Here is a 111,347-nt window from a genome sequence, read left to right on the forward strand (position 1 = left end):
ATGAAGCTCAATGCCTGGTCAGCGACCGATCCGGACCCTGAGGATCACTCCTCGTTCCCGTCCCGTTCACCGGGGCACGAGGGAATACATTACGCACGCCCCGGCCCCCGCGCAACTCGAGAGCCCACTTTCGGCACGTGTGCTGCGACACAGCCGCGGCTCGAGGACGCCTCGATCCTGCATCGCTGCAGGTCAGCCCGCAGATATGTCCTCCGCGTCGGGCGGCGGTACCGGGATGGGCCCGTGGTGTCCCGGCCCCGGAGAGGCGGGATCCGGCTCCGATGCCTCGGGGGGACGGCCCCGGAACCCCGGGGTCGAGCCGCGCCGGCACGGGATCGAGCCCGGCCGGCCCGGGGTCGGCTCCCGGCTGTCCCGGTGGGAACCCGGCCGCCCCGGCGAAGCCCCGGAGAGCCAGAAGCAGCCCCGGACGGTGCAGGGACGGCCCCGGGGTGCGAGGAGCCAGCCCCCGACACGCCCGGGCCAGGGCTCAGGCCGCGTCGCCCGGGCCAGGGCTCAGGCCGCGTCGCCCCGGGCAGGGCTCAGGCTGCGTCGCCCGGGGCGGGAGCTCCGGTCTGCGCCGGAGTCGCGGCGTCCTCGGCGGGGACGTAGCCCCGGTGCAGCGCGACGATCCCCCCGCTGAGGTTGCGGTACTGGCATCCGACGAGCCCCGTCTCGGCGAACCACCGGCGCAGCTCCTCCTGCGCCGGCCAGTCCAGGATCGACTCGGCGAGGTAGTCGTAGGCGTCGGGCTGGGTCGCGAACCGGCTCGCCACGGCCGGCAGGGCGCGCAGCAGGTACCTCTGGTACACCCCGCGGAAGGCACCGTTGGTCGGCGTCGAGAACTCGCAGACCACCACGGCGCCGCCGGGGCGCACCACGCGCGCCATCTCCGCCAGTCCCCTGCGGGGGTCCTGGACGTTGCGCAGGCCGAAGGAGATCACGGCGGCGTCGAAGGACGCGTCGGCGAAGGGCAGGCGCTGGGCATCGGCCCCCACGAAGGGGAGGTGGGGCTGGCGGCGACGTCCCTCGGTCATCATGCCGAGCGAGAAGTCGGCGGCGACCGCGCGGGCTCCGGCCTTCTCGATCGCCGCGGTCGACGTCCCGGTGCCTGCAGCGAGATCCAGCACGGTGTCCCCGGGGCGCAGGGAGAGCGACTCGACCATGGCCGCCCGCCACCCGCGCACCTGGCCGAGGGCGGCGACGTTGTTCATGACGTCGTAGCGCCCGGCGATGCTGTCGAACATCCCCGCGACGTCGTAGGGCTTCTTGTCGAGATCGGCACGGCTCATGCCCCGATCCTGCCAGACGCGACCCGCTCGGCGGACCGTCCGGGCCGTGACGCGTCCGAGTCGGCACAATGGAGGAGCCCGGCGATCCGGCCGGGCCCTGCAAGCCCGTCCCGCATCCGGCAAGGAGACCCCGTGTCAGACCTCCAGTCCCTGCAGATCCCCGCAGAACTGCTCCCCTCCGACGGACGGTTCGGCTCCGGTCCCTCCCGCATCCGCTCTGCGCAGATCAGCGCCCTCGCCGAGGCCGGAGCGCACGTGCTGGGCACCTCGCACCGGCAGGCCCCGGTCAAGGACCTGGTGCGCCGGGTGCGCGCAGGGCTGACCGAGCTCTTCTCCCTCCCGGCCGGGTACGAGGTCGTGCTCGGCAACGGCGGGTCGACGGCGTTCTGGGACGTGGCCGCCTTCGGCCTGGTGCGCGAGCGCGCCCAGCACGTGGTGCTCGGCGAGTTCTCCTCGAAGTTCGCGGCCGAGACCCGCGGGGCCCCGCACCTGGATGAGCCCCTCGTCCTGGCCGCCGAGCCGGGCACCCGCACGCTGCCCGCGGCCGATCCCGAGGTCGACGTGTACGCCTACCCCCACAACGAGACCTCGACCGGCGTCATGCTGCCGGTGCGGCGCCCCGAGGGCGCCACCGAGGATCAGCTGGTCCTGGTGGACGCGACCTCCGCCGCCGGAGGGGTGGCCGTGGACATCGCGCAGACCGACGCGTACTACTTCGCCCCCCAGAAGGCCTTCGGCTCCGACGGCGGGCTCTGGCTGTCCGTGCTCTCCCCCGCCGCGATCGCCCGCGCCGAGGAGCTCGCCTCCTCGGACCGGTGGATCCCCGAGTTCCTCTCGCTGACCACGGCCGTGGCCAACTCGCGCAAGGACCAGACGCTGAACACGCCGGCGGTGGCCACGCTGCTGCTGATGGCCGAGCAGATCGAGTGGATGCTCGGCCAGGGCGGCCTCGCCTGGGCCGACGAGCGCACCCGCACCACGAGCTCCCTGCTGTACGACTGGGCGGAGCGGCGCGCGGAGACCACCCCGTACGTCGCCGACCCGGCGGCGCGCTCGCAGGTCGTCGCCACCATCGACGTCGACGAGGCGATCGACGCCTCCCAGATCACGGCGCTGCTGCGCGCCCACGGCATCGTGGACATCGAGCCCTACCGCAAGCTGGGGCGCAACCAGCTGCGCATCGCGACCTTCCCCTCCGTCCCCCCGGAGGACGTGCAGGCGCTCATCGCCGTGCTCGACCACGTGCTCGACGCGGCCGGCTGAGCCGCAGCGGATCGATCCCGCGCGTCGCGCAGCGCGGACGAGGACGGGCCCCGGTGATGAACACCGGGGCCCGTCCTCGTCGCATCGGCCGTCAGGGCCGCGGGCGGCCGCGCCCGACCGGCATCGCGGTCGGAGCAGCCACGGCGGTCAGAGCAGCAGCGTGCCGATCGCCCCGCGCAGGAAGTAGGCGACGAACAGCACCGCCACCACGTACATGAGCCAGTGCACGTCGCGTGCGCGGCCGCGCACCACGCGGATCAGCACGTAGGTGATGAAGCCGGCGCCCATCCCCACGGTGATGGAGTACGCGAAGGGCATGAGGATGATCGTGAGGAAGGCGGGGATCGCCTTCTCCATGTCCGTGAAGTCGATCGACGTCACCTGCGTCATCATCAGGAAGCCGACCATGACCAGGGCCGGGGTCGCCGCCTCGTAGGGCACCATCTCGACCACGGGCGCCAGGAACGTCGTGAGCAGGAACGCGACGCCGGTGACGATGGCGGCCAGCCCCGTGCGGGCTCCCTCTGCGACGCCGGCGGTGGACTCCACGTAGCTGGTGTTCGAGGAGACGCCCCCGAGGCCGCCGCCGATCGCGGCGAGGGAGTCGGCGACGAGGATCCGCTGGGAGTGGGGGATGTCCCCGTCGGCCTCCAGCAGGTCGGCCTCGGTGGCCACGCCGACCATCGTCCCCATCGTGTCGAAGAAGTCCGCGAGCAGGAGCGAGAAGACGATGACGCTCGCACCGATCGCTCCGGCGGCGGTGATCCCGCCGATCGGGTCGACCGTGAAGAGTGTCGCGAAGTCGGGCATCTGGACGGGCGAGGACCCCAGGGCGGGGACGTTCATGGACCAGCCGCCGGGGTTGCCGGGCGCGCCCTCGCTCGGCGCGCTCCAGGCGCCGAGGCCCAGCACCTTCTCCAGGACGACCGCGAGCACGGTCGCGGCGATGATCGCCAGGAGGATCGCGCCGGGGACCTTGCGCACCCACAGCAGCAGCATGAGCAGCAGGCCGACGACGAACACGGCCGTGGGCCAGCCGGTCAGCGAGCCGTCGTTGCCGAGCTGGACGGGCGTGCCCTGCGCAGAGGTGACGAAGCGGGCGTTGTACAGGCCGATGAAGGCGATGAACAGGCCCAGGCCCACGCCGATGGCGGTCTTGAGGAACGGCGGCACGGCGGCGAAGACCGCCCGGCGGAAGCCCGTGAGCACGAGAATCAGGATGAGCACGCCCTCGAGCACGATCAGGCCCATCGCGCCGGCCCAGGTCATGCCCGGCAGCGACACCACCGAGTAGGCGATGTAGGCGTTCAGGCCCAGGCCCGCCGCGAGCGCGAGCGGGAACTTCGCCCAGGCGCCCATGAAGATGCTGAGGATGCCGGCGACGAGCGCGGTGCCCGCGGCGACCGCGGGCAGGTTCGGCTCGGTGCCGCCGCCCAGGAAGTGGCCGGTGGAGTCCGGCACGGTGCCGATGATCAGAGGGTTCAGCACGACGATGTAGCACATCGCGAAGAAGGTCACGAGCCCGCCGCGGATCTCGCGGCCGATGCTCGAGCCGCGCTCGGTGATGTGGAAGTAGCGGTCCAGTGCGGAGGAGGAGGCAGGAGCCTGCAGGGATGGTGCGGTGGGCATGTGCATAACCTATCGGCCGCACCGCCGCCGGCCGCATCCCCGGGGCGTGATCTGCCCCGCGGCGGGCACGGGCGGCGGTCGCTCCGCCCTGCGCGGCTCCCCCGCAGCGCGCCGCGCGGCCGGCGCCGCCCCTGCCGACATCACCGCGGCCGGCTTCACCACAACAGGCATCACCGCGGCCGATGTCGCCGCGGCCGACATCACCGCAGCCGGTGCCGCCGCGGCCGGTCGGGCTCAGCGCGCGAGGCGGTGGCGCTCCTCCTGGATGTAGCGGTAGTAGTCCGCGTCGCGCAGCCGGGAGGCCGCGGCCTCGTCCAGCACCACGGTGACGGTGGGATGCATCTGCAGCACGCTCGCGGGGCAGAACGCGGAGACGGGGCCCTCGACCATCGCGGCGACGGCCTCGGCCTTGCCCTCGCCGGTGGCGATGAGGACGATCCGGCGGGCCTCGCCGATGGTGCCGAGCCCCTGAGTGATCACGTGCACGGGGACCTCGTCGACGGTCTCGAAGAAGCGCGCGTTGTCCTCGACGGTGCGACGGGTCAGCGTCTTCACCCGGGTGCGGGAGGCCAGCGAGCTCGCGGGCTCGTTGAAGCCGATGTGCCCGTTGCTGCCGATGCCCAGGATCTGCAGGTCCACTCCCCCGGCCTCGCGGATCGCGCGATCGTACTCCTGCGCCGCGGCGAGGGGGTCGGATGCCTGGCCGTCCGGGGACAGCACCGTCGCGTCGTCGATGTCGATGTGGGCGGTGAACTGGTCGCGGATGAAGCGGAAGTAGCTCTGCTCGTGCTCGCGGGGCAGGCCCACGTACTCGTCCAGCAGGAAGGCGCGGGCGTGGGCGAAGGACAGCCCCTCCTCGCGATGGCGCCGGATCAGCTCGCGATAGGTCGCCACGGGCGAGGAGCCGGTCGCCAGACCGAGGGTGATGCCGTCCTCCCCGGCCGCGGTGACCGCCTGCTCGAAACGATCCGCGACGAGACGCGCGGCGTCCTCGGGGGTGGCTGCGATGACGATCTCCATGAGGAACCTCCGCGTGGGGCGACCCCGCAGGTCGCCGAATCATGATCATTACGTCGCCTAATCGCGCACGTTCGGTCACAGCCTACCCTCTGGGCGGCGATCATGCACGGATTCCGCGGACCTCACATCCCGGACGCGGAACAGCCCACGGCGACGGATCGCCGTGGGCTGCACGGGGTGGTCGGCACGCCGACCGGCGGAGCGGGCTCGAGGCCCCGTCTCCGCGGCGGGACCCGCCTCAGGGGCGGGTCCCGCTCGGGGTCACTTCTTCGCGGCCAGCTCGAACGCCGCGCGCGGGGTCGAGGACTGCGGGATGCCGATGATGTCGCGACGGGACACCGCGTTGGCGACCCAGCCGGCGACGACGGCGGCCTTGCGGCCCACCGTCGGCATCGCGTACACGTGGTAGGCGCGCGCCGCGGCCCAGGCCGGCAGGCCCTTCATGTCGATGCGCTTGTCGCCGAGCATCATGTAGCCGACGCCCTTGTACATGCCCAGGGTCGCGAGGACGCCGAGGTTCTTGTGGTAGTAGTCCACCAGCGGGCGGCCCTGGATCGAGCGGGCGATGTTGTCGGCCACGCGCTTGCCCTGACGCACGGCGTGCTGGGCGTTGGGCGGGCAGAACTTGCCCTCGCCGGAGGCCAGGTCCGGGACCCAGGCGCAGTCGCCGGCGGCGAAGACGCCGTCGACGGGGCCGTTCTCGCCCTTGACGCGCAGGTCGGGCAGGACGCCGAGGCGCCCCATCATCGGGCCGCGCTCCTGGATGACCGGGAGGTCGGAGGCCTCGGAGTCGAACAGGACCGGCGCGGGCTTGACGCCGGCGTTCCAGACGATCAGGTCGGTCTCGAACTCGTCGCCGTCGGACAGCTTGACGACGCCGCCCTCGCAGGAGTTGAGGAAGGTCTCGAGCTTGACCTCGACACCGCGCTCGCGCAGCTGGTTCAGGGCGTAGGCGCGCTGCTCCTCGGAGACCTCCGGGAAGATGAACGGGGCGGCGTCGATGAGCACGAAGCGGATGTCCGAGGCGTGCAGGTCGGGGTAGTACCGCAGGGCGTCGCGGACCATGTCCTCGGCCTCGGAGATCGCCTCGCCGCCGGCGAAGCCGCCGCCGACGAAGGTGAAGGTCAGCAGGCGCTTGCGCACGGCCGGATCCTTGGTGGAGGCGGCCTCGGCCAGGTTGCCGAGGATGCGGTCGCGCACCGCGATGGCCTCCTCGACCTGCTTGAAGCCGATGGCGTTCTCCGCGAGGCCCGGGATGGGCAGCAGGCGCGGGACGGAGCCGAGGCCCACGACCAGGTAGTCGTAGGAGATCTCGAGGGTGACGTCCTCGTCGGTGGTGACCACCACGGTGCGATCCTCGTGGCGGATCTTGGAGACGGCTCCGGTGACGACCTTGGTGCCGGCCAGGACCTTGCGCAGGGGGGCGAGCACGTTGCGCGGGTCGATCGAGCCGGCGCCGACCTCGGGGAGGAAGGGCTGGTACGTCATGTACGGGCGGGAGTCGACGATGGTGATCGCGACCTCGGAGCCGAGCGCCTTGCGCAGGTCGTGCGCGGCGTTCAGACCGACGGATCCGCCGCCGAGGATGAGGACATGGGGCTTTGCGCCGGTGGTGGTGTTCATGGGCGACAGCCTATGGCCCTTGTGCCCCGGACACAAAGACCGGGCCCGGCGCTGGACACCGCCTCCGCGGCCCCTCCGCACGCGCCCGGATCGGCCCTCCTCGGCCTCCGGGCACGCCCCCGCGCACGTCAGACGCGCGGGTCCAGCAGGCTCAGCGCGATGCCGTCCAGGATGTCGTGCTCGCTGGTCCACGTACAGGTGATGGTGCTCACGTCGGCGATTCGTCGGATGATCTGCTCCCAGATCAGCGCCCCCGCCCCGAGGACGTCGATGCGCCCCGGGTGGATGATCCGAAGGGCGCCGCGCTCGGCGCGGGTCATGCCGAGGATCGCCTCGCAGACCTCGAGCATCCGCGCGGTCGGGAGCTGCGCGCCGTGGGAGAGCTCGGGGCTGTACTCCTCGGCCCCCAGGGCGACCCCGGTGAGGGTGGTGACGGTGCCGGCCACGCCGACCAGATGACGGGTGGTCCCCAGCGGCAGGACGGAGGCGGCCTCGTCCAGCAGGGCGTCCACGTCCGCGCGGGCGGCGGCGATCTCCTCCGCGGTGGGCGGGTCGCTGCGCAGGTGCCGCTCGGTCAGGCGCACCGATCCCATGTCCAGGCTGATGCGGTGGGTGGGCGACCCCTCGCCGAGCACCAGCTCGGTGGAGCCGCCGCCGATGTCCACCACCAGGCGCGGCCCCGCCGGGATCCCCGGGAGCGTGGAGACGGCGCCGCGGAAGGACAGCTCGGCCTCCTCCTGCCCCGAGACGACCTCGACGTCGACGCCGAGGATCTCGCGCACGCCCTCGAGGAAGACGGCCCGGTTGCTCGCGTCGCGGGTCGCGGAGGTCGCCACGAAGCGCACGTCCTGCACGCCGTGGCGGGCGATGAGCTCCGCATAGCGCCGGGTCGCGGCGAGGGTGCGCTCGACGGCCTCCGGATCGAACCGCCCGGTGCGGTCCACGCCGTAGCCCAGGCGCACGATCTCCATGTGCCGCTCGAGATCCTCGAGGGCACCGGTGGCCGGGTCGCGGCGGGCGATCAGCAGGCGGATCGAGTTGGTGCCGCAGTCGATCGCGGCGACCGGAGCGGCGGGCGCGCTCATGCGTCCTGCTCCGCCGCGGTCTCCTCGCAGCGGCACACGTCGATCGAGGCCACGGGGCGCAGCTGCTCGAGGACGCGGTCGCCGATGGGGTTGATGCCCTCCCCCTCGGCGAGGGACTGCCCCACGATGGCGTGCAGGCACTTCACGCGGGTGGGCATGCCGCCGGCGCTGACGTGGTCGACCTCCTCGGCGCTGCCGAGCTCGGCGCGCCGCGCGAGGTAGCGCTCGTGGGCCGCCGCGTAGCGCTGCGCGAGCTGGGGGTCCTCCCCGAGCTCCTCGGTCAGCCGCGCCATCTCGCCGGTCGCCTCGACCCGGGAGACGGCCAGGACCATCGACGGGAGGGTGAGGTAGAGCGAGGTCGGGAAGGGGGTGCCGTCCTCGAGCCGGGGCGCGGTGCGCACCACGGCGGGCAGGCCGCAGGCGCAGCGGCGGGCGATCGATCGCACCCCCCGCATCTCCCGGCCCAGCTGCTCGCGCATGGCGGCGAGGTCGGCCTCGCTCGCGGGGGTCTCGTAGGGCAGAGGGGGAAGGGTGCTCACTCGGTGTCCTGCTCGCTGGTCGGATCGGCGGCGGGGGCGCTGGACGCGCCTCCGGAAGGCTCCGCGGCGGGGTCATCGGCGGGGGCATCGGAGGCTCCCTCGCCGTCTCCCTCCTCCGGAGCCGGGTCGGGGATGTCCTCCGGGGAGAGGCGGCTGGCGCCCTCCACGCTCTCCCACATCATGCTGAACCAGTCGCCCTGGGCCGCCTCCTGGGCGGTCTGCTCCTGCTCGGTCAGCGGGACGTCCTTCCCGGAGGTGTCGGTCAGGCGGTACTGGGTCTCCCCAGGCATCGCGAACAGCAGCCGCTCGCGGGCCTGGGCGGCGACGAAGGTCGGGTCCTCCCAGCGGTCGACGTCCTGCTGGAGCTGCTCGACCGAGGCCTCCTGCTGCGCGACCTGCTGCTGGAGGGCGATCAGCTGCTGACGCTGGGAGATGTAGGTGTTCAGGGTCGGGACCACCACCGCCAGCGCGATCACCAGCACCGTGATGAGGAACAGGGTGCGACGGGTCAGGGCGATGACCGGCGCGTCGGCCGTCTGATCGGCGGAGGAGCTGCGACGCGGACGGGCGGCGGAGCCGGGGCGGGTGCTGCGCGAGGCGCCGGAGCCGCTGCGACCACGGGAGGCCGGGCGCACCGGCGAGCGGGCGCCGCGGCTCGACGTGCCGCGCGGGCTCGGCGCGCCGGACGGGCTCGATGTGCTGGAGGATCCGGTCCCGCCGGAGGCGCTCGCGGCCCCGCGCGAGCCCTTTCCTCCCCGGCTGCCGGCGCCGCGATGCGTCGATGCGCCGCGCCCGGACCCGGACGCGGCGACCGGGCGCCTCGTCCGCGGGGCGCCCGGTCGTCGTGTGGTCATGCCGTCAGATTACAGGGGTCAGGCCGAGAACCGCGGGAACGCCGAGGCGCCCGCGAACACGGCCGACTCGCCCAGCTGCTCCTCGATGCGGATGAGCTGGTTGTACTTGTTCACGCGCTCGCCGCGGGCGGGGGCGCCGGACTTGATCTGGCCGCAGTTGGTGGCCACGGCGAGGTCCGCGATGGTGGTGTCCTCGGTCTCGCCGGAGCGGTGGGACATCATCGAGCGGAAGCCGCTGCGGGTGGCCAGGCCCACCGCGTCGAGGGTCTCCGTGAGCGAGCCGATCTGGTTGACCTTCACCAGCAGCGCGTTCGCGGCGCCCTCGGCGATGCCGCGGCCCAGGCGCTCGGGGTTGGTGACGAACAGGTCGTCGCCGACGAGCTGGACCTTCGAGCCGAGCTGCTCGGTCATGGCCTTCCAGCCGTCCCAGTCCTCCTCGTCCAGCGGGTCCTCGATGGAGACCAGCGGGTAGGCGGCGACGAGCTCGGCGTAGTAGGCGACCATCTGCTCGGCGGAGCGCTTCTCGCCCTCGAACAGGTAGGAGCCGTCCTCGAAGAACTCGGACGCGGCGACGTCCAGCGCGAGCGCGACGTCCTTGCCCGCGGTGTAGCCGGCCTTGCCGATCGCCTCGACGATGAGATCGAGCGCCGCACGGTTGGACTCGAGGTTCGGGGCGAAGCCGCCCTCGTCGCCGAGGCCGGTGTTCAGGCCGCGCTCCTTGAGCACGGACTTCAGGGCGTGGTACACCTCGGCGCCGATGCGCACGGACTCCACGAAGCTCTCCGCGCCGATGGGCGCGATCATGAACTCCTGGATGTCGACGTTGGAGTCGGCGTGGGAGCCGCCGTTGAGGATGTTCATCATCGGCACCGGCAGCACGTGGGCGTTGGGGCCGCCGACGTACTGGAACAGCTCGAGGTCCGCGGAGGCGGCGGCGGCCTTGGCCACGGCCAGGGAGACGCCGAGGATCGCGTTCGCGCCCAGGCCGCCCTTGTTGTCGGTCCCGTCCAGCTCGATCATGGTGCGGTCGATCAGGCGCTGATCCTGCGCGTCCAGGCCGGCGACGGCCTCGTCGATCTGCTCGATGACGGCGTTGACCGCCTGCGTGACGCCCTTGCCGAGGTAGCGGCCCTTGTCGCCGTCCCGCAGCTCGACGGCCTCGAACTGCCCGGTGGAGGCGCCCGAGGGGACCTCGGCGCGGGCGAAGGTGCCATCGCTCAGGATGACCTCGACCTCGACGGTCGGGTTTCCGCGCGAGTCGAGGATCTCGCGGGCGTGGACGGTATCGATGACGGCTCCCATGAGCTGTTCCTTCCGTAGGGGGAATTCAGGTCCGGATGGCCGGTCCGCGCTGACCGCCCCGGCACAGTCTAGGCGGTCACGCCCGCGCGTCGCCCGGATGCCCGGGGCGCGTCGGGTCCGCGAGTTCGCGGGCGGTCCGCGACAGCAGCGCCCGCAGCGCGGACTCCGGATCCACGTCCCGCGCCTCGGCCGCCACGACCTGCGCGATCATGTCCCGCGCGAGGTCCGCGCCCTCGGGGGCGTCCTCCGCGGCGACCACCGCATCGGCCGCGGCCAGGAGCTCCCGGAGGTGCCCGGCGGAGCGGGCGCGGTGCACCGCCTTGGCGGCGGTCTGCAGCGCGGGCAGGCGCGAGGGGATCGCCGAGAAGTGCTCGGCGACCGGCGCCGGCTCCCGCCCCGGGTCCGCGTCCGCATCCGACGGGCTGCTCCCGGGGGCCGCCGCCTCGCGCCGGGCATCGCGCCGGGCCTGCTCGCGCGCCGTCTGCTCGGCCTTCTCCCGGGCCTTGACCGCGTGCCACTGGGCGATGATGGCCTCGACGTCCTCGGGATGCTCGAGGGCTCCCTCAGGGCCGAAGACGTGGGGGTTGCGGCGCTCCATCTTGGCGATGAAGGCGTCGGCCACGTCGTCGATGCCCCAGGCGGGGTCCTCGTCGAGGCCGATGCGGGCATGGAACAGGATCTGGAAGAGCAGGTCGCCGAGCTCGTCGACGACGGCGCCCGGAGCATGGGCCTGCGGATCCTCGAGCACGTCGAGGACCTCGTAGGTCTCCTCCAGGAGGTACCGGGCCAGGGACTGATGGGTCTGCTGCGCGCTCCAGGCGTCGCCGCCGCGCCGCCGCAGGGCGTCCATCACCGCGACGGCGCGCAGCAGGCGGTGCCCGGGCACGGCGCCCGCCGTCTCCTCGGCGTTCATCGGCCGGCCGGCCGCGCGACCGCCGGCGCCGCGTCGGGCCGCAGGACGCCGAGGACCGTCCGCGCCCACTCGAGCAGCTCGTGATCGCGCAGCTCGGTGCCGCCGATGCGGCTGGTGGTGGGCCGGGGCACGAGCACCTGGCGGACCGTCGGCTTCTCCATCGTGCCGGGGTACAGGCGCTTCATGCGCAGGGACACCGAGTCCGGCAGCTCCACGTGCGCGAAGCGGATCATCTTGCCCTGGGCCTGCACCTCGTCCAGCCCGGCCGCCCGGCACTCCAGACGGAACCGGGCCACGTCCAACAGCACCTCGACGGGCGCGGGGATGCGTCCGTAGCGGTCCGAGAGCTCGGCGCGGACCTCGTCGATGGTCGCCTCGTCCTTCGCGCCGGAGAGCTTGGCGTACGCCTCCAGCCGCAGGCGCTCCGAGGCGATGTAGTCGTGCGGGATGTGCGCGTCCAGCGGCAGCTCGACCTTGATCTCCTTGTCGGGGGCGGTGCTCTCCCCCTTGAAGGCGGCCACGGCCTCGCCGACCATCCGGACGTACAGGTCGAAGCCCACGCCGGCGATGTGCCCGGACTGCTCCCCGCCCAGCAGGTTGCCGGCCCCGCGGATCTCGAGGTCCTTCATCGCGACCTGCAGCCCGGCCCCGAGGTCCGTGTTGGTGGCCAGGGTGGTCAGGCGGTCGTGCGCGGTCTCCGTCAGCGGCTTGGAGCCGTCGTAGAGGAAGTAGGCGTAGGCGCGCTCGCTCGAACGGCCCACACGGCCGCGCAGCTGATGCAGCTGGGACAGGCCGAAGCGGTCCGCGTTCTCCACGATCAGCGTGTTGGCGTTGGCGATGTCCAGGCCCGTCTCCACGATCGTGGTGCAGACCAGCACGTCGAACTCCTTCTCCCAGAAGTCGACGATCACCCGCTCCAGCTGGTGCTCGCCCATCTTGCCGTGGGCGACCTCCACCCGCGCATCGGGCACGAGGTCCCGGATGCGCTGGGCCGCGCGGTCGATGTCCTCGACGCGGTTGTGGATGAAGAACACCTGCCCGTCGCGCAGCAGCTCGCGACGGATCGCCGCGACCAGCTGCTTCTCCTCCTCCGGGCCGACGTAGGTGAGCACGGGGTGGCGCTCCTCGGGCGGGGTGGCGAGCATCGACATCTCGCGGATCCCGGTCACCGCCATCTCCAGGGTGCGCGGGATCGGCGTCGCGGACATCGACAGCACGTCCACGTTCGTGCGCAGCGCCTTGAGGGTCTCCTTGTGCTCGACGCCGAAGCGCTGCTCCTCGTCGATGATGAGCAGCCCCAGGTCCTTGAAGCGGACCTGACCGGTGAGCAGGCGATGGGTGCCGATCACGACGTCGACCTCCCCCTTCGCGAGCCCCTCGACGGTCTCCCGGGAGTCGGCGTCGGACTGGAAGCGCGAGAGCCCCCGCACCGTCACCGGGAACCCGGTGTACCGCTCGGTGAAGGTGTCCAGGTGCTGCTGGGCCAGCAGGGTCGTGGGCGCGAGCACCGCGACCTGCTTGCCGTCCTGGACGGCCTTGAAGGCGGCGCGCACGGCGATCTCCGTCTTGCCGTAGCCGACGTCGCCGAGGATCAGGCGGTCCATCGGGACGGGCTTCTCCATGTCGGCCTTGACGTCGTCGATGGTCGAGAGCTGGTCCGGCGTCTCGACGAACTCGAAGGCGTCCTCGAGCTCGCGCTGCCACGGGGTGTCCGGGCCGAAGGCGTGGCCGGGGGCGGACTGCCGCGCCGAATACAGGCGCACCAGCTCGTCGGCGATCTCGCGGATCGCCTTGCGGGCGCGGGACTTGGTCTTGGCCCAGTCGGAGCCGCCCATGCGGTTAACCGACGGGTCCTCGCCGCCGACGTACTTGGTGACCTGCTCGAGCTGGTCGCTGGGCACGTACAGCCGGTCCCCCGGCTGGCCCTTCTTCGAGGGCGCGTACTCGATCACCAGGTACTCGCGGGTGGCGCGCTTGGCGCCGCTGCCGACGGTGCGGCTGGTCATCTCCACGAAGCGCCCCACGCCGTGATGGGAGTGGACGACGTGGTCGCCCGGGCGCAGCTGCAGCGGGTCGACCACGTTGCGGCGGCGGGAGGGGATCTTCCGCTCGCTGCCGCGGCGCGCCCCGGACTTGCCGGTGAGGTCGCGCTCGGTGACCAGCATGATCTTGGCGGCCTCGTCGACCAGGCCCGCGGTGAAGGGGCCGACGGTGACCATCGGGTCCTCGGAGAGGCGCTCGTGCAGCGGGTGCTCGAAGATCGCGGGCAGCTCGTGCTCGCGCAGGACCTCCGCGGCGTGCCGGGCGCCGCCGGAGCCCGTCATCGTCACCACCACCCGCCAGCCGTCGGCGCGGCGGCGGGCGATGTCGGCGGCGGCGTCGGCGATCTTGCCCGAGTAGCCGGGGTGGGTGACCGAGGCGGCGGTGACCGCGGTGTCCTCGTCCAGTCCGAAGGGGGCGATGGTCGTCCAGGCCCGGCCCGTGGCACGGGCCCGGTCGCGCACGTCCTCCAGCGGCACGAAGCTGGCGGCGCCCACGTCGATGGGCAGGCCGCCGCCGGCGGCCGCGCTGGACCAGGCCGCGGCGAGGAACTCGTCGGTGGTGGCCACGAGCTCGGCGGCGCGTCCGCGCGTGCGCTCGGGGTCCAGCACGAGGATCCGCGAGCGCGCCGGCAGCACGTCGATGACCTGCTCCATCGCGCCCACGAGGACCGGGCTGAGGGACTCCATGCCGTCCGCGGCGATGCCGTCGGCGATCCGCAGCAGCAGGTCCCGGGCGCCGGGGAGCTCATCGGCCATGGCGCGGGCGCGCTCGCGCACGTCCTCGGTCAGCAGGATCTCGCGGCACGGGGGCGCGTCCAGGCCGTGCGGGACCGGTTCGAGGGAGCGCTGGTCCGCGACGGAGAAGTAGCGGACGTCGTCGATCTCGTCGCCGAAGAAGTCCACGCGCACCGGATGCGGCTCGGTGGGCGGGAAGACGTCGAGGATGCCGCCGCGCACCGCGAAGTCGCCGCGCTTCTCGACCATGTCCACCCGGGCATAGGCCGTGCCCACCAGCTTCTCGGTGAGCTCCTCGAGCCCGATCTCCTCGCCCACGCGGGCCCGCACGGGGACGAGGTCCCCGAGGCCGCGGGCGATGGGCTGCAGGAGGGATCGCACCGGGACGAGCAGCACGCGCACGCCCTGCTCCGACTCCGGGTGGGCGATCCGGCGCAGCGTCGCCAGGCGCCGGGCGACGGTGTCCGCGCGCGGCGAGAGCCGTTCGTGCGGGAGCGTCTCCCAGGCGGGGAGCTCGGCGACGTGCTCGGTGCCTGTCAGCGCGGACAGAGCGGAGCGCACGTCCTCCATGGCGCGGGTGGTCGGGGTCACCACGACCAGCGGCGCCTCGACCGTGGCGGTCCGGGCGAGCTCGGCCACGGCGAACGGGGTAAGCCCGGTGGGGGCGATGATCGCCCCGCCCTCGGTCGCGGACTGCTCGGCGAACTCCCGGACGGCGACGAGATCGGGCGAGGCCTCCAGCGCGTCCAGGAGCGGGGCCAGCGGCGCCCCGGGCACGGCCCCGGGTGCGGCGCCGGCGGAGGCCTGGTCGGTCGCGGCGGTCATCGGGTCTCCTTCGCGTGGAAGCGCTGCTGGGCGGCGGTGAGCCCCTCGAGGACGAGCGCCTCCACCGCGTCCTCGGCGTCGCCGATGACCAGCTCGAGGCTCTTGCGCTCGGTGGCGCTGAACGGGGCGAGGACGTGGTCGGCGGTGTCCTGGCGGCCGCCGGGGCGGCCCACGCCAACGCGCACGCGCAGGTAGTCCCGGGTTCCCAGGGCCTTGCTGATGTCGCGCAGGCCGTTGTGGCCGCCCTCCCCGCCGCCGCGCTTGAGGCGGACGGTGTCGAAGGGGAGGTCGACGTCGTCGTGCACGACGATCACGTCCTCCGGGGAGACGCCGTAGAAGTCGGCCAGGCCCTTGGTCGGACCGCCGGAGAGGTTCATGTACGTGGTCGGCTTCGCCAGGATCGTCCGGGCGCCGCGGCCGGGGACGCCCATGCGCCCCTCGATCACGACGGCCTGGGCGCGGCGCGCCGTCCGGAACGAGCCGCCGGTGGATGCCGCGATCCGGTCCAGGACCATCTGGCCGACGTTGTGGCGGGTCCCGGCGTACTTCGGCCCCGGGTTGCCGAGCCCGATCACCAGATGGGTGCCGTCCATGTCTCTCCTTGCTGGTGCGTGCCGTCGGCCCGGCAGGCGCGAGGTCCTGCGGCCTCCGACACGGTACCGCTCGCCCGCCCCGCGTGCCTGCGCGCTGTGGCCGGGACAACCCGCAGGGCACCGGGACGATGCGCGGCCGCCGGCCGGACGGGGCGCCGCACCGGGAACCGGCCCGTCGGCAGGGACGCCGACGGGGCGCCGCGCGCTGCGCGACGCCCCGGAGGCTGGGGTGCGCGGGGCCTCGCCGAGGCCCGCGCAGGGGGTGGGGCCGGCGATGCCGGCCCCGGAGGATCACTCCTCGGAGGAGTCCTCGGACTCGGCCTCGGCGTCCTCGGCGGACTCGGTCTCGCCGCGCGGGGTCTGCACGGCGACGACGATCAGCTCGGCGTCGGTGACCAGCTCGGCGCCCTCGGGCAGGGTGACGTCACCGGCGAAGATCTGCACACCCTCCTCGGCGCCCTCGACGGAGATCTCGACGTGCTCGGGGACGTTCAGCGCGTCCACCGACAGCGTCAGGGCCTGGAGGTCGACCACGGCGATCGACGGGGAGACGGGCTCGCCCACGATGGTGACGGGGATGTCCACGTCGACCTTCTCGCCGCGGCGGACCGCGATGAGGTCGAGGTGGGTGAGGTGGCGCTGCAGCGGGTGGCGCTGGATATCCTTGATCAGGCCCAGGTGGGTGGTGCCGTCGGGCAGGACCAGCTCGATCAGGGCGTTGCTGTTGCGCGCGACCAGGGCGGTCTCGTGGCCGGGGAGGACCACGTGCACCGGCTCCATGCCGTGGCCGTAGATGACGGCGGGGATCTTCTTCTCGCGGCGGATGCGGCGGGCGGCGCCCTTGCCGAACTCCTCGCGCAGTTCGATGTTCAGCTTCTCAGCCATGCTGGTGCTCCTTGTGATCGCGGTTCCGGGCGGCGAGATGCGCCGCAGGCGACCAGGAGTCCACCCGCACCGCGTCGATCACGGAGTCGCGCGCAGGGCGCGCGGGATCTCCCTCGCCGAAGTGACCGTCCCACATTACCACGCGGGCACCGCGCCGCCGCTGTGCGCCCCCTCACCCCGGGCGGGTCGCCGCGGCCGGGCGCCGGGGCCGCCCGTGCGGTCACGGCGGATGCGGCCCGATGCGGTGGGCCGTCACGAGATCGACCAGGGCCTCCGCGGTGGAGATCCCTGGTCGATCGCGCGGTCGCGAGGAGCGGTCAGACGGCGCCGTCGAACAGGCTGGTGACCGAGCCGTCGTCGAAGACGGCGCGCACGGCACGCCCGATCAGCGGGGCGATGGAGAGCTGGGTGAGCTGCTCGAACTGCTTGTCCTCGGGCACCGGGAGCGTGTTGGTGCAGACCACCTCGCGGACCCGGCTGGTGCGCAGGCGCTCCGCCGCGGGGTCCGAGAGGATCGGGTGGGTGGTCGCGACCACGACGGACGCCGCCCCGTTGGCGTGCAGCGCCTCGATCGCCTGGACGATGGTGCCGGCGGTGTCGATCATGTCGTCGACCAGGACGCAGGTCTTCCCCGCGACCTCGCCGATCACGCGCTTGGCCACGGCCTGGTTCGGCTTCTTGGGGTCGCGGGACTTGTGCACGAAGGCCAGGCCCACGCCGCCCAGGCGCTTGGCCCACTGCTCGGCGACCCGGATGCGGCCGGCATCGGGCGAGACGACGGTGAGGTCCTCGTCGCCGTACTTCGTGGACACGTAGTCCGCCAGCAGGGGCAGCGCCATCAGGTGGTCGACCGGCGCCTTGAAGTAGCCCTGGACCTGCGGGGCATGGAGGTCCACCGAGATCATCCGGTCGATGCCGGCGGTCTCGTAGAGGTCCGCGACCAGTCGCGCCGAGATGGGCTCGCGCCCGCGGTGCTTCTTGTCCTGGCGGGCGTAGGGGAAGCTCGGGGCGATGGCCGTGATCCGCTTGGCCGAGGCGCGCTTGAGCGCATCGATCATGATCAGGTGCTCCATGAGCCACGTGTTGATGGGAGCGGGGTGGGACTGGAGCACGAACACGTCGGTGCCGCGCACCGATTCCCCGTAGCGCACGTAGATCTCGCCGTTGGCGAAGTCCCAGGCGTCCATCGGGAGCACCTCGACGCCGAGCTCCTGAGCGACCTCCTGGGCGAGGACGGGGTGCGCCCTCCCGCTGGCCAGGACGAGGCGCTTCTCTCCGGTCGTGACGATCCCGCTCATCAGTTCTCCCGTTCCTTCGACTCCTGCGAGGTGGTCTCGCCTGCCGCCAGGGCCGCCTGGGCCTCGGCCGCCGCGGCGGCCGCCTTCGTGCCCGCGCGCCGACGCTCGGTCCATCCTTCCACGTTCCGCTGCTCCACGGCGTTGACGGCCAGGGAACCCGGCGGGACGTCCTCGCGGATCACGGCGCCGGCACCGGTGGCCGCACCGTCGCCGATGGTGACGGGGGCGACCAGCACGCTGTCCGATCCGACCCGCACGTGGCGGCCCACCCGGGTGCGGTGCTTGGTCACCCCGTCGTAGTTGGCGAAGATGGTCGCCGCGCCGATGTTGGTGTGCTCGCCGATCTCGGCGTCCCCGACGTAGCTCAGGTGCGGGACCTTGGAGCTCTCGCCGATGCGGGCGTTCTTCGTCTCCACGAAGCCGCCGATCTTGCCCTTGCGGCCCAGCACGGTGCCCGGGCGCAGGTAGGTGAAGGGGCCGACGGTCGCCTTCTCCCCGATCTCGGCGTGCAGGGCGTGGGTGCGGGTGACCTCGGCTCCGTCGGCCACGACGGTGTGCTGCAGGGTCGAGTCGGGACCGATCCGCACGTCCGCGCCGATGTCGGTGGCGCCCAGCAGCTGCACGCCCGGGAGGATGGTCGTGTCCTGGCCGATGGTGACCTCGGAGTCGATCCAGGTGGTGGCCGGGTCGACGATGCTCACGCCCGCGCGCATGTGGCGCTCCAGCGTGCGGCGGTTCATCTCGGCACCGAGCTGGGCCAGCTGGACGCGGTCGTTCGCGCCCTCGACGAGGATCGCGTCGTCGGTGACGACGGCCCGGACGGCGCCGCCGTCCTCGCGGGCGATCGCCAGGACGTCGGTCAGGTACATCTCCCCCTGGGCGTTGTCGGTGGTGATGCGGCCCAGCGCGCTGCGGAGCACGGCGAGGTCGAAGGCGTAGATGCCGGAGTTGACCTCGTCGATCGCGCGCTGCTCCTCGGTGGCGTCCTTGTGCTCGACGATGCCCAGGACCTCGCTGCCGTCCTCGCTGCGGACGATGCGGCCGTATCCCGTGGCATCGGCCAGCCGTGCGGTGAGCACGGTGACGGCGCTGCCGGAGGACTCGTGCTCGGCCACGAGGGAGCGCAGGGTGCCGGCGTCCAGCAGGGGCACGTCGCCGTAGGTGACCAGGACGGTGCCGCCCTCGGCCCCGACCTGCTCGAGGCCGCACTGCACGGCGCGCCCGGTGCCGGGGACCTCGTCCTGGTCGGCCACGATCACCTCGGGCGCATGCTCGGACAGGTGTCCGATGACCTGTGCGCGCTCGTGCCGCACGACGGCGACGAGCTGCGCCGGCGCGGTGCCGCGCGCGGCGGTGATCGCGTGCATCAGCAGGGAGCGCCCGCCGATCTCGTGGAGCACCTTCGGGAGCTTGGACTTCATCCGGGTGCCGGCGCCTGCGGCGAGCACGATGACAGCGGCGGGGGCGTTGGAGTTCACACACATCTCCTGGGGTCGGCGGTCGCCTGGTCGGCGCGGAGCGCGCTCCGCCATCAGGACTCGAACCTGAAATACCAGAACCAAAATCTGATGTGTTGCCGATTACACCATGGCGGATCGACCCGTCAGGGCCGGAAGAATCGTACCGCCCGTTCCGGCGCGGCCCCGGCCCGCCCGGGCCGGGCGTGGCGCATCGGACGTCCAGGTCGCGAGGACTCGTGACGCCCGAGCGCCCTGTGGGAGACTTCGAGGATGGCCGCCACGTCCTCCCCGCGCCCCCGCGCCGCCCGCATGACCGGACGGGAGCGCCGCGAGCAGCTCGTGCAGATCGGCCGGAGCGTGTTCGCCCAGAAGGGCTTCGACGCCACCAGCGTGGAGGAGATCGCCGCCCGCGCCAAGGTCTCCAAGCCGATCGTCTACGAGCACTTCGGGGGCAAGGAGGGCCTGTACGCGGTGATCGTCGACCGCGAGACGAGCGCCCTGCTGGGCGCCCTGGAGACCGCGCTCGACGAGGGCCGGTCCCACCCCCGCGTGCTCATGGAGCGGGCGGCGCTGGCGTTCCTCACCTATATCGACGAGTCGGAGGACGGCTTCCGCATCCTGGTGCGGGACTCCCCCGTGGCCCAGTCCGGCGGGACCTTCTCGAGCCTGCTGGGGGACGTCGCCGCGAAGGTCGAGTCGATCCTGGCCGCCCAGCTGCGCCTGCGGAAGTACTCGCCGCGCGACGCCGAGCTGTACGCCCAGATGCTGGTGGGCATGGTCGCCTACACCGGGCAGTGGTGGCTGGAGACCCGCAAGCCGTCCAAGGAGGAGGTCGCCGCGCGCATGGTGAACCTCTCCTGGTTCGGCCTGGGGGCGCTGGAGAAGGATCCGGGGATCCGCGGGGTGTGAGGTGACCGGGCGGGCCTGGGCAGGGACCGGGGATTCCGTAGACTCGACCCATGCCCACGAACCCCCCGGCCGACGAGGTCGACCGCATCGTCGACGAGTGGGCCCGCGCACGCCCGGACCTCGACACCGCGCCGCTGGCGGTGTTCTCGCGGATCTCCCGGCTGGCCCGGCACCTGGAATCGGCGCGCCGCGCCGCGTTCACGGCATCGGGCCTGGAGGGCTGGGAGTTCGACGTGCTCTCCGCCCTCCGCCGCGACGGCGAGCAGTCCGCGAGCCCCAGCGCGCTCATGCACCAGACGCTCGTCACCTCCGGCACCATGACCACGCGCATCGACAAGCTCGTCACCCGGGGCCTGGTGCGCCGCTCCCCCGACCCGCAGGATCGTCGCAGCGTGCTCATCACCCTCGAGCCGGCGGGCGTCGATCTCGTCGACGCGGCGATGGAGCGCCTGCTGGACGCCGAGCGCACGCTCCTGTCCTCCCTCCCCGCGGCGGACCGCACCGACCTCGCGATGCGTCTGCGCGACCTGCTCCTGCCCTTCGAGCCGTCCGCCGGCTGAGCCGCGACGCGGTCACGCCGCACCGGACGCAGCCCCTCGCCGCCCGTCCCGATCTTCCGCCCCGTCCCCTCACGACCAGGAGTCCCACCCCACCATGGCCCATCTGCTCGGCGCCGAGAACCTCCATGTCGCCCTCCCCGACCGCGTGCTGCTGGATGCCGTCACCCTCGGCATCGAGGAGGGCGATCGGATCGGCGTGGTGGGCCGCAACGGCGACGGCAAGTCCACCCTGCTGCGGCTGCTCGCCCGCCAGCAGGAGGCCGACGGCGGGCGCGTGACCGTGCGCGGCGGCGTCCGCGTGGGCGTGCTGGACCAGCAGGACGACGCCACCGCCGGCGTCACGGTGCGCACGCGCGTGCTCGGCGACGCCGCGGAGCACGAGTGGGCCTCGGACCCTCGGATCCGCGACGTCATGTCCGGTCTGCTGGGGGACATCGATCTCGAGTCCGATCTCGCCGACCTCTCCGGCGGGCAGGTCCGGCGCGTGCACCTGGCCGAGCTGCTGGTGGGCGATGACGACGTCCTCCTGCTGGACGAGCCCACCAACCACCTCGACGTCGAGGGCATCGCCTGGCTCGCCGAGCATCTCAAGCGCCGCTGGTCCGCGCGCGCGGGCGGCCTCGTGGTCATCACGCACGACCGCTGGTTCCTGGACGAGGTCTGCACCCGCATGTGGGAGGTCCACGACGCCGTGGTCGACCCCTTCGAGGGCGGGTACGCCGCGTACGTGCTGCAGCGCGTGGAGCGGGACCGCCAGGCGGCCGCGATCGAGTCCAAGCGCCAGAACCTCATGCGCAAGGAGCTCGCGTGGCTGCGCCGCGGCGCCCCGGCCCGCACCTCCAAGCCCAAGTTCCGCATCGACGCCGCGAACGAGCTCATCGCCGGGGAGCCGCCGGTGCGCGACACCGTCTCGCTCACCCAGCTGGCGACCTCGCGGCTGGGCCGGGACGTGATCGACATCGAGGACGTCACCGCCGGCTACGGCGCGGGCCCTTCGGCGACGGTGGTGCTGGAGGACGTCACCCTGCACATCGGCCCGGCGGACCGCATCGGCGTGCTCGGCCCCAACGGCGCCGGGAAGTCCACGCTGCTGGCGCTGGTCACCGGCGACCTCGCCCCGCTGTCCGGGCGGGTGCGCCGCGGGAAGACGGTCACGGTCCAGCAGGTCTCCCAGCGCCTGGAGGGGCTCGCCGAGCATCTCGAGGAGCGGGTCTCGGACGTGGTGGGCCGGTACCGCACCACCTTCCAGGCCGGGAAGGACGAGGTCTCCCCCGGCCAGCTGCTGGAGCGCCTCGGCTTCACCGCCGCGCACCAGAAGGTCGCGATCAAGGAGCTCTCCGGCGGGCAGAAGCGGCGCCTGGACCTGCTGCTGACGCTGCTGGACGAGCCCAACGTGCTGGTGCTGGACGAGCCGACCAACGACATGGACACGGACATGCTCGCGGCCATGGAGGACCTGCTGGACACCTGGCCCGGCCCGCTGGTGGTCGTCTCCCACGACCGCTACCTGCTCGAGCGCGTCACCGAGATGCAGTACGCGGTGCTCGACGGCCGGGTGCGCCATGTGCCCGGCGGGGTGGACCAGTACCTCGCCCTGCGCGCAGAGGGCCAGGCCGCAGGCGCCTCCCGCGGATCGTCCCCGGGGACGTCGGCCGGCGCCGGGTCCGCGGCCCCGGCGGGGACGGCCGATTCCGCAGGCGCAGGGCTCGCCGGACGGGACCTGCGCGAGGCGCAGAAGGAGATCTCCGCCCTCGAACGGCGTATCGAGAAGCTCGGGAAGCAGACCGACGCGCTCCACGCGACGATGGCGGAGCACGACCCGGGCGACTATGCGGGCCTGCAGGCCCTGAGCGAGCAGCTCTCGGCGGTGCAGGACGAGATCGATCAGGCCGAGGAGCGGTGGCTGGAGCTGTCCGAGCAGGTCGGCTGATCCCGGGGCCGTCTCAGCGCAGGTGCTCGCGGACCCGGCGCGGGTCGGGGTTGGTGACGGGCTGCCCGTCCAGGACGACCGTCGGCACGGTCTCGTCGCCGCCGTTGACGCTGCGCACGTACTCGGCGGCCTCCTCGTCCTGCCAGATGTTCACCCAGGTGGCCTGCTTCCCCGCGTCCCCGAGGGCGGCGCGCAGGCGCGAGCAGAACGCGCATCCGGGGCGCCAGTAGATCACCACGCGCCTGTCCTGCGCGGGAAGCTCCGCCAGGGCGGCGTGACGCGGGCTGCGGCCCCCGCGCCAGGGCGCCATCCACCAGGCCAGGCCCAGCAGCGCCCCCGCGGCGAGGACGGCGGCGACGAACCGACCCTCGGCCGCGAAGAGGCCGCCCATCACCAGGCCCAGGACGGCGAAGCCGATCCATCCGCTGCGTTCGAAGCTGATCCGGGCCATGTGCGACCTCCGTGTCGATGATGCCCTGCCCCGGTCGGGAACCGCGCCGCGCGGCAGGGTCGGTCCTGTCAGACGAGCTCGGTCCCCCAGGTCCGCTTCATCGCCGCGACGCTCTCGGCCAGCACCGCCGCCATGTCCACGGATTCGTCCAGCAGCCACTGGACCTGCAGGCCGTCCATCAGCGAGACCATCGAGCGGGCGATCGCCTCGACCGGCGCGTCCTCGCGGACCGTCCCCCGCTGCTGGTCGGCGCGCAGCTGGTCCCGGAGGGTGTCCAGCACGTCGGCGTAGTGGCGCACCATCCAGGCGTGCGCGGGATGCTCCGGCGCGACGGCCTCCCCGATCATCGTCATGTACAGGGCCACGAGCCGGCGGCGGCCCATGTTCCGCCGCGCCACGTGCACCATGTGGTCGAAGGCGGACCAGGGCTCGTGGGATCGTTCGCGCACGAAGGTGTCCTCCGCGTCGCGATGATCGAGGACCGCACCCAGCAGCGCGTTCTTCGAGGGGAAGTGGTGGGCGAGGCCGGAGGGCGAGATGCCTGCGGCGGCGGCGACCTGGGCCATGGAGGTCGCGGCGTAGCCCTGCTGGGCGATCAGCTCGATCGCCGCGCGCAGCGCCGCCTCCCGCACGACGGCGGAGTCCTGGCCGCGCGGGCGACCGCGGCGGCGCCGCGGCCGCGTATCCGGGCCGCCTGGGGCGGTCCCGGCCTCTGGGGGCGTCGTGGCGGTGCTCATGGGTCCGGGCTCCTTCGGCGACGTCGGTCGGGACGAGGACGGGGCCGGGGCGCACCTGCGCGCCCCGGCCCCGGTGTGGGAGCGAGGTTACTTCACGCCGCGGATGAGCATGGTGATCACGGCGCCGATGACGGCGGAGACGAGGGCCGCCACCAGGAGCGCCGTGAAGTCGGTGCCTCCGCCGATCCTGGCGAGGAGGAATCCGCCGAGGCCGCCGGCCAGCGACTGCGGCAGGGCGTTGGCCATGTTGAACACGCCCAGGTCCTTGCCCGCGTTCTCGCGGTCCGGAAGCACGTCCAGCACCAGCGCCAGGTCGACCGCGACGTACGCGCCGTAGGCCAGGCCCATGACCGCCTCGCAGAGGTAGAAGGCGGTGACGGTGTCGGCGTGCAGGAGCATGTAGGTGCCGATGCCGAAGACCAGGATGGCGCCGGCGACGATCACCTTGCGCTTGCCGATCCTGTCGGAGAGCCAGCCCGCGAAGAAGCTCGCAAACATGGAGACGATCGTGTAGATCGTGACGCCGGTGGCCACGGCCTTGGTCGCCTCGGCGGTGGGCAGTCCGAGATGGTCGGTCATGTACTGCACGCGGAACACGACGAACAGGTACGAGGCCAGGATGATGAGGAACCGTCCCCACCAGGCGAGGCCGAAGTCCGGGAAGCGGATCGGGTTCGTCCAGAAGGTCGAGATGAGCTCGCGCAGGTTGAACGGGTGCCTGTTCTCCTTGAGGACGGGCTCGGGGAGCATCAGGGCGTAGACCGCCATGAGGACCGCGCCGAGCACCGCGGGGACCATGAACAGCAGGAGCATGTTGCTCTCGAGGAAGGCCGCGAGCCAGGTCGCCACCATGATGCCGACGTTCTGCGCGATGCCGATGATCCCCGAGGTCTTGCCGTACTGCTCGGAGGGGAGCTGGTCGGAGACCGAGGCGAGGAAGGCGGCGAACGCCATGTTCGCGCAGGCCTGCGCGAGGAACCAGCCGATGCCCATCGTGAGCGGACCGGTGGCGGTGGCGATGAGCAGGAGCGCCAGGGACATGGCGACGATGCCGCCGATGATCCACGGACGGCGGCGCCCGAACCGCGAGGTGGTGCGGTCCGAGATGCGCCCGCCCAGCGCGTTGAAGATCACCGCGGCGATGGCGCCGGGCGACAGCGCGAGCGCGGTGATCGCCGCCTGCTCCGCCGGGCTCGACGCCAGGGTCTGCGCCTTGAGCGCGATCGAGACCGTGGCCGGCCCGAGCAGGGCGACGAACAGGCCGAACTGGGCCAGGAAGACGCCGCCGATGAACCAGGCGGGGCGCTTGGCATCGGGCGTGATGCCCAGATGCGGGATCGGCAGCCTGGGCCCGATGAGGTTCGGGCTGCCCTGGAGGTCGATCGTCGGATCCGGCGGGAAGCCGGTCTCGGGCCTGGTGGACGTCACGGGGTGGACTCCTTCGTCGTATGCCGCATCCGCGGCGCTGCGGGAACCGCCGAGGCGGACTGGGACGATTATTAGTGGACAACAACTAATACGTCCAGCGCCCTCGAACCCCGACCGCGACAGATACCGACCGATGGTCGGTTTGACCTGCGCCCCTGCGCGCGACACGTGAGGAGCATCACCGCAGCGCCGGTGCCGGCGGATAGCGTGGGGGGAGACCACGCACGGATGCGCGCCGTCGACGGGAGCGAGACCCCGCCGCGCTCCGGCCGGAGGAGACCCCGCATGACCCCGCGACCGAACATCGTCCTGATCTACGCCGACGACCTGGGCTGGGGCGATCTGGGATGCTTCGGGGCGGAGGACGTCCCCACCCCGCACCTCGACGCCCTCTGCCGGCGCGGCGTGAAGCTGACGCAGTGGTACGCGAACTCGCCGGTCTGCTCCCCCTCGCGCGCCTCCCTCCTGACCGGCCGCTACCCCGAGCACGCCGGGGTCGAGGCGATCCTGGGCGGCAGCCGCACCACCCCCGGCCTGCCGCCGCAGCCGACCCTCGCCTCCCGGCTGCGGGACCGCGGGTATCGCACCGGCATCTTCGGCAAGTGGCACCTGGGGGCCGATCCCGCCTTCGCCCCGGGCCGGTACGGGTTCGACGAGGTCTTCGGCTTCCGCGCCGGATGCGTGGACTACTACTCGCACATCTTCTACTGGGGCAGCCGCGCGCCGATCCATGATCTCTGGGACGGCGAGGACGAGGTGTGGCTGAACGGCGAGTACCTCACCACGGTGATCGGACGGCGCGCCGCGGACTTCATCACCCGCAGCGCCGCGCCGCGCGCGGAGGGCGCCGCCCCCTTCTTCTGCTACGTGCCCTTCAACGCGCCGCACTACCCGATGCATGCGCCGGCCGAGCACATGGCCCGGGTGGCCCACCTCCCGCCGGGGCGCCGCGAGACGGCCGCGATGATCGCCGCCCTGGACGATGCGATCGGCGAGATCCTCCGCGCGCTCGAGGAGGCCGGGGCGGACCAGGACACGATCGTCGTCTTCTCCTCCGACAACGGCCCCTCCCGGGAGAGCCGCAACTGGCTGGGCGGCGAGGAGATCTCGTACCACGGCGGCTCCTCCGGCGGCCTGCGGGGCGCGAAGGGATCGGTGTTCGAGGGCGGCATCCGCGTCCCGGGCATCATCACCTGGCCCGCACGCCTCCCCGCGGGCGCCGAGCTCACCGATCCCGGCATGATGATGGACCTGCTGCCCACCCTGCTGCACGCGAGCGACGGCTGCGCGCCGGACCTGCCCGACGTGGACGGCGTCTCGGTGCTCGCCGCGCTCAGAGATCCGACCGCACCCCGGCCGGAGCGCACGTTGCACTGGACCTATGAGGGCCAGTGGGCGCTGCGGCGCGGGCGCCACAAGCTGGTGGTCGACGCCCGCGAGGGCATGGACCCGCCCGCGACGACGCCGCGGGCCCTGTTCGACCTCGCGGCGGATCCCGCGGAGTCCCACGACCTCGGCGACCTCCCCGGGATCTCGGATGCGCTCGAGCACGAGCTCGCCGCGCTGCGGGAGCGGCACGCCGCTCCCGCCTGAGCCCCGCCCCGAGGCCCCATCAGGGCGTCGCCTACCGGCGCACCCCTCCCGATTCCGCCGCGACAAGAACTCTGGACGAGCGCCCGGAAAACGCTCATACTGCGCCCATGACCTGCCATGGCGGCAGGACATGGAGGGGGTAGTCCGTCATGAAGCGCATCATCTCTCTGCTGGCCTCGCTGTTCCTGCTGGGCGCCCTGGGCCTCGTCGCCCCGGTCGCCGCACAGGCCGCACCGTACTGCGGCATCACCTGGGGATCCCTCGCCAAGACGCGCAGCGGATTCGCCTATGACACCCATCTGACGAACCTCCGGGCCGGACAGCACACCTGCTACGACCGGCTCGTGATCGACCTCGACGGGGACGTGACCGGGTACTCGATCCGCTACGTCACCGCGGTCCATGCTCCCGGCTCCGGCACGGCCGTACCGCTGGCCGGCGCCGCGGATCTGCAGATCATCGTCCATGCTCCCGCCTACGACGACGGCGGGAGGGCCACCTACTCCCCGGCGAACCCCACGAAGGCGGTCTCCGTGGACGGCTACCGCACCTTCCGCCAGGTCGCCCTGGCCGGGAGCTTCGAGGGCGAGACCACCGTGGGCCTGGGCGTGCGCGCCCGCCTGCCCATGCGGGCCTTCGTCCTGGACGGCCCCGGCGGGGGCAGCCGGATCGTCGTCGACGTCGCGCACCAGGGGTGAGCCGACCACCCCAGGCGCACAGCATCGACGGGGCCGGGGAGCCGATGGCTCCCCGGCCCCGTCCTCATCGACCGGAGCGGCCGATGCGCAGGCTCACCAGGCGTAGGCCTCCGGGGCCGTGCCGCCGGCGGAGGGGAAGATCTCGTCGATCGCGGCGAGATCGTCCTCGGTGAAGGAGATGTCGAAGGCGGCGATCGCCGTCTCCAGCTGCTCCATGGTGCGCGGGCCGATGATCGGGCCGAGCACCCCGGGGCGGTGGAGCAGCCAGGCCAGCGCCGCCTCGCCCGGGGCGATCGACCGCTCGTCGCAGAAGTCCTGCCAGCGCTGGATCTGCGCCTGCCCCTCCGGATCCGCGGCATGCCGGGAGTTCTCGCGGCGCACGCCGGAGCCCTGGGTCCCCGCCAGGCGCCCGCCGGCGAGCGGCGACCAGGCGATCACGCCCAGGCCGTAGTGCTCGGAGGCCGGGGTCACCTCGCGCTCGATGTCGCGGGTGACGAGGTTGTACAGGGACTGCTCGGAGACCAGGCCCAGGCCGCCCCGGGCACGGGCCGTCTCCGAGGCCTGGGCGATGTGCCATCCGGCGAAGTTCGAGGAGCCGAAGTAGGTGACCTTGCCCTGGGCGACCAGGGTGTCGAAGGCCTGCCACACCTCGTCCCACGGGGTGTCCCGGTCGATGTGGTGCATCTGGTAGAGGTCGATGTGGTCGGTCTGCAGGCGCCGCAGCGAGGCGTCCACGGCGCGGCGGATGCTGTAGGCGGACAGGCCCTTGCCGGTCGGGCTGGCTCCCTCGGACATGTCGCCGTAGACCTTGGTGGCCAGCACGACCTCGTCGCGGCGGCCGGAGGCGGCGAGCCATCGGCCGATGATCTCCTCGGTCCAGCCGCGCCGCCCCTCCCCGCCGTAGACGTTGGCGGTGTCGAAGAAGTTCACGCCCTCCTCGACGGCGCGGTCCATGATCCGGTGGGCGTCCTTCTCCTCGGTGTGCGGACCGAAGTTCATGGTCCCCAGCACCAGGCGGGAGACCGTCGCGCCGCTGCGACCGAGATGTGCGTACTCCATGGTGGTTCCACTTCTCTCGAGGTTCCGATGTGGGCCGCCGATGGGCCATCGGCGGCGCACATCGGACGGTACGCGCTTACCGGAGCTTTGGCCAGGCATTATCGCGATGCATGCCCGGCCGCCCGGTCGCTTTCGTCGTCACCCCCAGGGCGCGGTGTACGTGGTGACCGAGCGGGGGGCGAGCTGCACGGTGCCGCGGGCGATCCCGTCGCCGCCGCGGACCAGGCGCACGGACTCCCCGCGCGCCAGCGCCTCGCCCTCGGCCGTGCGGTGGGGCGTGAGCTTCAGCGTCGGCGCCCTGTGCGGCACGGCCAGCTCCGCGGCGGCGACCTGATCGGACTCGTTGATCACCACCAGCACGAGGGTGCCCTCGTCCTCGTCGACGTAGGCGGAGGCGAAGACCTCGGTGCGCGTCGCCGGGGTGTAGGCGAGGGCCTCGGCCTGCGTCATGCCCTCGGGCACCAGCAGGTCGAGGATGTTGGGGTCCTCGTGCCCGTCGCTGCCGCCGCCGAAGTTCCAGTCGGAGGCCTCGGCGACCACCTCTCGCACGCGCAGCGAGTCCGCGGCCATGTTCCCGTCCGAGCCCATCACGAGCACCTGGAAGGACCAGTCCGGCTGGATCTCGCCGAGGAACGCCTTGGGCACCCGCAGGGTGAGGGTCGCGCCGTCCACGCTCTGCGCGTCCTCGAGGGGGACGAACAGGGCCTCGCGCATCGCCGCCGGGACCTTCTCGGCCACGTTCTGCCGGGCGACGTCCGTGCGTCCCGTGGCCCAGATGGCCCTGTCCCAGGCGAAGCCCTCGGCGACCCGGGCGCGCCGGCCCGGCAGCAGCTCGGTGAAGCCGCCCGCGGCGCCGGTGTCCACGTAGATGTCGAAGATCTGCAGGTCGTAGCCGACCGGCGAGCCGTTCCACGGATCCACCAGATCGGCGCCCAGCTCGAGGGTGAACAGCACGTCCTGCCCGGCGTCGATCGCCTCGACGGCGAGCAGGTCGAAGCTGCCGGGGGTGAACACGGCGTTGCGCGGATAGGTGACCGCGCCGTGGCCGTGGTCGTCCCCCGCCGGGTCCTCGAGACGGAAGATCCGCTGTCCCGGCGCGGCGCCCGCGGTGATCTGCGGGGTGACGAACGGGATCGCGGCCATCTCGCCGTCGGACTGCTGCGTGGCCTCGACCTCCGCGGTGATGCGCTCGGCGCCCGGGCGCACGAAGCGGCTGTAGTTGCCCATCGCCCAGAGCCTCTGGGTCTCCAGGATCGATTCCTCGTCGCCGGGCTCGACGTAGTCGGTGTAGATCAGCCCGTCATGGTAGTCGTAGCGGCTCACGGCGATCCAGAGCTGCCAGGCCACGGCCCCGGCGATGGTGAGGTCGGAATGGATGGTGCGGGCGAGGACCAGCGCCGAGTCCATGCCGGCATCGCGCCCGCCGACCATCTCGCACCATTCGGTCATGGTGAGGTGGTGGTCGGGATGCTGGCGCATCCTCTCGGCGGCCTGGGCCCGCTGCTCGTCGGTGGACCAGTAGGAATGGGTGGCGAACTCCCCGAGGCCCGCAGCGATCTCCTCGTCCCCCAGCAGCACGGCGGCATAGTCCTGATCGGAGTAGAGGGCCTTGTACTCCCCCGATTCGGGCGCCGAGACGAGCGTGTCCAGGTCGCTCGAGCCGAAGCCGTCCAGGACGACGCGCAGGAGCTCGCGGACCTCCTCGGGCTCGTAGTGGCAGCCCTCCTGGCCGGGCGCGTCCCAGCCCCACTGGGGCTCGTTGATCGGGCTCACGAACCGGAAGTCGATGCCCTCCTCGTCGCGGAAGCGGCGCACCACGTCCAGCAGGTACTGCGTGAACTCCGCGTAGTTCTCCGCGGGCAGGTTCGAGGTGCCCGGGTCGCCGTAGGTGTGGCCGTTCGCGGTCAGGCGCCGCGGCGGGCTGTTGACGAAGGCGACGAAGTCCTCGACGCCGTGCTCCTTCGCGGCCTGCAGGAACCAGCGGGCGGCCGCGTCGCGGTCCCAGTCGTACTCTCCCGGACCGGTCTCGAAGGTCTCCGCCGTGCGCCACGGGTCGCCGATGGTCTCGTCGATCCCGCCGCCGATGTTGTACCGGTACTGCGACAGCCCGATGCCCTGGCTGCGCGAGAACAGCAGCCGTGCGACGCGGTTGCGCGAGGGCGAGGACCAGGTGCCCAGATTCTGGGCCCACCAGGCCCCGGAGGCGCCGAACCCCTCGATCCGCTGGTGCCGCTCGGCGGGATCCAGGCGCAGCCGGTAGGCGGGCTCGGCATCGGCCGCCCCTGCGGCGTCGATCGGGCGCGGCCCTGCGGCCCGGACCCCGGCGGAGGCCGCCGAGGCGCCCGTCGCGACGGCCCCGGTCGCGAGCCCGGCGGCGGCGCTCGCGGCGATGAGCATCCGGCGGCTGAGGGCGCGGGCGGGGTGCGCCAGCGCGGGCGAGAAGGCTCCGCCCTCGGCTGCGGCGGGCGAGGCGGCGGGGCGCGGGTCCGTGGGGCGATCCAGGGGATGTGCGGGCATCTTCGACCTCTTCTCCGGTGCCGGGTCGTCGATGACACGGCTTTTGATGACCCTTAGCGTAAGGGCGGACATCGAGGGTGTCCAGAGCCGGAGAGGGCCGGGCGGCTCAGGAGGTCTGGGCGCCCTCGACCCAGGCCAGGTACTCCCCGCTCACGGTGCCGGTGACGTAGCGGCCGTCGAAGCAGCTGGTGTCCAGATCGGAGACCGCGGAGCCCTCGGTGATGGCGGCGACCAGGTCGTCGATCTCCTGGTAGACCAGGCGATCGCAGCCCAGGACCTCGGCGACCTCCGGGATGGTGCGGCCGTGGGCGACGAGCTCGTGCCGGCTGGGCATGTTGATGCCGTACACATGGGGATGGCGGATCGGCGGGGCGGCGGAGGCGAAGACCACCGAGGCCGCCCCGGCATCGCGCGCCATCTGGATGATCTGCTGGCTGGTGGTCCCGCGCACGATCGAGTCGTCGATGAGCAGCACGTGCTTGCCCCGGAACTCCGAGGACATGGCGTTGAGCTTCTGGCGCACGCTGCGCCGGCGCACCGCCTGCCCCGGCATGATGAAGGTGCGCCCCACGTAGTGGTTCTTGTAGAAGCCCTCGCGGTACTCGACGCCGAGCACGCGGGCCACCTGCATGGCCGCCGGACGGGACGAGTCGGGGATCGGCATGACGACGTCGATCTCCTCGACCGGGACGTGCTTCGCGATGGTCGCGGCCAGGCGCTCCCCCATCCGCAGGCGCGACTCGTACACGCTGATCCCGTTCATCACGGAGTCCGGGCGCGCGAGGTACACGTACTCGAAGGCGCAGGGCGACAGCGACGGCGCCGCCGCGCACTGCTGGGTGAACAGCTCGCCGTCGTGGGAGATGAACACGGCCTCGCCGGGCTCGACGTCCCGGACGACCTCGTAGTCGCCGTTCTCGAGCACCAGCGACTCGCTCGCGACGACCCATTCCTCGTGCGCCCCCTCCCCCTGCCCGGGGCGTCGCCCCAGGATCAGCGGCCGGATGCCGTGCGGGTCGCGGAAGGCGAGCAGGCCGTACCCGGCGATCACCGCGATCACCGCGTAGGCGCCCTCGATGCGTTCGTGCGTGCGCGAGACGGCCTCGAAGATCCGGTCCGGCTCGAGATCCACCGGCGAGGTGGTCGCCTGCAGCTCCCCCGCCAGCACGTTCAGCAGCAGCTCGGTGTCGCTCGAGGAGTTCAGGTGGCGGCGGTCCCGGCGGGCCATCTCCGCGGTGAGCTCCCGCGTGTTGGTGAGGTTGCCGTTGTGGATCAGGACGATCCCGTAGGGGGAGTTCACGTAGAACGGCTGCGCCTCCTCCTCGCGGGAGGCGACGCCCTTGGTCGCATAGCGCACGTGGCCCAGGCCCACCTCGCCCAGCAGCGCCCGCATGTCCCGCGTGCGGAAGGCGTCCCGCACCATCCCGGAGGACTTCGCCACGTGCATGACGCCGCTGGGCTCGGCCGTGGCGATGCCGGTGGCGTCCTGCCCGCGGTGCTGCAGCAGGAGCAGCGCGTTGTAGATGTCCTGGTTGACCGGCCCGTTGCCGACCATTCCGACGATTCCGCACATGGGGTGGTGTCTCGCTCCATCCGGGTCCGTGCCCGTCCGGGGTGCGACAGGCCACCGGGCAACGCTACAGGTGCGGAGCCGATCCGGGCGCGTGATCTCGCTCCCGCCCGGGCGGGCCGGGCCTCGGCGCTCGGCGGCGGTGCCCGGGCTGCGGCGGTCAGGCGGCGGCGGTCAGGCGGCGGTGCCGTCCTTCTCCATCGTCATCCGGGCCACGTGCAGCGCGAGATAGGAGACCTCGTCGGGGCTGAGCGCGTGCCCCAGCCGCAGCTCGACGATGGTGGCGAGCTGCTGTGCGGTGCGGGTGGCCTCGGGGAAGTTCTCCCGGATGCCGGCGCCGATGGTGGACTCCTGCCCCGACAGCTGCCGATGCTGCTGGATGCGCACGAACAGGTAGCGCACGTGCGTGATGAACCGCGCCGCGCTCATGGTGTCCTCGGAGACCTCCACCCCGAAGCGCTCCCCCACCACCGCGAGCATCTGCTGGATGATCCCGGTCATCGTGTACGTGAAGGAGAGGTCGCCGGAGGCGAATCCGGCGTTGACCAGGTGCAGGGCCAGCGCCGTGGCCTCGGCATCGCCCAGCTGCGGATCCACGTGCTCGTTGATCGCCTGCAGCAGGCGCCGCGCCTGGGCGTACTCGCTCGCGTACAGGGTCTGCACCTCGGCGCGCAGCGGGTACTCCAGGACGATGCCGCGACGGGCCCGGTCCAGGGCGCTGGCGACGTGGTCGGCCACGGCGATCGCGAGGGTGGGGCGCCGCGACTCGCGCCCCTCGATGCCCACCTCGCCGAGGGCGATCACCACCGCGCGCAGCACCTCCTCGTCGATGAGGGAGAACGCCTCGGCGAGATGGTCGGGGTCGCGGCCGTCGGCCGGCACGAACACCCGCACGATCAGCGCGGGGTCGATGGCCCGCCCCTGCTTGGAGCTGAAGCCGATGCCCCGGCCGGTGAGGATGACCTCCTGGCCGTCGTCGTCCCGGGCGAGGACGACGTTGTTGTTCAGCACGCGCAGCGCCTTCATCCTCGCTCCCCTCCCTCGCCGTGCGGGCCGGTGCCCGTGCCCCATTGTGTCCCGAACCGGGCCCCGATCGTGCCCGATGCGGGCGCGCGCCCCCGCCCCGGGTGCGGGGCGGGGGCGCGCACTGCGTCGCCGGAGATCACCGGCGCACGGTCACCACGGTCTCGCCGGCGGCGACGTCCGCACCCGTGCGCGGGGCGACCTCGGCGAGCTGGGCGGTGTTCGTGATGGTCATGAGCGTGACCGTCGGGTGCTCGGCGGCCCGGACGGCCTCGAGGTCGACCACGACCAGCAGATCGCCGGCGGAGACCTTCTGGCAGGACTCGACCTGGACGTCGAATCCCTCGCCCTTCATCTGCACCGTGTCGATGCCGATGTGGATGAGGACCTCGATGCCGTCGGCGGTGCGCAGCCCGAAGGCATGGCCGGTGCCGGCGACGGTGATCAGCTCGCCGTCGACCGGGGAGAGGATCCGGCCGTCGACCGGCTCGATGCCGACGCCCTCGCCGAGGGCGCGGGAGGCGAACACCGGGTCCGGCACCTCGTCCAGGCCCACCACGCGGCCGCCGACGGGGGCGGCGATCTGCACCGCCGGGCCGGCGGGGACCGTCGAGGCCGTGCCGGAGGCGGCGTCCGCGGCGGAGGCATCGGCCGCGCCGGCGGAGCCGGAGGCATCGGCCGCGGGACCGGCCGGAGCCGTGGCACCGGCGGCCGCAGCCACGGAGCCGGCGGCCGCGGCGGAGGCGGCGCCCCCGACCCCGGCGCCGACCAGCTCGCGCTCCCGCGCGGCGGGCTCGGCGACGACGGCGGAGCTCTGGGCGGCGGCCTCGGCCGCATCGCGCTCGGCGTTGGCCTCGGCGCGCTGGGCGGGGGTCATGTAGTCCGAGAAGTACACGAGCACGAGGGCGGTGACGAATGCGGCGGCGATCGCGATGACGTACACGCCCATCGGGTCGAACACGGGGATCGTCAGCAGCGAGGTGAAGGCGAAGGCGGAGGTGTCCACGCCGCCCAGGATGCCCACGATCAGACCGCCCACGAGGCAGCCGACGAGCATGCGCGGGTAGATCCGCTTGAAGCGCAGGTGGATGCCGTACAGCGAGGGCTCGGAGATGCCGCCGAACAGGCCCGCCGCGAGGGCGCCGGTCGCGGTCTGGCGCATGATCGGCTCGCGGTGGCGGATCGACAGCAGCAGCACGCCGGCGGTGGCGCCGAAGCAGGCGAAGTTCCAGGCGCCCATCGGGCCCTGGATGAAGTCGTAGCCCAGGGCGTTGATGTTCTGCAGCATGAGCGCGTTCAGCGGCCAGTGCAGGCCCAGCGGGACCAGGAACGGGTACAGCAGCGGGATGAAGATCGCGAAGACGATGGGGGCGTTGCCGTTCAGCCAGGCCAGGCCCGCGCCGATGCCGTTGCCGGCCCAGATGCCCAGCGGGCCGATGAGGAAGGCGGTCACCGGGATCATGATGAGCATCGAGAAGAACGGCACGAACACGAGCTGCACGTTCTCGGGGAAGACGCGCTGCAGGCCCTTGTAGACCAGGGCGAGCAGGGCCACCATCAGCAGCGGCACGAACACCTGGCCGCCGTAGTCGTTCAGCTGCATCGGCAGGCCGAACACGTCGGCCACGCAGTTCTGGGTGCCCAGGGTCGCGTTGGTGGTGCAGGTGATCCCCGGGGTGCCGCCCTCGGGGTTCAGCAGGCCGGTGAAGTTCGGGGTCATCACCGCGGCCATCACGGCCGAGCCCACCCACGGATCGATCTGCAGCTTCCTGGCCGCGTTGTAGGCCACCATGATCGGCAGGAAGTAGAGCACCGAGCGCCACATCGCATCGACGAAGACCCAGGTGGCGGACTTGTCCGCGGCGCGGAAGTCGACCACGCCGAGGGCGTCGAGCACCGAGGCGATCGCGATGATCAGCGAGGCGCCCAGCAGCACGCCCATCAGCGGGCGGAACGAGTCGGAGAGGTACTCGAAGAAGTTGTCGAGCCAGGCGAACTTCCCGCGGCTCTTCGCCCGGATCGCGGCCTTTACCTCGGCGTCGCTCTTCGCGGCGGGCCTGCCGCCGCCGGTCATCGACGGGAGGTTCATGATCCGGGAGTAGACGTTGGCGACGGCGCCGCCGATGACGACCTGGAACCGGTCGCCGGACTGCGGCACCGTGCCCATGACGCCGTCGAGGGCGTCGAGCGCGGCCTGGTCGACCTTGTCGCCGTCATGGAGCTGGAAGCGCAGGCGCGTCGCGCAGTGCGTGAGGCTCTCGACGTTCTCGGGACCGCCGACGCCGCGGAGGATGTCCTCCGCGAGGGCATCGGGCCCCGGTGCAGGTGTGTTCATGATGCGTCCTCGCATTCTCATCGGCTCGCGCCGTCCTGGCAGGTGCGCCGCCACGTCCACCGGACCCCTGCTGCGCCACGGCGGCGATCCCGGCTTCGGGACCCGCACGCCGCCCGCCGCCGGGCCGCGCCGCCGCCCGATTCCGGGCAACGAAAAAGGCCCGGGGCGCACCCACAGGGCGTTCCCCAGGCCTTGCCTCCCCTCAGGCGGAGCGCTGCCCTGTCATCGCACGGTGGCGATCGGGCGGCGTCCTCGGGGAGTGACAATCCTGTGATCGTGGTCGATCGGCGCACAGCATAGCACCTCCCCGGCCGAGGGGAAGCCGGCCTGCTGCCGGACGGCGCCGCCCCGGCCGGGGCGCCGATGCTAGGTTCGAGGCCGACACGGGGTGCCCGCCGCGTCCGGAGCGCGGGCTGAGATGAGACCCGTCGCACCTGATCGAGCTCGCACTCGCGGAGGGATGTCACCCATGAGCCCTGTCCTGCACGAGCCGACCGGCCGCCCCGGCCCGACGGACGCGCCCCGGATCCCGAACGTCCTCACGATCGCCGGGACGGATCCCAGCGGCGGGGCGGGGATCCAGGCGGACCTGAAGACCTTCTCCGCCCTCGGCGCCTACGGGATGAGCGCGGTCACCGCCGTGGTCGCGCAGAACACCCGAGGAGTCCAGGACGTGCTGGTCCTCGAGCCCGAGTTCGTCGCCGCCCAGATCCGCTCCGTGATCGACGACGTGCGCGTCGATGCGATCAAGCTGGGCATGCTCGCCACCGCCCCGATCGCCGCCGCGGTGGCCGATGTCCTGGCGGAGATCCCCGAGGTGCCGCTGGTGATCGACCCGGTGATGGTGGCCAAGAGCGGCGACCGCCTGATCAGCGACGAGACCGTCGCCGTGGTCCGGGACCGACTGGTCCCCCGCGCCGCGCTCATCACCCCGAACCTGCCCGAGGCCGCCGTGCTGCTGGGCGCCGCCCCCGACCTGGGGGCCTGGGCGGTGGCGGACGGCGCGGATGCCGATCGCGCACCCGTCCGGGCCGGGACGGGCACCCCGGCGACCGGGCCGGCAGAGGCCGAGGCGGCCGATGGGAGCGCCGGGGGCACCGGGGGCACGGCGCGGGAGGCGGATTCCCTCGCGCGGATGCGGGAGCAGGTGCCGGACCTGCTGGCCCTCGGGTCGGCGTGGGTGCTGCTCAAGGGCGGCCATCTGGTCGGGGAGACCAGCGTGGACCTGCTGGCTGGGGCCGCGGCCGCGGACGATGCCGTGCTCGAGCTGCCGGCCCGGCGCATCGCGACCCGCAACACCCACGGCACCGGGTGCACGCTCTCCGCCGCCGTCGCGGCGCTGCTGCCGCGTCACGGGATGGTCGAGGCGGTGCGGCAGGCCAAGGACTATCTCACCGGCGCGCTCGCGCACGCGGACGAGCTCGCCGTGGGCGGCGGCCACGGCCCCGTCCACCACTTCCACGCCCTGTGGGACAGGCCCGCTCCGCGCCCTTGAGACCCGAGCGAGCTCCCGGGCATCCGAACGGGAACCCTGCGATCCGAGCGGGCGCCCGGGGATCCGAGCGGGCGCCCTGCGATCCGAGCGGGCATCCCACGAGCTGAGCGAGCACGAACGGCGGCCTGAGAGCCTCGAGCCAGGCAATCGCCTGGCTCGCGGCCCTGAGACAGCCATCCGTGCACGCCCTTCGGAGTCCGGCCGCTCGGTCCGGCCGCTCCCGCGGGTCAGGCGATGCCGTCGGCGGCGCGGGCGATGGCGTGGAAGCGGGCGACGTCCAGGGTCTCGCCGCGGGCCCCGGGGTCGACTCCGGCGGCGCGCAGGATCTCCTCGGCGCGCGCGGAGGAGCCCGCCCAGCCGCCGAGGGCCGCGCGGAGTGTCTTGCGCCGCTGGGCGAAGGCCGCATCGACCACGGCGAACACCCGCTCCCGCTCCTCCTCGGTGCCCATCGGCTGCTCGTGGCGGGTCAGCCGCAGCAGGGAGGAGTCGACGTTGGGCACCGGCCAGAACACCTGCCGGGAGATCTGCCCGGCCCGCTCGGTGCGGCCGTACCAGGCGGCCTTGACGCTGGGGGCGCCGTAGATCCGCGAGCCGGGGGACGCGGCGAGGCGGTCCACCACCTCGGACTGGACCATGACGATCGCCTCGCGCAGCTGCGGGAAGCGCTGGAGGAGCGTCAGCAGGATCGGCGTGGCCACGTTGTAGGGCAGGTTCGCCACGAGGATCCGGGGCTCGCCCGCCTCCGGCAGCTCGGGCAGCTCGGTGACGGCGAGGGCGTCGGCGTGCACGAGCCGGTAGCGGTCGGGGGCGATGCCGCGGGCCCGGAGGGTCAGCGGCAGCAGCTGCGCGAGGCCCCGGTCCAGCTCGATGGCGGCGACATCGGCCCCGGCCTCGAGCAGCCCCAGGGTGAGCGAGCCCAGGCCCGGGCCGACCTCGAGCACGGCGCTGCCGGGCCTCACGTCGGCGCGCTCGACGATGGTCCGCACCGTGTTGGGGTCGATGACGAAGTTCTGCCCGCGCTGCTTGGACGGACGGATCCCGGCGGCCTCTGCGAGCTCGCGGATGTCGCGGGCGCTGAGCAGCAGGGAGGGCTCGGCGCCCTCGCGGGGCTGATCGGCGCTCATGCGGCGGGCCAGTCGTAGACGCCGCGGGTGGTCTCGCGGATCCGGCGGCACGCCTGCTCCAGGTCCGTGCCGGTGACCTCCGCGATCGTCGCCATGGTCAGCGGGATCAGATAGGAGGAGTTGGGGCGGCCCCGGTAGGGCACCGGGGTGAGGAACGGGGCGTCGGTCTCGACCATCACGCGGTCCAGCCCCACCTCGGCCAGCGCCTCGCGCAGGCCCTGGGCGTTCTTGAAGGTCACCGTCCCGGCGAAGGAGAGGTAGAAGCCGCGGTCGACGCAGGCGCGCGCGAACTCCGCATCGCCGCTGAAGCAGTGCAGGACGGTGCGCTCGGGGGCGCCGTCCGCGTCGAGGATCTCCAGGACGTCGGCGTGGGCGTCGCGGTCATGGATCTGCAGCGGAAGACCGGTCTCCTTCGCCAGGGCGATGTGGAAGCGGAAGGCGTCGATCTGCGCCTGCCGGGCCTGCTCGTCCTTCCGGGAGGTGCGGAACCAGTCCAGGCCGCTCTCCCCCACCACCACCATGCCGGGGCCGCGGACCAGGGAGTCCACCTCGGCGAGGGCCTCGTCCAGCCCGATCATCTCCTGTCCCTCGTGGCCGTGCCCGCGCGCGTGCAGCGCGGCCTCGTTGGGGTGGATCGCCACGCCGCCGCGCAGGGAGGCGGGGGCGTCCGGGGAGTCGAGCAGCCGGGCGGTCCAGCGCACGGACTCCAGGTCGGAGCCGATGGTGATCATCGCGTCGACGCCGACGGCCGCCGCCCGGGCGATGTGCTCGGGGACCGTGAGGTGGTCCTCGCCGTCGGCGAAGTCGAGGTGGCAGTGGTTGTCGATCACCGGGGACGGCAGGGGGTCCGGGGCGGGCGGCCAGGAGCGGTCGCGGGAGCTGGACCGGGGGTCGAGCTGCTCGCGGTGGTGCACCGGGGCCGGGGCGCCGGCGGCGTCGGTCTTCGCGGAGGGCATGGCACCATCGTAGGAGGCGCGGGCCGTGGGCTCCGCGCCCTCTCGCATCGGCCCGGGAGCGAGCAGGGTCACAGGTCCGGTGGTCGATGTCACGGCCTCTGCGGCGGAATCCTCCCTGCGCATGTGGCAGGATGGTCCTTCGTTGCGTGTCCTTCCGCGCACCTGCCGCTCCGTCCCGGAGCAGCCGGTCGCCGCCTCGGAGGGATCCGTCATCCGATCATTCTTTCGGACCGTCCCAAGGAGCGTCCCATGGCAGTGCCCAAGTTCAAGATGTCCCGGGCTCGCACCCGGTCCCGCCGCTCGCAGTGGAAGGCGAGCAACGCCGACCTCGTGCAGGTGACGGTCCGCGGCCGCAGCGCCGCTGTGCCGCGCCGCCTCGCGAAGGCGTACCAGCGCGGACTGCTGCAGATCGAGGACTGATTCCTCGCGCCTGCGCGCAGCATCGACGTTCGAAGGGCCCCGGTGGGAACCGGGGCCCTTCGTCATGCCCGAGGCCGGATCGTCCTGTCCGATGCCGGTTCGGCCCGGCGCCGCCCCGGGCGGCTCCTCAGCTCCGGCGGTGCTCGAGCGCCCGGTCGTAGAGCTCGCGGCTGCTGACGCCGGCGACCCCCTCGGCGACCGCCTTGGCGGCGTCCTTGAGCCGCTCCCCCGCCTCGGCGCGCGCGAGGACCTGCTCGAGCAGCTCCTCCGGGGAGGCCGCGACCGTCGACGCCCCGCCGACGAGCAGCACGATCTCGCCGAGCACCTCGGTCCCGGCGGCCCAGTCGGCGAGCTCGGCGAGGGTGCCGCGCCGCACCTCCTCGTAGGTCTTGGTCAGCTCGCGGGCGACGGCCGCGGGACGCTGCGGCCCGAACTCGTCGCGCATCACCGCGAGGGTCGCGGCGGTGCGCCGCGGGGACTCGAAGAACACCAGCGTGCGGTCCTCGCGGGCCAGCCGGGAGAACACCCGGGCGCGCTGGCCGTCGCGGCGCGGCGGGAAGCCCTCGAAGGCGAAGCGGTCCGGGGCCAGCCCCGAGGCCGCGAGCGCGGTGAGCACGGCCGAGGGGCCGGGGATCACCGTCACCGGCAGCCCCTCCTCGATCGCGGCGCGCACCGCCCGGTAGCCGGGATCGGAGACCACGGGCATCCCGGCATCGGTCACCAGCAGCACCCGTCGGCCGTCGCGGAGCGCCTCCAGCAGCGCCGGCGTGCGCTCCCGCTCGGTGTGCTCGTGGTAGGCGATCACCTGGGCGGTGATCGTGACCTCCAGGTCCGCGGCGAGACGGGCGAGGCGGCGGGTGTCCTCCGCGGCGATCACCTCGGCCTGCTCGAGGGCCCGCACCAGGCGCACCGAGGCGTCCAGAGGGTTGCCGATGGGCGTCGCGGCGAGGGTCAGCGTTCCGGGCTCGAGCATGCCTGCCATCGTAGGCTCCCGGGGACGATGACCTAGCATGACCGGGTGCCCACGCAGGAGATGACGTCCCCGAGCGACTCCCGACCGGAGGCCGATCCGGCATCCACCCGCAGCGCCCTCGAGCGCCTGCTGCACGCCGCCCCGATGCCCGCCTCCCGCGCCGCCTGGGCGGCGGCCCTGGCCCTCTTCGCGCTCGCCCTGGTGCTGCGGCTGTGGGGTCTGGGGTCGATCCATGAGCTGATCTTCGATGAGACGTACTACGTCAAGGACGGCTACACGCTGGTCCACAACGGCGTCGAGATGAACTGGCCCGACGACCCCGATGCCGCCTTCGAGGCCGGCGACGTCGACTCCTACGAGGACTCCGGGGCGTACGTCGTCCACCCCAGCGTGGGCAAGTGGGTGATCGGCCTGGGCATGCTGGCCCTGGGCGGGGACAACCCCTGGGGGTGGCGGATCTCCGTGGCGCTGCTGGGCGCCCTGTCGGTGCTGATGCTGGCGCGCATCGGCCGCCGCCTGTTCCGCTCCACGGGGCTGGGGCTGATCGCCGGGGGCCTGCTCGCGATCGACGGGCTGCACCTGACGCATTCGCGCACCAGCCTGCTGGACCTGGTCCTGATGTTCTTCGTGCTCGCCGCCTTCGGGGCGCTGCTCATCGACCGCGACCAGTTCCGGCAGCGGCTGGCGGAGGCCACCGCCCGGGTCATCACCACCGGGGAGCGCCTGTCGCCCTGGGGGGCGGCCGGCGGCTGGAGGCCCTGGCGGCTCAGCGCGGGCGTCCTGCTGGGCCTGGCCTGCTCGGTCAAGTGGTCCGGCCTCTACGTGCTGGCGGTCTTCGGGATCATGACGGTGCTTTGGGACTGGTGGGCGCGACGGCGGGTGCGCGAGAAGCGCTGGCTGGTGGGCGGGCTGGTCCGCGACGCGATCCCGGCGTTCTTCGCCATGGTCGGCACCGCGCTGGTGACCTACGTGGCCAGCTGGGCGGGCTGGTTCGCGAGCGACAAGGGCTATTTCCGGCACTGGGCGGAGGAGAACGGCCACGCCGGCGGCTCCCCGATCCTGAACGCCCTGCGCTCCCTGTGGCACTACCACCAGGAGGCGTACGCCTTCCATGTGGGGCTGGACTCCGAGCACACCTACCAGGCGAGCCCCTTCGGCTGGCTGCTGCAGATCCGCCCCACGAACTTCTACTACCGCTCCTACGACTACGGGGAGGCGGGCTGCCAGGTCGCCAAGTGCGGCGCGCAGATCCTCTCGGTCGGCAACCCGCTGATCTGGTGGCTCGGCGCGATCGCCGTGCTGGTCGCCGTGGTGCTGGGCCTGGTGTGGCGCGACGGCCGGGCGTGGGCGGCGCTGAGCGGGATCATCGGCGGCTACCTGCCCTGGTTCCTGTACCTGGACCGCACCATCTTCACGTTTTACGCGGTCGTCTTCGAGCCGTGGCTGATCCTGTGCCTGGTCTACGTGATGGGCCTGATCATCGGCCCGCGGGACGGGGACCGCGAGCGGCGCCTGGCGGGGACCCTCTTCGTGGGCTCCGTGCTGACGCTGATCGTGCTGGTCTCGGCGTTCTTCTGGCCGATCTGGACGGGGCAGACGATCCCGCTGGAGCAGTGGCGCTGGCGCATGTGGCTGCCCAGCTGGCCGTGATCCCTCGGACCCCGCCCGTCCGGGCACGTCCGGGGCCGCCCGGCATGCCGGGCGTGAGCCGTGGCACATCCCGCCCCCGCCGGGCCCCTATGATGACGCCATGGCACCGGCATCCACCGCTCTGCGGCCCGAGACGCTGCGGGATCTGGCCCGCGACCTCGGCATCGGCACCGACCACTGGGGCTACGACGGGACGCTCAGGCAGGTTCCCGATGCCACGCTCCTCGCGGTGATCCGCGCCCTCGGCCACGAGGTCGAGGACGAGGAGGACGCCGCCCGGGTGCGGGAGCGGCGCGAGGATGCGCTGTGGCGGCGCACCCTGCCGCCGGTGACGGTCCTGCGCGAGGACGAGCAGCGGACGGTGGCCGTGCACGTCCCCCACGGCCGGGGCGTGGACCTGTCGGTGCAGCTCGAGGACGGCACCGTCCGTGCCCTGGCCCAGGTCGAGGACAACACCCCGCCGCGCGAGGTCGACGGCTCCCTGCGCGGTCGTGCCCGCTTCCAGGTCCCGGAGGGGCTGCCGCTGGGCTGGCACGTCCTCCTGGCCGATGTGCAGGGCGAGATCACCACCGCCGACCTCGTGGTCACCCCGACCCGGCTGCACGCGCACGAGCGCCTGGGGGCGCGACGCGCCGTCGGCGTCCAGGCCCAGCTGTACTCCGTCCGCTCCGCGCGCAGCTGGGGCATCGGCGACCTGGGCGACATGCGGGATCTCGCCGCGATCCTCGGCGCCCGCCATGGTGCGGACTTCCTGCTGGTCAACCCCCTGCATGCCTCCGAGCCGCTGCCGCCGATGGAGCCCAGCCCGTATCTCCCCGTCACCCGGCGCTTCACCTCGGCGCTCTACGTGCGGATCGAGGACGTCCCCGAGTACTCCCTGCTGCCCGAGTTCGCCCGCCAGCGCCTGGCCCTGCTGCAGGGCGAGGTCGCGCCGTGGAACGACCGGGCCGATCGTCTCGAGCGCGATGCGGTGCTCCAGCGCAAGATGACGGCGCTCGAGGAGCTGTTCGCGGTGCCTCGCAGCGCCGGCCGGCAGGCCCTGTTCGACGCGTTCCGGGAGCGGGAGGGCCAGGGCCTGGCCGACTTCGCGCTGTGGTGCGCCCTGCGGGAACGGCGCGCGCCCGCCGATCCTCCGCTGGCGGGCCGGGACTCCGACGAGGTCTCCGCCGCGCAGGCGGACTTCGCCGAGCGCGTCGCGCTGCACGAGTGGATCCAGTTCGTGCTGGACGAGCAGCTGGCCGGCGCGCAGTCCGCGGCGCTCGATGCCGGGATGCGGGTGGGGATCATGCACGACCTCGCCGTCGGCGTCACCGAGGACGGCGCCGACGCCTGGCGCCTGGGCGACGTCCTGGCCCGGGGCGTCGCCGTGGGCGCCCCCGCGGACCAGTACAACCAGCTGGGGCAGAACTGGCATCAGCCGCCGTGGCTGCCCGAGGGGCTGGTCGCCGACTCCTACCGGCCCTGGCGCGACATGCTGCGCTCCCTGATGCGCCACGCCGGGGCCCTGCGGATCGACCACGTGCTGGGCCTGTTCCGCCTGTGGTGGATCCCCGAGGGCAACGCGGCCTCGGACGGCGCCTACGTCCACTACGACCACGAGGCGATGATCGGGATCCTCGCGCTGGAGGCGCAGCGCTCGGGGACCATCGTCATCGGCGAGGACCTGGGCACCTTCGAGCCGTGGGTGCGCGACTATCTCACCTCCCGCGGGATCCTGGGCACCTCGATCCTCTGGTTCGAGACGCAGGGCGACGGCTCCCCCGTGCCCCCGCCCTCCTACCGCAGCCTGTGCCTGGCCTCGGTGAACACCCACGACCTGCCGCCGACGGCCGGCTACCTCGCCGGCGACCACGTGGCGCTGCGCCACGAGCTGGGCCTGCTCGAGCAGCCCCTCGAGCAGGAGCTGGCCGAGGACTCCGCCGCGCGCGCCCACTACCTGGCGGAGCTGCGGATGCAGGGCCTGCTGGGCGAGGACCCCTCGGTCGAGGAGACGATCATCGCCCTGCACCGGTATCTCGCGAGCGCCCCCTCGCTGCTGCTGGGGGTGTCCCTCGTGGACTGCGTCGGCGAGCGGCGCATCCAGAACCAGCCGGGCACCGACGAGGAGTACCCGAACTGGCGCATCCCCCTGGCCGATGCCGAGGGCCGTGTCGTCACCGTCGACGACATCGCCTCCGATGCCCGCACGGGCCGTCTGCTGGGCGCCATGCGCGAGGCCGTCCGCGGCTACTGAGCCGACGGCCCGCCGACGGGCCGCCGACGGGCCGCCGGCGGGCGGGAGACGGGCCCGAGGCGCCCGGCGCGCTCCGGGGCCCGGGGCGCAGGGAGCATCGGCAGCCGATCGACGGCGCCGGATGCTCCCCGCGCGCCGCGGCGTCAGACGCCGACGTCCTCCCACTCGTCCCGGCGGTCCAGGAACGCCCGGGCCGCGGTCTGCGCGCCCTCGAGGGTGTGGTGGGCTCCCCAGCCGCACTGGACCTCGTTGGCGGCAGGGACCTCGGTCGCCGCGAGCAGGTCGCGCAGGGTCGCCTCGAGCACCGGCGCGAACTGCGCCGGCGTGTGATCGCCCGAGAGCAGGGCGTAGAACCCGGTGCGGCAGCCCATCGGGGAGACGTCGATGACGTCCCCGGTGTGCTCGCGCATGTGCTCGGCCAGCAGGTGCTCGAGGGAGTGCACCGTCTCGGACTCGAGGTGGTCGACGTTGGGCTGGGTGAAGCGCACGTCGAACTTGGTGAGCACGTCCCCGCCGGGCAGCACCTTGCGGTCGGCGATGCGGATGTACGGCGCCTTCACGACGCGGTGGTCGAGGTTGAAGCTCTCGACGTTCATGCGCGGCTGCGCGCCCTGCGCGGACTCGGCGTCTGCGGTCTGATCAGGCATGGGGCCTCCTCGGGATCGGCGATGCTCCACGATAGCCTGGGCCGATGAGCTCGCGACGATCCCCCGCGTGGTCCCGCGACTTCCGCCTCCACTTCGCGGCGCGCCTGTTCTCCGTGCTCGGAGCACAGTGCACCTATGTCGCCGTCCCCATCGTCTCGCTGCTGCTCCTGCCGCCGGCCCAGGCCGCGCTCGTGACCGCCTCGTCCTATCTCTCCACGCTCGCCGTCGGCGTGCCGGCGGGGATGCTCGCGGACAGGCTGCCCCGCCGGTCGATCATGATCGGTGCCGAGTCCGTCCAGGCGGCGGCGATGCTCGGGCTCGTGCTCGCCCTCGCCGGAGGCTCGCCCTCGCTCCCCGTGCTCTGCGTGCTCTCCTTCGTCAACGGGTCGATGTTCGCCGTCTTCGGCGCGGCGTCCGCCGCGGCGGTCCCCGATCTCGTGGACCGTACGGCGCTCACGGGCGCGCTCAGCGCCATGCAGGCGCGCGACGCCGTCCTCGGCGTGATCGCCCCGCTGCTCGGCGCGGCGCTGGTCGGCGTCGCCGCCTGGCTGCCGTTCGCCGTGGCCGCGGCGACGTTCACGATCGCGACGCTGCTGCTGGCCCGCATCGGGCGGCCGCTCGCGCCGCCCCCGGATGCTGCGGACGGCGCCGCCGCGGCGCCGCGGCGGTGGACCCACGGCTTCCGGAGCATCATCGCCTCCCCCGTGCTCCGCGGCGTGGTCGCAGGTCAGATGCTGCTGAGCTTCGTGCTCACGGGGACGTTCTTCACGATGATGGCGGTGCTCGCGCAGGACCGGGCGGTGCTGGGCGCCGGGGCTCTCACGGCGCTCATGGGCCTCGGCGTCCTGGCGGGGAGCGCGATCGCGAGAGGGGCCGCCGGTCGCCTCTCCCCGCGCTCCGCGGTCCTCGCGCAGGCGGCTCTCTGGACGCTGTGCCTCGTCGCCCTCGCCGTCTCCCCCACCCTCCTCGTGATGATCCCGGCGATCACGCTCATGTGGGTGATCGTCCCGACGGCCCGGGTCAGCCTCGAGGCGTGGATCGCCGATCACGTGCCGAGCGGCCGGCGGGGACGGCTGCAGTCGGTGCGCGGCGTGCTGAACGCCGTGGCGAGCCCGCTCGGGCCCACCGCGTGCGGGGTCCTCCTCGCCTCCGGCGCGCCGGTGGCGTTCGCCGCTCTCGCCCTCGCCGCGGGGATCGCCGGGGTCGCCGTGCTGGTGTGCGGATCCGGTCGGAGCCGGCGCACCGGGGCGGCGGACGCCTCAGCGCCCTCCCCTGCGGCCGCGGCCGGCGCCGCGGGAGGAGCCGGCGGGCCGGGGCCGGCCGGTCCTCGCCGAGGTCCCTGATCCGCCGGAGCGGCCCGATGCCGATCGGGCGGCGCCCCGGGCCGGCGTCCGGTCCGTGCGCGCGGCGCCGCGGGAGGTGGCCGGGGCCTTCTCGGCGGCATCGTCCGCGCCGCGGCTGGACCGGGCGGTGCGGCCGCGCACGACGCCCACCAGCTCCTGGCGCACGGCGTCGTCCTCCGCGATGGGCCAGGCCAGGGCGATCGTGGTCGGCTCCCCCTCGCGCAGCGGCCGGTGCACGACGTCCTTGCGGTGATGCAGCCGGGCCAGCGACATCGGCATCCGGGCGTGGCCCGCTCCGGTGGCCGCCACGGCCACGCGGTCGGCGGCGTCGTCCCGGTGCGCCGCGGGGATCTCCACGGAATCGGCGAGGTCGGCCTCCGACAGCTCCTCGTGCAGGCTCAGCACGTCCTCGTCGCCGACGACGACCACCTCCCGCTCCTGCCACAGGGGCACCACATGCAGCGGCTCGGGGTCCTCCAGGGGAAGCCGCACGAAGCACATGTCCACCTCGCCGGCGGCGAGCGCCTCGCGCTGGCGGCTCCACGGCACGGGGACCAGCTCGAGCCGGGCGGCGCGGCGCGCATCGCGCCACCGCCGGGCGAAGCGGTCGGGCTCGACCCCGGGGACGAAGCCGACGCGCAGGACAGGGATGCTCATGGCCCCAGGGTACGGGGCCGCTCGGCGTCCTCGAGGATGCGCAGCAGGTCGGCGGCGTAGCGGCGCGGATGCGTCAGGTTCACCATGTGGGTCCCGTAGGGCAGGACGACCAGCCGCCCGTGCGGTGCGGCGCGGGCGAAGGACCGCTCGTGCACGCGCAGCTGATCGGCGCGGCCGTTGAGGATCGTCACGGGCGCGCTGATCCGGGCCAGGTCGCGGCGGAGGTCCAGCGAGGCCACCGCCGCCATCGCCGGGGCGATCACGCGGGCATCGGCCCGGCCCCCGGCCAGGCACGCCTGCGCCCCCTCGGCTCCGAGCACGGCCCGCAGCAGGGCGGAGGTCGCGGCGTCCCCGCCGGGCAGCAGGTCCACGGCCCGCATGCCCAGCCCGTACAGCCGCGCGGCCCGGGGCGTGGCGTCCACGGAGCCGCCGGAGACGACGAGGGAGGCCAGAGCCTCGCGCGGAGGGCCGGCGGGGAGCTCGGCCGCGGCGCGGATGGCGAGCATCGCCCCCAGGGAGCAGCCCACCAGGTGTGCCGTGCCCGTCGCGCTGCGCTCGGCGGCCTGCGCGAGCGCCTGGTCGATCGTGGCGATCGCGGCCTCGAGGGTGAAGTCCTCGTCGCGGCGCGCGCCGTGGCCGGGGAGGTCGGGGGCGAGGACGGTGCGCCCCGCGGCCTCGAGGATCGGCCGCTGCAGGTCCCACTGGGTGCTCGAGGTGCGGGTGCCGTGGATCAGCACCACCGCCGCCGGCGCGCTCGTCCCGGGCCGGGCCTCGTCCCGGGCGCTCGCGCTCATGCGGGCTCGCGCACCGCAGCGGCCGCCTCGCGGAGGACGCGGGTGAAGCGCTTGGGGCGGTTGAGGTTGACGATGTGCCCGGCGTCCTCGAGGATCCGCAGCTCGGCGCGGCCCGCGGCGGCCACGCAGGCGCCCTCGTGGCGGCGGAACGGGTCCGAGGCGCCGTTGACGAAGGTGATGGGCACGTCGATGGCCGCGATGTCGGCGAGCATGTCCATGTCGCCGACCACCCGCACCACGCCGGGCACGACGCCGTGCGCGCGCCCGCCGCCGTAGTAGCGCTGGGCGGCCTTGGGCGAGTTGGCGCGGGCGAAGGCGCGGTGGACGCGGGCGTCGGTGTCCCCGGGCATCCAGTCCTTCATCCGCAGCCACAGCCCGTAGATCCGGGCCAGGGCCGGCCCGGGGACGACGGTGCAGCCCGCCGCGACCAGCGCGGCGATGCGGCCCGGGTTCATGGCGGCCCAGTGGATCGTGAGGTAGCCGCCGAGGGAGAGGCCCACGAGGACGGGCGGCTCGGGGCAGGCGGCGACGGCGGCGTCGATGGTCGCGAAGCTCCCCTCCCGGGTGAAGGTCTCCGCCGTGCGGGTGCCGTGGCCGGGCAGGTTCGGCGCCTCCACGTGATAGCCCTTCCGGCGCAGCCGACGGATCTGCCCCTTCCACATGCTGCGCGAGGAGCGGACGGCATGGACGAGGACGACGCTGCGGGTCATCGCGGGCTGGGCGCCATCGGGCGCGGTCGGTCGGGTCTCCGGGCGAGGACGGCCATGGGGCTGATCCTAGCCATGGCGCGGGCGCTTGCCGCCCAGCCCCCCGGAGCCTTACTATCTGCGTATGCGTGAAGATTCGAAGAAGTGCACCTTCGGCCCGGACAGCCAGTTCGCCGACCTCGCCGCCGAGGTCTTCTCCCTGCTCTCGGACGGGACGCGGGTGCGGATCATCCTCGCCCTGCGCGACGGCGAGCGCTCCGTCAACGACCTCGCCGAGGCGGTCGGGAAGTCCGCCACGACCGTCTCGCAGCACCTGGCGAAGCTGCGCTGGGGGCGGATCGTCCGGACCCGCCAGGAGGGGACCCGGGTCTTCTACAGCCTGGCGGACGAGCACGCCCGCGAGCTCGTGACGCAGGCCGTCTTCCAGGCGCAGCACGCGCTGGACGCCTCCCCCGCTCACCACCGCACGGCCCAGGGCCAGGTCGTGGCCGATGCCCCCGAGGGCCCGGCGGCGGGGTGCCCCGCCGGCGGCCCGGACGCCTCGCGATGACCGCCGTCGCCGCCCCGGAGGCCGCCGCACCGCCGCAGCGCGAGAGCCTGTGGCAGCGCATCGACCGCAGGGACCTCGCCCGCACCCTCGCCGTCGCCGCCTGCGCCCTGCTCGTCGGGCTGGGCCTGACCTGGCCGTGGCCGTCGGTGCCCGTGCTCGCCCTGGCCGGGCTGGTGCTGGGCTGCTGGCCGATCGCCGCCGAGGCCCTCGGGGACCTGCGCGAGCGGCGCATGAGCATGGAGCTGTCCATGCTCATCGCCATCGTCGCCGCCGCCGCGATCGGCGAATGGACCACCGCCCTGCTCATCACGACCTTCGTGCTCGCGGCGGAGATCCTCGAGGACCTCTCCCTGGACCGCGGCCGCGACGCGCTGACGGACCTCATGTCCTTCCTGCCCGAGCAGGTCCAGGTCCGCGAGGACGGAGGCATCACCACCATCCCCCTGGCGGAGGTCGCCGCCGGCCAGACCGTCGTCGTCTCCCCCGGAGGCCGCGTCCCCGTGGACGGCACCGTGCTGGCAGGCACCTCCAGCGCGGACCAGTCGCGGATCACCGGCGAGCCGCTGCCGGTGGACATCGGCCCCGGCGACGCGGTGCATGCGGGCTCGATCAACCAGGTCGGCGCGGTGGAGATCCGGGCCGAGCGCGTCGGGGCGGAGTCCTCCTACGGGCGCATCATCGAGGCCGTCCGGCGCGCGCAGTCCTCCCAGCCGCCCGTGCAGCGGCTCGCGGACCGCCTCGCCGCGGCGCTGGTGTACCTCGCCCTCGGCGGGGCCGCGATCACCTATCTCGTCACCCGCGACCTCACCGCCACGATCTCGGTGGTGGTCGTCGCCGGGGCCTGCGGCATCGCCGCCGGAACCCCCTTGGCGACGCTCGCGGCGATCGCCCGGATCGCCCGCGGCGGCGCCTTCGTCAAGGACGGCGCGCATCTGGAGGCGCTGTCGGGGATCGACACCGTCGTCTTCGACAAGACCGGCACCCTCACCGGGGGCGAGCCGCAGCTGGTCGGCATCCGCCCGGCCGCGGGCCGGGACGAGCGCGAGCTGCTCGAGCTCGCGGCATCGGCCGAGGCGTACTCCGAGCATCCGCTGGCCGCCGCGATCGTCCGCGGGGCGCAGGAGCGCGGGCTGCGTCCCGCGCTCCCGGACTCCTTCACCTACACCCCCGGCCTCGGGGTCACCGCCGAGCTGGGCGGCCGGACCATCACCGCCGGCTCCACGACGCTGGTTCCCGGCCCGGAGGCGGCCGCGCAGGACGCGGCCGCGACCGCCGTGCACGTGGCCGTCGACGGCCGCTTCATCGGCAGCCTGCTGCTGTCCGATGCGGTGCGCGCCGGCGCCCCGGAGGCGATCCGCGCACTGCACCGGATGGGCCTGCGGACCATGATCGTCACCGGGGACCGCGCCGGGACCGCCCGTCCGGTCGCGGCCCAGCTGGGGATCGACGAGGTCCGCGCGGGCCTCCTGCCGGAGGAGAAGCTCGCCTGGATCGACGCCGAGAGGGCGGCCGGTCACCGCCTGGCGATGGTCGGCGACGGCGTCAACGACGCTCCCGCCCTGGCACGGGCCGATGTCGGCATCGCCATGGGCGACGGCACCCAGATCGCGCAGGACAGCGCCGACGTGGTCCTGGTCAGCTCCGACCTCGACGATCTCGTGGGCACGATGAGGGTCGCGCGGCGCGCCCGCCGGATCGTGATGGCGAACTTCGCCGGCACCATCGCCGTCGACCTGCTGGGCATGGCGCTGGCGGCGATGGGGCTGCTCAGCCCGGTGCTGGCCGCCCTCGTGCACGTGGGCAGCGAGACGGCCTTCATCCTGAACTCCGCCCGCCTCATCCCGGGCCGCTCCTCGCGCCGCTGACCGCGCGGCACCGGCCGCCGAGGACCGTGGGGCACCGGCGGCCGAGGGCCGTGGGGCATCGGCCGCCGGTCGCGTGGGATCATGCTGGCCCGAGCAGGATCGAGGCGGAGGGCGCGGAGCATGTGGCTGGAGTACGGGCTGGACGGGGTCGATGCCCTGCGGATCGTCATCTCGACGGTCGCCTTCTACCTGATCATCCTGCTCATCGTGCGGTTCCTGGGGCAGCGGGCGCTGGCCACCCTGTCCAGCTTCGACCTGGCCGCCATCATCGCCCTGGGCGCGATCATGGGCCGCGCGATCCTCGGTGACTCCCCCACCGCCGTCGCCGGGGTGCTGAGCCTGGTCACGCTGGTGGCGCTGCAGGCGGTGACCGGCCAGCTGCGCCGCCACGTGCGCGGGGCGTGGCTGGTCAACAGCCCGCCCGTGATCCTCATGGCCGGTCCGCGCATGATCGCGGCGAACCTGACCCGCGCCCACGTGGTCGAGGACGAGGTGCTCTCCGCCCTGCGCCTGGCCGGGGTCCGCCACCTCGACGAGGTGGCCTGCGTGACCCTCGAGCCGACGGGACGCATCAGCGTGCTGCGCACCGGGGAGAGCATCGACCCCGCGCTGCTGGCGGGTGCCGTCGGCCTCGAGCAGATGCCGAAGGGCCTGCTGCGCGACGCGTGAGGACCGCCGCACCCTCCCGGCCCGCCTCCGGCACGGCCGGCCCCGCCTCCCGCGGCGGCGGGATGCGCTTGGATGGGGACATGACGAGGCGATACGTGATCATCGGGGCCGGAGCGATCGGCGGGGGCATCGGTGCGCTGCTCGCGCGGCAGGGAGCGGCGGTGGTGCTCGTCGCGCGCGGGGAGCATCTCGCGCGGATGCGCCGCACCGGCATGCGCCTGCGCACCCCCGAGGTCGACGCGACGGTGCCGGTCACCGCCGTCGCCGGCCCCGAGGAGATCACCCTCGGCGAGGACGACGTGCTCGTCCTGGCCACCAAGACCCAGCAGGCCGAGGCGGCGCTCGCCGCCTGGGCCGATGCTCCCGTCGGCGAGCGCACCGCCGGACAGGCGCTGCCGATCCTCACCGCCCTGAACGGCGCCGCCGCCGAGGAGCGGGCGCTGCGCTGGTTCGCCCGCGTGATCGGCGTGTGCGTGTGGATGCCCGCCGTGCGCCTCCAGCCCGCCGAGGTGATCGTGCGCGGCGCGCCCGTGGGCGGCATCTTCCCCGCCGCCCGGTATCCGGCGGCGCTGACCACCGACGAGGACCGGTCCCTGATCGCGGGCATCGCCGAGGACTGGGCGCCGGCCGGGCTGCGGGTGCATCCCGTCGAGGACGTCATGCCGTGGAAGCACCGCAAGCTGCTGGGGAACCTCGGCAACGCGGTGCAGGCGCTGCTGGGCACCGGCGACGGGGACGTCGTCCGCGCCGCGCGGGAGGAGGCCGCCGGGATCTACGAGGCCGCCGGCATCGTCCTGAACCCGGAGGCGGAGGAGCAGGCGATGCGGGACCTGCTGCAGGTCCGCCCGGTGCCCGGGGAGCCGGAGGAGATGGGCGGCTCCACCTGGCAGTCCCTGGCCCGCGGCACCGGCGACAGCGAGGTCGACTACCTCAGCGGGGAGATCGCCGCGCTCGCCCACCGCAACGGGCGCACCGCGCCGGTCAACGCGGGGCTGGCGCGACTGACGCGTCGGGCCGCCCGCACCGGGGCCCGACCGGGTGCGCTGTCCTCCGCCGAGCTGCGGGCGCAGCTGGGCCTGTGACCGGGCACCGGCCGAGCGCGGGGCCGCCGCCGCAGCGCTCCCCTGCCCTGAGCGGTCGCCCGGGCGTACCGTGGGAGGACGCCCGCGTCACCAGGGAGGCGCCATGACCCCCGTCCCGCGCTCCGACTCCTTCTCCTGGGCCTACCGCGCCTGGTTCCGGATCCGTCTGGTGCTGCTGCACGTCATGGGCCCGGCGACGCTCGACCCCGCGCACGATCCGCGCGCACGGCTGAAGCGGGACTACGCCCGCCGCCGGGCGCTGGACGAGCAGCGCCGCCGGGAGGCGTTCATCCGGAAGTCCTGGGGGGATTGAGGCCGCTGCCCGCGCCGCCGCGGGCACGGTCCCGCCCTGATCCGGCGAGCCGGGACGCCGCGGCGCGCGACGAGTAGTCTGGCGCCAGGTCCGCAGCGAGGCGTCCGCTGCGGCAGCACCCGAGCCCGGAGGTCGGCATGCGGATCATCGTCAGCGAGTTCATGAGCCTGGACGGGATCGTCCAGGCCCCCGGAGGGGCCGACGAGGACCCCAGCGGCGGCTTCGCGCACGGCGGCTGGTCCTTCCCCTACTTCGACCCCGAGGTGATGGGGGCGGTGGTCGACTCCTTCGCCGCCTCCCACGAGGTGCTCCTGCAGGGCTCGCGCACCTATCGCGTCTCCGCCGAGGCCTGGCCCGGGCGCTCCGGCGACCCGTTCAGCGACTGGATCAACGCGGCCCGCAAGTACGTCGTCTCCGACGAGCTGACCGAGCAGGACATCACCTGGCACCCCACCACCATCGTGCCCCGGGACCAGCTGGTGGCGACCGTGCAGGAGCTGCGGGCGCAGCCCGGCGGCGGCGTCTACGTCTACGGCAGCCTGACGATCGTGAAGGCCCTGCTCGCCGAGGGTCTGGTCGACGAGCTTGTCGTGTTCATCGAGCCGATCCTGCTGGGCGGCGGCAAGAGGATGTTCCCCGCCGACGGCGAGGCCCGCCCGCTCGAGCTGATCTCCGCGCAGACCGCCGCGACCGGTGTCATCGTCGCCCGCTACCGGCCGGCAGGAGCGCCGCCCGGCGGGCCCGCGGAGGATGCCGCGGGCGAGGGAGCCGGGACCGGGACCGAGGAGCTGTCATGAGCGTCGACGTCTCCACCCGCACCCTCGAGGTGCCCGGCGCCGTGCTCACGTACGACGTGCGCACCCCGGCCAGCGGCTCCGCCCGCCCGCCGCTGTTCGTCCTCGGCTCGCCGATGGGCGCCTCCGGCTTCGCGCAGCTGGTCTCCCATCTCGAGGACCGGGTCGTCCTCACCTACGATCCGCGCATGGCCGAGCGCAGCCGGCTCACCGAGGGCGGAGAGGTCAGCATCGCGCGGCACGCGGAGGACCTGCACGCCGTCGTCGCCGACTCGGGGCTGGGGCCCGTGGACGTATTCGGCTCCAGCGGCGGGGCGATGGTGGCCCTCCCCTGGGCGGTCGACCACCCGGAGGACCTGCGCACGCTGGTCGCCCACGAGCCGCCGCTGACCCTGCTGCTCGAGGACGCCGAGATCGCCCAGCAGGCCATGGACGACATCGCCGAGACCTACCGCCGCGAGGGCTTCGGGCCGGCGATGGCGAAGTTCATCCAGCTGATCATGACCCCCGGCCCTCTGCCCGAGGACTACCGGGAGCGTCCGGCCCCCGATCCTGCCCAGTTCGGGCTGCCCACCGCGGACGACGGGTCCCGCGACGATCCGCTGCTGGCCCACAACGTGCCGATGACGCCCTACCGGCCCGATGCCTCCCGGCTGCTCGCCAGCGGCGTGCGGATCGTCCCGGCGATCGGAGAGCAGGGCGAGGGCACGCTGGCGCGGCGCGGCGGGGAGGCCCTGGCGGACCTGCTCGGGGTGGAGCCGGTGGTCTTCCCCGGGGACCACGGCGGCTTCGCCGCGAGCGACTGGACGCCGCACAACGACCCGGCGACCTTCGCGGCCCGCCTGCGCGAGGTCCTGGACGGCCCGGCCTGAGGCCGGCGACGGCGCGATCAGCGCCGGTCGCGGCGCCGACGGACCGCCCGGACGGCCAGCCCGGCCGCGACCAGGACCAGCAGCACGCCGATGCCCTGCAGCCCCGGCGAGTCGTCGGCGCCGCCGGCAAGGACGGCGAGCACTCCGAGGACGACGAGGGCCCCGAGAGCTGCGGGGACGAGGAGGCGGCGCGGGGAGATCATCGGCCATGACTACCATGGCGAGGGCCGCGCATCCCACCAGGAGGCCCCACGATGACCGTGCTGAGACTGTCCGAGATCGACCCCGCGAGGATCGACGAGGTCGGGGGCAAGGCGGCCGGGCTCGCCGCGCTGATCCGCGCCGGCGAGCGCGTCCCCGAGGGGTTCTGCCTGACCACCGCCGCGTTCGACGCCGGGACGATCCCCCGCGCGGAGGTCCTCGCGGCCTATCGCGAGCTGGGCGAGGACGTGGCCGTGGCCGTCCGCTCGAGCGCCACCGCGGAGGATCTGCCCTGGGCGAGCTTCGCCGGCCAGCAGGACACCCTGCTGGACGTCCGCGGCGAGGACGACCTGCTCGCGGCGATCGAGGCCTGCTGGGAATCCCTGGACTCCGAGCGCGCGATCGCGTACCGCCGGGCGCAGGGCGTCCGCGCATCCCGGATGGCGGTCGTGGTCCAGCGCATGATCTCCCCGGCGGCCGCCGGCGTGCTGTTCACCGCGAACCCGGTCACAGGCTGCCGCACCGAGATGGTCGTCGACGCCGCCCCGGGGCTGGGCACCGCCGTCGTCGACGGCGCGGTGGACACCGACCATTACGTGATGCCGGCCCCCGGTCGGGGCGCCGTCGATCCCGCGGCGGGTGACCCGGCCCCGCCCCGCGGCTGCCTCGCGCCGGGGCAGCTCGAGCTGCTGCGCGCCGCCGGCGAGCGCGTGCAGGACGCCCTCGGCTCGCCGCAGGACATCGAGTTCGCCGTCGACGGTGACGGCGCCCTGTGGCTGCTGCAGTCCCGCGCCATCACCAGCCTCTTCCCCCTCCCCGAGGATCCGGAGGACCTGCCGCGGGTCTACATGGAGGCGGGCCACATGCAGGGGATGCTGCGGCCGTTCACGCCGATGGGCCGCTCCGCGATGCAGAGGATCACCCACCAGTGGTTCGAGGCGTTCGGCGCCCGCGCCCGGGCCGAGGGCCCCGCGATGGTGGCCTTCATCGGCGGCCGGATGTACCTGGACCTGACCGCGTTCGTGCGCAGCGCGCGGATGCGCCGGAGCCTGCCGCGGACGCTCGAGCTGTACGGTCCCCGCGTCCGACGCGGGATGCAGCAGGTGTGCGAGGACCCGCGCTTCGCGCCCCGCCGCGGCGGGAGGCTCCCGCTGGCCACGGCGGCGACGGTGGCGCTGCGCATGGGGCCGCCGATGCTGCGCGGCATCGCCGCGTCCCTGCGGCACCCGGATCGGGAGCGCGAGCGCAGCCTCGCTCTCATCGACGTGGTCCGCACCGCCTGTGCTCCGGACTCCGCGCCGAGGACTCCGCGAGAGCGTCTGGAGACCGCCGAGGCCGTCCACCGGGCGATGCTGGCGGGCCCGATGATGGACTCGCTGAACCCGCTGTGGACGGCCATGATGTGCCAGCAGCTGGCCACGGCGCTGCTGCGCGGCATCGCCGAGGAGTCCGAGGTGATGGCGGTGATGCGCGGGGCGCCGCACAACATCACCACCCGGATGGACCTGGAGCTGTGGTCCCTGGCCGACGGCGCCCGCGAGCATGAGGAGCTCCTCACCACGACGCCCACCGAGGAGCTCGTCCGGATGCACCGCGACGGGACCCTCCCGGAGATCGGGCTGGACGCCTTCCTGGACCGGTACGGGCATCGCGCCGCCGCCGAGATCGACATCGGCGTGCCCCGCTGGGAGGACGATCCGGGCCCGATCTTCGACGCGATCGCCGGCTACCTCCAGCTCACCGACCTCGAGCAGGCCCCGGACCGCCGTTTCGCCCGCGCGGCCGCCGAGGCCGAGGCGCAGCTCGCGCAGCTGGTCGAGCGGGCCGCCGCGCGCAGCCCGCTGCGGGCGCGGGCCGTCGGCTTCCTGCTGCGCCGCGCACGGATGCTCATCGGCCTGCGGGAGCTGCCGAAGTTCCTGTGGCTGATGCCGCTGCGGCGGATGCGGCGCGAGCTGCTGGCCATCGGCGAGGAGCTCGCGGCCGGCGGCATCCTGGAGACGGCCGAGGACATCCTGTTCCTCGAGCTCGACGAGGTCGCCGCGGTGCTCGGCCCGCCCCCGGCACCGGCCGGGCCCGCAGCAGATGCCGACCCCCGCGCGCTGGTGGCGCAGCGCCGCACGGCGCATGCCCGGGAGATGCGACGCCGCCATGTCCCCGTCCTGCTGCTCTCGGACGGCACGGACGTCGAGGCCACCCTGCCGGCCCTCGAGACCCCCGGTGCGATCACGGGCATGAGCGCGGCGCCCGGCAGCGCCACCGGGCCGGCGCGGATCGTCACCGATCCTGCGGGCGCCCGGATCGCGCCGGGCGAGATCCTCGTCGCCCCGACGACCGATCCCGGCTGGACCCCGCTGTTCATGACCGCCGCCGGCCTGGTCACCGAGACCGGCTCGCCGATGGCCCACGGGCCGACGGTCGCGCGCGAGTACGGCATCCCCGCGGTGATCTGCGTCCCGGACGCCACCGTGCGGATCCGCTCCGGCCAGATCATCACCGTCGACGGCGCCGCCGGGACCGTCCGCATCCACGACGAGGACGCCGAGACCGGTCGCTGAGCAGGGCGCATCCCGGCCGCGAGAGGTCGACCGCGACCCCCGGGCGGCCGGCTCGCGATCTCTTCGCGAGAACTCCTGCAACGGAGCGGTTGCACGCTCGCGGTCGACGTGCGAGACTCTTCTGCAACCACACAGTTGCATCGTCGGCATCGCGGCCTCCCCTCCCGCCCCGCATCCCGCAGACCGGGACAGGGCGCCGCCACGACACTGACGCCCGCCACCGCACCCGCCCCCGTCGGCCCATCGCCGACGACACCGCATGAGGAGACCGCCATGGAGAACACGCAGAACCCCCCGGCCGAGATCGACACCGATGCCTTCGTCGTGCGCCGCACGATCCGCATCGCCGCACCCCGCGAGAAGGTCTGGCGCACCGTCACCGAGCCCGAGCTCGTCTCGCAGTGGTTCGGCCGGATCACCCTCGAGGGCACCGGCGCCGGAGCCGTCGGCACCATCGGCTGGCCCGGCGAGCGCCGGGTCCCGATCCGGGTCGAGACCTTCGTCCCGACCACCGAGGTGTCCTACCGCTGGTGCAACGAGGAGGGACCGCTGTCCGAGACGGTCGACGACGAGCGTGCCACCGTCTTCACCTTCACCCTCGAGGATGCCCCGGGCGGCACGCAGCTCACCGTCGTCGAGACGGGCTTCGGCGGAACCAGCGACCCGCAGCAGATGATGGCCGACCATCGGGGCGGCTGGGACGCCGAGCTCGACAAGCTCGTCGCCCTGCTCGAGCGCGGCGCATGAGCCCCGACCTGGTCGACCCCTCGGTGGTCGAGATGTGCAGCGCGCTCGGCGACGAGACCCGCTGGAGCATCCTCGCCGCTCTCGGCGAGGGCGACGCCTCCGCCTCCGCCCTCGCCCGCCGCCTCCCGGTGACCCGGCAGGCCATCGCCAAGCATCTCGCCGTGCTGCACGATGTCGGTCTCGTGGAGACCGTCCAGGTGGGGCGCGAGGTCCGGTACCGGGTCGTCGGATCCGGCCTCAGCGCGACGGCCCGGCGCCTGGACGCGATCGGCGTCGCCTGGGACCGTCGCCTGGCGTCCATCAAGCAGATCGCCGAGAACCTCTGACGAGATCGTCCCCGGCCCGGGCACGGACGCCTCCCGCCCGGGCATGGACCGGCCCCCGCCCTGCCGTGCAGGTCGGGGGCCGGTCGTCCGTCTCGCGGTCCGCTCGTCGCGGCGCGGGTCACCGACGGGTCATGGTGCTGGTGTATCCGCCGCCGCCGGGGTAGACCCAGTCGCCGGTCATGACGGTGTCGTCATCGGTGAAGGTGCCGCGGAAGTACGCCGGGCTGCCCTGGGCTCCGGCCCAGATGGTGAGCGTGCCGCCGTCGAGCTCGTAGACGTAGTCGAAGGTGTTGCCCTGGGAGTCGTAGAAGCGCGAGGCGATCTCCTCGCTCACGGGCTCGCCGAAGGGATGCAGGTGCCCGATCACCTCGAACCCGGTGATGCTCTGGCCGAACTGCTCGAGGTCGACGTGCTGGATGAGGAAGTGGCCGCCGTCCATCCACGCATAGCGGACGGTGCCCTCGGCGCCGCCGGTGACGGCCCAGGTGCCGACGAGCCGGTCCAGGGCGCGAAGGCGAGCGCTGGGCAGGGGCGGCGCCTCCTGCGCCGCGGCCTCGGCATCCAGGTCGGCGGTGATGGCGGGCTGGGGACGGGTGTTCTCGGTCATGATCAGCTCCTGTGCGCTGCTCGGTGCGGGCCTCGTACGGCCCGCGCTCACCGGGACCTCGGAGCGGTCGCAGGGTTCTCGACATCCCGCCGCGAAGAAGTTCTGACGGGAGATCTCGGCCGGGGATGTCAAGACGGCGCGAGCGGCTCCGTGGTGCCCGTGAACGCCGCCCGCCCCGGGCTGCGACGCTCGAGAGACCGGAGGACATCATGACCACCGCCGCCACGACCCCGAGGTCCAGGCCGGACGCCGCCGCGCGTCCGCGGACCCGCGCCCTGCTCGCCGCCGCCGCGCTCGCCGGCCCCGTCTTCTTCGCCTCGTCGGTGTGCCAGGCGCTGACCCGGCCCGGGTTCGACATCCGCATCCACCCGCTCAGCCAGCTCGCCACCGGAGATCTCGGCTGGATCCAGCAGCTCACCTTCGTGCTCGCCGGCCTGGGCGGCCTTGCCCTCGCCCTCGCCCATCGCCGTCTCGTCGTCGACGGAGCAGGCGCGCGCCTGGCCCCGATCCTGCTGGGCGTCTTCGGGGCCGGCTTCGTGCTGGCCGGACTGTTCACGATGGACCCGCAGCACGGATTCCCCGCAGGCGCACCGGCCGGCGCGGTGGAGATGTCCTGGCATGCGATCGTGCACACCGCCGCGGCCGCGGCCTCGTTCCTCGCCCTCGCCGGAGCGTGCACCGCGCTGCTGGTCCGCTCGATCCGCCGCCGGCAGGTGGGGGCCTCGATCGGAAACGGGCTGGTCGCGCTCGCCCTGCTGGCGCCGACCTCGCCGAGCGGGGCGAGCATCCAGATCGCCGTCACCGGACTGATCGCCTTCACCTGGATCACCGTCACCGCGCTGCGGCTGCGGCGCCGCGCCTGATCCGACCCGCCGGCAGCGTGCCGGATACTGACACCACCACACGCCGAAGGAGACCGACCATGAAGTTCCTGCTGTTGAGCTACACGCCCGCGCAGGCGTGGGACGCCGAGACCGCCGACGTGCCGAGCCAGGAGGCCCTGGACGCGTTCGCCGCCTATCAGAAGTTCGAGGCCGAGCTGCGCGAGACCGGGGAGTTCGTGCTCAGCGAAGGCCTGGGCCACCCCGCCGTCTCGACGACGGTCCGCCGGACCGATGCCGGCGTGACCGCGACCGACGGACCGTTCGCCGAGCTGAAGGAGGTGCTCGCGAGCTTCGCGATCATCGAGGTCTCCGGCCTCGAACGGGCCAAGGACATCGTCGCCCGGATGGTCGAGGTGCTCGGCGAGCCGATGGAGATCCGGCCGATCATGGGCGACGACTTCGCCTGATGGCCGCTCCGTCCGGCGACGCGCGCGGGACGCACCTCGCTCGCATCGAGCACGTGCTGCGTGAGCAGACGCCGCACGTGCTCGGAGCGCTGGTGCGTCGCTTCGGGCGGTTCGACCTCGCGGAGGACGCCGTGCAGGAAGCGCTGATCGTCGCCGCCCGGCGATGGGCGGCCGACGGCCTGCCGGACGGCCCGCGCGCCTGGCTGATCCGGGTCGCCTACCGCAGGATGATCGACCTCCTGCGCTCGGAGCAGGCCGCGCGCCGGCGCGAGGAGGACGCCGCCTCCACCGATCTGGTGCTGGTCGATCCGGCCGCGCCCCGACCCGCTGCCGTCGACCGCGACGACAGCCTGCAGCTCCTGCTGCTGTGCTGCCATCCCGCGCTGTCGGAGACCTCGCAGATCGCGCTGACGCTGCGTGCGGTCGGCGGTCTCACCACCGCCGAGATCGCCCACGCGTACGGGGCCGCCGAGGCCACCATGGGCTCGCGGATCAGCCGCGCCAAGCAGACCCTCAAGAAGGCCGGCGCCCGCTTCGAGCTGCGGGACTCCGACGACCTCGCCGCCCGCACCACCGCGGTGATGCGGGTGCTCTACCTGATCTTCAACGAGGGGTACACCGCCACCGCCGGCAGCGACCTGACCCGTGCCGCCCTCACCGCCGAGGCCATCCGGCTGACGCGGATGCTCCGCGCCCTGCTGCCCGACGACGTCGAGGTGGCGGGGCTGCTCGCGCTCATGCTCCTGACCGACGCGCGCCGCGATGCCCGCACCGATCCCGAGGACGGGCTCGTGGTCCTCTCCGAGCAGGACCGCACCCTCTGGGACCGCCCGCTCATCGCCGAGGGCCAGCGACTGATCGAGGACGCCTGGCGTCAGGAGCGGGTCGGGCCGTACCAGCTCCAGGCGGCCATCGCCGCGATCCACGCCCAGGCGGACACCGCCGAGGCGACCGACTGGCCCCAGATCGCCGCCCTGTACCTGTGGCTCGAGCGCCTCGATCCCACCGCGCCGATCCGCCTCTCGCGGGTCGTCGCCGTCGCCCATGCCTTCGGCCCCCACCGCGGCCTCGCCCTGCTCGACCAGCTCGATCGCGAGCACGCCCTCACCGAGGATCCCCTCGTCGCGCAGCGCACCCACGCCGTCCGCGCCCATCTGCTCGACCAGCTCGGCGAGCACGAGCGCGCCGCCGACGCGTACCGTGCCGCCGCGGCCCTCACCGAGAACGAGACCGAACGGCGCTATCTCCATCGCCGAGCACGCCGGTCCGCGCCGGAGCAGGAATCGCAGCCCCGCGGCGCACAGGCCGCCGACGACGCCGCGACCTGCACCGACGTCCCCCGAGGAAGGCCCGGACGCGTCTGAGCGCCGGCCTGCAGACGACGCAGGGCCCCGGCGAGAACCGGGGCCCTGCGTCGTGGACCGAGCTCCGAGACATCGGCGATGTCCCGAGCCGTCACATCGGTGGAGATGGCGGAGGACGCAGGCATCGGCGGATTCAGGTGGCCGGCTGGGTCCGGGTGTCGAGCTCGGGGCTGTCGGCGAGCTTGAGCCAGACGACGCCGGCGATGATGACGGCGAGCCAGAAGCCCTTGGCCAGGGTCAGGGTCTCGTCGAAGAACACCGGTCCGAGCACCGCGGCGCCGACGGCGCCGATGCCCGCCCAGACCGCGTACCCGATCCCGACATCGATCCGCTTCAGCGCGACGCTGAGGAAGAACAAGGTGAACAGGAAGAACACGACGGCGATGATCGACCAGAGCGGGTCGGTGAAGCCCCGGCTGCCGTTGACGCTGAGGGCGTAGCCGACCTCGAAGACGCCAGCGATGAGCAGCGCGATCCAGGCACCGCCCCTCTTCTCACCCTGGATGGGGGCCGCAGAGGTGGTGGAAGTGGTCATGGAGGCTTTCCTTTCGAGAGTGTGTGGGGGCCGGATCAGGCGGTGCCGGCGAGGTTGAGGCCGACGACGCCGCCGATGACGACGAGGATGCCGAGGAACTTCTTCCAGGTGAGCTTCTGCGACAGGAACAGGGCGCCGACGATGACGATCCCGACGCCGGCGAGCGAGGTCCAGAGTGCGTATCCGATGCCGACGTCGAAGGTGAGGAGGGCGAGGCTGAGGAAGAAGGTCGCGATCCCGCCCGAGACGAGGGTGGCGATCGTCCACCAGAGGTGCGTGAACCCATTCGCTTTCCCGGCGGCGATGCCGACAGCGACCTCGAAGACGACGGCGATGGCGAGATAGAGCCAGCTCATGATGATGTTCCTTTCAATCGGTTGCCCGGTCGAGCGGATGCGCGGCCGGAGGTGCGGTGGTGCAGATAGCGGGTGAACGGGTCGGCACCGTGCGGCACGGCCAGCGGCCGGTAGAGGCGGTCGCGTGCTGCGCCGGTGATGCCGAACGCGGGATAGCTCGCCCGATAGTCGAAGCCGAACCCGGCGACCTCGTCGCGGTCGACGGCGACGTGGACGGTGCCGATGCCGCGATCGAGCGCGTAGCGGTAGCACAGGCCGCACGGCTCCCCGGTAGCCAGCACCGTGAACCCGGCGAGGGAGTCGAGACCGTGACGAGTCATGGCATCGCGCATCGCGACGACCTCGGCGTGCGCCATCGGATCGCCGGTCTCGGCGACCCGATTCACGCCGAACACCGAAGCCGCCTCACCGTCGGTGCCCACGAGGACGCCGACGAACGGGAGGCCGCCTGCGTCGACATGCGCGGTGCAGGCGTCGACGGCCTGCGACATCACCGACGCCAGGGTGCTGGTCCCGGTGCTCACGACTGCCCCGGACGTGCTACGACCTTGCGCTCGGTGACGTCGTCGACGATCTTCTGGAGCCGGGTCGCTGACGGCACGCCGCGCAGCACCTGGCCTTCGATCACGATGCCGGGCACCGAGTCGATGCCGACCGTGTGCACGGCGTAGCCCTGGTCGGCGCGCTGCCGGTCACGTCGCTGCTCGCTCCGCAACGCCGCTTCGACCTCGGCCCGGTCGAGGCCCACAGAGACGGCGACGTCGATGATGACCTCATCGAGGCCGATGTTGCGATCCTGCTGGAAGAACGCGGCGAACATCGCCTCGGTGTACGCCTCCGCCAGGCCGCGCTCCTGTGCCAGCTGCAGCACCATGAACGCCTTCTCGGTGCGTGGCTGTGGCGAGACGGTCGGCAGGGTGATCGGCAGGCCGACCTGGTCCGACATCGGGTACACCGCGTCTCGCCACACGCGCGGCAGGTACTCGTCCTCCGGGCGCAGCGTCGGCACCGGATCGGGGCGCAGCTCGAACGGACGGATCGTGACCTCCACGTCACGGTCGCGCTTCAGTTCCTCGATCGCCGGCTCCACGAGGAAGCAGAACGGGCAGACGTAGTCCACGAACACGTCGATCGTGATGGGCATGGATCATCCTCTCTCTAGGTGTGTGTACATGCACTTATTTGGGCGAGAAGCACGCCCGCAACGGAACGCTGCGGGCGTCAGGGCTTGATGAGTGCGCCCACCTCCGCCAGCGCCGAGGCCACGAGACCGGTGTCGAGGTGGGGGAAGTGCTTCACCGGGTTGCTCAGCAGGTCATGCACGCGAGCCTCGAACGGCTCGCGCACCTCGCGCAGCAAGGCCTCACCGGACTCATCGATCACGGCATAGACGCCGCGACCATCGTCGGCACAGACATCCCGACGGGCATGCCCCTTGGACTCCAGGCGGCTCACCAGGCGAGTGGTCGAGGTCGACGTGAGGCCGACCCGCTGCGCGAGCACCGCGATCCGCAGCTCCTTGTCCGACTCCCGGCTCAGGAGGGTCAGCGCGCGATACTCGGTCAGGCCGAGTCGGTAGTTGTCACCGAGCCACTTGTCGAGGCTCGCATCCACCGCCGAAGCGAAGGCCGCAACCCGAGACCACGCACCGCTCGCATCCCCGATCACGCTGTCCCCCGATCGCCTAAGTGTGTGTACATGCACCAAGATTAGCACGATGCCCTGCCGTGTCACATCTCCCCCGCTCGATCACCTGCAGCGCCCGTCCCTCCCGCTCGACACCGGAGTGGAGGTCCGCCTTCCTCATCGACCGCGATGACGTCCTCGTCACCGACCTCGAGTCCAGGGTAATCCTGGCCGAGTCCACCATCGACCGCACTCGCGGCCACCGACAGAAGAAGCAGGGCCCCGGCAAGAACCGGGGCCCTGCTTCGTGAACCATGTCCCGAGACATCTGCGAACGATGTCCCGAGCCGTCACATCGGTGGAGCTAGGGGGATTCGAACCCCCGACCTTCTCATTGCGAACGAGACGCGCTACCAACTGCGCCATAGCCCCGGGCGGGTGGTCGCCGCGCCGCGAGGCGTGGAACCGAGATGACACCCTACCAGAGCCCGGCCCGGATACCGTGGCCTCCTGAGGCCCCGGGAGGAGGGACGCCCATGCGCATCACCCGCCGCGGATGGCTGGCCGGGGCGATGCTCGGCGGCCTGTCCGCCTGCACCGCTCCCCCGCCGCCGCCCGGCGCCGGCGACGACGAGGCGCGCGTGATCGCCGACGGGCTGGAGGTCCCCTGGTCTCTGGTGTTCCACGAGGGCGCGGCCCTGGTCAGCGAGCGCGACAGCGGGCGGATCCTCGAGGTCTCCGAGCAGGACGGCGTGCTGCGGGAGGTCGCGGTCCTCGAGGACGTCGCAGCCCGCGGCGAGGGCGGCCTGCTGGGACTCGCCGTGCTCGACGGGCACCTCTACGCGTACCTCACCGCCGCGCAGGACAACCGGATCGTGCGGATGCCCCTGTCGGGCACGGCCGCATCCCTGGCCCTGGGCGCGCCGGAGACGATCGTGGACGGCATCGCGGCCGCGCAGATCCATGACGGCGGCCGCCTCGGGGCCGGCCCGGACGGGATGCTGTACGCGACCGTCGGCGATGCCGGGTCCCCCGACTCCGCCCAGGACCCGGGCAGCCCGAACGGGGCGATCCTGCGGATGATGCCCGACGGCACGGCCCCGGCGGACAATTCCCGCGCCGGCTCCCTGGTGTGGAGCTGGGGCCACCGCAATCCCCAGGGCATCGCCTGGGACGCGGACGGGATGATGTACGCCAGCGAGTTCGGGCAGAGCAGCTGGGACGAGCTCAACATCATCGAGCCGGGGGCGAACTACGGGTGGCCCCTCGTCGAGGGCGTCGGCGGGCAGGGGAGGTTCCGCGACCCGATCGCGCAGTGGGCTCCGGCCGAGGCCAGCCCCAGCGGCATCGCGATCGCCGAGGGCACGGTCCATATCGCGAACCTGCGGGGGCGGCGCCTGCGCAGCGTCGATCTCGAGGATCCGACCCGACAGCGCGAGCGGCTGGTGGGCACGCACGGCCGGCTGCGGGACGTCGTGCTCGCGCCCGACGGCTCGCTGTGGGTGCTCACCGGCAACACGGACGGCCGCGGAGATCCCGCGCCCGGCGACGACAGGATCCTGCGGATCGCCGCGCCCTGAGGGCGCTCTGCCGCGCGGCAGCCGCCGGCGGGTGACGGCACTGTCCCGGGGGTCCCCCGCCCCGCACGGGCTCTGGCGTGTCCCGGCCCGACGCGGGATCATGGATCAGGAGGTGCATCATGTCGGACCTGATCATCACGGACGTCGAGCCCGAGACCATCCGCGCCCTCGAACGGACGGCGATGGCCCGCGGACTCTCGCGCGACGAGTTCCTCCGTCACCATCTCGAGCTGCTCGCGGAGACGGAGAGCCGCCCGATCCTCACCCGCGCCGCCCTGGCCCGCCCGCTCTCGGCGAGCACGGACCTGCGCGACGATCACCAGGAGCATCGCGCCGCGTCCTGACGGGCGGAGGCCGATCGGCAGCCGGACGGATCGGCAGCCGGGCGGCGCGAGGCGCCGGCTGCCGATCAGCCGAGCGTGCTGCGGAAGAAGCGGGCGGACGCCTCGATGGCCTCCCCGCGCGCCTGCTCATCGACCTGATCGGGGATCACGAAGCCATAGTGCCCCGTCTCGGGCCCGCCGACGGCCGCACCGTCGGCGCCGGGGATCCCCCGGGTGTAGAGCTCGCCGTGGGTCTCCGGCGGGGTCTCGGTATCCGCCCGGGTCCAGCGCACCGCCACCGGGACGTCGATCGCGGCGAGGCTCGCCGGGTCGATGGCCGGCCCCAGCGCCGGGCACAGCAGGAATCCGGCGCGCACCCTCGGGTCGCGCAGATCCTCGGCGGCGCGCGACGCCCAGGCCTGCGCCGCCTCCGCGCCGTAGCGGGACCTCAGCTCCTCCCGCAGCCCCGGGTACTCCGGCGGGGACGGCAGGTCCTCGGCGCTGCGCAGCAGCGCGCGGTAGGCATCGGCCCCCACCCGGGCGCCGCACAGGGCCGCCGCCGAGTACCCGCCGAGGGAGAATCCCGCCGCGCCGACGGGCCCCCGGGCGGGCACCCGGTCCAGGGCGAAGCTCAGGTCCGTCGGCCGCTCCCACCACCAGGCGAAGCCTTCGGCGCGGTACGGCTCGACGTGCGTGTTGCCGTGGTGGTCCGGGGCGAGGACGTCGAATCCCTCCGTGCGCAGCGCCTCGGCCCACCAGGCCAGATCCTCCGCCGCGCCGCCCGTGCCGTGGGAGAGCAGCACCAGCGGCGCCGCGGCGCGATCCGCCTGCCAGCGGTGGATGCGCACCGGGCGGGGCCGGTCCCCGTCCAGGGCCCGGCGGGTGGGGTCCTCCAGGACCTGGCAGGTCGCGCTCATGCCGGCTCCCTGTCGGATCGAGCCTCGGTGAGGAAGGCACGGGTCGCCGCGAGGAAGGCGTCGGGCTGGTCGTAGGTGACGATGTGCCCGGCGTCGGGGATCGTGACCAGCTGCGAGCCGGGGGCGGCCGCTGCGGCCGCGGCCACCTCCTCGGGCGCCACCAGGGTGTCCCGGTCGCCGCGCATCCACAGCGTCGGCACCTGCAGCCGCGGCAGCTGCGGCAGCAGGTCCAGGCGCATGGACCGCGGCCCGTAGGCGTGGATCTGCCAGTCGTCCAGCACGCGCTCGTGATGGGCCTGCTTGGCGCGGGCCTCGTCGATGACCCGGTGCAGGATCTCCTCGAAGCCGGGCGTGTCCTCGCCGGCGACCAGCTGCCCGGCCAGGGAGCGGCGGATCATCCCCGGGGAGCGCGCCAGCAGCAGGGTCGAGGCGCGCAGCAGCCCCGGGGTGCGCAGCATCGCCCAGGTGAGCAGCTGGGCGGGGCGCCGCGCGCCGATGCCGCCGGGGCCGACGGCCACCAGCGCCTCGACCCGCTCGGGATGGCGCAGGGCGATCCCGGTGGCCAGCCCGCCGCCCATGGACAGGCCGATCAGCGCCGCCTTCGGGAGGTCGAGCCGGTCCAGCAGCTCGAGCAGGATCGGCCGCAGGGCGTCGTCGTCCAGCACGCCGCGCCAGGGGCGGGAGGCGCCGTGGCGCGGCAGGTCGACCACGTGGACGTGGTGGTCCTCGGCGAGCGCCGGGGCGACCTCCCGCCACACGCCGCGGCCGGTGTCGAGCATCGCGCCGTGCAGCAGCACCAGGGCCGGTGCCTCCGGGTCCCCGCCGCGGTGGACCCGGATCGGCCCGCCGGCCACCCTCAGGTCGAGGGGGCTGTCGAAGAAACGGCTCATGGGGGCTCCTCCTGGCGGCGGGGTCTGCTCGCAGTCTTCCACGGTTCCCGGTGCCGGGCAGGGACCCCCGGCCCCCGGGTAGCAGGGCGCGGCCCGGCGCGCACGGCCCGGCGCGGACGCCTAATTCCCTTGCCGCCGCGCCCGCGGCGTCCATACCGTGCAGGCATGCCCCACCTCGACGTCTCCGCCATCGGCTATGCCCTGCCCGACGGGCGCCCGCTGCTCAGCGACGTCTCGCTGCGGGTGGGCCAGGGTGAGCGCGTCGCCCTGATCGGCGCGAACGGCGCCGGGAAGACGACCCTGCTGCGGATCATCCTCGACGAGGTCGCCGCGAGCTCCGGGGCGATCACCCGTGCCGGCACTCTCGGGGTGATGCGCCAGTTCGTCCGCGGCGGCACCGTGCGCGAGCTGCTGCTCTCGGTCGCCCCGGCCCCGCTGCAGGCCGCGGGCGCGGAGCTGGAGCGGCGCGAGGCGGAGATGGAGGCCGCGGGCACCGAACGCTCCCAGATGGCCTTCGCCGCGGCCGTGGCCGCGTGGGGAGACGCCGGCGGATACGAGGCGGAGGTCCTGTGGGACACCTGCACGATCGCCGCCCTCGGCATCCCCCTGGACCGCTGCGGGGACCGCCCCCTGACCACGCTCTCGGGCGGGGAGCAGAAGCGCCTGGCCCTGGAGGCGCTGCTGCGCGGCCCCGACGAGCTGCTGATCCTGGACGAGCCGGACAACTCCCTGGACGTCCCGGGCAAGCGCTGGCTCGAGGAGCAGCTGCGCGCCACCGACAAGGGGGTGCTGTTCGTCAGCCACGACCGCGAGCTGCTGGCCCGGACGGCGACCGCGGTCGTCACGCTCGAGCTGGGGGCGGCCGGCAGCACCGCCTGGACGCACCCCGGCAGCTTCGCCTCGTATCACGCCGCCCGCGCGCAGCGCTTCGCACGCCTGGACGAACTGCGCCGCCGATGGGACGAGGAGCACGCCAAGCTGCGGGCCCTGGTCCAGATGTACAAGCAGAAGGCGGCCTACAACTCGGACATGGCCTCCCGCTACCGGGCCGCGCAGACCCGCCTGGCCCGCTTCGAGGAGATCGGTCCGCCCGAGGAGCAGCCCCACGAGCAGAACGTGCGGATGCGTCTGCCCGGCGGCCGCACCGGCAAGCGCGCCCTGGTCTGCACCGGGCTCGAGCTGACCGGGCTGATGCACCCCGTCGACCTCGAGGCGCGGTTCGGGGACCGCGTGGCGGTGCTCGGATCCAACGGCTCGGGGAAGTCGCACTTCCTGCGGCTGCTCGCCGCCGGCGGCTCCGATCCGGAGCCCGAGCACGCGCCCGTCGGCGAGGTCGAGATCGCCCCGGTTCCGCACACCGGCACGGCGCGGCTGGGCGCGCGGGTGCGCCCCGGATGGTTCGCGCAGAACCAGGGCCGGCCCGAGCTGCACGGCCGCACGCTGCTGGAGATCCTCCACCGCGGCGACGAGCATCGGGCGGGCATGCCGCGGGAGGACGCCTCGCGGGTGCTGGCCCGTTACGACCTGGCCCGGGCGGCGGAGCAGATGTTCGGCTCGCTCTCCGGCGGGCAGCAGGCGCGCTTCCAGATCCTGCTGCTGGAGCTGGGCGGGGCGACCATGCTGCTGCTGGACGAGCCCACCGACAACCTCGACCTGGTCTCCGCCGAGGCGCTGCAGGATGCGCTGGCGCTGTTCGAGGGGACGGTCCTGGCCGTCACGCACGACCGGTGGTTCGCCCGGGACTTCGACCGCTTCTGGGTGTTCGGGGCCGATGGCGAGGTCCGCGAGAGCGACGAGCCCATCTGGGACGAGGGACGGGTCGCCCGGCCGCGCGGCTGAGCCGCAGGCCCCGGGCTCCGAGTCCTGAGCCGAAGGTCCGCGGAGAACCGCTATCGTCGGTGCATGAGCACGAGCAGCGCCGACCGCATCGTCCAGGACCTGCAGCCGTGGATCGCCGCGGCCCCGGCCGGTGCGCGGATGCCCTCCAGCCGCGAGCTCGCGGCCCGCTACGGGGCGAGCCCGGTGACGGTGCAGCGGGCGATGCGGACGCTGGTGGGCCTGGGCCTGGTGGAGAGCCGCCCCGGTGCGGGGAGCTTCGTGCTCGGCGCGCGCACGCACCGCCCCTCGGACTTCGGCTGGCAGACCGGCGCCCTGCGCTCGGCCGGCGGGCGGGTTCCGCTGCTGTCGACGCCGCTGCGCGATGCGGCGACCGACGCCATCGGCCTGCATTCGGGGTACCCGGCCCGCGAGCTGCTGCCGGAGCGGCTGGTGCGGGCGGCGCTGACCCGGGCGGCCCGCGGGCACGGCGCGCTGACCCGCGGGCCGGCGACGGGCCTGCCGGCGCTGCAGTCCTGGTTCGCAGCCGAGCTCGCCGCGGCGACGCCCCCGGGGATCACCCCGGTCGCCGCCCGCGACGTGCTGGTGGTGCCCGGGACCCAGAGCGGCCTGAGCTCGATCTTCCGGGCCCTGGCGACGACCGGCAGCCCGGTGGTCGCCCAGTCCCCCACCTACTGGGGCGCGCTCCTCGCGGCCGCGCAGGCCGGAGTGCGGGTGGTGCCGGTCGAGAGCGACGCCGAGGGGCCGGTGCCGGAGGATCTCGGGCGGACCCTCGCGCGGACGGGAGCGCGCCTGTTCTATGCCCAGCCGACCTTCGCGAACCCCAGCGGGGCCAGCTGGTCCCCGGCCCGCCGCGACCAGGTGCTGTCGGTGGTGCGCGAGCACGGCGCCTTCCTGGTCGAGGACGACTGGGCGCGGGACTTCGGCATCGACGAGGCGCCGGCGCCGCTGGCGGCCTTCGACGACGCCGGGCATGTCATCCACGTCCGCTCGCTGACCAAGAGCGTCTCCCCCGCGGTGCGCGTGGGCGCGGTGATCGCGCGCGGCCCCGTGCGCGACCGGCTGCTGGCCGATCTCGCGGCCGAGTCGATGTACGTCAGCCCCGTGCTGCAGGCCGCCGCCACCGAGGTCGTCCTGGACCCGTCCTGGCGCGCCCATCTGCGCCGCCTGCGCGACCAGCTGCGCGAGCGCCGGGACCTGCTGGCGCGCAGCGTGGCCGAGCACATGCCCGCCGCGAGGATCGAGCGCCTGCCGCGCGGCGGGCTGAACCTGTGGGTGCGCCTGCCGGACGAGGTCGACGCGGATCAGCTGGAGCGGGACTGCGAGCAGGAGGGCGTGCTCATCGCCGCCGGGACGGAGTGGTTCCCCTCCGATCCCTCCGGGCCGTACGTCCGCCTGAACTATGCCGGCCCCGATCCCGCGCGCTTCCCCGAGGGGACCGAGATCATCGGCCGCGCGATGGTCCGGCAGATGCGCTGACCCGCGAGAGGGTTCGGCAGATGCGCTGACCCGCGCGATGCGCCGCGCCCGGGCCCTGGTCGTGCGGCACGTGTCTCCGCCCCCGACGGAGCCGCGATGTCCAGGACTCACTGCTATCGTGGTGCATGAATAAAGAGAGTAGCGCTACTACTTCTGGGGCGATCCCGCTATCCCGATCCTCCGGGCTCGGATGGGGGCTGCTGGGCGTCGCCGCCTTCTCCCTCACCGTCCCGCTGACCCGCATCGTCGTGGACGGCGGGGCCATGTCCCCCGTCTTCGTGGGGGCGGGGCGCGCCGTGGTCGCCGGCACGCTCGCCGTGGCCGCCCTGCTGCTGACCCGCCCGCGGCGCCCGCAGGGGCGCCAATGGCTGCGCCTGGCGATCGTCGCCGGAGGCATCGTGGCCGGCTTCCCGCTGCTGACCTCCTTCGCCCTGCGGACCGTCCCGGCGGCGCACGGCGCGGTGGTGATCGCCCTGCTCCCGGCCGCGACCGCGGTGGTGGCGGTCCTGCGCACCCGCGAGCGGACCCGCCCGGCGTTCTGGGCGGCCGCGGCGCTCGGCGCCGTGGCCGCCGGCGCCTTCGCCCAGGTGCAGGGCGGCGGCTTCGGCGGACTGCACCGCGAGGACCTGCTCCTGTTCGGCGCGGTGATCGCTGCAGGAATCGGCTACGCGGAGGGCGGGCTGCTGGCGCGGGAGCTCGGGGCGTGGCAGACGGTGGCCTGGGCGCTCGTGCTGTCGCTGCCGGCCATGACCGTCCTCGCCGTCGCCTCGATGGGCCAGGGCCTGCCCCACGCCTCCGGCGTGCAGTGGGCAGGGTTCGCCTATCTCGCGGTGGTCAGCATGTTCCTGGGGTTCTTCGCCTGGTACCGCGGCCTCGCCATCGGCCCGATCACGCAGGTCAGCCAGATCCAGCTGGCACAGCCGGTGATGAGCATCGGCTGGGCGGCGCTGCTGCTGGGCGAGCCCCTCACCGTCGCGACGGCGGCCGGCGGCCTGGCCGTGATCGCCTGCGCCCTGCTGGCCGTGCGATCCCGCGGCACTGGTCGGGCCTCGCCCGCCTCTGCGCCGACCAGCGCGACCGGCGAGCCCCGGGAGGAGGAGGTGAGCGTCCAGCCCGCCTGACGGGACCTCCCCGACGGCGCGCAGTACGAACGGCCCGTGGGCCACGGGTCTCGCCCGACGGGCGACGGGAGCCGCTCAGCGGAGTCGGGAGCCGCCGAGCGGCGACAGTCCTCGCCTGTCGCGACCGAGGTGCCGCGAGGGGTCCGATTGACGGGCGCCGACAATATCGATAGGCTGGCTAACAGTTAGAGTTTCTACCTAGACCGGGCCGCGTGTCGGCCCTCCAGCCGCGAGGACGCCATGACCACCATCGAGGTCGCACCGGACACCCACGTCTCCCCCGCCTCGCAGGACGCCCTCATCCCGCTGTGCGAGGAATTCATCAGCCAGGTGCGACACCGCTGCCAGGCGGCGGTGCGGGCGCTGCCCGGGGTGTGCGACGGAGAGCTGCTGATCGCCCGGCTCGCGGACGGCCCGGAGTTCGTCGCCCGGGTGGCGGTCCGCTCCGAGTCGGCGTTCACCGCGACCGTCGCCGAGCTGATGGATGTCATCGTGCCGCAGGCGGAACGCGAGCTGGGGCAGGCGTTCACGAGCTTCCGGATCGACGTGGCGGTCGCCGAGCCCCGCCACGGGGTCGCCGGCAGCGGAGGCGCCGTCCTGTCGATCATCTGATCGGCCGCGACGAGGTCCTCGTCGCCGATCTCGTCAGCAGCGGCAGCCTGGCCGCGTGCCCCCTCGACCGCACCCGAAGCTGTCATGCAATGAAGCAGGGCCCCGGAGGAAACCGGGGCCCTGCTTCATGAAGGATGTCCCGAGCCATCGGTGATCGATGCCCGGACAGTCCCACTGGTGGAGCTAGGGGGATTCGAACCCCCGACCTTCTCATTGCGAACGAGACGCGCTACCAACTGCGCCATAGCCCCAGGTACCCGAACAGATTAGCACCGGTGGGCACCCTGCTCGGGACCGTCGGGCCCGCTCTTGACGAGGATCACACCGCGGCGGGGCGGCCTCAGGCCGTGCCGGTGCGGACCTCCTGCAGCTGGTCCATGAGCTCGTCGAAGACGTCCAGGCGGCCGGTCCCGGTGCACGCCACGTAGGCGGGCCGCTCGTGGTCGGGGGCGTCCGCAGGGCCGCGGCCGGGCCAGGTGCGGATGCTCCCGCCGGCGCGGCGCACCAGGTGGAAGCCGGCTGCCACGTCCCAGGCGTTGATCCGGCCCAGCCCCGTCGCGTCGGCGAAGCCGGCGGCCACGTAGGCGAGCTCGAGCGCGGCGGAGCCCAGATGACGCACCGCCGAGACCTCGGCGTGCAGGCGCCGCGTCGCGGTGAGCGAGAGCTCCTCCTGCTCGACCAGCACATGCTGGCCGGGGAAGCCGCTGACCACGAGGGCGTCGGCCGCGGCCCGCGTGGGGCGCGGGGTCAGCTCCTGGCCGTTGAGCATCGCCGGCCCGTCGGCCGCGGTGAAGACCTGGCCGAGGATCGGGGCGTCCACGACGCCGGCGACGATCTCGTCGCCGATCGCCGCGCCGATGGAGATGCAGAACAGCGGCAGCCCGGCCGCGAAGTTGCTGGTGCCGTCGATGGGGTCGACGAAGAAGGTGACGGGGCTGTCGGACTCGCGCACGCCGCCCTCCTCCCCCACGATCCGCGCCTCGGGCACGGCACGGTGGAGCGCGGCGACGATGATGTCCTCGCAGGCCTTGTCGTGGAGGGTGACGATGTCGTGGCTGGAGGTCTTGTACTCGCGGGAGATGCTCGTGCGGTCGATGCCGCGGATGTACTCCGCGGCCTCATGCGCCGCGGCGGTCGCGGCCTCGAGGAGCTCGGTCGGGGTGCGGACGAGGGCTGGGAGCGGGGTCGCGTTCATCCCCACCAGGGTAGATCGCCGATCGCACAGGATCGAGGATCATCCTCACCGTGGACCCGATGCCGAGCCGCTCGGCGATCGCCCGCTCCGGGGCGATCTGCGCGGCGAGACCTCCGCCGCGCACGATGATGCCCGCCCCCACGCGGTCCAGGGACTCGATCACCACGTCATGGGTCGTCGCGACGTCGGCACCGGTCGGGGCGTCGCGCCGGGGAGCGGGATCGGCGGGGACGGCCCCCGCCTCGCCGCGATGCTCCAGGCGGACGGCCGCCGGGTCCAGCAGCACGAGCGCCTCCCCTCCGGCCCGAAGCCCCGCCTCGGCGCTGCCGGCCACGAGGCGTCCATGGTCGCGGGTGCGCAGCACCGCCCGATCGCCGGCCACCTCCTCGACCGTGCCGGGCAGCAGCTCCTTGCCCAGCAGGTGCGCCGCATAGCCGGTGCGGGGCCGGGCGAGCACCGCGGAGCGCTCCCCTGCCTGGGCGATCCGCCCGCCCTCGAGGACGAGCACGTCATCGGCGAGCACGAGGACGTCCAGCAGGTCATGGGTGACCAGCAGCACCGTCCGGCCCTGCAGCATCCGGGCGCACAGGGCCCGCAGATGGGTCGAGGCCTCCGCGTCCAGGGCGGCGAAGGGCTCGTCCAGCAGCACCAGGGACGGGTCCGAGGCCAGGGCCCGCGCGATCGCGACCCGCTGCGCCTGCCCGCCGGAGATCTCCCGGGGACGGCGCGGGGCGAGCTCGGCAGCTCCGACCTCCTCCAACAGGGCGCGCGCTCGGCGATGCGCCGCGGACCGGCCGCGACCGGCGGCCCGGGGTCCGAAGGCCACGTTCTCCAGCACGCTGAGATGCTCGAACAGCACCGGATCCTGCCGCAGATGGGACACCCCGCGGCGGTGGGCGGGCAGCGCCAGGATCTCCCGCCCTTCGACGGCGACGCTGCCGCGGGCGGGGACGGCCCCGCTGATGGCGCCCAGCAGCGTGGACTTCCCCGCCCCGTTGGGGCCGATGACCGCGGTGATGCGCCCCGGGCGCGGCGCCACGGCCAGGTGCACGTCGCGGGTGGGCACCCGGACCTGGACGTCGAGGCGTGCCGCCCGCCCCGGAGGCACCGCGTCCGCGGGCCCGGCGGGCCCGGTGCCGCCCGCCCCTGCTGCCGCTGCGGCTGCTGCGGTCATCGGGCCTCCTCCTGCGTCCGTCCCGGGGCGCCGCGGCGGGCGTAGGCCAGGAGCACCACGAGGATCGCCACGAGCACCAGCAGCAGCGAGAGCACCGCCGCGGAATCGGGATCGGATTCGCGGGCCAGGTAGATCTCCAGCGGCAGGGTGCGGGTCACCCCGGGCATGGAGCCGGCGAAGGTCAGGGTCGCCCCGAACTCGCCGAGGGAGCGCGCGAAGGCGAGCACCGTACCGGTGACGATCGCCGGCGCCAGGCGCGGCAACGTGATCCGTGCGAGCACCGTCGACGGTCGCGCGCCCAGCGAGGCGGCGACCTGCTCGGGCACGGTGCCGGCGCTGACCAGGGCGCTCTCCAGGGTCAGCACGGTGAACGGCAGGGACACGAAGACCTGGGCGATGACCACGGCGGCGGTGGTGAAGACGATGCGGGCATCGGCCTGCTCGAGCAGCGGTCCCAGCAGGCCGCGCCGGCCCACGGTCATCAGCAGCGCGATCCCGGAGACCACCGGCGGCAGCACGAGGGGCACCAGGACCATCGCGCGCAGCACCTCCCGGCCGGGGAAGCGGGTGCGGGCGAGCAGCAGCGCCAGCGGCAGCCCCAGCCCGAGGCAGACCGCGGCGGCGCAGGCGGCCGTGAGCAGCGACAGCCGCAGCGCCTGCAGCGATGCCGGGGAGAACAGCAGCCCGGTCGCGCCCTCCCACGGCACCTGCAGCACGATCGCCGCCAGCGGCAGCACGATGCTCGCGGCCGCGATCACGCCGAGGGCGCCCACGCCCAGCGGCAGCGGCGGGGCGGTGCGGGCGCTCACGGCGGGCCGAACCCGGCGTCGCCGAGCGCCGCGCGTCCCTCCGGGCCGAGCACAGCCTCCCGGTACGCGGCGGCGAGCTCCGGATCCTCGGCCCGGTCGGTCACGGCGATCGGGTAGACGGTGGCGTGCGCGGCGGCGCCGGGGATCGTCACGGCCTCCGCCGCCCCGCCCGAGCGCGCGACATCGGTGGCGTAGACGAGCCCGGCATCGGCCTGGCCGGAGGTCACCTTGCCCAGCACGTCGGTCACGGAGTTCTCCTCGCTCACGGCGACCAGGGGGATGCCGGCGTCGGCGAGGACCTCGTCGGCGACGGCCCCGCAGGGCACCGGGGCGGCGCAGCGCACCACGGCGAGATCGGGGTCCGTGAGGTCCGCGAGCGAGGTGATGCCGCGCGGGTTCCCGGGCGCCACGGCGATGGTGAGCGTGTTGGTCGCGAAGGGCCGGGGATCCTCCGCGGTCAGGCCGAGCTCCTGGGCCCGGGCCATCGTCCGCTCGTCGGCGGTGGCGAGGACGTCCGCCGGGGCGCCCTGGTCGATCTGGGTGACCAGATCGGAGGAGCCGGCGTTGGTCATGACGACGCGCACCCCGGGATGGTCCGCCTCGAAGTCGGCGTTGACCTGCTCGAACACGTCGGTGAGGCTGGCGGCGGCGAACACCGTCAGGGTGCTGTGCCCGGCATCGCCCGCGGTCCCGCGGGGCCCGGCGCAGGCGGCCGCACCGAGGGCCAGGGCGATCACGCCGGCGGCGCCCAGGAGCCGCCGAAGGCCCCGGCGCCGCGAGGGGCGGGCCGGGGACGCGTCCAGGGCGCGGGACCGCACGGCGGGCCGCTCAGGCGCGCCGGCGCTCGAGGATCTCGTCCAGGCGCAGGTCCAGCGCGGTGCGCGCCGGGGCAGGGTCCTCGGTGAGGGCCTCGTCGCCGGCGGACGCCTCGGTCTCCAGCGGCACCGGCCGGCCGATCACCGAGTCGCGGTGCACGGCGTGACGCGTGGCGAGGTCCTGGACGTCGCCCCGCAGGGCGTAGGTGGGCCGGGGCACCGGGCGCGGCGTCCACTCCCCCGCCCGGGTGACCGTGCGGGCGGCGCTCTCGATGCGTGCGTCGACCTCGGCCTCCTCCTCGGAGGTCTTCTCGATCTCCCGCGGAGCGGCGGGGGCCTGCGGAGCCTCCAGCGCGGGCGTGGGCGCGGCGCTCGGCGCCGTGGGCACCGCCCGGGCGCTCGCGGCGATGCGCCGGGCCGCGGCGGCACGGCGGGCCCGGCGGCGCAGCTCGGCGCGGCGCAGACCGGTGATGTAGAGGACGTCGACCGCACCGGCGAGGGCGATCGCCCACCACGGCACGACATGCAGCACGAACAGCGCGACGACGCCCGCGGTGAGCAGCGCCAGCACCACGAGCGCACCCCGCAGGGCGCTGCGGTGGCGGTCCACCTCGGCCCGGGTGTCGATGCGGGAGCCGGGCTCGTCCTCGAAGCGCGGGCGGCGCGTGGGATCGGCCGGGCGGAGCAGGGGGCGGGGCTGGGTCATGGTCGAGGTCTCCTCCAGAGTCTTCCGCTGGACGCGCGCGGCATCGGAGAGATCCCTCGCGGCAGGGTTCGACTCCCGGTGGCTGCGCGCCGTGATCGCCTGGCCCATCTCCGCGCGCCGCTGCGCGGTGCGCGGCACGACATGGGCGAGCCACAGCACGATGAGGAGGGCGAACAGGACAGCCCCGAGATTGATCGATTCCACGAGCCAAGACTAATGACGCCGCTGTGTTTCAACAGCTCACGACGCGCCCACGACGCGGTGAATGTTCTCTCTACCGTTCCCGGCGCAGCCGTTCGAGGACTCCGCGGCCCGATGCGTCCCGCAGATGCCCCGGGATCTCCTCCGCGGTCAGGGCGTAGGAGACATGGTCGCGCCAGGCCCCGTCGACGTGGATGAGCCCGCGATGGAGGCCTTCTTCGCGCATGTGGAGCTTCTCCGCCACGCGGCGGCTGGCGGAATTCTCGGGGCGGATGGCGACATCGACGCGATGCAGCCCGAGCTCGGCGAAGCAATGGTCGATCATCAGGGCCGCCGCCCGCGGGGCGATGCCCTGGCCCGCCCGGGCCGAGTCCACCCAGTACCCGAGCGTCGCGGTGGACTGCGCCCCGTGCAGGATCGGCCCCAGCGAGACCTGGCCGGCCAGGGCCCCGTCCACCACGATCACCAGGTTCAGCGCCGTGCCGCTGCGGCCCTGCCTCCGGTTCCAGCGCACCAGGGCCGAGAACGGCGGGCGCAGGTGCGGGTGGGCGGGATCGGTCGCGTCCCAGGGCGCGAGCCAGTCGCGGTTGCGCTCGCGCAGGGCCAGGTACTCGCGGCGGTCCCGACGGCGCAGCGGTCGCAGGCGCAGATCTCCGTCGCGCAGATCGAGGGGCCAGACGTGCGGCATCGGGACATCGTACGGCCGCCGTGGCACGCTGTGAGCATGGACTCGCTGCGCAGGGATCTCAAAGCGGCCGTGCGCCGCCGCATCCGCACCGCCCGGCGCCGCGCCGCCGATCGGCCGGACGCCGCGGCGGAGCGTGCACGGGAGGCCCAGGACATCCTGCGCCACGGCGCGCCGCTGGTGGAGCTGGTGCGCGCCGCGGCGCGCACGGGCCGCGCGCCCCGCATCGCGGCCTACCACCCGATGCCTGCCGAGGCCGATCCGCTGCCGCTGGTGCAGCAGCTCGCGGAAGCCGGGGCGGAGGTCGTGCTGCCGGTCTCCCCGCCGGGCCCGGACCGGCCCGGCGACCTGGACTGGGTCCGATGGGACGGCCGCGCGCAGGTCCTCCCCTCGGCCGCGTCGGGCTTCGGCGCGGAGCCCGAGGGGCCCCGGCTGGGGGCCGACGCCCTCGCCGAGGCGCTGCTCGTGCTCGCCCCGGCGGTGGCCGTGGACGTCACCGGGTCGCGGATCGGCCACGGCGCCGGCTACTACGACCGGGCCCTCGCCCGCGCCGGCGCCGACGTGCTGGTCGTCGCGGTCGTCCACCCGCAGGAGGTGCTCCCGCCCGGGGCCGTCCCCACGACCCCGCTGGACGTCCCGGTGCACGCCGTGCTCACCGCCCAGGGACTGCGCCCCCTTCGCGCCCACCCCGCCCTCGGCGATATGATCGACGGCGGTGCCTGAGCCGCCCGGAGCGGCAGCACCGCCTGAACGAGCCCCGGAGGAACCGTGCCCACGTATGTGTATGCCTGCAAGAGCTGCGGCAACCAGTTCGAGAAGTACCAGAGCTTCAGCGAGGACTCCCTGCTGACCTGCCCCGAGTGCCACCAGGACGCCCTGCGCAAGGTGTTCAACAGCGTCGGCATCGTCTTCAAGGGCTCGGGCTTCTACTCGACCGACTCGACGGCCTCGAGCGCGACGAGCACCTCCTCGTCCTCTGCCGCCGACGCCTCCGGGAAGGTCTCCGCTCCCGCGGCCGAGTCCTCGACCTCCTCCGCATCCTCCAGCAGCACCGCGGCTCCCGCCGCGGCCGCCGGCGCCTGATCCGCTCGACGCCGCCGATCCCCCGACGCGCCCCGCACCACCCCGGGGAGGGCGTGCGCCCGGCGCTGCTCCTCCCCAGGGGCCGGTTCTCCACCGCGGCGCCCCGGCCCCACCGCCCCTCGGCGGACGCGCCTAGCGTCGGGGCATGCTCGAGAGATTCCGCGCCGCCGTCCCGCACTGGCGCCGTGCCCTGCGCCGGCGTCGCCGCCTGCTGACGCTGCTCGCCCTCGCGGCGGCGCTCGTCGCCGTGCTGCCCGGGATGCTGCCGCCGTCGGCGCGAGGCGTCGAGGTGCTGGTCGCCGCCCGCTCCCTGCCGGCCGGCAGCGTGATCGCCGCCGAGGATCTGCGCCGCGAGCGCGTGGCCGGCCCGCTGGTCCCCGAGGGCGCCCTGCAGGATCCTGCCCAGGCGACGGGCCGCGTCGTGCGGCACGAGATCGTCGCGAGCACCCCGGTGCTCCCCGGCCACCTCGCCTCGGCGGAGGAGACGGTCGCCGTGGACGGCCGGTCCCGCATGGTGGTGCCCCTGAACGCGGCCCTCGCCCCGCACGTCGGGACGGGCACCTCGCTGCGCATCGTCCTGTCCGGGAGCGATCCGGGCACCCCCCGCACCGTCACCGCCCAGGTCCTGGAGGCCCCGTCCGACCCTGCGGCGGCGGGCGGGAGGGCCTCGCTGCCCGCCGCAGGGGCGCAGGTGGTCCCGCTCGTGGTGGTCCTCGCCCCGCAGGACGTCCCGCTCGTGGCCCAGGCCATGCGCGAGGGATGGGTCAGCGTGACGATCTTCGGCTAATCTCCCCGAAGAACCATTCCTCCTCAGACAAGGATTCCCGTGAAGGGCTTCAAGAACTTCATCATGCAGGGCAACGTCATCGACCTCGCCGTCGGCGTCGTCATCGGCAGCGCCTTCACCGCGCTCATCAAGGCGTTCGTGGACCATCTCATCCAGCCCGTCATCAACGTCGCCGGAGGCACCAACGTCACCGGTCTCGCGTACGAGATCATCGACGGCAAGGAGTCCACCACCGTCGACGTCGCCGCGATCATCTCCGCCATCATCGCCTTCCTCATCACCGCGGCCGTCGTCTACTTCATCTTCGTGCTGCCGATCGCCAAGGCCCGCGCCTTCGACCGCAAGCGCCGCGGCCTTCCCGAGGCCGACGAGGATCCCGTCGCCGAGGACGTCGCGCTCCTCACCGAGATCCGCGACCTGCTGAGGGCCCAGCAGATCTCCGAGCGCTGACCGGCCCGAGCACGCCGCAGCCGCAGGACGCCACGGGGCGGGACCGTTCGGTCCCGCCCCGTGCGCATGTGCGCTACCGTCTGCGGGTGCCCGACTCCGCCCTCCCCCGTCTTCCCGATGCCGGCATCGATGCCGTGATCGGCTGGTTCGCCCGCAGCGCCCGCAGCCTTCCCTGGCGGGAGGACGACGCGACCCCGTGGGGGATCCTCGTCTCCGAGATCATGCTCCAGCAGACCCCGGTCGTCCGGGTGCTGCCGCGCTGGCGGCAGTGGATGGCGCAGTGGCCCACCCCGGCGGATCTCGCCGAGGCGCCGACGGCCGAGGTGCTCCGCGCCTGGGACCGGCTGGGCTACCCGCGCCGGGCCCTGCGGCTGCAGGAATGCGCCCGGGCGATCGTCCGCGAGCACGCGGGCCGGGTCCCCGGCACGCAGGAGGAGCTGCGCGCCCTGCCCGGGATCGGCGAGTACACGGCCGCCGCGGTCGCCGCCTTCGCCTTCGGGCGCCGCGCCGCCGTGGCGGACACGAACATCCGCCGGGTGCTGGTGCGGACGATCGCCGGGGAGCAGCGTCCCGCCCCCTCCTACACGGCCCGCGAACGGGCGATGACGCAGGCGACCCTGCCGGACGAGACCGAGCGCAGCGTGCTGTGGAACCAGGCGGTGATGGAGCTGGGCGCCCTGGTGTGCACGGCCCGCTCCCCGCAGTGCGGCCTCTGCCCGGTGCGCGCGCACTGCGCCTGGGATCGGGCCGGCCGGCCCGAGGCGCCCGCGGACGCCCCGCGGCGGACCCAGCGCTTCGAGGGGACGGACCGGCAGATGCGCGGCCGGATCATGGCGGCCCTGCGCTCGGCCGATCAGGTGCCCGTCCCCCTGCTGCTCGCGCTGGATCCCGAGGATCCGGCCCGGGTGCGCCGCTGCCTGGGGACGCTGCTGGCCGACGGCCTCGCCATGCGCGACGGCGACCTGGTGCACCTGCCGCGCTGAGCACGCGCCGGTCCCGGCCCGCGCGCATCGACGGCGGGGGTCAGCTCTCCAGGCGCAGGATCATGCGGGTGTTGCCGAGGGTGTTCGGCTTGACGCGGGCGAGGTCGAGGAACTCCGCGACGCCCTCGTCGTGGGAGCGCAGCAGCTGCATGTACACCTCGGGGTCCACGCCGCCGTCGGCGAGGACCTCGAAGCCGTGCCGCTCGAAGAAGGGCACCTCGAAGGTCAGGCAGAACACCCGCGCCAGGCCCAGCGCCCGGGCCCGCGCGAGGAGCTCGTCCAGCAGCCGGTGCCCGACGCCGGTGCCGCGGACGGCGTCGCTGACGGCGAGGGTGCGGACCTCGGCGAGGTCCTCCCACATGACGTGCAGGGCCCCGCAGCCCACGACCTGGCCGTCCTCGTCCACCGCGACGGTGAACTCCTGGATGGCCTCGTAGTAGGCCACGAGCTCCTTGGCCAGGAGGATCTTGCGGTGCGCCAGCGGCAGCACGAGGGCCTCGATCGCCCGCACGTCGGCCGGGCGGGCGGGGCGCAGGGTGATGCTCACGGGGTGATCTCCTCGTCGACGGGGTCCGGGCTGTCGGGAAGGCCGCGCGGGGATCCCGGCTCGACATCGGCCCGGGCCTCCTCCTCGGCGGCGGTGCGGCGCTCGGCGCGCAGGGCGTCCTCCGCGGCCTCGCGGCGCTCCGCGCGGGCGTCGAGCGCCCGATGCAGGGCCGTGACCAGACGCTCGACGACCAGCGCGATGACGACCGCGAGCACCAGCGCGACGGTGACGGCCAGCAGGTGGTGGTTCTCGAACCAGGCGCCGGCCACCGCGCCGATCACGCAGGAGTACACGGCCCAGACGAAGGTGGAGGCCAGCGACCGGTGCCAGAACTTGCGGTGCGGGTAGTGCACGGCGCCGGCCACGAGGTTCACGGCGGTGCGCCCGAAGGGGATGTAGCGCGCGGTCATGAGGAACAGCAGGGCGCGCTTGTTCAGCCCGGCCTCCGCGGCCTCCACCGCGACCTTCCCCTTGCCCTCGCGCAGGAAGCGGAACCGCTGGGTGCCCACGGTGCGGCCGATGAGGTAGCCCACATTGTCGCCGGTGAACGCGCCGGCCCAGGCCAGCAGCGCCACGAGCCAGATCAGCGGCCGGCCGGAGGAGGACCACAGGGAGGACAGCGTGACGATGACCGATTCGCTGGGGACGGCCGGGAAGAAGCCGTCGAAGGCGGAGAGCACGTAGACGGCCATGTAGATCCACCAGGCATCGGCCAGCGAGAGGATCCAGTCCTCGATGAGGTTCACTCCGTGTGCTCCCCTTCCGTGGGAGGTTCAGGATGATCGGCGAACGCCGCGACCCCCTGGGGGCCGCGGCGTTCGCGGGGGCTCAGGACGCGTGGCTGGCGCTCGCGCCGCTGTCCTGGTCGGAGGGAGCCTCGGACTGCGTGGCCTCCTCGGCACGGGCCCGCGTGATCGAGTCGATGTCGACGGCGTCGGAGATCTCCACCGGCTCGCCGTCGGCCTCGCGACGGAGGAAGCGGAACTCGCCCAGCAGCCCCTCGCCCTCCGCATCGATCTGGATCTCGTCGCCGGCGTGGACCTGGCCGAACAGGATCTTCTCGCTGAGGGCGTCCTCGATGTCCCGCTGGATCGTGCGACGCAGCGGCCGCGCGCCGAGGACCGGGTCGTAGCCCTTCTCGGCGAGCAGGGTCTTGGCGGCATCGGTCAGCACCAGCGTCATGTCCTTCTCCGCCAGGCGCACCGCGAGCTTGGCGATCATCAGATCCACGATCTGGATGATCTCCTGCTGCGAGAGCTGCGGGAAGACGACCACGTCATCGACACGGTTGAGGAACTCGGGCCGGAAGTGCTGCTTGAGCTCCTCGTTGACCTTCGCCTTCATCCGCTCGTAGTCGGTGGCGAGGTCGCCGCCGGCCTGGAAGCCCATGGACACGCCCTTGGCGATGTCGCGGGTGCCCAGGTTGGTGGTCATGATGATGACGGTGTTCTTGAAGTCGACCGTGCGGCCCTGCGAGTCGGTCAGGCGACCGTCCTCGAGGATCTGCAGGAGCGAGTTGAAGATGTCGACGTGGGCCTTCTCCACCTCGTCGAACAGCACCACGCTGAACGGCTTGCGGCGCACCTTCTCGGTGAGCTGGCCGCCCTCGTCGTAGCCGACGTATCCGGGGGGCGAGCCGAACAGGCGCGAGGCCGTGTGCTTCTCGCCGAACTCGGACATGTCCAGCTGGATGAGGGAGTCCTCGTCGCCGAACAGGAACTCCGCGAGCGCCTTGGCCAGCTCCGTCTTGCCGACGCCGGTGGGGCCGGCGAAGATGAACGAGCCGCCGGGGCGCTTGGGATCCTTCAGACCCGCACGGGTGCGGCGGATCGCCTGGGACAGGGCCTTGATCGCCTCGTCCTGGCCGATGACCCGCTTGTGCAGCTCGGACTCCATGTGCAGCAGGCGCGAGGACTCCTCCTCGGTCAGCTTCACGATCGGGATGCCGGTCGAGGCGGCCAGCACCTCGGCGATGACCTCCTCGGACACCGTGGTGACCGCATCGTTCTCCCCGTGGCGCCAGGCGCTGTCCTTCTCGGCGCGCTCGGCCTTCAGACGCTGCTCCTCGTCCCGCAGGGAGGCGGCCTTCTCGAAGTCCTGGCCGTCGATCGCCTCCTCCTTGCGCTTGCGGGTCTCCTCGATGCGCGCATCGAACTCCTTGAGCTCCGGCGGCGCGGTGAGGCGGCGGATCCGCAGGCGGGCGCCGGCCTCGTCGATCAGGTCGATCGCCTTGTCCGGCAGGAACCGGTCGTTGACGTAGCGGTCGGCGAGGTTCGCGGCGGCCACGAGGGCGCCGTCGGTGATGGTCACCTTGTGGTGCGCCTCGTAGCGGTCCCGCAGGCCCTTGAGGATCTCGATGGTGTGCGTGACGCTGGGCTCGCCCACCTGGATCGGCTGGAAGCGGCGCTCGAGCGCGGCGTCCTTCTCGATGTGCTTGCGGTACTCCTCCAGGGTGGTCGCCCCGATGGTCTGCAGCTCGCCGCGGGCCAGCATGGGCTTGAGGATGCTGGCGGCGTCGATGGCGCCCTCGGCGGCGCCCGCCCCGACGAGCGTGTGGATCTCGTCGATGAACAGGATGATGTCGCCGCGGGTGCGGATCTCCTTGAGCACCTTCTTCAGGCGCTCCTCGAAGTCGCCGCGGTAGCGGGAGCCCGCCACCAGGGAACCGAGGTCCAACGTGTACAGCTGCTTGTCCTTGAGGGTCTCGGGCACGTCGCCGCGCACGATCGACTGGGCCAGCCCCTCGACGACCGCGCTCTTGCCGACGCCCGGCTCGCCGATCAGCACCGGGTTGTTCTTGGTGCGGCGGCTGAGCACCTGCATGACGCGCTCGGCCTCGTGCTCGCGGCCGATGACCGGATCGAGCTTTCCGTCGCGCGCGGCCTGGGTGAGGTTGCGGCCGAACTGGTCCAGCACGAGGGAGCCGGCCGGCTGGCCCTCGGCGGGTCCGCCCGCGGTCGCGGGCTCCTTGCCCTGATAGCCCGACAGGCGCTCGATGACCTCCTGGCGCACCGCCGCGGGCTCCGCCTTCAGGCGGGAGAGGACCTTGACGGCCGTCCCCTCGCCCTCGCGCAGCAGGCCCAGCAGGATGTGCTCGGTGCCGATGTAGTTGTGGCCCAGCTGCAGGGCCTCGCGCAGGCTCAGCTCGAGCACCTTCTTGGCGCGCGGGGTGAAGGGGATGTGCCCCGTCGGCGCCTGGTTGCCCTCGCCGATGATGTCGCGCACCTGCTCGCGCACGGCGTCCAGGGTCACGCCGAGGGCCTCGAGGGCCTTGGCGCCGACCCCCTCGGCCTCGTGGATCAGGCCGAGCAGGATGTGCTCGGTCCCGATGTAGTTGTGGTTGAGCAGACGTGCCTCGTCCTGAGCCAGGACGACGACGCGGCGCGCGCGATCGGTGAAGCGTTCGAACATGGTCCTCCCCCATCCGGTGGTGGTAGATGCGTCGAGCCTACGCGGCCGGAGGGCGGGTGTCCGCCCTGTTCGCCCCTGGCGTGAAAGGGAGGGCACGTACCATTCCATCACCGGCACCCACCGGCACCCGAGGAGGACGCATGGCAGTCACGGACAAGGCGATCACTGCGATCAAGCAGATGATCGTCGACGGCTCGATCGGTCCCGGCGACCGTCTGCCCCCGGAGAAGGAGCTCTCGGAGTCCCTGGGGCTCTCGCGCAACTCGCTGCGCGAAGCCGTCAAGGCGCTCGAGCTGATCCGGGTGCTGGACGTGCGCCAGGGGGACGGGACGTACGTGACCTCGTTGGAGCCCTCGGTGCTTCTGGAGGCGCTCGGCTTCGTGGTCGAGCTGCACCGCGACAGCTCCGTCCTGGAGCTGTTCGAGGTGCGCCGGGTGCTCGAGCCGACGGCCGTGGAGCTGGCCTGCGACCGCCTGGACGACGCGACCCTGGACCAGCTCGATCGGATAATGGAGCCGCTGCACGAGGGCACGGACGTCGAGTCCCTCGTCGCCGCGGACATCTCCTTCCACCGCATCATCAACGCCGCCTGCGGGAACGCCTACATGTCCTCCCTGCTGGACGGCATCGCCCACGCCACCGTGCGCGGCCGGGTGTGGCGCGGCATCACCGAGACCGGCGCCGTCGCCAAGACCCTCGACGAGCACCGGGCGATCCTGGACGCCCTGCGGGCCCGCCGCAGGGACCTCGCCCGCGCATGGGCGGCGGTGCACGTCGCGGGGGCGGAGATGTGGCTGAGCCATGCCGCGCTCACGGGCACCGAGGGCGTCCCGCTGCGCGCCTCGACGGAGGCCGTCCCCGAGCTCGAGGACTGAGCACCTCCGCCCTCCGCATCGGCCGGAGGGCGGAAGAGCTCACGCCCTCCCGCGGTAGACGCGGTCGGCGGTGCCGCCGAGTACGGCGCCCTGCTCGGCCTCCGACCACGTCCCGAGATGGGCGAGGACCTGGTCCGCGGCGGAGGCGTAGTCGCCGACGGCCGGCGCGATCGGCCAGTCCGAGCCGAACTGCAGGCGCTCGGCCCCGAAGCAGCGGCGGGCGTGCTCGAGCGCGGCGGCGATCCCCTCGGCGCGGGCGGCCGGATCGGTCTCCGGGCCGCTGGTGGCGAGGCCGCTGCACTTGGCGACCGCGTTCGGCTGCGCGGCCAGGCGGGAGAGCATCTCGCGCCAGGTGCGCAGGGCCGCCGCGTCGCCGAGGGGCGGCTTGCCCAGGTGGTCGAGCACGATGGTGAGCCGCGGATGCTCCGCCGCCAGCTCGGGAAGGTACGCCAGCTGCGCCGGGAAGGCGTCGGGGACGTCCAGCGGCAGGCCGGCCTCCGCGAGCTGTGCGAGGGATCGCCCGACCTCGTCCCGGCGCAGGAAGAAGGGATCCGGGTCGTCATGGGTGAGGTGGCGCACCCCGACCACGTGCTCCATCGCCTCGGTGTCGGAGAGCAGCTCCCCCACCAGGTCGGGCCGGGCCAGCGGCAGCCAGGCCACCACGCCGACCGCCCCGATCCCCGGCGCGCGGCGCGGGATCTCCCGCGCCAGCTCCTGCATCAGCGTCGTGTCCTCCCGCGTGTCGTCGGCCTGGACGAGCACCAGGCGGTCGATCCCGCGCGCACCGAGCGCCTCCAGCACCTCCTCGGGGCGGAAGGCGCGGCGCAGCGGCTGCGGCGCCCCGGCGAGCCAGGCGTACGGGCTGCGCTCCGGGTCCCACAGGTGCAGGTGGGCGTCACAGCGCACGGTCGCCGCCCATCGCGTCGATCGCCTCCCACAGCTCGTCGGGGATCTGCGCCTGCATGCGGGACAGGTTCGAGGCGACCTGCTCCGGGGAGCGCATGCCGAGGGTCACGTTGACGATGGCCGGGTGGCGCAGCGGGAAGTGCGTTGCCGCCTCCGGCAGGCTCACCCCGTGCTCGCGGCAGGTCTCGGCGAGCGCGACGGCCCGCTCCCAGACCTCGCGCGGCACGCGACCGTACTCGTAGGAGGAGTCCGGCGAGGGGGAATCGCTCGCGAGGATCCCCGAGTTGTAGACGCTCACCGCCACGGCGGAGGTGCCGTGCTCCTGGCACAGCGGCAGCAGCTCGCGCGCGGCGGGCTGCTCGAGCAGCGTGTAGCGCCCGGAGATCATCACCAGGTCCAGGGCGCCCGTGGCCACGAAGCGGGCCAGCGTCAGATCGGACTTGGAGCCGACGCCGATGGCGGAGACGACGCCCTGCTCGCGCAGGGCGACCAGCGCGGGGATCGCCTCGTCCAGGCCCTGGTCCTCGGGGCCCTCCTCCGGGTCGTGGAGGTAGACCACGTCCAGCCGGTCCAGGCCCAGGCGCTCCAGCGACTCCTCGATGCTGCGGCGCACGCCGTCGGCGCTCATGTCCCACACCCGGCGGGTCGCATCGGGCACCGCGAAGCTGTGGTCGAGGTCGTCGCCCGCGCCTCCGCCGGGGTTCGGGACGATCCGGCGACCGACCTTGCTGGAGAGCACGAACTCCTCCCGGGGGCGGGTGGACAGCATCGCGCCGAGGCGCCGCTCGGACAGCCCCATGCCGTAGTGCGGTGCGGTGTCGTAGTACCGCAGGCCTCCGTCCCAGGCGGCTTCGAGGGCGGCCTCGGCCATGTCCTCGGGCGTGACGCGGTAGAGGTTGCCCATCTGCGCGGCGCCGAAGCCGAAGGCCGGCAGGTCCACGCCGCGGCCCGTGCTCATGCCGCTCCCCCGCCCGGCGCCGGGGCCTGCTCGGGCAGCGCCCAGACCAGCGGGATGCCGTCGTCGTCGCCGGCGTAGGAGTCGGCGACCTCGAGGAAGGCGTTGATGTGCTCCTGCCAGGCGAGGTTCGTCGGGTCCTCGGCGAGCGCGCGCCGCATGGCGCGGTAGTCCTCGACCTCGACCACGTGGAACAGGTCCCGGCCGTCCCGCCAGATCCTCCAGGAGCCGACGCCCGCACGGCGCAGCGCCGCATCGAGATCGGAGGGGATGACGGCGTGCTCGCGCTCGTAGTCCTGCTCGTGGCCGGCGGCGATGCGGGTGTGCAGGGCGATGGTCTGCATCGGCCTCACTCCTGACCGGTCAGGCGGATCTCGAGCACGGGCAGCAGCACGTCGGGGCGCATGATCGGCAGGGTGAAGGTCACCACGTCCGCGCCGAGGCCGCCGACGGTCGTGTTCCACGCCTTCTGCTCGGGATCGATGGTGGTGTGCGCGACCTCGGAGCCGTCGTGCAGCAGCCGCGCGAAGCGGACCTTCCCGGCCAGCCCGCTGATGTGCACGTGCTGCATCGGCCAGGTGGTCAGGTGCACGTACAGCCGGTCGCCGCGCTGGGTGAGCAGGGTGCCCTCGGGCGCCCGGAGGCCCTCGGCGGGCCCGGCGCCGTGGACGGACTCGCCGTGCAGCTCCATCCAGTCCCCGATGCTCGCGAGCACGTCGACGTCCTCGCGGCGCAGGCCGCCGCGCCCGTCGGGGCCCACGTTCAGCAGCATGTTGCCGTCCTTGGCGACGGAGTCCACGAGCATCCGCAGCAGCAGGTCCGCGCTCTTGAACTCGAGGTTGTCGCGGTCGTACCCCCAGGAGCCGTTGGTGGTCTGGCAGGCCTCCCACCGCACCGGCGTCCCGTGCTCGTCGGTCATGGGCGCCGCCGGCTGGTACTGCTCGGGGGTGACGAGGTCCCCGGGGATGCCGAGCCGGTCGTTGACGAGGATCCCGGGCTGGAGCTCGCGGACCATCGCCATCAGGTGCTCGGCGTCCCAGTCGGCCGGGAACTTCCCGCCCTCGAAGGCGTAGGTGAAGTCGAAGAACAGGTAGTCGATCGTGCCGTAGCGGGTCAGCAGCTCCCGCACCTGGCCGTGGAGGTACTCGCGGTAGCGGGCCATGTCGCGCCCGGCGTTCAGGCTCTCGCGGTCCGGGTGGTCCCGCAGGGGGTGCTGCAGGTCGATGGTGTAGTCGGGGTGGTGCCAGTCCAGCAGCGAGTGGTAGAACCCGACGCGCAGCCCCTCCGCCCGCAGGGCCTCGACCCATTCGGCGACGAGGTCCCGGCCGCAGGCGGTCTGCGAGGTGTAGTCGGTGAGGTCGCTGTCCCACAGGCAGAAGCCCTCGTGGTGCTTGGTGGTCAGGACCGCGTAGCGCATGCCGGCCTCGCGCGCGGCGCGGGCGATGCGCCGGGCGTCGAAGCGGTCGGGGTCGAAGACCTCGGCGTAGCGCGCGTAGTCCTCGACGGTGCGGCGCTCGCGGGTCATGGACCATTCGTGGCGGGCGGGGATGGCGTAGAGGCCGAAGTGGACGAAGAGCCCGAAGCGGGCCTCGTCGAACCAGGCGTGGGGGTCGGTCATGATGCGAGCTCCTTCCAGACCGGCCCGTCGGGGAACCGGTGGGACTGTATCGAGGCAGGGAGCATGCGGGCTCCGATGCCGGGCTGCTGCGGCGCGAGATAGCGGCCGCCCTGGATGCGCACGGGCTCGACGAAGTGCTCGTGCAGGTGGTCGACGTACTCGATGCGCCGGTCCTCCATGGTGCCGGTGATCGCGACGAAGTCCAGCATCGCCAGGTGCTGGACCATCTCGCACAGCCCCACGCCCCCGGCATGGGGGCAGACCGGGACGCCGAACTTCGCCGCGAGCAGGAGGATGGCGAGGTTCTCGTGGATCCCGCCCACCCGGGTCGCGTCGATCTGGACGACGTCGACGGCGCCGGCCTGCAGCAGCTGCTTGAACATGATCCGGTTGTGGACGTGCTCGCCGGTGGCCACGCGCACGGGGGCGATGCGCCGGCGGATCTCGGCATGCGCGAGGACGTCGTCGGGGCTGGTGGGCTCCTCGATCCAGTACGGGCGCGCCGCGGAGAGCGCGCCGACGGCGGCCACGGCGTCCTCGACTCCCCAGCGCTGGTTCGCGTCGGTGGCGACCAGGAAGTCCTCCCCGAGGACGCGCCGGGTGATGGCGAAGCGGCGCAGGTCGTCCTCGAGGTCGGCGCCGACCTTGAGCTTGACCATGTCGAAGCCCGCGTCCCGGGCCTCCCGCAGGAGGCGCTCGAGCTTCTCGTCGGAGTATCCGAGCCAGCCCGGGGTCGTGGTGTACGCGGGGTACCCCTCGGCCTCGAGCTCGGCGATGCGCCGGTCCCGCCCCGGGCGGGCGGCCTCGAGGATCTCCAGCGCCTCGGCGCGCGTGAGAGCGTCCTCGAGGTAGCGGAAGTCGACCAGGTCCACGAGCTGCTCGGGGGTGAGATCGGCCAGCACCCGCCACAGCGGGCGGCCCTCGCGCATGCACCGCAGGTCCCACAGGGCGTTGACGACGGCCCCGATCGCCATCTGCATGACGCCCTTCTCCGGGCCCAGCCAGCGCAGCTGGGAGTCGGCGATCATGGCGGCGCCGGCGGCGCCGATGTCGGCGAGGACCTCGTCGACGCCGCGCCCGAGCACGTGGTGCGAGAGGGCGCGGATCGCCTCGGACTGCACGTCGTTGCCGCGGCCGATGGTGAAGACCAGGCTCGTGCCCGTCTCCCCCTCGGAGGTGGTCAGCTCGAGATAGGCCGCGGAGTAGTCGGGGTCCTTGTTCATGGCGTCGGAGCCGTCGAGCGACTGCGAGGTCGGGAAGCGGACGTCGGTGACGTCGAGGGACGTGAACGTGGGCATCGAAGACCTTCTCGGGCAGTGGGGGTCCGGACCGCAGCAGCACCGCGTCAGACCTCGGATGTTTGAAGACTGTACGTCACCCCTCCGAGCAAGGCAAGCAAACATCCGACATTTGCTCAGCACATCCGCCCTGGTCAGCGGCTCGCCGCTCAGTCATCAGTCAGACCCCGTCACCGAACGGTCACCAGGCGCGCACGACGCTTGCCTCATTCGTCGGGTCTATGTCATAGTCCGTCTGTCGTAGCACCCCCCATCCGCGCTGAAGACGAAGGAGTCTCCCGTGACTGATCGCGCACCCCTGGACCACCCCACGCCCCCGACGGAGCCGGCATCCCGCTCAGGACTGGGCCGGCGCGCCTTCCTGGGCCGCAGCGCCGCCGTCGGCGCCACCTCGGTGGCCGTCCCCCTGGTCCTGTCCGCCTGCGGCGGCGGAGAGGACACGGAGACCACCGGCGGCGAGGACTACACCCCCGGCAGCGCCGAGCTCACCGTCGAGCTCGCCCCGGAGATCGAGGGCGTGCTCTACCCCGAGGACTACGTGGGCCCGCGGGCCCGCGAGCTGGAGCCCTTCGGCGACGGCGAGACCGAGTTCACCATCCTCAGCCAGGTCGACCCCGACATGGACCTCGCCACCAACTACTACTCGACGCTGGTGGCGGAGAAGACCGGCGTGAACGCCACCTACGTGACGGTCCCGGCGGGCGAGGACGGCAAGACCAAGGTCAACGCGATCGTCGCGGGCGGGGACCTGCCGCACGCCCTCATGGTCGGGCAGGGCATCTTCAACCTCAACGAGATCAGCATCTACGGCCAGCAGGGGATGTTCCTCCCGCTGGACAAGCTGATCGACGAGAACTGCCCGCACATCCTGGACATGTTCGCCGCCTTCCCCGGCATGCGCCAGCAGTACAGCTCCCCCGACGGGCGGCTCTATGCCGTGCCGTCGATGAACGACTGCTACCACTGCAAGTCCGCGAACGTGCGCACCTGGATCAACAAGAACTGGCTCGAGGGCGTGGGCGCGAGCGCCCCGGAGACCCTGGACGACTACAGCGTGCTCATGGACGAGTTCCGCGCCTACACCGGCAAGCCGGACGGCTCCGTCCTGACCACGGCCAGCGCCGAGACCATGCTGCAGCTGATGCAGTTCTTCCTGGGCTCCTTCCTCGAGATGCCGTCCCTGTGGCTGCGCCGGTCCGGCCAGACGCTGGAGTGGATCCATGAGGACCCGGCCTTCCGCGAGGGCATGGTCTGGATCCAGGAGCAGTTCGCCAAGGGCAACTTCGACGCCGGGATCCTCTCGAACACCCCGGAGCAGTACCAGAAGCTGGGCGACGGGGCGCAGGGGCCGATGTTCGGCATGGCCTACGGGTACTCGTCCTTCCACTTCGCGGCGACCCTCGACTACGCCGACCCGGACAACGTCGCCAACATCATGGTGCCGATCGCCCCGATGGCCGGGCCCGGCGGCGTGCGCACCGCGCAGTGGGACCACTTCTCCTACGGCTACCCCAACTTCGTCATCACCCCCGACTGCCCGGACCCGGTGCAGATGATCCGCTGGGCCGACTACCAGTTCGAGCTGGGGCTGACCATCTCGGTGGGCCGCGGCGAGCAGGGCGTGGGCTGGGACTACGCGACCGAGGGCGAGAAGGGCATCGACGGGCGGCAGGCGATCTACAAGGTCCTGCCCACCCCGGAGGACCTCAAGAACCAGGCCTGGCGCGAGTGGGGCCCGCTGTACAAGTCGATGGACCAGCGCCATGGCGAGGCCGTGCTGCCGGAGGCCTCGACCGTCGAGCCCACCCTGTACGCAGCCGGCAAGGCCTACGAGCCGTTCGCCACGAAGGAGGAGTCCGGCGTCCCGCCGGTCGTCTTCGACCTCGACCAGTCCGCCCAGATCGGCGAGATCGAGACCAACCTCGAGGCGCACCTCAAGCAGACCATCGCCAACTTCGCCACCGGCAAGAAGGACGCGAGCAAGGACGCCGACTGGAACGAGTACCTCGAGACCGCGAAGGCCATCGGCATCACCACCTACACGGAGATCCACCAGACCGCCTACGACCAGCAGTACAGCTGATCCGGGTCTGCGGCAGGAAGGTCACCTCCCCATGACAGCTCAACCCGCGGTGTCGCCGCCCGGCGTGCGGCGCATCAAGGACCCGCGCTCGGACCGCATCCTCAACGTGGTCCTCATCGTGCTGCTGGCCCTGTTCACGCTCACGATCGTGTACCCGTTCGTGTACATCGTCAGCGCCTCGCTCTCGGATCCCACGGCCGTCTCCTCCGGGGAGATGTGGCTGTGGCCCGTCGGCTTCAGCATGGACGCCTACCAGGCGGTCCTGGACTACCCGGCGATCACGCGCGGCTTCCTGAACTCGCTGCTGTACTCCGGGTCGGCGATGCTCGTGGGCACGGCGGTCACCGTGATGGGCGGCTACGCGCTCTCGCGGGCGGACCTCGTGGGCCGCAACCTGTTCACCCTCATGTTCGTCCTCACGATGATGTTCTCGGGCGGCATGATCCCGACCTATCTCGTGGTGAAGAACCTCGGGATGCTCAACACCATCTGGGCGATGATCATCCCCACCGCGGTGAGCGTGTGGCAGCTCATCGTCACCCGCACCTTCTTCCAGACCACGATCCCCCACGAGCTGCTGGAGTGCTCGCGGATCGACGGCGCCAGCGACATGCGCTTCTTCTGGAGGATCGTGCTGCCGCTGTCCAAGCCGATCATCGCCGTGAACCTGCTGCTGTACGGCGTGGCCACCTGGAACGCGTACTTCAACGGGCTCATCTACCTCACCGACGAGGACCTGTACCCCCTGCAGCTGGTCATGCGGAACATCCTGCTGGAGAACACCTTCGATCCCTCGAAGATGGCCAATGCCGATCCCGAGCGGATCGCGCAGATGCAGCAGATCGCCGACAAGCTCAAGTACGCCCTGATCATCATCGCGTCCGTCCCGCCGCTCATCGCCTACCCGTTCGTGCAGAAGCACTTCGTCAAGGGCATGATGATCGGCTCGCTGAAGGGCTGAGGAACCTATGAGCACCGACCAGGGAAGCTTCGTCGACCAGCTGCGCGTGGACGACACCCCGCGCCGCAAGAGCCCCCGCCCCGAGATCACCGACCAGCGGGGGAAGAAGCCGCTGTCGCGCCGCCTGCTCCATTCCTGGCAGCTGTACCTGCTGCTGCTGCCGGCCGTGGTGTGGGTGATCCTGTTCGCCTACTGGCCGATGTACGGCATCCAGATCGCGTTCCGCGACTTCACGCCCGTCGGCGGCATCACCGGCTCCGACTGGGTCGGGATGAAGCACTTCGAGAAGTTCGTGACCAGCTACAACTTCTGGCCGCTGCTGCGCAACACGCTGGTGCTGGCGTTCTACGAGCTGATCGCCGGGTTCCCCGTGCCGATCATCCTGGCGCTGGCGCTGAACGCGGTGCGGCAGAAGTACTTCTCGCGCATCGTCCAGCTGATCACCTACGCCCCGAACTTCATCTCCATCGTGGTCGTCGTGGGCATCCTCGTGATGCTGCTGGACCCGCAGACGGGCATCGTCTCGCACGCCTTCGAGCTGCTGGGGCTGAACGCCCCGGCGTTCCTCACCGACCCGGGCTGGTTCCGCCACACCTACGTGTGGTCGGGCATCTGGCAGACCGCCGGGTTCAGCGCCATCATCTACCTCGCGGCGCTCTCCTCGGTGCCGCCGGAGCTGCACGAGGCCGCGAAGGTCGACGGGGCGAGCCACCTGCGACGCATGTGGCACATCGACGTCCCGGCGATCCTGCCGATCGCGATCGTCCTGATGATCCTCAACGTCGGCTCGATCATGTCGGTCGGGTTCGAGAAGGTCCTGCTCATGCAGAACCCCCTGAACCTCACCACCTCGCAGGTGATCGACACGTACGTGTACGAGGTCGGTCTGAAGAGCCCGATCCCGCAGTACAGCTATGCGACCGCGATCGGCCTGTTCCGCAGCGTCGTCGGCCTGATCCTGCTGCTGGCCGTGAACGCCCTGTCACGCCGGATCACCAAAGCCGGACTGTTCTGATCCCGACGCCCTCCCCGCCGCCCGCGACGGGGAGGGCGTCCTGCATCCCCGCCCTCGTCATCCCCCGTCCGCCCGCTCGCCGACCCTCGGCCCCACCGCCGACCGCCCCCACCCCCAGGAGCACGCGATGACACCCGACAGCCGACCCTCCTCCCCGCCCCGCGGCACCTCCCGCCGCACCTTCCTGGCCCGTGCCGGCGCGAGCGGCGCGGCCCTCGCGGCGGCGCCCGCCGTCCTGTCCGGCTGCGGCGAGGACGCCGGCGGCGGGGCCGATGCCCCCGCCGACTACGTCCAGGGCAGCGCCGATCTCCAGGTCGAGCTCGGCCCCGAGATCGAGGGCGTGCTCTATCCGGAGGGCTACGAGGGACCCCGCGCCCGCGAGCTCGAGCCCTTCGGCGACGGCACCACCGAGTTCACGGTGCTGGGCCGCACCATCCCCGATCTCGACTACGCCACCAATGCCTACGCGGCACTGGTCGAGGAGCGGACGGGGGTCACGGTCAGCTACCTCGAGGTGCCCCTCGGCGAGGACGGGCAGACGAAGGTCAACGCCATCCTCTCGGCCGGCGACCTGCCCGACGCGATGATGACCGGCATGGACCTGTTCAGCGTCTCCCAGGTCTCCGTCTACGGGCAGCAGGGCCTCTTCCAGCCCGTCGACCGGCTCATCGACGAGCACGCCCCGCACATCCGCGACATGTTCGAGACGTTCCCGGACATGCGGCGCCTGTTCACCTCCCCCGACGGGCGCATGTACGCCGTCCCCTCGATGAACGACTGCTACCACTGCAAGACCGGCGGCATCCGCACCTGGTACAACTCCGACTGGCTCGCGGCCGTCGGCGCGGAGGTCCCCCAGAGCCTCGAGGACTTCGACGCGCTGCTGGACTCCTGGGGGCCGCTCGCCTCCCGGCCCGCGGACTCCGTGCTGGGGGTGACCACCTCGGGCACCGTCCTGAACCTGTTCACCTTCTTCCTGGGATCCTTCCTGGAGGTCTCCGGCGATCACCGGCTGCTGCGGGACGGGACGGTGACCTGGCTGCCCACGCTGGAGGAGTACCGCGAGGGCGTCATCTGGATCCAGCAGCAGTTCGCGAAGGGCCATCTCGACCCGGTCATGTTCTCCACCACCGACGAGCAGCTGCAGCGCATGGGCGACGGCCCGGACGGCCCGCGGTTCGGCGTGGTCTACGGGAACTCGCAGGGGGCGTTCTCCGCCGCGGCCGATCCCTCCGATCCCCGCAACGTCGCCTCGATCATGAAGCCCCTGCCGCCGATGGCCGGCCCCTCCGGCGTGCGCACGTGCGACTGGGAGTGGTTCCGCATCGGCTCCCCGAACTTCGTGATCACCAGCGCCTGCCAGGACCCGGTGACCATGATCCGCTGGGCCGACCACCAGTTCGAGCTGAGCATGACCACGTCCATGGGCCGCGGCGTGCAGGGCACCGGCTGGGACTGGGCGGGCTCCGGCACCTCGGGACTGGACGGCGCCCAGGCCGTCTACGAGGTCATCCCCGGCAGCACCGACCTGAAGAACCAGGGCTGGTGGGAATGGGGGCCGTACTACAAGTCGATGGGCCAGCGGCACGGCGAGGCGCAGCAGGAGGGCTCCACCTCCATCGAGCCGTCCCTGTACGCGGCCGGCGCGGCCTACGAGCCCTACCGCCTGCCCAAGGAGCTCAAGATCCCGCAGCTGGCCTTCGACCTCGACCAGTCGGCGCAGATCGGCGAGATCGAGACGAACATGGTCCAGCACCTCACCCAGGGTCTGGCCGCCTTCGCCACCGGGACCGCCGACGCCACGAAGGACGCGGACTGGTCCACGTTCACGGAGACCTTCTCCAGCATGGGGCTGGAGACCTATCTGGAGATCACCCAGCAGGCGTACGACGCGCAGGCCTGATCTCCGATCCTCCCCCGGGGGCGGAGCATCCCGTCCGCCCCTGCCCGCGGCGCGCCGCGCCGCTCGTCACGAAGGAGTGCCGATGTCCCCTGTCCCGCCCACCACCTCCCCCGCCGCATCCGTCCCCGACCCCGGGCCCGGGCCCTCGCCCTCCTCCGCGGCCGCGCCCTCGGGGCGGACGATGGCCCGTCGCGCCCTGCTCGCCGGCGGGCTGGCGATCCCGGCGGCCGCCCTGGCCGCCTGCTCCGACGGCTCCGGGGGCAGCACCTCGGCCGATGTGCCCCAGGTCGACTACGTCCAGGGCTCCTCCTCGCTGAAGGTCGAGCTCGGACCGGAGATCGACGGGGTGCCCTACCCGGAGGGCTACATCGGCCCGAAGGCCCGCGAGTCCGAGCCCTTCGGCGACGGGCAGACCGAGTTCACGATCCTCACCCGCACCGACACCGGGCTCGACCTGGCCGAGAACGCGCATTCCCTCTACCTCGAGGAGAGGACCGGGGTGAGGATCGCCTACCAGACCGTCCCCCAGGGCGAGGAGGGCGCCCCGAAGGTCAACGCCGTCATCTCCAGCGGCGACCTGCCCGATGCCCTGATGCTCGGCCCCGAGTGGATGGGCGGCTTCACCAAGGCGCAGCTGTACGCCTACGGGCAGCAGGGGCTGTTCCAGCCGCTGGACCAGCTGATCGACGAGTACGCCCCGCAGCTGCAGGAGCTGTTCGCCCAGAACCCCGACCTGCGGGCGTCGTGGACCGCCCCGGACGGGGCCATGTACGGCATGCCGGCGGTGAACCAGTGCTACCACTGCGCCTCCTCCGGGGTGCGCACCTGGGTGCACCAGCCCAGCCTCGAGGCGGCCGGCTGGTCCGAGCAGCCGGCGACCCTCGAGGAGTTCGAGCAGATGCTGCGGGACATGAAGGCCGCGAACCCCGAGCTGCTGCCGATGAGCGGGGACAAGACGGTCCCACCCTTCGGCCTGATCGGCGCGACCTTCCTGGACACCGGCATCAACTGGCTGCGCCGCGACGGGGACGCGATCGTCTACACGCCGATGGACGAGGCGTTCCGCGAGGTCTACGCCGTGGTCGCCCGGCTGGTCCGCGACGGCCTCCTGGACCCCAACGCCTTCACCCAGGACAACGACCAGTTCCAGCGGCTGACCATGGATCCGGCCGGGTCCCGGGTGGGCGTGGTGCAGAACGGCAACCAGTTCGGCGTGGCGGAGGTCGACTACGCGGACCCCGCGGCGCGCTGGCGCGAGTTCGTGCCGCTGGCGCCCTTCTCCGGGCCCGGCGGCGACCCGATCATCCCGTGGAACGAGAACCACGGCGAGGCGACGGGCCTGGTGGTCACGAGCGCCTGCGAGGACCCGGCCACGCTGGTGCGATGGGCCGACTTCCAGCTGGGGCTGCTGCCCACCCTGGAGATGCGCCTGGGCAGGCAGGACCAGCACTGGCAGTGGGCCTCGGAGGGACAGCTCGGGATCGACGGCCGCCCGGCGCTGTACACGAAGATCCCCGGCGAGAAGGAGAACGTCACCTGGCCCGAGTTCGGTCCCTACAACCTGGGGATGGACGTGCGCCACGGGGAGAACGTCGACGAGCTCACCTCGGTCGAGCCGGTGCTCTACCAGGCCGGGAAGATGTACGAGACCTACCGCAACCCGCTGGAGTCGGTGTTCATCCCGCCGTTCTTCGACGCCGCGCAGTCCGCGGAGATCGGGGAGCTGCGCGCGAACCTCGACGGGATCTTCGCCCAGGGCGCCGCGCACATGTGCCTGGGCGATCTCGACCCGACCGATGACGCCGACTGGCAGTCCTACCTCGAGCCGTTCACCGCGGCCGGGGTGGAGCGCTACCTCGAGGTCCTCACGGAGGCGGACCGGGCCCGCGCCTGAGGCGCGGGCGCGCCGGACCGTCCTCGCCGTCGCGGAGCGATCCCGGCGGGGCGATCCCCGGGATCGCCCCGCCGGCGCTGCTTCCGGAGGTGGCCGCCGGCGCTGCTTCCGAAGGCGGCCGCCGCCCCTGCTTCCGGAGGCGGCCGCCGGCCCCGCTCCCGGGGTCGGACGGGCCCGCCGCGTCGCGGGTCAGTCGATCGGGGCGTCGGTAGGGGCGCGGTAGTCCTCCGGGAGCGCCGGGGCGGGGGCGCCGGTGGCGTCATGCACCCGGACCGCCTCGATCACGGCGCCCTCGCCCTCGACCTCGAGGATCAGCGAGGCGGCCTCGACCGCGGCGGGCAGACGGTGGATGCGCCGCACGCCGATGGTCCCGCCCTGCGCCAGCACGGTCCCGTCCGAGTCGAGCACGCGGTGGGCGCGCACCCGCTGACCGGTGGAGACGTCCTCGACCAGCTCGACATGGTCGAAGACGGTGGGCCCCGGCAGCTCCGCCTCGACGCGGGCGCCGGCGGGAGCGGCGATCGCGCGCAGATCGGCCGCGACCGGTGCGCCGAAGCGGGCGTCCAGGGCCGCGCGCAGCTCGACCAGGCGGGCGGCATCGACCGGATCGATGCGGCCGCGGCGGTCCGGCGGCACGTTCAGCAGCAGGTTCGCACCCAGGCCCAGGGACCGGTCGTGGATCTCCAGCAGGTGCTCCACGGACTTGGGCTCCTCCCCCTCCTGCCAGAACCAGCCGCGGCGCAGGGAGACGTCGCACTCCGGCGGCAGGTACCGGGCCTGGCCCAGCTCCACCACATCGGGGTCGTAGTTGTTCAGGTCGGTGGAGCGGGTGACGTACTCGCAGGGGTCCGCGGCCAGCCCGTCCTCGTTGCCGACCCAGCGGATCGTCGCCGGCCCCATGTTGAAGACCATCGCCTGGGGCTGCAGCTCGGCGAGCAGCGCGCCGATGGCCTCCCAGTCGTAGACCCGCCCGGCGGAGCCGGCGCCGTCGAACCACACCTCGAACAGCTCGCCGTAGTTCGTGCACAGCTCCCGCAGCTGGCGCAGGTAGAAGGCGTCATAGGCCTCGGGATCCTCGTAGCAGGGCTCGTGCCGGTCCCACGGGGAGAGGTAGAGCCCCAGACCCAGCCCGTGCTTCCGGCAGGCGGCGGCGACATCGCCGACGACGTCCCCGGAGCCGTCCTTCCACGGAGAGGAGGCCACGGAGTAGTCGGTGGTCGCGGTGGGCCACAGGCAGAAGCCGTCATGATGCTTCGCGGTGAGCACGACGTAGCGTGCTCCGAGGTCCCGTGCGGTGCGGACCCACTCCTCGGCGTCGAGGTCGGTGGGGGCGAAGTCGGAGGCCGGGACGGTGCCGTCGCTCCACTCCTTGCCCGCGAAGGTGTTGATGCCGACATGGAAGAACATCCCGAGTCCGGCCCGCTGCCAGGCGAGCTGCTCGGGGGTGGGGGCCAGGAGTGCGGACTCCGTCTCTGCAGTCATACCTCTAGCCTTCCAGAGATCGGAGGAATTGGCGAACCGTTCCCCAGCAACATCGAGCTCTCGGCTGGTCACCCCGAGACATCCGCCGTATTCATCGGTAGTCTGCTGGTATGGCGACGCGATCGAGCACCGGCCCGCAGCATGTCCCCTCCTGGGCGCTGCGGGCGAACGAGGCGGTCGACGCCGCCCTGACCCTGGTGGTGGTCTCCCTGCTGTGGTGGGCGCTGACGCTGCTGGGGCTCGTCGTGCTCGGGGCGGCACCGGCCAGCTGCGCGGCCGCCGAGGTGATGCGCGCGCGGGCCGAGGGCCGCGCCGTGCCCGTGGCGCGCACCATGTGGGCCGCGTACCGCCGCGAGCTCGTCCCCGCGACCCTGCGGCTGCTGCCCTTCGGCGTGATCATCCTCGGCGGGCTCTCGACGCTGTTCCTCGCCCTGCGCGGCGGCGTGCCGGAGCCCTGGATGCTGGCTCCGGTGGCGACCCTCGGCGCGGTCGCGGCCGGCTGGGCGACGGCGAGCGCCGCCGCCCTGATCGCGGTGCCCCGGCTGCGCCGCCAGGACCTCCTGGTCTCCTGGCGGGCGGCCCTGCTGTGCCCCGGCGCCGTCCCGGTGGCGGCCTTCCTGCTGGTCGTCTCGCTGGCGGTGATCGGGCTGGCGGCTCTCGTGCTGCCGCCCGTCGGCCTCCTGCTGGGACCCGGCGGCGCCGCGCAGGCCGCGGGCGCCCTGATGGGCCGGCGCACCGAGGCGCTGCTGGCCCGGCACGAGTCCCCCTCCTGACCCCGCCCCCTCCTGCTCCGCCCCTGCCCTGCCCTGCCCTGCCCCGCCCCACCCCTGCCCCGCCCTGCTCCTGGACCACCGCGAGAAACGGACCCCTCCATGATCGACCCCCGCCACGCCCTCGTCTCCGACCGTGCGGCAGAGGCCTGGACCGATGCGTTCCCCCTCGGCAACGGCCACCTGGGGGCGATGAGCTTCGGCCGGCCCGGCACCGATCGCCTGCAGATCAACGACTCGGGCGTGTGGCGCGGCGGCCCGCGCCCCCGCCGTTCGGCCGACGGCGCGCACGAGGCCTTCCTGGCCGCCCGCGCCGCGGCCCTGGCCGGGGACCTGGACGCCGCGGAGGAGCACGTGCACGCCCTGCAGTCCGGCGACTCCCAGATGTACCAGCCCTACCTCGACCTCAGCATCGCCGAGCCGGCCGACGCCGATGCCGGGACGGTGCAGCGTGTCCTGGACCTGCGCACGGCGGTGGCCCGCGCCGTCCTCGGCGAGGGGCCGGCGTCCCGGGAGGTGCTCACCGCGGTGAGCGCCGCCGACGACGTGCTGCTGGATGTGCGCACCTACCCCTCCGCCACGGACCTGGACCTGCAGGTCACGTCCCTGCACCGCCAGCAGGTGCGGGCCGAGGCCCTCGAGGACGGACGCGTCGTGCTGGTCGGCCGCCTGCAGGTCGCCGCGGCGGTCGACCCCGACGCCGGGGGCGACTGCCCCACCCGGGAGCCCGCCGGCTTCGACGAGTCGGTGCACGCCTCCTGGGCGCTGGAGGTCCGCAGCGACGGCGCGCTGGAGCCGGACGGCGACGGGCTGCGGGTGCGCGGGGCGCGCCGCCTGGAGCTGCGCCTGGTCTCGGCGACCCAGTTCGCCCTGGACGGCTCCCTGCGCCACGGGGACCACGCGGCGCTCGAGGCGGAGGTCCTCTCCCATCTGGAGGAGCTCGCGGCACGGCCGGTCGAGGAGCTGCTCGCCCGGGCGGAGGCCGCCCATCGCGCGCTGTACGACCGCACGGAGCTCGACCTGGCCCCCGGCGCCGACCGGGAGGGCGCCCCCGTCACCACCGAGGCGCGACTGGTCGCGGCGCAGCAGGGCACCGCGAGCCCGGCAGAGCTCGCCGACCTCGTCGCGCTCCTCGCGCACATGGGCCGGTATCTCCTGATCAGCGGGGGACGCGGCGCGAACCCGCCGCTGAACCTGCAGGGCATCTGGAACGAGGACGCGGTGCCGGCATGGTTCTGCGACTACACCACCAACATCAACCTCGAGATGAACTACTGGCCCGCGGGCCCCGCGAACCTGCTCGAGATCGGCGAGGGGCTGACAGGCTGGTCCGGCCGGCTGGCCGCGCAGGGGCGGGAGGTGGCCCGCGAGGTGTACGGCGCCCGCGGCTGGACCGTGCACCACAACTCCGACCGATGGGGCTATGCGGGCCCGGTCGGCGACGGCGGCAACCGGCCCAAGTGGTCGTTCTGGCCGCTGGGCGGCGCCTGGGTCGCGATCACCGTGGTGGACCTGCACCGCTTCGGCGGGCAGGAGGTGCCCGCCCCGGTGCGGGAGCTGCTCGTGGAGGCGTGCCGCTTCGTGCTGGACCTGCTGGTCGAGATGCCCGACGGCAGCCTGGGGACGGCGCCGGCGACCTCCCCGGAGAACGTGTTCGCGGTGCCCGGCGGCGCCGAGCACGAGGTCCACGTCTCGACCACGAGCGACCTCGCGCTGGCCCGGGAGGCCCTGACCGCGCTGGTCGAGGTCGCCGCACCGGAGGATCCCGAGCTGACGGGGCGGGCCCGCGACGCCCTGGCACGGATCCCGCGCGAGCCGGTCCTGCCGTCCGGGCTGATCGCCGAATGGTCCGATCCCGCCTTCACCGACCCCGAGCCGCTGCACCGCCACCAGTCCCATCTCATCGGCCTGCACCCGGGGACCTCCCTGGATCCCGAGACGGACCCGGAGCGCGGACGGGCCGCCCGGGCGAGCCTGCTGGCCCGGGGCTTCGAATCCACCGGCTGGTCGCTGGCCTGGCGGATCTGCCTGGCCGCCCGGCTGGGCGATGCGGAGCTGGCCCACCGCTTCGTGCGCCGCTTCCTGCATCCCGTCGACCTGGAGCCGGTCGCCCGGCGGGTCTCGACCTCGGACGGCGGCGTCTACCGCACCCTGCTGTGCGCGCATCCGCCGTTCCAGATCGACGGCAACTTCGGCGCGCTGGCGGGGATCCTCGAGCTGCTGCTGCAGTCCCAGCGGACCACCGACACCGGGGCGCGGCGCCTGGACCTGCTGCCGGCCGTGCCGGCGGACTGGCCCCGCGGGGAGGCCCGGGGCCTGCGCGCCCGCGGCGGGGTCGTCGTCGACCTCGCCTGGGACGAGGAGGAGGTCCGGGCGACGCTGACGGCGCAGGCGCCGATCGCGGTCGAGGTCCGCTGCGGCGCGGCGACGGCCGCCCGCGAGCTCGCCGCCGGGGAAAGCGCACGCCTGCGCCTGACGCGCTCGCGGACCGGGTTCGGGCCGCAGGACGAACGCGGCTAAGCTGGGGCGGATGGCCGCCCGATGCCCAGCGCGTGTGCGATCGGGCCCACACCCACGAGCTGGAACGGAGTGACATGGCTGACCTCAGGGTGGACGTGACCCGAGCGGACGCAGTGCTGATCGGCGGCGGGGTGGCGAGCGCGACGCTCGCGGCGCTCCTGGCCGAGCTGGAGCCGGACTGGGACGTGCAGGTGCTCGAGCGCCTGGACGCCGTGGGGCTGGAGTCCAGCGACGGGTGGAACAACGCCGGCACCGGGCACAGCGCCCTGTGCGAGCTGAACTACACCCCGCAGGACGTGGACGGCTCCGTCTCCCCCGCCAAGGCGATCTCGATCAACGAGCAGTTCCAGGTCTCCCGCCAGTACTGGGCCCATCTCGTCGACTCCGGCGCGATCGCGGATCCGTCCTCCTTCATCCGCACGGTCCCGCACATGTCCTTCGTGCACGGCGTGGAGAACGTGGACTACCTGCGCCGGCGCCATGCCGCGCTGAGCGCGAACCCGCTGTTCGACCGGATGGAGTTCACCACCGAGCACGGCACCCTCGCGCGGTGGGCGCCGCTGATCGCCGAGGACCGGCCGGTCACCGAGACGATCGCCGCCACCTTCTCCCCCGACGGCACCGACGTGAACTTCGGGGCGCTGACCCGGTCCCTGTTCGCCGTCGCCGAGCGGGCCGGGACCACGGTCACCACGGGCCGCGAGGTCACCTCCCTGCGGCGCCTGGGGACGGACTGGGGCGTCATGCACCGGGACGTCGTCACCGGCGACGTCCGCGTGATCCGCACGCCCTTCGTCTTCGTCGGCGCGGGCGGCAACGCCCTGCCGCTGCTGCAGAAGTCCGGGATCGACGAGATCCGCGGCTTCGGCGGCTTCCCGATCTCGGGCCAGTGGCTGCGCTGCACCAACCCCGAGATCATCGCCCGCCACAGCGCCAAGGTGTACGGGAAGGCCGCCGTCGGCGCCCCGCCGATGAGCGTCCCCCACCTGGACACCCGCTACATCGACGGGCGCCAGGGCCTGCTGTTCGGCCCGTACGCGGGCTGGACGCCGAAGTTCCTCAAGACCGGCTCCTACACGGACCTGTTCGCCTCCATCCGTCCCGACAACGTCGCGCAGATGGCCGCGGTGGCCCCGCCGAACCTGGGCCTGATGAAGTACCTCGTCACCGAGGTCGCCGCGACCCGCGACAAGCGGCTCGAGGCGCTGCGCGAGTACATGCCCTCCGCCCGCGACGAGGACTGGGAGCTGGTCACGGCCGGCCAGCGCGTGCAGGTCATCGCGCCGGACCGCAAGAAGCTCGGGGTGCTGCAGTTCGGCACCCAGCTCATCACCGCGGCGGACGGCTCGATCGGCGGCATGCTGGGCGCCTCGCCGGGCGCCTCCACGGCCACCACGATCATGCTCGAGCTGCTGGGGAAGGTCTTCCCGGCCCGCCGCGACGTGTGGGCGCCGCGGATCGCGCAGATGGTCCCCAGCTACGGCACGCACCTGTCCGAGGATCCGCGCGCCGCCCACGCCTCCCTCGCCCGCACCGCCGAGACGCTCGGCCTCGACCACGAGTGAGCTGACATGCGCATCTCCCTGATGACCACGTGCCTGGCCGATGTGATGGCCCCCGACGTGGCCCGCTCCACGGTGATCCTGCTCGAGCGCCTCGGCCACGAGGTGGTCTACGACCCCCGCCAGACGTGCTGCGGGCAGATGCACACCAACACCGGCTACTACTCCGAGGCGGCGCCCGTGGTGCGCCACTTCGTGGACACCTTCGAGCGGCAGCTCGACGACGTCGACGCGATCGTCATGCCCTCGGGATCGTGCACCGGCTGCGTGCGCGACCAGCACAGGCTGGTCGCCCAGCACGAGCAGGACGAGGATCTCGAGAAGCGGGCCGGCGCGGTCGCCGCGAAGACCTACGAGCTCTCCGAGCTGCTGGTGGACGTGCTGAAGACCACTGATGTCGGGGCCTACTTCCCCCACTCGGTCACCTACCACCCGACCTGCCATTCCATGCGGATCCTGAAGGTCGGCCCGCGCCCGATCAAGCTGCTGCGCGCGGTCGAGGGCATCGAGGTCGTCAACCTGCCCGAGTCCTCGACGTGCTGCGGCTTCGGCGGCACCTTCTCCGTGAAGAACTCCGACACCTCCAACGCGATGGTCACCGACAAGGCCGCCAACGTGGTGAGGTCCGGCGCGGAGTTCGTCGTCGCCGGGGACGCCTCGTGCCTGATGAACATCGGCGGCAAGCTCGCCCGCAACGGCGATGCCCCCCGGCCGATCCATCTCGCCCAGATCCTCGCCTCGACCCGCGAGGACCCGTTCGTCCCGTCCGCCGAGATGCTGGGGAGGGCCTCATGAGCACCGTCCATCTGGGGATGCCGGGCGTCCGGCCCCAGCACGCCTCCCCCGGGTCCTCGCACCTGCGCGGGGACCGGTCCTTCCCCGCGAAGGCCCGCACGGAGCTGGCCAACCCCGTGCTGCGCCAGAACCTCCAGCACGCGACGAGCACCATCCAGGCCAAGCGGGCCTCCGTGGTGCGCGAGGTGCGCGACTGGCAGAAGCTCCGCGACGCCGGCAGCGCCCTGAAGTGGCAGGTCACCGACCACCTCCCGGAGATGCTGGTGCAGCTGGAGGAGTCGGTGCAGGCCGCGGGCGGCACCGTCCACTGGGCGCGGGACGCCGAGGAGGCCGGGGAGATCGTCACCCGACTGGTCCTCGAGCGCGGCCAGCAGGAGGTGCTCAAGGTCAAGTCGATGGCCACCCAGGAGATCGGCCTCAACGAGACGCTCGCCCATGCCGGCGTCCACGCGATCGAGTCCGACCTCGCCGAGCTCATCGTCCAGCTCGCCGGCGACACCCCCAGCCACATCCTGGTCCCCGCCATCCACCGCAACCGCGCGGAGATCCGCGAGATCTTCCTGCGCACCATGCCGGACCTGGATCCGTCGATCACCGACGACCCCGCCGAGCTCGCCGGGGCGGCCCGCCGCTTCCTGCGCGAGAAGTTCCTGGACATGTCGGGCTCCGTGGCGATCTCGGGCGGCAACTTCGCCGTCGCCGACACCGGCACCGTCGCGGTCGTCGAGTCCGAGGGCAACGGCCGCATGTGCCTGACGCTGCCCAGGACCCTCATCACCGTGCTCGGCATCGAGAAGATCGTCCCGTCCTTCCAGGACCTCGAGGTCTTCCTCCAGCTGCTGCCGCGCTCCTCCACCGGGGAGCGCATGAACCCGTACACGACGCTGTTCACCGGCGTCGCCGAGGGGGACGGCCCGCAGGAGTTCCATCTGGTGCTGCTGGACAACGGCCGCAGCGCCGTGCTCGCGGACCCGGAGGGCCGCAGCGCCCTGCACTGCATCCGCTGCTCCGCCTGCCTGAACGTGTGCCCCGTCTACGAGCGCACGGGCGGCCACGCCTACGGCTCCACCTACCCGGGCCCGATCGGCGCGATCCTCTCCCCGCAGATGACGGGCGTGACCGGACCGGACGATCCCAACGCCTCCCTGCCCTACGCCTCGAGCCTGTGCGGGGCCTGCTACGACGTGTGCCCCGTGAAGATCGACATCCCCTCGATCCTCGTGCACCTGCGCGCGAAGGAGGTCGACCAGCGCCGCGAGGCCTCCGGGCAGTTCCACGGCACCTGGGACGTGGCCATGCGCGGGGCCTCGAAGCTCATGTCCTCCCCGCGGGCGTACGACGCGGCCGTGCGGGCCTCCTCCGCTCTCGGCGCGGTCAAGCGCACCGGCAACATCGGCAAGCTCCCCTCGGCGCTGCCGCTGATCCCGGGCTGGACCGACCACCGGGACCTGCCGGTCCCCCGGCAGTCCTTCCGCAGCTGGTGGAAGGATCGCGAGCGCCACGGCGGCGCCCCCGCCCCGCGCCCCGACGGCGACGGCCCCGAGGACTCCCCGGCGAGCGGAGAGGACGCATGAGCGCCTGGCAGGACGCCCGACCCTCCCGCGTCGCCGGCATGAGCGCCCGCGACGAGATCCTCGCGCGGCTGCGCAGCGCGCTGGAGGTGCCCCGGCGCGACGAGGTCACCGAGCCCGGCGACGTCCCGCGCACCTACCAGCGGGCCGATGACCGCGCCGAGGGCTCCGACCCCGCGAAGATCCGCCAGCTCCTGGTCAAGCGGCTCGAAGACTACACCGCGACGGTCCACCGCACCACCGAGGCCGGTCTGCCGGAGGCCGTCGCCGCCGCCCTCGAGGGCGCCGCCTCCGTGATCGTGCCGCCCGGGGTCCCCGAGGCCTGGCTGGCCTCGAGCGACCTCTCCGTGACCCGCGACGACGGCACGGCAGGCCCGCGCGCGCTGGACCGCATCGACGCCGTGCTCACCGGCTGCCACACGGCGATCGCCACCACGGGCACGATCATGCTGCGCTCGGACGACCTCTCCGGGCGCCGCGCCATCTCCCTGCTGCCGGATCTGCACGTGATCGTCGTGCAGGCCGATCAGATCGTCCTCGGCGTGCCGCGGGGCATCGAGCGCATGGGCGAGGACCCGACGGCCCCCTGGACGATGATCTCCGGCCCGAGCGCGACCAGCGACATCGAGCTCAGCCGCGTCGAGGGCGTGCACGGCCCGCGCCGGCTGCACATCGTCATCGTCGAACCCGAGCCCGAGCCCGAGCCGGGGCCCGCCCCCGACGCCCCGAAGACCGCACCGACCTCCCAGGAGACCTCATGAGCACGTCCCCCGCCCCGCACGACCGCCCCGAGCTCCCCCGCGGCCGCACCTGGGAGATCGTCGCCGGCCCGTACCGCGCCGGCATCGCGGCCGTGGGAGCGATCGTGGAGCACCTCACCGTGGACGGGCGCGACCTGCTGGTGCGCAACCCGGCCACCGGGCCGATGCAGTTCTACCGCGGCGCCGTGGTCGCCCCCTGGCCCAACCGGATCGGCGACGGCCGCTACACCTGGGACGGCCAGGACATCCAGGCGCCGCTGACCGAGCCGGACCGCCAGAACGCGCTGCACGGACTGGTCTCCTTCGTCCCGTTCGAGGAGGTCTCCTCCGCGGACGAGGCCGTCACGCTGCGCACCCTGCTGTACCCCAGCCCCGGCTACCCCTTCGCCCTCGAGCTGACGGTCGAGCACCGGGTGGATGCCGAGACCGGTCTGACGACCACGGTCACGGCCCGCAACGTGGGCGACCAGGACGCCCCCTACGGCGTGTGCCCCCACCCCTACCTGGTGGCCGGCCCTGAGCCGCTGGACACCTGGACGCTGCGCACCTCCGTGGGCACCGTGATGACGGTGACGCCGGACCGGCTGCTGCCCACGGGCCTCGTGCGCGTGGACGAGGGCGGCGAGTTCGACTTCCGCGAGGGGAAGGTGCTGGGCTCCCAGGAGATCGACCATGCCTTCACCGACCTGGGGCGGGACGAGCAGGGCCTGGCCCGCGTGGTGGTCACCGCCCCCGGCGGCACGGGCGTGGAGATGGTGGCCGATGAGCGCTGCCCGTGGCTGCAGCTGCACACGGCGGACCGCCCCGAGCCCGAGAACAACCGCCTCGGCCTCGCCGTGGAGCCGATGACCTGCCCGCCCGATGCGTTCCGCTCCGGCGACGGCGTGATCCGTCTGGCCCCCGGGGCGTCCCACGAGGCCGCCTGGAGCGTCCGCGGCCTCTGACCGCATCCCGGCCCGGCGCGCGGCGACCGCGCACCGGGCCGGAGGACGACGAGGGCGCCGCACCCGACGGGGTGCGGCGCCCTCGCGGCGTCCGGGGAACGCTCAGTGCGCGTTCTCGTAGGCGTTGCGGATCTCGGCGGAGATGCGGCCGCGGTCGGAGACCTCGTAGCCGTTCTCGCGCGCCCATTCGCGCACCTTCGCGGAATCCTTCGCCGGCGCCGAGGCACCGGTGCCCCGGGTGCGGCGGCCGCTGACGCGACGGGACTTGGCGACCCAGGCCCCCAGCTCCTCGCGCAGGCGGGTGGCGTTGTCCTCCGACAGGTCGATCTCGTAGGAGACTCCGTCGAGGGAGAACGTGACGGTCTGCTCGGCCTTCGAACCGTCGATATCATCGATCAGCTCGACGAACGTCTTGCGGGCCATGGGTACTCCTCGAATAGATGTTGTGGACGGGGCGCGTCATACCCTGCCGGCACAATACTCGCGCGTTCCGGACGGAAAATCAATCCTCGACGTGATTGATCGCGGTCGCGCCGCCCGGGGTGGAGGATTCCCCGTCGCGTCGTGCGGCCCGGAATTCCTTCTCGGCATCCCGCTCGGCCTCTCGTTCGCGCCGGTCAGCGCGAAGAATGGCGCGCATCGCGAACCAGAAGAGCAGGCCCACGCCGATCGACGGGAGCAGCGCCCCCGCCTCGAACCAGAATCCGCCGTCCATCTCAGGCCCCCGGCTTCACGAGGGGGAAGAGGATCGTCTCGCGGATCCCCAGCCCGGTGAGCGCCATGAGCAGCCGGTCGATCCCCATGCCCATGCCGCCGGTGGGCGGCAGCGCGAACTCCATCGCCTCGAGGAAGTCCTCGTCCAGGCGCATCGCCTCGTCGTCGCCGGCCGCGGCCAGCCGCGCCTGCTGCTCGA

General features: G+C 73.1%; 105 protein-coding genes, 3 tRNA genes and 1 riboswitch (1 of these 109 running past the window's edge). Of the genes, 49 read left to right on the forward strand and 59 right to left on the reverse strand.

Translation table 11 applies throughout. The features are described from left to right. Positions 1–539: 539 nt before the first annotated feature. Entirely contained in the window at positions 540–1,289 is a 750-nt protein-coding gene (locus tag BF93_RS12695) for a demethylmenaquinone methyltransferase (RefSeq protein WP_038373144.1), read from the reverse strand. A 132-nt stretch (positions 1,290–1,421) separates the two neighbouring features. Between BF93_RS12695 and serC the strand changes: the two genes are divergently transcribed. Further along, a complete protein-coding gene (gene serC, locus BF93_RS12700) occupies positions 1,422–2,552 on the forward strand; it encodes a phosphoserine transaminase (RefSeq protein ID WP_038373145.1) in 1,131 nt (376 codons plus the stop codon). Between the two features lie 147 nt (positions 2,553–2,699). Here the strand turns inward: serC and BF93_RS12705 are convergent, their stop codons facing one another. From BF93_RS12705 to BF93_RS12775, 14 genes are all read right to left on the reverse strand, one after another. After that, a complete protein-coding gene (locus tag BF93_RS12705) occupies positions 2,700–4,181 on the reverse strand; it encodes an NCS2 family permease (RefSeq protein WP_038373280.1) in 1,482 nt (493 codons plus the stop codon). A 234-nt stretch (positions 4,182–4,415) separates the two neighbouring features. Further along, a complete protein-coding gene (gene nagB / locus BF93_RS12715; protein ID WP_038373147.1) occupies positions 4,416–5,201 on the reverse strand; it encodes a glucosamine-6-phosphate deaminase in 786 nt (261 codons plus the stop codon). 261 nt (positions 5,202–5,462) lie between these two features. Further along, positions 5,463–6,824: an NAD(P)/FAD-dependent oxidoreductase gene (locus BF93_RS12720; RefSeq protein WP_038373148.1), complete on the reverse strand. Its 1,362-nt coding sequence runs from the start codon at positions 6,822–6,824 to the stop codon at positions 5,463–5,465. Positions 6,825–6,952: 128 nt separating this feature from the next. Next, a complete protein-coding gene (locus tag BF93_RS12725) occupies positions 6,953–7,909 on the reverse strand; it encodes a Ppx/GppA phosphatase family protein (protein ID WP_038373150.1) in 957 nt (318 codons plus the stop codon). Continuing rightward, on the reverse strand, positions 7,906–8,448 hold the full coding sequence (locus tag BF93_RS12730) for a DUF501 domain-containing protein (RefSeq protein ID WP_038373151.1): 543 nt from the start codon (positions 8,446–8,448) through the stop codon (positions 7,906–7,908). Before BF93_RS12730 ends, BF93_RS12725 begins: the two co-directional genes overlap by 4 nt. Then, a complete protein-coding gene (locus BF93_RS19370) occupies positions 8,445–9,083 on the reverse strand; it encodes an FtsB family cell division protein (protein ID WP_232226401.1) in 639 nt (212 codons plus the stop codon). The genes BF93_RS12730 and BF93_RS19370 overlap by 4 nt, the downstream gene beginning before the upstream one ends. Positions 9,084–9,320: 237 nt before the next feature. Continuing rightward, complete coding sequence (gene eno / locus BF93_RS12740) at positions 9,321–10,604, reverse strand: phosphopyruvate hydratase (RefSeq protein WP_038373153.1); 1,284 nt, start codon at positions 10,602–10,604, stop codon at positions 9,321–9,323. 76 nt (positions 10,605–10,680) lie between these two features. Continuing rightward, positions 10,681–11,517, reverse strand: a complete 837-nt coding sequence (locus BF93_RS12745) for a MazG nucleotide pyrophosphohydrolase domain-containing protein (RefSeq protein ID WP_232226403.1) — start codon at positions 11,515–11,517, stop codon at positions 10,681–10,683. Beyond that, positions 11,514–15,119, reverse strand: a complete 3,606-nt coding sequence (mfd, locus tag BF93_RS12750; protein ID WP_038373155.1) for a transcription-repair coupling factor — start codon at positions 15,117–15,119, stop codon at positions 11,514–11,516. The genes BF93_RS12745 and mfd overlap by 4 nt, the downstream gene beginning before the upstream one ends. Next, on the reverse strand, positions 15,116–15,712 hold the full coding sequence (pth, locus tag BF93_RS12755) for an aminoacyl-tRNA hydrolase (RefSeq protein ID WP_038373157.1): 597 nt from the start codon (positions 15,710–15,712) through the stop codon (positions 15,116–15,118). The genes mfd and pth overlap by 4 nt, the downstream gene beginning before the upstream one ends. 291 nt (positions 15,713–16,003) lie before the next feature. Continuing rightward, entirely contained in the window at positions 16,004–16,597 is a 594-nt protein-coding gene (locus BF93_RS12760) for a 50S ribosomal protein L25/general stress protein Ctc (protein WP_038373158.1), read from the reverse strand. Positions 16,598–16,914: 317 nt separating this feature from the next. Then, complete coding sequence (locus BF93_RS12765; protein ID WP_038373159.1) at positions 16,915–17,895, reverse strand: ribose-phosphate diphosphokinase; 981 nt, start codon at positions 17,893–17,895, stop codon at positions 16,915–16,917. Beyond that, on the reverse strand, positions 17,895–19,379 hold the full coding sequence (gene glmU / locus BF93_RS12770) for a bifunctional UDP-N-acetylglucosamine diphosphorylase/glucosamine-1-phosphate N-acetyltransferase GlmU (protein ID WP_038373160.1): 1,485 nt from the start codon (positions 19,377–19,379) through the stop codon (positions 17,895–17,897). The genes BF93_RS12765 and glmU overlap by 1 nt, the downstream gene beginning before the upstream one ends. Positions 19,380–19,418: 39 nt before the next feature. Further along, a tRNA-Gln gene (locus BF93_RS12775) sits at positions 19,419–19,490 on the reverse strand. 135 nt (positions 19,491–19,625) lie between these two features. On the opposite strand from BF93_RS12775, the gene BF93_RS12780 reads away from it, so the two are divergent. The 3 genes from BF93_RS12780 to BF93_RS12790 all read left to right on the forward strand — a co-directional run bounded on the left by BF93_RS12780 (position 19,626) and on the right by BF93_RS12790 (position 22,754). Then, positions 19,626–20,264, forward strand: a complete 639-nt coding sequence (locus BF93_RS12780; protein WP_038373162.1) for a TetR/AcrR family transcriptional regulator — start codon at positions 19,626–19,628, stop codon at positions 20,262–20,264. A gap of 50 nt (positions 20,265–20,314) precedes the next feature. Further along, complete coding sequence (locus BF93_RS12785; protein WP_038373163.1) at positions 20,315–20,824, forward strand: MarR family winged helix-turn-helix transcriptional regulator; 510 nt, start codon at positions 20,315–20,317, stop codon at positions 20,822–20,824. Between the two features lie 94 nt (positions 20,825–20,918). After that, positions 20,919–22,754, forward strand: a complete 1,836-nt coding sequence (locus BF93_RS12790; protein WP_038373164.1) for an ABC-F family ATP-binding cassette domain-containing protein — start codon at positions 20,919–20,921, stop codon at positions 22,752–22,754. 13 nt (positions 22,755–22,767) lie between these two features. Here BF93_RS12790 and BF93_RS12795 read toward each other — a convergent pair whose 3' ends face one another. The 3 genes from BF93_RS12795 to BF93_RS12805 all read right to left on the reverse strand — a co-directional run bounded on the left by BF93_RS12795 (position 22,768) and on the right by BF93_RS12805 (position 25,370). Beyond that, on the reverse strand, positions 22,768–23,205 hold the full coding sequence (locus BF93_RS12795; RefSeq protein WP_232226405.1) for a glutaredoxin domain-containing protein: 438 nt from the start codon (positions 23,203–23,205) through the stop codon (positions 22,768–22,770). Between the two features lie 68 nt (positions 23,206–23,273). Continuing rightward, positions 23,274–23,942, reverse strand: a complete 669-nt coding sequence (locus tag BF93_RS12800) for a TetR/AcrR family transcriptional regulator (protein WP_038373166.1) — start codon at positions 23,940–23,942, stop codon at positions 23,274–23,276. A gap of 87 nt (positions 23,943–24,029) precedes the next feature. Continuing rightward, positions 24,030–25,370, reverse strand: coding sequence for an MFS transporter (locus BF93_RS12805; RefSeq protein WP_051486928.1), 1,341 nt, complete (start codon positions 25,368–25,370; stop codon positions 24,030–24,032). Positions 25,371–25,655: 285 nt separating this feature from the next. Between BF93_RS12805 and BF93_RS12810 the strand changes: the two genes are divergently transcribed. Together BF93_RS12810 and BF93_RS12815 are read left to right on the forward strand one after the other, a co-directional pair. Beyond that, the gene (locus BF93_RS12810) at positions 25,656–26,963 is read left to right on the forward strand and encodes a sulfatase-like hydrolase/transferase (protein ID WP_038373167.1); all 1,308 of its coding nucleotides are present in this window, start codon (positions 25,656–25,658) and stop codon (positions 26,961–26,963) included. 149 nt (positions 26,964–27,112) lie between these two features. Continuing rightward, the gene (locus BF93_RS12815; RefSeq protein WP_038373168.1) at positions 27,113–27,661 is read left to right on the forward strand and encodes an AMIN-like domain-containing (lipo)protein; all 549 of its coding nucleotides are present in this window, start codon (positions 27,113–27,115) and stop codon (positions 27,659–27,661) included. A 93-nt stretch (positions 27,662–27,754) separates the two neighbouring features. On the opposite strand, the gene BF93_RS12820 is transcribed toward BF93_RS12815, so the two are convergent. The 5 genes from BF93_RS12820 to BF93_RS12840 all read right to left on the reverse strand — a co-directional run bounded on the left by BF93_RS12820 (position 27,755) and on the right by BF93_RS12840 (position 36,165). Then, complete coding sequence (locus BF93_RS12820; RefSeq protein ID WP_038373169.1) at positions 27,755–28,720, reverse strand: aldo/keto reductase; 966 nt, start codon at positions 28,718–28,720, stop codon at positions 27,755–27,757. A 138-nt stretch (positions 28,721–28,858) separates the two neighbouring features. Continuing rightward, the gene (locus BF93_RS19080; RefSeq protein WP_051486929.1) at positions 28,859–31,237 is read right to left on the reverse strand and encodes a glycoside hydrolase; all 2,379 of its coding nucleotides are present in this window, start codon (positions 31,235–31,237) and stop codon (positions 28,859–28,861) included. Positions 31,238–31,343: 106 nt separating this feature from the next. Continuing rightward, positions 31,344–32,810, reverse strand: coding sequence for an amidophosphoribosyltransferase (gene purF, locus BF93_RS12830; protein WP_038373171.1), 1,467 nt, complete (start codon positions 32,808–32,810; stop codon positions 31,344–31,346). A gap of 171 nt (positions 32,811–32,981) precedes the next feature. After that, positions 32,982–33,833: a PRD domain-containing protein gene (locus tag BF93_RS12835; protein ID WP_038373172.1), complete on the reverse strand. Its 852-nt coding sequence runs from the start codon at positions 33,831–33,833 to the stop codon at positions 32,982–32,984. 136 nt (positions 33,834–33,969) lie between these two features. Then, positions 33,970–36,165, reverse strand: a complete 2,196-nt coding sequence (locus BF93_RS12840) for a glucose PTS transporter subunit IIA (protein ID WP_038373173.1) — start codon at positions 36,163–36,165, stop codon at positions 33,970–33,972. Positions 36,166–36,539: 374 nt separating this feature from the next. Next, positions 36,540–36,643, forward strand: a riboswitch (TPP riboswitch). Between BF93_RS12840 and BF93_RS20095 the strand changes: the two genes are divergently transcribed. Further along, the gene (locus BF93_RS20095; protein ID WP_051486930.1) at positions 36,635–37,660 is read left to right on the forward strand and encodes a hydroxymethylpyrimidine/phosphomethylpyrimidine kinase; all 1,026 of its coding nucleotides are present in this window, start codon (positions 36,635–36,637) and stop codon (positions 37,658–37,660) included. It overlaps the preceding riboswitch by 9 nt. A gap of 227 nt (positions 37,661–37,887) precedes the next feature. On the opposite strand, the gene rsmA is transcribed toward BF93_RS20095, so the two are convergent. Further along, positions 37,888–38,784, reverse strand: coding sequence for a 16S rRNA (adenine(1518)-N(6)/adenine(1519)-N(6))-dimethyltransferase RsmA (gene rsmA, locus BF93_RS12850; RefSeq protein WP_038373176.1), 897 nt, complete (start codon positions 38,782–38,784; stop codon positions 37,888–37,890). Then, the gene (locus tag BF93_RS12855) at positions 38,781–39,740 is read right to left on the reverse strand and encodes a TatD family hydrolase (RefSeq protein ID WP_084148548.1); all 960 of its coding nucleotides are present in this window, start codon (positions 39,738–39,740) and stop codon (positions 38,781–38,783) included. Before BF93_RS12855 ends, rsmA begins: the two co-directional genes overlap by 4 nt. Positions 39,741–39,989: 249 nt before the next feature. Here BF93_RS12855 and rpmF point away from each other — a divergent pair, with 249 nt between their 5' ends. Next, the gene (gene rpmF / locus BF93_RS12860; protein ID WP_038373177.1) at positions 39,990–40,160 is read left to right on the forward strand and encodes a 50S ribosomal protein L32; all 171 of its coding nucleotides are present in this window, start codon (positions 39,990–39,992) and stop codon (positions 40,158–40,160) included. Between the two features lie 127 nt (positions 40,161–40,287). Here rpmF and rsmI read toward each other — a convergent pair whose 3' ends face one another. Then, positions 40,288–41,133 carry a 16S rRNA (cytidine(1402)-2'-O)-methyltransferase gene (gene rsmI, locus BF93_RS12865; RefSeq protein ID WP_198025430.1) on the reverse strand — a complete coding sequence of 282 codons (846 nt, stop codon included), beginning with the start codon at positions 41,131–41,133 and terminating at the stop codon, positions 40,288–40,290. 45 nt (positions 41,134–41,178) lie between these two features. On the opposite strand from rsmI, the gene BF93_RS12870 reads away from it, so the two are divergent. Together BF93_RS12870 and malQ are read left to right on the forward strand one after the other, a co-directional pair. Beyond that, entirely contained in the window at positions 41,179–42,783 is a 1,605-nt protein-coding gene (locus BF93_RS12870) for a dolichyl-phosphate-mannose--protein mannosyltransferase (RefSeq protein WP_232226412.1), read from the forward strand. A gap of 100 nt (positions 42,784–42,883) precedes the next feature. Continuing rightward, positions 42,884–45,016 carry a 4-alpha-glucanotransferase gene (gene malQ, locus BF93_RS12875; RefSeq protein ID WP_038373181.1) on the forward strand — a complete coding sequence of 711 codons (2,133 nt, stop codon included), beginning with the start codon at positions 42,884–42,886 and terminating at the stop codon, positions 45,014–45,016. Between the two features lie 143 nt (positions 45,017–45,159). Here the strand turns inward: malQ and BF93_RS12880 are convergent, their stop codons facing one another. After that, positions 45,160–45,663, reverse strand: coding sequence for an S-ribosylhomocysteine lyase (locus BF93_RS12880; protein ID WP_051486931.1), 504 nt, complete (start codon positions 45,661–45,663; stop codon positions 45,160–45,162). A gap of 44 nt (positions 45,664–45,707) precedes the next feature. Here BF93_RS12880 and BF93_RS12885 point away from each other — a divergent pair, with 44 nt between their 5' ends. Further along, positions 45,708–47,006: an MFS transporter gene (locus BF93_RS12885; protein WP_038373182.1), complete on the forward strand. Its 1,299-nt coding sequence runs from the start codon at positions 45,708–45,710 to the stop codon at positions 47,004–47,006. Here BF93_RS12885 and BF93_RS12890 read toward each other — a convergent pair. The 3 genes from BF93_RS12890 to BF93_RS12900 are packed head-to-tail and all read right to left on the reverse strand — an operon-like array spanning position 46,923 to position 49,167. Next, complete coding sequence (locus tag BF93_RS12890) at positions 46,923–47,663, reverse strand: LysR substrate-binding domain-containing protein (protein WP_084148538.1); 741 nt, start codon at positions 47,661–47,663, stop codon at positions 46,923–46,925. The two genes, BF93_RS12885 and BF93_RS12890, sit on opposite strands and share 84 nt — an antisense overlap. After that, complete coding sequence (locus BF93_RS12895; protein ID WP_051486932.1) at positions 47,660–48,457, reverse strand: alpha/beta fold hydrolase; 798 nt, start codon at positions 48,455–48,457, stop codon at positions 47,660–47,662. The genes BF93_RS12890 and BF93_RS12895 overlap by 4 nt, the downstream gene beginning before the upstream one ends. Next, positions 48,454–49,167 carry an alpha/beta fold hydrolase gene (locus BF93_RS12900; protein ID WP_038373184.1) on the reverse strand — a complete coding sequence of 238 codons (714 nt, stop codon included), beginning with the start codon at positions 49,165–49,167 and terminating at the stop codon, positions 48,454–48,456. The genes BF93_RS12895 and BF93_RS12900 overlap by 4 nt, the downstream gene beginning before the upstream one ends. 121 nt (positions 49,168–49,288) lie before the next feature. Here BF93_RS12900 and BF93_RS12905 point away from each other — a divergent pair, with 121 nt between their 5' ends. From BF93_RS12905 to BF93_RS12935, 7 genes are all read left to right on the forward strand, one after another. Further along, positions 49,289–49,714: an ArsR/SmtB family transcription factor gene (locus tag BF93_RS12905; RefSeq protein WP_051486933.1), complete on the forward strand. Its 426-nt coding sequence runs from the start codon at positions 49,289–49,291 to the stop codon at positions 49,712–49,714. Then, positions 49,711–51,579, forward strand: a complete 1,869-nt coding sequence (locus BF93_RS12910) for a heavy metal translocating P-type ATPase (RefSeq protein WP_051486953.1) — start codon at positions 49,711–49,713, stop codon at positions 51,577–51,579. Before BF93_RS12905 ends, BF93_RS12910 begins: the two co-directional genes overlap by 4 nt. A 120-nt stretch (positions 51,580–51,699) precedes the next feature. Beyond that, on the forward strand, positions 51,700–52,248 hold the full coding sequence (locus BF93_RS12915; RefSeq protein ID WP_038373186.1) for a DUF421 domain-containing protein: 549 nt from the start codon (positions 51,700–51,702) through the stop codon (positions 52,246–52,248). 80 nt (positions 52,249–52,328) lie between these two features. Continuing rightward, positions 52,329–53,330 carry a ketopantoate reductase family protein gene (locus tag BF93_RS12920; RefSeq protein WP_038373188.1) on the forward strand — a complete coding sequence of 334 codons (1,002 nt, stop codon included), beginning with the start codon at positions 52,329–52,331 and terminating at the stop codon, positions 53,328–53,330. A gap of 103 nt (positions 53,331–53,433) precedes the next feature. Then, complete coding sequence (locus BF93_RS12925) at positions 53,434–53,643, forward strand: hypothetical protein (RefSeq protein WP_038373189.1); 210 nt, start codon at positions 53,434–53,436, stop codon at positions 53,641–53,643. Positions 53,644–53,780: 137 nt separating this feature from the next. Further along, positions 53,781–54,440 (forward strand): dihydrofolate reductase family protein, encoded by a 660-nt coding sequence (locus BF93_RS12930; protein WP_084148539.1) that lies wholly within the window; start codon positions 53,781–53,783, stop codon positions 54,438–54,440. Further along, positions 54,437–55,309, forward strand: coding sequence for an alpha/beta fold hydrolase (locus BF93_RS12935; RefSeq protein ID WP_038373190.1), 873 nt, complete (start codon positions 54,437–54,439; stop codon positions 55,307–55,309). The genes BF93_RS12930 and BF93_RS12935 overlap by 4 nt, the downstream gene beginning before the upstream one ends. Positions 55,310–55,326: 17 nt before the next feature. On the opposite strand, the gene BF93_RS12940 is transcribed toward BF93_RS12935, so the two are convergent. Next, the gene (locus BF93_RS12940; RefSeq protein WP_038373191.1) at positions 55,327–55,512 is read right to left on the reverse strand and encodes a hypothetical protein; all 186 of its coding nucleotides are present in this window, start codon (positions 55,510–55,512) and stop codon (positions 55,327–55,329) included. Positions 55,513–55,563: 51 nt separating this feature from the next. Here BF93_RS12940 and BF93_RS12945 point away from each other — a divergent pair, with 51 nt between their 5' ends. The 3 genes from BF93_RS12945 (at position 55,564) to BF93_RS12960 (ending at position 59,138) form a co-directional block, all read left to right on the forward strand. Further along, a complete protein-coding gene (locus BF93_RS12945; RefSeq protein ID WP_038373192.1) occupies positions 55,564–58,065 on the forward strand; it encodes a PEP/pyruvate-binding domain-containing protein in 2,502 nt (833 codons plus the stop codon). Between the two features lie 273 nt (positions 58,066–58,338). Continuing rightward, positions 58,339–58,812: an SRPBCC domain-containing protein gene (locus tag BF93_RS12950; protein ID WP_051486934.1), complete on the forward strand. Its 474-nt coding sequence runs from the start codon at positions 58,339–58,341 to the stop codon at positions 58,810–58,812. Next, a complete protein-coding gene (locus BF93_RS12960; protein ID WP_038373194.1) occupies positions 58,809–59,138 on the forward strand; it encodes an ArsR/SmtB family transcription factor in 330 nt (109 codons plus the stop codon). The genes BF93_RS12950 and BF93_RS12960 overlap by 4 nt, the downstream gene beginning before the upstream one ends. Before the next feature lie 118 nt (positions 59,139–59,256). Here BF93_RS12960 and BF93_RS12965 read toward each other — a convergent pair whose 3' ends face one another. Next, complete coding sequence (locus BF93_RS12965; RefSeq protein ID WP_198025431.1) at positions 59,257–59,745, reverse strand: hypothetical protein; 489 nt, start codon at positions 59,743–59,745, stop codon at positions 59,257–59,259. A gap of 209 nt (positions 59,746–59,954) precedes the next feature. On the opposite strand from BF93_RS12965, the gene BF93_RS12970 reads away from it, so the two are divergent. The 3 genes from BF93_RS12970 to BF93_RS12980 are packed head-to-tail and all read left to right on the forward strand — an operon-like array spanning position 59,955 to position 62,400. Beyond that, positions 59,955–60,608: a DUF998 domain-containing protein gene (locus BF93_RS12970; RefSeq protein WP_038373196.1), complete on the forward strand. Its 654-nt coding sequence runs from the start codon at positions 59,955–59,957 to the stop codon at positions 60,606–60,608. Positions 60,609–60,667: 59 nt separating this feature from the next. Next, positions 60,668–61,036: a YciI family protein gene (locus BF93_RS12975; RefSeq protein WP_038373198.1), complete on the forward strand. Its 369-nt coding sequence runs from the start codon at positions 60,668–60,670 to the stop codon at positions 61,034–61,036. After that, positions 61,036–62,400, forward strand: a complete 1,365-nt coding sequence (locus BF93_RS12980; RefSeq protein ID WP_084148540.1) for an RNA polymerase sigma factor — start codon at positions 61,036–61,038, stop codon at positions 62,398–62,400. Before BF93_RS12975 ends, BF93_RS12980 begins: the two co-directional genes overlap by 1 nt. Positions 62,401–62,533: 133 nt before the next feature. On the opposite strand, the gene BF93_RS12985 is transcribed toward BF93_RS12980, so the two are convergent. The 5 genes from BF93_RS12985 to BF93_RS13005 form a co-directional block, all read right to left on the reverse strand. After that, the gene (locus BF93_RS12985; RefSeq protein WP_038373199.1) at positions 62,534–62,935 is read right to left on the reverse strand and encodes a DMT family transporter; all 402 of its coding nucleotides are present in this window, start codon (positions 62,933–62,935) and stop codon (positions 62,534–62,536) included. A 35-nt stretch (positions 62,936–62,970) separates the two neighbouring features. After that, positions 62,971–63,291 carry a DMT family transporter gene (locus BF93_RS12990; RefSeq protein WP_038373201.1) on the reverse strand — a complete coding sequence of 107 codons (321 nt, stop codon included), beginning with the start codon at positions 63,289–63,291 and terminating at the stop codon, positions 62,971–62,973. Beyond that, positions 63,288–63,815: a tRNA-specific adenosine deaminase gene (locus BF93_RS12995; RefSeq protein WP_038373202.1), complete on the reverse strand. Its 528-nt coding sequence runs from the start codon at positions 63,813–63,815 to the stop codon at positions 63,288–63,290. The genes BF93_RS12990 and BF93_RS12995 overlap by 4 nt, the downstream gene beginning before the upstream one ends. After that, a complete protein-coding gene (locus BF93_RS13000; RefSeq protein ID WP_038373203.1) occupies positions 63,812–64,435 on the reverse strand; it encodes a DsbA family oxidoreductase in 624 nt (207 codons plus the stop codon). Before BF93_RS13000 ends, BF93_RS12995 begins: the two co-directional genes overlap by 4 nt. Positions 64,436–64,512: 77 nt before the next feature. Further along, positions 64,513–64,905 (reverse strand): MarR family winged helix-turn-helix transcriptional regulator, encoded by a 393-nt coding sequence (locus BF93_RS13005; RefSeq protein WP_232226415.1) that lies wholly within the window; start codon positions 64,903–64,905, stop codon positions 64,513–64,515. A gap of 113 nt (positions 64,906–65,018) precedes the next feature. On the opposite strand from BF93_RS13005, the gene BF93_RS13010 reads away from it, so the two are divergent. After that, entirely contained in the window at positions 65,019–65,228 is a 210-nt protein-coding gene (locus BF93_RS13010) for a hypothetical protein (RefSeq protein ID WP_038373206.1), read from the forward strand. Positions 65,229–65,276: 48 nt separating this feature from the next. On the opposite strand, the gene BF93_RS13015 is transcribed toward BF93_RS13010, so the two are convergent. After that, a tRNA-Ala gene (locus BF93_RS13015) sits at positions 65,277–65,349 on the reverse strand. Between the two features lie 104 nt (positions 65,350–65,453). On the opposite strand from BF93_RS13015, the gene BF93_RS13020 reads away from it, so the two are divergent. Both BF93_RS13020 and BF93_RS13025 read left to right on the forward strand, forming a co-directional pair. Further along, a complete protein-coding gene (locus BF93_RS13020) occupies positions 65,454–66,497 on the forward strand; it encodes a PQQ-dependent sugar dehydrogenase (protein WP_038373208.1) in 1,044 nt (347 codons plus the stop codon). A gap of 119 nt (positions 66,498–66,616) precedes the next feature. After that, positions 66,617–66,841: a hypothetical protein gene (locus BF93_RS13025; protein WP_038373209.1), complete on the forward strand. Its 225-nt coding sequence runs from the start codon at positions 66,617–66,619 to the stop codon at positions 66,839–66,841. Between the two features lie 65 nt (positions 66,842–66,906). Here BF93_RS13025 and BF93_RS13030 read toward each other — a convergent pair whose 3' ends face one another. Next, complete coding sequence (locus BF93_RS13030; RefSeq protein ID WP_038373210.1) at positions 66,907–67,737, reverse strand: alpha/beta hydrolase family protein; 831 nt, start codon at positions 67,735–67,737, stop codon at positions 66,907–66,909. Further along, on the reverse strand, positions 67,734–68,627 hold the full coding sequence (locus BF93_RS13035) for an alpha/beta fold hydrolase (RefSeq protein WP_051486935.1): 894 nt from the start codon (positions 68,625–68,627) through the stop codon (positions 67,734–67,736). The genes BF93_RS13030 and BF93_RS13035 overlap by 4 nt, the downstream gene beginning before the upstream one ends. 165 nt (positions 68,628–68,792) lie before the next feature. Here BF93_RS13035 and BF93_RS13040 point away from each other — a divergent pair, with 165 nt between their 5' ends. The 4 genes from BF93_RS13040 (at position 68,793) to BF93_RS13055 (ending at position 73,675) form a co-directional block, all read left to right on the forward strand. Then, positions 68,793–70,466 carry an ABC-F family ATP-binding cassette domain-containing protein gene (locus BF93_RS13040; RefSeq protein WP_038373211.1) on the forward strand — a complete coding sequence of 558 codons (1,674 nt, stop codon included), beginning with the start codon at positions 68,793–68,795 and terminating at the stop codon, positions 70,464–70,466. 63 nt (positions 70,467–70,529) lie between these two features. After that, the gene (locus BF93_RS13045; RefSeq protein ID WP_038373212.1) at positions 70,530–71,942 is read left to right on the forward strand and encodes an aminotransferase-like domain-containing protein; all 1,413 of its coding nucleotides are present in this window, start codon (positions 70,530–70,532) and stop codon (positions 71,940–71,942) included. Between the two features lie 125 nt (positions 71,943–72,067). After that, entirely contained in the window at positions 72,068–73,063 is a 996-nt protein-coding gene (locus BF93_RS13050; protein ID WP_084148541.1) for a DMT family transporter, read from the forward strand. A 240-nt stretch (positions 73,064–73,303) separates the two neighbouring features. Further along, entirely contained in the window at positions 73,304–73,675 is a 372-nt protein-coding gene (locus BF93_RS13055; protein ID WP_038373214.1) for a hypothetical protein, read from the forward strand. Positions 73,676–73,850: 175 nt separating this feature from the next. Here BF93_RS13055 and BF93_RS13060 read toward each other — a convergent pair. The 7 genes from BF93_RS13060 to BF93_RS13090 all read right to left on the reverse strand — a co-directional run bounded on the left by BF93_RS13060 (position 73,851) and on the right by BF93_RS13090 (position 79,263). Then, positions 73,851–73,926: transfer RNA gene (locus BF93_RS13060), tRNA-Ala, on the reverse strand. Positions 73,927–74,015: 89 nt separating this feature from the next. Further along, entirely contained in the window at positions 74,016–74,870 is an 855-nt protein-coding gene (locus tag BF93_RS13065; protein WP_038373309.1) for an inositol monophosphatase family protein, read from the reverse strand. Further along, positions 74,794–76,044: an ABC transporter ATP-binding protein gene (locus tag BF93_RS13070; protein WP_051486936.1), complete on the reverse strand. Its 1,251-nt coding sequence runs from the start codon at positions 76,042–76,044 to the stop codon at positions 74,794–74,796. The genes BF93_RS13065 and BF93_RS13070 overlap by 77 nt, the downstream gene beginning before the upstream one ends. Continuing rightward, on the reverse strand, positions 76,041–76,853 hold the full coding sequence (locus BF93_RS13075; RefSeq protein WP_038373215.1) for an ABC transporter permease: 813 nt from the start codon (positions 76,851–76,853) through the stop codon (positions 76,041–76,043). Before BF93_RS13075 ends, BF93_RS13070 begins: the two co-directional genes overlap by 4 nt. Beyond that, on the reverse strand, positions 76,850–77,671 hold the full coding sequence (modA, locus tag BF93_RS13080) for a molybdate ABC transporter substrate-binding protein (protein WP_232226416.1): 822 nt from the start codon (positions 77,669–77,671) through the stop codon (positions 76,850–76,852). The genes BF93_RS13075 and modA overlap by 4 nt, the downstream gene beginning before the upstream one ends. Positions 77,672–77,681: 10 nt before the next feature. Further along, positions 77,682–78,578: a hypothetical protein gene (locus BF93_RS13085; protein WP_038373217.1), complete on the reverse strand. Its 897-nt coding sequence runs from the start codon at positions 78,576–78,578 to the stop codon at positions 77,682–77,684. A 70-nt stretch (positions 78,579–78,648) separates the two neighbouring features. After that, positions 78,649–79,263, reverse strand: a complete 615-nt coding sequence (locus BF93_RS13090; protein WP_038373218.1) for a GNAT family N-acetyltransferase — start codon at positions 79,261–79,263, stop codon at positions 78,649–78,651. Positions 79,264–79,299: 36 nt separating this feature from the next. Here BF93_RS13090 and BF93_RS13095 point away from each other — a divergent pair, with 36 nt between their 5' ends. From BF93_RS13095 to BF93_RS13115, 5 genes are all read left to right on the forward strand, one after another. Further along, complete coding sequence (locus tag BF93_RS13095) at positions 79,300–79,983, forward strand: 5-formyltetrahydrofolate cyclo-ligase (protein ID WP_038373219.1); 684 nt, start codon at positions 79,300–79,302, stop codon at positions 79,981–79,983. Positions 79,984–80,028: 45 nt separating this feature from the next. Next, positions 80,029–80,343 carry an FmdB family zinc ribbon protein gene (locus tag BF93_RS13100; RefSeq protein ID WP_038373221.1) on the forward strand — a complete coding sequence of 105 codons (315 nt, stop codon included), beginning with the start codon at positions 80,029–80,031 and terminating at the stop codon, positions 80,341–80,343. A 145-nt stretch (positions 80,344–80,488) separates the two neighbouring features. After that, positions 80,489–81,130 (forward strand): SAF domain-containing protein, encoded by a 642-nt coding sequence (locus BF93_RS19085; protein WP_051486937.1) that lies wholly within the window; start codon positions 80,489–80,491, stop codon positions 81,128–81,130. Between the two features lie 39 nt (positions 81,131–81,169). After that, positions 81,170–81,580 (forward strand): large conductance mechanosensitive channel protein MscL, encoded by a 411-nt coding sequence (gene mscL, locus BF93_RS13110; RefSeq protein WP_084148542.1) that lies wholly within the window; start codon positions 81,170–81,172, stop codon positions 81,578–81,580. Positions 81,581–81,666: 86 nt separating this feature from the next. Next, entirely contained in the window at positions 81,667–82,563 is an 897-nt protein-coding gene (locus tag BF93_RS13115; protein ID WP_232226418.1) for an HhH-GPD family protein, read from the forward strand. 40 nt (positions 82,564–82,603) lie between these two features. Here the strand turns inward: BF93_RS13115 and BF93_RS13120 are convergent, their stop codons facing one another. From BF93_RS13120 to BF93_RS13130, 3 genes are all read right to left on the reverse strand, one after another. Next, complete coding sequence (locus tag BF93_RS13120; protein ID WP_038373222.1) at positions 82,604–83,110, reverse strand: amino-acid N-acetyltransferase; 507 nt, start codon at positions 83,108–83,110, stop codon at positions 82,604–82,606. Then, positions 83,107–83,856 (reverse strand): DedA family protein, encoded by a 750-nt coding sequence (locus tag BF93_RS13125; RefSeq protein ID WP_051486938.1) that lies wholly within the window; start codon positions 83,854–83,856, stop codon positions 83,107–83,109. Before BF93_RS13125 ends, BF93_RS13120 begins: the two co-directional genes overlap by 4 nt. Positions 83,857–83,938: 82 nt before the next feature. Beyond that, entirely contained in the window at positions 83,939–86,521 is a 2,583-nt protein-coding gene (locus tag BF93_RS13130) for an ATP-dependent Clp protease ATP-binding subunit (protein WP_038373224.1), read from the reverse strand. 140 nt (positions 86,522–86,661) lie between these two features. On the opposite strand from BF93_RS13130, the gene BF93_RS13135 reads away from it, so the two are divergent. Then, positions 86,662–87,396, forward strand: a complete 735-nt coding sequence (locus tag BF93_RS13135; protein WP_051486939.1) for a FadR/GntR family transcriptional regulator — start codon at positions 86,662–86,664, stop codon at positions 87,394–87,396. Between the two features lie 39 nt (positions 87,397–87,435). Here BF93_RS13135 and BF93_RS13140 read toward each other — a convergent pair whose 3' ends face one another. Genes BF93_RS13140 through BF93_RS13160 form a run of 5 tightly spaced genes read right to left on the reverse strand, consistent with a single transcriptional unit; the run spans position 87,436 to position 92,173 of the window. Further along, the gene (locus BF93_RS13140; RefSeq protein WP_038373225.1) at positions 87,436–88,302 is read right to left on the reverse strand and encodes an amidohydrolase family protein; all 867 of its coding nucleotides are present in this window, start codon (positions 88,300–88,302) and stop codon (positions 87,436–87,438) included. Continuing rightward, a complete protein-coding gene (locus BF93_RS13145; protein WP_038373226.1) occupies positions 88,292–89,260 on the reverse strand; it encodes an aldo/keto reductase in 969 nt (322 codons plus the stop codon). Before BF93_RS13145 ends, BF93_RS13140 begins: the two co-directional genes overlap by 11 nt. Further along, complete coding sequence (locus BF93_RS13150) at positions 89,257–89,601, reverse strand: L-rhamnose mutarotase (protein WP_038373228.1); 345 nt, start codon at positions 89,599–89,601, stop codon at positions 89,257–89,259. The genes BF93_RS13145 and BF93_RS13150 overlap by 4 nt, the downstream gene beginning before the upstream one ends. Before the next feature lie 5 nt (positions 89,602–89,606). Then, on the reverse strand, positions 89,607–90,875 hold the full coding sequence (locus BF93_RS13155) for an alpha-L-fucosidase (RefSeq protein ID WP_038373229.1): 1,269 nt from the start codon (positions 90,873–90,875) through the stop codon (positions 89,607–89,609). Continuing rightward, positions 90,872–92,173 (reverse strand): enolase C-terminal domain-like protein, encoded by a 1,302-nt coding sequence (locus tag BF93_RS13160; protein WP_038373231.1) that lies wholly within the window; start codon positions 92,171–92,173, stop codon positions 90,872–90,874. The genes BF93_RS13155 and BF93_RS13160 overlap by 4 nt, the downstream gene beginning before the upstream one ends. A gap of 280 nt (positions 92,174–92,453) precedes the next feature. Here BF93_RS13160 and BF93_RS13165 point away from each other — a divergent pair, with 280 nt between their 5' ends. The 5 genes from BF93_RS13165 (at position 92,454) to BF93_RS13185 (ending at position 100,029) form a co-directional block, all read left to right on the forward strand. Next, a complete protein-coding gene (locus tag BF93_RS13165; RefSeq protein ID WP_038373232.1) occupies positions 92,454–94,256 on the forward strand; it encodes a type 2 periplasmic-binding domain-containing protein in 1,803 nt (600 codons plus the stop codon). A 31-nt stretch (positions 94,257–94,287) separates the two neighbouring features. Next, on the forward strand, positions 94,288–95,217 hold the full coding sequence (locus BF93_RS13170) for a carbohydrate ABC transporter permease (RefSeq protein ID WP_051486940.1): 930 nt from the start codon (positions 94,288–94,290) through the stop codon (positions 95,215–95,217). A 7-nt stretch (positions 95,218–95,224) separates the two neighbouring features. Beyond that, the gene (locus tag BF93_RS13175) at positions 95,225–96,232 is read left to right on the forward strand and encodes an ABC transporter permease (RefSeq protein WP_084148543.1); all 1,008 of its coding nucleotides are present in this window, start codon (positions 95,225–95,227) and stop codon (positions 96,230–96,232) included. 127 nt (positions 96,233–96,359) lie between these two features. Further along, positions 96,360–98,135, forward strand: a complete 1,776-nt coding sequence (locus BF93_RS13180) for a type 2 periplasmic-binding domain-containing protein (RefSeq protein ID WP_038373233.1) — start codon at positions 96,360–96,362, stop codon at positions 98,133–98,135. An 82-nt stretch (positions 98,136–98,217) separates the two neighbouring features. After that, positions 98,218–100,029 carry an extracellular solute-binding protein gene (locus tag BF93_RS13185; RefSeq protein WP_038373235.1) on the forward strand — a complete coding sequence of 604 codons (1,812 nt, stop codon included), beginning with the start codon at positions 98,218–98,220 and terminating at the stop codon, positions 100,027–100,029. A gap of 189 nt (positions 100,030–100,218) precedes the next feature. On the opposite strand, the gene BF93_RS13190 is transcribed toward BF93_RS13185, so the two are convergent. Continuing rightward, on the reverse strand, positions 100,219–101,511 hold the full coding sequence (locus BF93_RS13190) for an alpha-L-fucosidase (protein WP_038373236.1): 1,293 nt from the start codon (positions 101,509–101,511) through the stop codon (positions 100,219–100,221). A gap of 110 nt (positions 101,512–101,621) precedes the next feature. On the opposite strand from BF93_RS13190, the gene BF93_RS13195 reads away from it, so the two are divergent. From BF93_RS13195 to BF93_RS13225, 7 genes are all read left to right on the forward strand, one after another. Then, positions 101,622–102,284, forward strand: coding sequence for a DUF624 domain-containing protein (locus BF93_RS13195; RefSeq protein WP_038373237.1), 663 nt, complete (start codon positions 101,622–101,624; stop codon positions 102,282–102,284). Positions 102,285–102,383: 99 nt separating this feature from the next. Further along, positions 102,384–104,801, forward strand: a complete 2,418-nt coding sequence (locus BF93_RS13200) for a glycosyl hydrolase family 95 catalytic domain-containing protein (protein WP_038373239.1) — start codon at positions 102,384–102,386, stop codon at positions 104,799–104,801. Between the two features lie 74 nt (positions 104,802–104,875). Next, positions 104,876–106,366: a malate:quinone oxidoreductase gene (locus tag BF93_RS13205; RefSeq protein WP_038373241.1), complete on the forward strand. Its 1,491-nt coding sequence runs from the start codon at positions 104,876–104,878 to the stop codon at positions 106,364–106,366. Between the two features lie 6 nt (positions 106,367–106,372). After that, positions 106,373–107,158 carry a (Fe-S)-binding protein gene (locus tag BF93_RS13210; protein WP_038373242.1) on the forward strand — a complete coding sequence of 262 codons (786 nt, stop codon included), beginning with the start codon at positions 106,373–106,375 and terminating at the stop codon, positions 107,156–107,158. Beyond that, on the forward strand, positions 107,155–108,732 hold the full coding sequence (locus tag BF93_RS13215) for a lactate utilization protein B (protein WP_051486941.1): 1,578 nt from the start codon (positions 107,155–107,157) through the stop codon (positions 108,730–108,732). The genes BF93_RS13210 and BF93_RS13215 overlap by 4 nt, the downstream gene beginning before the upstream one ends. After that, a complete protein-coding gene (locus BF93_RS13220) occupies positions 108,729–109,490 on the forward strand; it encodes a LutC/YkgG family protein (protein WP_038373243.1) in 762 nt (253 codons plus the stop codon). The genes BF93_RS13215 and BF93_RS13220 overlap by 4 nt, the downstream gene beginning before the upstream one ends. Further along, a complete protein-coding gene (locus BF93_RS13225; protein ID WP_051486942.1) occupies positions 109,487–110,434 on the forward strand; it encodes an aldose 1-epimerase family protein in 948 nt (315 codons plus the stop codon). The genes BF93_RS13220 and BF93_RS13225 overlap by 4 nt, the downstream gene beginning before the upstream one ends. 102 nt (positions 110,435–110,536) lie before the next feature. Here the strand turns inward: BF93_RS13225 and BF93_RS13230 are convergent, their stop codons facing one another. The 3 genes from BF93_RS13230 to lysS form a co-directional block, all read right to left on the reverse strand. Continuing rightward, positions 110,537–110,857 carry a histone-like nucleoid-structuring protein Lsr2 gene (locus tag BF93_RS13230; protein WP_038373245.1) on the reverse strand — a complete coding sequence of 107 codons (321 nt, stop codon included), beginning with the start codon at positions 110,855–110,857 and terminating at the stop codon, positions 110,537–110,539. 79 nt (positions 110,858–110,936) lie between these two features. After that, positions 110,937–111,149, reverse strand: a complete 213-nt coding sequence (locus BF93_RS13235; RefSeq protein WP_038373246.1) for a hypothetical protein — start codon at positions 111,147–111,149, stop codon at positions 110,937–110,939. A gap of 1 nt (position 111,150) precedes the next feature. Beyond that, on the reverse strand, positions 111,151–111,347 hold the 3' portion of the coding sequence (gene lysS / locus BF93_RS13240; protein WP_038373248.1) for a lysine--tRNA ligase. It continues 1,312 nt past the right edge of the window; the window shows 197 of its 1,509 coding nt (coding positions 1,313–1,509); its start codon lies off the right edge, out of view — the gene reads right to left on this strand; the stop codon is at positions 111,151–111,153.

The organism is Brachybacterium phenoliresistens, from assembly GCF_000576425.1.
In the GTDB taxonomy this organism is placed as follows: Bacteria; Actinomycetota; Actinomycetes; order Actinomycetales; family Dermabacteraceae; genus Brachybacterium; species Brachybacterium phenoliresistens.

Excerpts from the sequence above, each read along its gene's own strand:
- BF93_RS12695 (WP_038373144.1), bottom strand. The coding sequence starts at position 1,289 with ATGAGCCGTGCCGATCTCGACAAGAAGCCCTACGACGTCGCGGGGATG.
- BF93_RS12705 (WP_038373280.1), bottom strand. The coding sequence starts at position 4,181 with ATGCCCACCGCACCATCCCTGCAGGCTCCTGCCTCCTCCTCCGCACTG.
- nagB (WP_038373147.1), bottom strand. The coding sequence starts at position 5,201 with ATGGAGATCGTCATCGCAGCCACCCCCGAGGACGCCGCGCGTCTCGTC.
- BF93_RS12720 (WP_038373148.1), bottom strand. The coding sequence starts at position 6,824 with ATGAACACCACCACCGGCGCAAAGCCCCATGTCCTCATCCTCGGCGGC.
- BF93_RS12725 (WP_038373150.1), bottom strand. The coding sequence starts at position 7,909 with ATGAGCGCGCCCGCCGCTCCGGTCGCCGCGATCGACTGCGGCACCAAC.
- eno (WP_038373153.1), bottom strand. The coding sequence starts at position 10,604 with ATGGGAGCCGTCATCGATACCGTCCACGCCCGCGAGATCCTCGACTCG.
- BF93_RS12745 (WP_232226403.1), bottom strand. The coding sequence starts at position 11,517 with ATGAACGCCGAGGAGACGGCGGGCGCCGTGCCCGGGCACCGCCTGCTG.
- mfd (WP_038373155.1), bottom strand. The coding sequence starts at position 15,119 with ATGACCGCCGCGACCGACCAGGCCTCCGCCGGCGCCGCACCCGGGGCC.
- pth (WP_038373157.1), bottom strand. The coding sequence starts at position 15,712 with ATGGACGGCACCCATCTGGTGATCGGGCTCGGCAACCCGGGGCCGAAG.
- BF93_RS12760 (WP_038373158.1), bottom strand. The coding sequence starts at position 16,597 with ATGGCTGAGAAGCTGAACATCGAACTGCGCGAGGAGTTCGGCAAGGGC.
- BF93_RS12765 (WP_038373159.1), bottom strand. The coding sequence starts at position 17,895 with ATGAGCGGGATCGTCACGACCGGAGAGAAGCGCCTCGTCCTGGCCAGC.
- glmU (WP_038373160.1), bottom strand. The coding sequence starts at position 19,379 with ATGTGTGTGAACTCCAACGCCCCCGCCGCTGTCATCGTGCTCGCCGCA.
- BF93_RS12780 (WP_038373162.1), top strand. The coding sequence starts at position 19,626 with ATGGCCGCCACGTCCTCCCCGCGCCCCCGCGCCGCCCGCATGACCGGA.
- BF93_RS12785 (WP_038373163.1), top strand. The coding sequence starts at position 20,315 with ATGCCCACGAACCCCCCGGCCGACGAGGTCGACCGCATCGTCGACGAG.
- BF93_RS12790 (WP_038373164.1), top strand. The coding sequence starts at position 20,919 with ATGGCCCATCTGCTCGGCGCCGAGAACCTCCATGTCGCCCTCCCCGAC.
- BF93_RS12795 (WP_232226405.1), bottom strand. The coding sequence starts at position 23,205 with ATGGCCCGGATCAGCTTCGAACGCAGCGGATGGATCGGCTTCGCCGTC.
- BF93_RS12800 (WP_038373166.1), bottom strand. The coding sequence starts at position 23,942 with ATGAGCACCGCCACGACGCCCCCAGAGGCCGGGACCGCCCCAGGCGGC.
- BF93_RS12810 (WP_038373167.1), top strand. The coding sequence starts at position 25,656 with ATGACCCCGCGACCGAACATCGTCCTGATCTACGCCGACGACCTGGGC.
- BF93_RS12815 (WP_038373168.1), top strand. The coding sequence starts at position 27,113 with ATGAAGCGCATCATCTCTCTGCTGGCCTCGCTGTTCCTGCTGGGCGCC.
- BF93_RS12820 (WP_038373169.1), bottom strand. The coding sequence starts at position 28,720 with ATGGAGTACGCACATCTCGGTCGCAGCGGCGCGACGGTCTCCCGCCTG.
- BF93_RS19080 (WP_051486929.1), bottom strand. The coding sequence starts at position 31,237 with ATGCCCGCACATCCCCTGGATCGCCCCACGGACCCGCGCCCCGCCGCC.
- purF (WP_038373171.1), bottom strand. The coding sequence starts at position 32,810 with ATGTGCGGAATCGTCGGAATGGTCGGCAACGGGCCGGTCAACCAGGAC.
- BF93_RS12835 (WP_038373172.1), bottom strand. The coding sequence starts at position 33,833 with ATGAAGGCGCTGCGCGTGCTGAACAACAACGTCGTCCTCGCCCGGGAC.
- BF93_RS12840 (WP_038373173.1), bottom strand. The coding sequence starts at position 36,165 with ATGAACACACCTGCACCGGGGCCCGATGCCCTCGCGGAGGACATCCTC.
- BF93_RS20095 (WP_051486930.1), top strand. The coding sequence starts at position 36,635 with ATGAGCCCTGTCCTGCACGAGCCGACCGGCCGCCCCGGCCCGACGGAC.
- rsmA (WP_038373176.1), bottom strand. The coding sequence starts at position 38,784 with ATGAGCGCCGATCAGCCCCGCGAGGGCGCCGAGCCCTCCCTGCTGCTC.
- BF93_RS12855 (WP_084148548.1), bottom strand. The coding sequence starts at position 39,740 with ATGCCCTCCGCGAAGACCGACGCCGCCGGCGCCCCGGCCCCGGTGCAC.
- rpmF (WP_038373177.1), top strand. The coding sequence starts at position 39,990 with ATGGCAGTGCCCAAGTTCAAGATGTCCCGGGCTCGCACCCGGTCCCGC.
- rsmI (WP_198025430.1), bottom strand. The coding sequence starts at position 41,133 with ATGCTCGAGCCCGGAACGCTGACCCTCGCCGCGACGCCCATCGGCAAC.
- malQ (WP_038373181.1), top strand. The coding sequence starts at position 42,884 with ATGGCACCGGCATCCACCGCTCTGCGGCCCGAGACGCTGCGGGATCTG.
- BF93_RS12880 (WP_051486931.1), bottom strand. The coding sequence starts at position 45,663 with ATGCCTGATCAGACCGCAGACGCCGAGTCCGCGCAGGGCGCGCAGCCG.
- BF93_RS12885 (WP_038373182.1), top strand. The coding sequence starts at position 45,708 with ATGAGCTCGCGACGATCCCCCGCGTGGTCCCGCGACTTCCGCCTCCAC.
- BF93_RS12890 (WP_084148538.1), bottom strand. The coding sequence starts at position 47,663 with ATGAGCATCCCTGTCCTGCGCGTCGGCTTCGTCCCCGGGGTCGAGCCC.
- BF93_RS12895 (WP_051486932.1), bottom strand. The coding sequence starts at position 48,457 with ATGAGCGCGAGCGCCCGGGACGAGGCCCGGCCCGGGACGAGCGCGCCG.
- BF93_RS12900 (WP_038373184.1), bottom strand. The coding sequence starts at position 49,167 with ATGACCCGCAGCGTCGTCCTCGTCCATGCCGTCCGCTCCTCGCGCAGC.
- BF93_RS12905 (WP_051486933.1), top strand. The coding sequence starts at position 49,289 with ATGCGTGAAGATTCGAAGAAGTGCACCTTCGGCCCGGACAGCCAGTTC.
- BF93_RS12910 (WP_051486953.1), top strand. The coding sequence starts at position 49,711 with ATGACCGCCGTCGCCGCCCCGGAGGCCGCCGCACCGCCGCAGCGCGAG.
- BF93_RS12915 (WP_038373186.1), top strand. The coding sequence starts at position 51,700 with ATGTGGCTGGAGTACGGGCTGGACGGGGTCGATGCCCTGCGGATCGTC.
- BF93_RS12920 (WP_038373188.1), top strand. The coding sequence starts at position 52,329 with ATGACGAGGCGATACGTGATCATCGGGGCCGGAGCGATCGGCGGGGGC.
- BF93_RS12925 (WP_038373189.1), top strand. The coding sequence starts at position 53,434 with ATGACCCCCGTCCCGCGCTCCGACTCCTTCTCCTGGGCCTACCGCGCC.
- BF93_RS12930 (WP_084148539.1), top strand. The coding sequence starts at position 53,781 with ATGCGGATCATCGTCAGCGAGTTCATGAGCCTGGACGGGATCGTCCAG.
- BF93_RS12935 (WP_038373190.1), top strand. The coding sequence starts at position 54,437 with ATGAGCGTCGACGTCTCCACCCGCACCCTCGAGGTGCCCGGCGCCGTG.
- BF93_RS12940 (WP_038373191.1), bottom strand. The coding sequence starts at position 55,512 with ATGATCTCCCCGCGCCGCCTCCTCGTCCCCGCAGCTCTCGGGGCCCTC.
- BF93_RS12945 (WP_038373192.1), top strand. The coding sequence starts at position 55,564 with ATGACCGTGCTGAGACTGTCCGAGATCGACCCCGCGAGGATCGACGAG.
- BF93_RS12950 (WP_051486934.1), top strand. The coding sequence starts at position 58,339 with ATGGAGAACACGCAGAACCCCCCGGCCGAGATCGACACCGATGCCTTC.
- BF93_RS12960 (WP_038373194.1), top strand. The coding sequence starts at position 58,809 with ATGAGCCCCGACCTGGTCGACCCCTCGGTGGTCGAGATGTGCAGCGCG.
- BF93_RS12965 (WP_198025431.1), bottom strand. The coding sequence starts at position 59,745 with ATGACCGAGAACACCCGTCCCCAGCCCGCCATCACCGCCGACCTGGAT.
- BF93_RS12970 (WP_038373196.1), top strand. The coding sequence starts at position 59,955 with ATGACCACCGCCGCCACGACCCCGAGGTCCAGGCCGGACGCCGCCGCG.
- BF93_RS12975 (WP_038373198.1), top strand. The coding sequence starts at position 60,668 with ATGAAGTTCCTGCTGTTGAGCTACACGCCCGCGCAGGCGTGGGACGCC.
- BF93_RS12980 (WP_084148540.1), top strand. The coding sequence starts at position 61,036 with ATGGCCGCTCCGTCCGGCGACGCGCGCGGGACGCACCTCGCTCGCATC.
- BF93_RS12985 (WP_038373199.1), bottom strand. The coding sequence starts at position 62,935 with ATGACCACTTCCACCACCTCTGCGGCCCCCATCCAGGGTGAGAAGAGG.
- BF93_RS12990 (WP_038373201.1), bottom strand. The coding sequence starts at position 63,291 with ATGAGCTGGCTCTATCTCGCCATCGCCGTCGTCTTCGAGGTCGCTGTC.
- BF93_RS13000 (WP_038373203.1), bottom strand. The coding sequence starts at position 64,435 with ATGCCCATCACGATCGACGTGTTCGTGGACTACGTCTGCCCGTTCTGC.
- BF93_RS13020 (WP_038373208.1), top strand. The coding sequence starts at position 65,454 with ATGCGCATCACCCGCCGCGGATGGCTGGCCGGGGCGATGCTCGGCGGC.
- BF93_RS13025 (WP_038373209.1), top strand. The coding sequence starts at position 66,617 with ATGTCGGACCTGATCATCACGGACGTCGAGCCCGAGACCATCCGCGCC.
- BF93_RS13030 (WP_038373210.1), bottom strand. The coding sequence starts at position 67,737 with ATGAGCGCGACCTGCCAGGTCCTGGAGGACCCCACCCGCCGGGCCCTG.
- BF93_RS13035 (WP_051486935.1), bottom strand. The coding sequence starts at position 68,627 with ATGAGCCGTTTCTTCGACAGCCCCCTCGACCTGAGGGTGGCCGGCGGG.
- BF93_RS13040 (WP_038373211.1), top strand. The coding sequence starts at position 68,793 with ATGCCCCACCTCGACGTCTCCGCCATCGGCTATGCCCTGCCCGACGGG.
- BF93_RS13045 (WP_038373212.1), top strand. The coding sequence starts at position 70,530 with ATGAGCACGAGCAGCGCCGACCGCATCGTCCAGGACCTGCAGCCGTGG.
- BF93_RS13050 (WP_084148541.1), top strand. The coding sequence starts at position 72,068 with ATGAATAAAGAGAGTAGCGCTACTACTTCTGGGGCGATCCCGCTATCC.
- BF93_RS13055 (WP_038373214.1), top strand. The coding sequence starts at position 73,304 with ATGACCACCATCGAGGTCGCACCGGACACCCACGTCTCCCCCGCCTCG.
- BF93_RS13065 (WP_038373309.1), bottom strand. The coding sequence starts at position 74,870 with ATGAACGCGACCCCGCTCCCAGCCCTCGTCCGCACCCCGACCGAGCTC.
- BF93_RS13070 (WP_051486936.1), bottom strand. The coding sequence starts at position 76,044 with ATGACCGCAGCAGCCGCAGCGGCAGCAGGGGCGGGCGGCACCGGGCCC.
- BF93_RS13090 (WP_038373218.1), bottom strand. The coding sequence starts at position 79,263 with ATGCCGCACGTCTGGCCCCTCGATCTGCGCGACGGAGATCTGCGCCTG.
- BF93_RS13095 (WP_038373219.1), top strand. The coding sequence starts at position 79,300 with ATGGACTCGCTGCGCAGGGATCTCAAAGCGGCCGTGCGCCGCCGCATC.
- BF93_RS19085 (WP_051486937.1), top strand. The coding sequence starts at position 80,489 with ATGCTCGAGAGATTCCGCGCCGCCGTCCCGCACTGGCGCCGTGCCCTG.
- BF93_RS13130 (WP_038373224.1), bottom strand. The coding sequence starts at position 86,521 with ATGTTCGAACGCTTCACCGATCGCGCGCGCCGCGTCGTCGTCCTGGCT.
- BF93_RS13135 (WP_051486939.1), top strand. The coding sequence starts at position 86,662 with ATGGCAGTCACGGACAAGGCGATCACTGCGATCAAGCAGATGATCGTC.
- BF93_RS13145 (WP_038373226.1), bottom strand. The coding sequence starts at position 89,260 with ATGAGCACGGGCCGCGGCGTGGACCTGCCGGCCTTCGGCTTCGGCGCC.
- BF93_RS13150 (WP_038373228.1), bottom strand. The coding sequence starts at position 89,601 with ATGCAGACCATCGCCCTGCACACCCGCATCGCCGCCGGCCACGAGCAG.
- BF93_RS13155 (WP_038373229.1), bottom strand. The coding sequence starts at position 90,875 with ATGACCGACCCCCACGCCTGGTTCGACGAGGCCCGCTTCGGGCTCTTC.
- BF93_RS13160 (WP_038373231.1), bottom strand. The coding sequence starts at position 92,173 with ATGCCCACGTTCACGTCCCTCGACGTCACCGACGTCCGCTTCCCGACC.
- BF93_RS13170 (WP_051486940.1), top strand. The coding sequence starts at position 94,288 with ATGACAGCTCAACCCGCGGTGTCGCCGCCCGGCGTGCGGCGCATCAAG.
- BF93_RS13175 (WP_084148543.1), top strand. The coding sequence starts at position 95,225 with ATGAGCACCGACCAGGGAAGCTTCGTCGACCAGCTGCGCGTGGACGAC.
- BF93_RS13180 (WP_038373233.1), top strand. The coding sequence starts at position 96,360 with ATGACACCCGACAGCCGACCCTCCTCCCCGCCCCGCGGCACCTCCCGC.
- BF93_RS13185 (WP_038373235.1), top strand. The coding sequence starts at position 98,218 with ATGTCCCCTGTCCCGCCCACCACCTCCCCCGCCGCATCCGTCCCCGAC.
- BF93_RS13190 (WP_038373236.1), bottom strand. The coding sequence starts at position 101,511 with ATGACTGCAGAGACGGAGTCCGCACTCCTGGCCCCCACCCCCGAGCAG.
- BF93_RS13195 (WP_038373237.1), top strand. The coding sequence starts at position 101,622 with ATGGCGACGCGATCGAGCACCGGCCCGCAGCATGTCCCCTCCTGGGCG.
- BF93_RS13200 (WP_038373239.1), top strand. The coding sequence starts at position 102,384 with ATGATCGACCCCCGCCACGCCCTCGTCTCCGACCGTGCGGCAGAGGCC.
- BF93_RS13205 (WP_038373241.1), top strand. The coding sequence starts at position 104,876 with ATGGCTGACCTCAGGGTGGACGTGACCCGAGCGGACGCAGTGCTGATC.
- BF93_RS13210 (WP_038373242.1), top strand. The coding sequence starts at position 106,373 with ATGCGCATCTCCCTGATGACCACGTGCCTGGCCGATGTGATGGCCCCC.
- BF93_RS13215 (WP_051486941.1), top strand. The coding sequence starts at position 107,155 with ATGAGCACCGTCCATCTGGGGATGCCGGGCGTCCGGCCCCAGCACGCC.
- BF93_RS13220 (WP_038373243.1), top strand. The coding sequence starts at position 108,729 with ATGAGCGCCTGGCAGGACGCCCGACCCTCCCGCGTCGCCGGCATGAGC.
- BF93_RS13225 (WP_051486942.1), top strand. The coding sequence starts at position 109,487 with ATGAGCACGTCCCCCGCCCCGCACGACCGCCCCGAGCTCCCCCGCGGC.
- BF93_RS13230 (WP_038373245.1), bottom strand. The coding sequence starts at position 110,857 with ATGGCCCGCAAGACGTTCGTCGAGCTGATCGATGATATCGACGGTTCG.
- BF93_RS13235 (WP_038373246.1), bottom strand. The coding sequence starts at position 111,149 with ATGGACGGCGGATTCTGGTTCGAGGCGGGGGCGCTGCTCCCGTCGATC.